This is a genomic window from Pseudomonas sp. ZY71, assembly GCF_036542145.1.
Taxonomy (GTDB): domain Bacteria; phylum Pseudomonadota; class Gammaproteobacteria; order Pseudomonadales; family Pseudomonadaceae; genus Aquipseudomonas; species Aquipseudomonas koreensis_A.
The window spans coordinates 458,002-573,344 of record NZ_CP144274.1 but is presented as its reverse complement, the minus strand read 5'-3'; the positions used below and the strand labels follow the sequence as shown (position 1 = coordinate 573,344).

Annotated in this window: 94 protein-coding genes, 2 pseudogenes and 1 riboswitch (2 of these 97 only partly in view); of the genes and pseudogenes, 46 read left to right on the top strand and 50 right to left on the bottom strand. The window is 59.9% G+C overall.

From position 1 onward, the window contains the following. From parC to VY732_RS02450, 8 genes are all read right to left on the bottom strand, one after another. Nucleotides 1–131, bottom strand: the 5' portion of a protein-coding gene (parC, locus tag VY732_RS02485; RefSeq protein ID WP_077570581.1) for a DNA topoisomerase IV subunit A. It extends 2,134 nt beyond the left edge of the window; the window shows 131 of its 2,265 coding nt (coding positions 1–131); it begins with the start codon at nucleotides 129–131; its stop codon lies beyond the left edge, outside the window. A 7-nt stretch (nucleotides 132–138) separates the two neighbouring features. Next, nucleotides 139–663 carry a retropepsin-like aspartic protease family protein gene (locus VY732_RS02480; RefSeq protein ID WP_137217705.1) on the bottom strand — a complete coding sequence of 175 codons (525 nt, stop codon included), beginning with the start codon at nucleotides 661–663 and terminating at the stop codon, nucleotides 139–141. Beyond that, nucleotides 660–1,649 (bottom strand): esterase-like activity of phytase family protein, encoded by a 990-nt coding sequence (locus tag VY732_RS02475; RefSeq protein ID WP_077570577.1) that lies wholly within the window; start codon nucleotides 1,647–1,649, stop codon nucleotides 660–662. Before VY732_RS02475 ends, VY732_RS02480 begins: the two co-directional genes overlap by 4 nt. Next, entirely contained in the window at nucleotides 1,649–3,556 is a 1,908-nt protein-coding gene (gene parE / locus VY732_RS02470; RefSeq protein WP_331693711.1) for a DNA topoisomerase IV subunit B, read from the bottom strand. The genes VY732_RS02475 and parE overlap by 1 nt, the downstream gene beginning before the upstream one ends. Before the next feature lie 41 nt (nucleotides 3,557–3,597). Continuing rightward, nucleotides 3,598–4,206 carry a YqiA/YcfP family alpha/beta fold hydrolase gene (locus tag VY732_RS02465; protein ID WP_331693709.1) on the bottom strand — a complete coding sequence of 203 codons (609 nt, stop codon included), beginning with the start codon at nucleotides 4,204–4,206 and terminating at the stop codon, nucleotides 3,598–3,600. A 303-nt stretch (nucleotides 4,207–4,509) separates the two neighbouring features. Continuing rightward, entirely contained in the window at nucleotides 4,510–5,325 is an 816-nt protein-coding gene (gene cpdA / locus VY732_RS02460; protein WP_331693708.1) for a 3',5'-cyclic-AMP phosphodiesterase, read from the bottom strand. Nucleotides 5,326–5,424: 99 nt separating this feature from the next. Beyond that, nucleotides 5,425–5,877 (bottom strand): DUF1249 domain-containing protein, encoded by a 453-nt coding sequence (locus VY732_RS02455; RefSeq protein ID WP_016985685.1) that lies wholly within the window; start codon nucleotides 5,875–5,877, stop codon nucleotides 5,425–5,427. Beyond that, nucleotides 5,868–6,485, bottom strand: coding sequence for an NUDIX domain-containing protein (locus VY732_RS02450; RefSeq protein WP_077570568.1), 618 nt, complete (start codon nucleotides 6,483–6,485; stop codon nucleotides 5,868–5,870). Before VY732_RS02450 ends, VY732_RS02455 begins: the two co-directional genes overlap by 10 nt. Before the next feature lie 228 nt (nucleotides 6,486–6,713). On the opposite strand from VY732_RS02450, the gene VY732_RS02445 reads away from it, so the two are divergent. Then, a complete protein-coding gene (locus VY732_RS02445) occupies nucleotides 6,714–7,460 on the top strand; it encodes an RsiV family protein (RefSeq protein WP_116031999.1) in 747 nt (248 codons plus the stop codon). On the opposite strand, the gene cytX is transcribed toward VY732_RS02445, so the two are convergent. Together cytX and thiC are read right to left on the bottom strand one after the other, a co-directional pair. Continuing rightward, nucleotides 7,429–8,721, bottom strand: a complete 1,293-nt coding sequence (gene cytX, locus VY732_RS02440; RefSeq protein WP_331693705.1) for a putative hydroxymethylpyrimidine transporter CytX — start codon at nucleotides 8,719–8,721, stop codon at nucleotides 7,429–7,431. The two genes, VY732_RS02445 and cytX, sit on opposite strands and share 32 nt — an antisense overlap. Nucleotides 8,722–8,860: 139 nt before the next feature. Beyond that, nucleotides 8,861–10,750 carry a phosphomethylpyrimidine synthase ThiC gene (thiC, locus tag VY732_RS02435; protein WP_077570562.1) on the bottom strand — a complete coding sequence of 630 codons (1,890 nt, stop codon included), beginning with the start codon at nucleotides 10,748–10,750 and terminating at the stop codon, nucleotides 8,861–8,863. Nucleotides 10,751–10,896: 146 nt separating this feature from the next. Further along, a riboswitch (TPP riboswitch) is annotated at nucleotides 10,897–11,002 on the bottom strand. A gap of 206 nt (nucleotides 11,003–11,208) precedes the next feature. Here thiC and VY732_RS02430 point away from each other — a divergent pair. Then, nucleotides 11,209–12,642 (top strand): TolC family outer membrane protein, encoded by a 1,434-nt coding sequence (locus VY732_RS02430; protein WP_038360286.1) that lies wholly within the window; start codon nucleotides 11,209–11,211, stop codon nucleotides 12,640–12,642. Between the two features lie 90 nt (nucleotides 12,643–12,732). Here VY732_RS02430 and waaA read toward each other — a convergent pair whose 3' ends face one another. Then, nucleotides 12,733–14,007, bottom strand: a complete 1,275-nt coding sequence (gene waaA, locus VY732_RS02425; RefSeq protein ID WP_331693704.1) for a lipid IV(A) 3-deoxy-D-manno-octulosonic acid transferase — start codon at nucleotides 14,005–14,007, stop codon at nucleotides 12,733–12,735. Nucleotides 14,008–14,018: 11 nt separating this feature from the next. Next, nucleotides 14,019–14,915, bottom strand: coding sequence for a LysR family transcriptional regulator (locus VY732_RS02420; protein WP_116032011.1), 897 nt, complete (start codon nucleotides 14,913–14,915; stop codon nucleotides 14,019–14,021). 109 nt (nucleotides 14,916–15,024) lie between these two features. Between VY732_RS02420 and VY732_RS02415 the strand changes: the two genes are divergently transcribed. From VY732_RS02415 to VY732_RS02400, 4 genes are all read left to right on the top strand, one after another. Next, complete coding sequence (locus tag VY732_RS02415) at nucleotides 15,025–15,357, top strand: DMT family transporter (protein ID WP_007915730.1); 333 nt, start codon at nucleotides 15,025–15,027, stop codon at nucleotides 15,355–15,357. A 198-nt stretch (nucleotides 15,358–15,555) separates the two neighbouring features. Then, complete coding sequence (locus tag VY732_RS02410; protein ID WP_077570556.1) at nucleotides 15,556–16,731, top strand: NAD(P)/FAD-dependent oxidoreductase; 1,176 nt, start codon at nucleotides 15,556–15,558, stop codon at nucleotides 16,729–16,731. Next, nucleotides 16,728–17,540 carry an aldo/keto reductase gene (locus VY732_RS02405; RefSeq protein ID WP_331693702.1) on the top strand — a complete coding sequence of 271 codons (813 nt, stop codon included), beginning with the start codon at nucleotides 16,728–16,730 and terminating at the stop codon, nucleotides 17,538–17,540. The genes VY732_RS02410 and VY732_RS02405 overlap by 4 nt, the downstream gene beginning before the upstream one ends. A 31-nt stretch (nucleotides 17,541–17,571) precedes the next feature. After that, nucleotides 17,572–18,534: a metal ABC transporter ATPase gene (locus VY732_RS02400; RefSeq protein WP_077570552.1), complete on the top strand. Its 963-nt coding sequence runs from the start codon at nucleotides 17,572–17,574 to the stop codon at nucleotides 18,532–18,534. Between the two features lie 4 nt (nucleotides 18,535–18,538). Here the strand turns inward: VY732_RS02400 and VY732_RS02395 are convergent, their stop codons facing one another. The 7 genes from VY732_RS02395 to msbA all read right to left on the bottom strand — a co-directional run bounded on the left by VY732_RS02395 (nucleotide 18,539) and on the right by msbA (nucleotide 26,818). Further along, entirely contained in the window at nucleotides 18,539–19,339 is an 801-nt protein-coding gene (locus VY732_RS02395; protein ID WP_137219298.1) for a hypothetical protein, read from the bottom strand. A gap of 58 nt (nucleotides 19,340–19,397) precedes the next feature. Then, a complete protein-coding gene (locus VY732_RS02390) occupies nucleotides 19,398–20,105 on the bottom strand; it encodes a hypothetical protein (protein ID WP_331693699.1) in 708 nt (235 codons plus the stop codon). After that, a complete protein-coding gene (locus VY732_RS02385; protein ID WP_077570545.1) occupies nucleotides 20,106–21,080 on the bottom strand; it encodes a glycosyltransferase family protein in 975 nt (324 codons plus the stop codon). Nucleotides 21,081–21,210: 130 nt separating this feature from the next. Then, entirely contained in the window at nucleotides 21,211–22,632 is a 1,422-nt protein-coding gene (hldE, locus tag VY732_RS02380) for a bifunctional D-glycero-beta-D-manno-heptose-7-phosphate kinase/D-glycero-beta-D-manno-heptose 1-phosphate adenylyltransferase HldE (protein ID WP_038360264.1), read from the bottom strand. Between the two features lie 64 nt (nucleotides 22,633–22,696). Further along, complete coding sequence (locus VY732_RS02375; RefSeq protein ID WP_212620535.1) at nucleotides 22,697–24,097, bottom strand: PIG-L deacetylase family protein; 1,401 nt, start codon at nucleotides 24,095–24,097, stop codon at nucleotides 22,697–22,699. A gap of 4 nt (nucleotides 24,098–24,101) precedes the next feature. Then, a complete protein-coding gene (locus VY732_RS02370) occupies nucleotides 24,102–24,998 on the bottom strand; it encodes a GNAT family N-acetyltransferase (RefSeq protein ID WP_116032040.1) in 897 nt (298 codons plus the stop codon). Next, nucleotides 24,992–26,818: a lipid A export permease/ATP-binding protein MsbA gene (gene msbA, locus VY732_RS02365; protein ID WP_077570537.1), complete on the bottom strand. Its 1,827-nt coding sequence runs from the start codon at nucleotides 26,816–26,818 to the stop codon at nucleotides 24,992–24,994. The genes VY732_RS02370 and msbA overlap by 7 nt, the downstream gene beginning before the upstream one ends. Before the next feature lie 125 nt (nucleotides 26,819–26,943). Here msbA and VY732_RS02360 point away from each other — a divergent pair, with 125 nt between their 5' ends. Then, nucleotides 26,944–27,597: a toluene tolerance protein gene (locus VY732_RS02360; protein WP_077570535.1), complete on the top strand. Its 654-nt coding sequence runs from the start codon at nucleotides 26,944–26,946 to the stop codon at nucleotides 27,595–27,597. A gap of 3 nt (nucleotides 27,598–27,600) precedes the next feature. Here VY732_RS02360 and VY732_RS02355 read toward each other — a convergent pair whose 3' ends face one another. From VY732_RS02355 to glnE, 12 genes are all read right to left on the bottom strand, one after another. Further along, nucleotides 27,601–28,977: a hypothetical protein gene (locus VY732_RS02355; RefSeq protein WP_331695836.1), complete on the bottom strand. Its 1,377-nt coding sequence runs from the start codon at nucleotides 28,975–28,977 to the stop codon at nucleotides 27,601–27,603. A gap of 138 nt (nucleotides 28,978–29,115) precedes the next feature. Continuing rightward, entirely contained in the window at nucleotides 29,116–30,024 is a 909-nt protein-coding gene (locus tag VY732_RS02350) for a glycosyltransferase family 2 protein (protein ID WP_212620536.1), read from the bottom strand. Beyond that, nucleotides 30,017–31,771, bottom strand: coding sequence for a carbamoyltransferase family protein (locus tag VY732_RS02345; RefSeq protein WP_077570529.1), 1,755 nt, complete (start codon nucleotides 31,769–31,771; stop codon nucleotides 30,017–30,019). Before VY732_RS02345 ends, VY732_RS02350 begins: the two co-directional genes overlap by 8 nt. A gap of 171 nt (nucleotides 31,772–31,942) precedes the next feature. Next, nucleotides 31,943–32,278: a YceK/YidQ family lipoprotein gene (locus tag VY732_RS02340; protein WP_077570527.1), complete on the bottom strand. Its 336-nt coding sequence runs from the start codon at nucleotides 32,276–32,278 to the stop codon at nucleotides 31,943–31,945. Between the two features lie 115 nt (nucleotides 32,279–32,393). Then, the gene (locus VY732_RS02335; RefSeq protein ID WP_123593021.1) at nucleotides 32,394–33,845 is read right to left on the bottom strand and encodes a lipopolysaccharide kinase InaA family protein; all 1,452 of its coding nucleotides are present in this window, start codon (nucleotides 33,843–33,845) and stop codon (nucleotides 32,394–32,396) included. Next, nucleotides 33,845–34,597, bottom strand: a complete 753-nt coding sequence (locus VY732_RS02330; RefSeq protein ID WP_077570522.1) for a lipopolysaccharide kinase InaA family protein — start codon at nucleotides 34,595–34,597, stop codon at nucleotides 33,845–33,847. Before VY732_RS02330 ends, VY732_RS02335 begins: the two co-directional genes overlap by 1 nt. Continuing rightward, entirely contained in the window at nucleotides 34,594–35,328 is a 735-nt protein-coding gene (locus VY732_RS02325; RefSeq protein WP_077570520.1) for a lipopolysaccharide kinase InaA family protein, read from the bottom strand. Before VY732_RS02325 ends, VY732_RS02330 begins: the two co-directional genes overlap by 4 nt. Continuing rightward, nucleotides 35,328–36,134 (bottom strand): lipopolysaccharide core heptose(I) kinase RfaP, encoded by an 807-nt coding sequence (rfaP, locus tag VY732_RS02320; protein ID WP_331693696.1) that lies wholly within the window; start codon nucleotides 36,132–36,134, stop codon nucleotides 35,328–35,330. Before rfaP ends, VY732_RS02325 begins: the two co-directional genes overlap by 1 nt. Next, nucleotides 36,134–37,255, bottom strand: coding sequence for a glycosyltransferase family 4 protein (locus tag VY732_RS02315; RefSeq protein ID WP_123593019.1), 1,122 nt, complete (start codon nucleotides 37,253–37,255; stop codon nucleotides 36,134–36,136). The genes rfaP and VY732_RS02315 overlap by 1 nt, the downstream gene beginning before the upstream one ends. Continuing rightward, complete coding sequence (waaC, locus tag VY732_RS02310) at nucleotides 37,255–38,316, bottom strand: lipopolysaccharide heptosyltransferase I (protein WP_016985658.1); 1,062 nt, start codon at nucleotides 38,314–38,316, stop codon at nucleotides 37,255–37,257. The genes VY732_RS02315 and waaC overlap by 1 nt, the downstream gene beginning before the upstream one ends. A gap of 1 nt (nucleotide 38,317) precedes the next feature. Next, nucleotides 38,318–39,352, bottom strand: coding sequence for a lipopolysaccharide heptosyltransferase II (gene waaF / locus VY732_RS02305; RefSeq protein ID WP_077570511.1), 1,035 nt, complete (start codon nucleotides 39,350–39,352; stop codon nucleotides 38,318–38,320). A gap of 443 nt (nucleotides 39,353–39,795) precedes the next feature. Next, nucleotides 39,796–42,735 (bottom strand): bifunctional [glutamate--ammonia ligase]-adenylyl-L-tyrosine phosphorylase/[glutamate--ammonia-ligase] adenylyltransferase, encoded by a 2,940-nt coding sequence (gene glnE / locus VY732_RS02300; RefSeq protein ID WP_331693695.1) that lies wholly within the window; start codon nucleotides 42,733–42,735, stop codon nucleotides 39,796–39,798. 384 nt (nucleotides 42,736–43,119) lie between these two features. On the opposite strand from glnE, the gene aceE reads away from it, so the two are divergent. The 5 genes from aceE (at nucleotide 43,120) to msrA (ending at nucleotide 53,250) form a co-directional block, all read left to right on the top strand. Next, a complete protein-coding gene (gene aceE, locus VY732_RS02295) occupies nucleotides 43,120–45,765 on the top strand; it encodes a pyruvate dehydrogenase (acetyl-transferring), homodimeric type (protein ID WP_007915682.1) in 2,646 nt (881 codons plus the stop codon). Nucleotides 45,766–45,776: 11 nt separating this feature from the next. Further along, nucleotides 45,777–47,753, top strand: a complete 1,977-nt coding sequence (aceF, locus tag VY732_RS02290) for a dihydrolipoyllysine-residue acetyltransferase (RefSeq protein WP_331693693.1) — start codon at nucleotides 45,777–45,779, stop codon at nucleotides 47,751–47,753. Between the two features lie 275 nt (nucleotides 47,754–48,028). Continuing rightward, nucleotides 48,029–49,426, top strand: a complete 1,398-nt coding sequence (locus VY732_RS02285) for an alkaline phosphatase D family protein (RefSeq protein WP_331693691.1) — start codon at nucleotides 48,029–48,031, stop codon at nucleotides 49,424–49,426. Nucleotides 49,427–49,678: 252 nt separating this feature from the next. Continuing rightward, entirely contained in the window at nucleotides 49,679–52,375 is a 2,697-nt protein-coding gene (locus VY732_RS02280; protein ID WP_077570503.1) for a putative bifunctional diguanylate cyclase/phosphodiesterase, read from the top strand. A gap of 209 nt (nucleotides 52,376–52,584) precedes the next feature. Beyond that, complete coding sequence (msrA, locus tag VY732_RS02275) at nucleotides 52,585–53,250, top strand: peptide-methionine (S)-S-oxide reductase MsrA (protein ID WP_016985652.1); 666 nt, start codon at nucleotides 52,585–52,587, stop codon at nucleotides 53,248–53,250. A gap of 163 nt (nucleotides 53,251–53,413) precedes the next feature. Here msrA and VY732_RS02270 read toward each other — a convergent pair whose 3' ends face one another. Continuing rightward, nucleotides 53,414–54,253, bottom strand: coding sequence for a 23S rRNA (adenine(2030)-N(6))-methyltransferase RlmJ (locus VY732_RS02270; RefSeq protein WP_064117137.1), 840 nt, complete (start codon nucleotides 54,251–54,253; stop codon nucleotides 53,414–53,416). Between the two features lie 423 nt (nucleotides 54,254–54,676). Here VY732_RS02270 and VY732_RS02265 point away from each other — a divergent pair, with 423 nt between their 5' ends. Beyond that, the gene (locus VY732_RS02265; RefSeq protein ID WP_128616444.1) at nucleotides 54,677–55,090 is read left to right on the top strand and encodes a hypothetical protein; all 414 of its coding nucleotides are present in this window, start codon (nucleotides 54,677–54,679) and stop codon (nucleotides 55,088–55,090) included. A gap of 108 nt (nucleotides 55,091–55,198) precedes the next feature. On the opposite strand, the gene VY732_RS02260 is transcribed toward VY732_RS02265, so the two are convergent. The 5 genes and pseudogenes from VY732_RS02260 to putP form a co-directional block, all read right to left on the bottom strand. Beyond that, nucleotides 55,199–55,519: a hypothetical protein gene (locus VY732_RS02260; RefSeq protein WP_038360201.1), complete on the bottom strand. Its 321-nt coding sequence runs from the start codon at nucleotides 55,517–55,519 to the stop codon at nucleotides 55,199–55,201. Between the two features lie 330 nt (nucleotides 55,520–55,849). Further along, entirely contained in the window at nucleotides 55,850–56,572 is a 723-nt protein-coding gene (locus tag VY732_RS02255) for a DUF4123 domain-containing protein (RefSeq protein ID WP_331693690.1), read from the bottom strand. A gap of 125 nt (nucleotides 56,573–56,697) precedes the next feature. Then, on the bottom strand, nucleotides 56,698–57,087 hold the full coding sequence (locus VY732_RS02250; protein WP_331693689.1) for a hypothetical protein: 390 nt from the start codon (nucleotides 57,085–57,087) through the stop codon (nucleotides 56,698–56,700). A gap of 1,037 nt (nucleotides 57,088–58,124) precedes the next feature. Then, nucleotides 58,125–60,131, bottom strand: a pseudogene (locus VY732_RS02245) (type VI secretion system Vgr family protein); the annotation flags it as partial. A gap of 352 nt (nucleotides 60,132–60,483) precedes the next feature. Beyond that, on the bottom strand, nucleotides 60,484–61,968 hold the full coding sequence (putP, locus tag VY732_RS02240) for a sodium/proline symporter PutP (protein ID WP_077570494.1): 1,485 nt from the start codon (nucleotides 61,966–61,968) through the stop codon (nucleotides 60,484–60,486). A gap of 456 nt (nucleotides 61,969–62,424) precedes the next feature. Here putP and putA point away from each other — a divergent pair, with 456 nt between their 5' ends. Continuing rightward, entirely contained in the window at nucleotides 62,425–66,378 is a 3,954-nt protein-coding gene (putA, locus tag VY732_RS02235) for a trifunctional transcriptional regulator/proline dehydrogenase/L-glutamate gamma-semialdehyde dehydrogenase (RefSeq protein WP_331693687.1), read from the top strand. 244 nt (nucleotides 66,379–66,622) lie between these two features. Next, complete coding sequence (locus VY732_RS02230) at nucleotides 66,623–68,425, top strand: acyl-CoA dehydrogenase (protein WP_331693685.1); 1,803 nt, start codon at nucleotides 66,623–66,625, stop codon at nucleotides 68,423–68,425. 216 nt (nucleotides 68,426–68,641) lie between these two features. Here the strand turns inward: VY732_RS02230 and VY732_RS02225 are convergent, their stop codons facing one another. Beyond that, nucleotides 68,642–70,594, bottom strand: coding sequence for a methyl-accepting chemotaxis protein (locus VY732_RS02225; RefSeq protein ID WP_331693684.1), 1,953 nt, complete (start codon nucleotides 70,592–70,594; stop codon nucleotides 68,642–68,644). Between the two features lie 251 nt (nucleotides 70,595–70,845). Between VY732_RS02225 and VY732_RS02220 the strand changes: the two genes are divergently transcribed. Continuing rightward, entirely contained in the window at nucleotides 70,846–71,217 is a 372-nt protein-coding gene (locus tag VY732_RS02220; protein ID WP_331693682.1) for a hypothetical protein, read from the top strand. Nucleotides 71,218–71,274: 57 nt separating this feature from the next. On the opposite strand, the gene VY732_RS02215 is transcribed toward VY732_RS02220, so the two are convergent. Both VY732_RS02215 and VY732_RS02210 read right to left on the bottom strand, forming a co-directional pair. Further along, nucleotides 71,275–71,577 (bottom strand): cell division protein ZapA, encoded by a 303-nt coding sequence (locus tag VY732_RS02215; RefSeq protein ID WP_064117128.1) that lies wholly within the window; start codon nucleotides 71,575–71,577, stop codon nucleotides 71,275–71,277. Continuing rightward, a complete protein-coding gene (locus VY732_RS02210) occupies nucleotides 71,574–71,804 on the bottom strand; it encodes a hypothetical protein (RefSeq protein ID WP_331693681.1) in 231 nt (76 codons plus the stop codon). The genes VY732_RS02215 and VY732_RS02210 overlap by 4 nt, the downstream gene beginning before the upstream one ends. 210 nt (nucleotides 71,805–72,014) lie before the next feature. On the opposite strand from VY732_RS02210, the pseudogene VY732_RS29900 reads away from it, so the two are divergent. From VY732_RS29900 to selO, 6 genes and pseudogenes are all read left to right on the top strand, one after another. Further along, nucleotides 72,015–72,806 (top strand): annotated as a pseudogene (locus VY732_RS29900) (MCP four helix bundle domain-containing protein); the annotation flags it as partial. 30 nt (nucleotides 72,807–72,836) lie between these two features. After that, nucleotides 72,837–73,709, top strand: a complete 873-nt coding sequence (locus VY732_RS29895) for a methyl-accepting chemotaxis protein (RefSeq protein WP_371042268.1) — start codon at nucleotides 72,837–72,839, stop codon at nucleotides 73,707–73,709. A 322-nt stretch (nucleotides 73,710–74,031) separates the two neighbouring features. Next, nucleotides 74,032–75,173 (top strand): IS3 family transposase gene (locus tag VY732_RS02200; protein WP_320413090.1). Its coding sequence is split into 2 segments (ribosomal slippage): nucleotides 74,032–74,293 and nucleotides 74,293–75,173, totalling 1,143 coding nucleotides; the frame shifts between segments, so codons are not numbered across the junction. A 341-nt stretch (nucleotides 75,174–75,514) separates the two neighbouring features. Next, nucleotides 75,515–77,257, top strand: a complete 1,743-nt coding sequence (locus VY732_RS02195) for a potassium/proton antiporter (protein WP_016983888.1) — start codon at nucleotides 75,515–75,517, stop codon at nucleotides 77,255–77,257. Nucleotides 77,258–77,291: 34 nt separating this feature from the next. Continuing rightward, nucleotides 77,292–80,645 (top strand): mechanosensitive channel MscK, encoded by a 3,354-nt coding sequence (gene mscK / locus VY732_RS02190; RefSeq protein WP_331693679.1) that lies wholly within the window; start codon nucleotides 77,292–77,294, stop codon nucleotides 80,643–80,645. A gap of 48 nt (nucleotides 80,646–80,693) precedes the next feature. Beyond that, on the top strand, nucleotides 80,694–82,157 hold the full coding sequence (gene selO, locus VY732_RS02185; RefSeq protein WP_331693678.1) for a protein adenylyltransferase SelO: 1,464 nt from the start codon (nucleotides 80,694–80,696) through the stop codon (nucleotides 82,155–82,157). Nucleotides 82,158–82,163: 6 nt separating this feature from the next. Here selO and VY732_RS02180 read toward each other — a convergent pair whose 3' ends face one another. Then, nucleotides 82,164–82,526: a type II toxin-antitoxin system PemK/MazF family toxin gene (locus VY732_RS02180; protein WP_077570482.1), complete on the bottom strand. Its 363-nt coding sequence runs from the start codon at nucleotides 82,524–82,526 to the stop codon at nucleotides 82,164–82,166. Further along, complete coding sequence (locus VY732_RS02175; RefSeq protein WP_008077592.1) at nucleotides 82,526–82,795, bottom strand: AbrB/MazE/SpoVT family DNA-binding domain-containing protein; 270 nt, start codon at nucleotides 82,793–82,795, stop codon at nucleotides 82,526–82,528. Before VY732_RS02175 ends, VY732_RS02180 begins: the two co-directional genes overlap by 1 nt. A 236-nt stretch (nucleotides 82,796–83,031) precedes the next feature. Between VY732_RS02175 and trxC the strand changes: the two genes are divergently transcribed. Next, nucleotides 83,032–83,466 carry a thioredoxin TrxC gene (trxC, locus tag VY732_RS02170; protein WP_331693676.1) on the top strand — a complete coding sequence of 145 codons (435 nt, stop codon included), beginning with the start codon at nucleotides 83,032–83,034 and terminating at the stop codon, nucleotides 83,464–83,466. Nucleotides 83,467–83,595: 129 nt separating this feature from the next. Here the strand turns inward: trxC and VY732_RS02165 are convergent, their stop codons facing one another. Then, entirely contained in the window at nucleotides 83,596–84,366 is a 771-nt protein-coding gene (locus tag VY732_RS02165; RefSeq protein WP_038360142.1) for a ParA family protein, read from the bottom strand. Nucleotides 84,367–84,722: 356 nt separating this feature from the next. Here VY732_RS02165 and VY732_RS02160 point away from each other — a divergent pair, with 356 nt between their 5' ends. From VY732_RS02160 to VY732_RS02060, 21 genes are all read left to right on the top strand, one after another. Then, a complete protein-coding gene (locus VY732_RS02160; RefSeq protein ID WP_331693674.1) occupies nucleotides 84,723–85,448 on the top strand; it encodes a beta-ketoacyl synthase chain length factor in 726 nt (241 codons plus the stop codon). Next, entirely contained in the window at nucleotides 85,424–86,236 is an 813-nt protein-coding gene (locus VY732_RS02155; RefSeq protein WP_123593002.1) for a lysophospholipid acyltransferase family protein, read from the top strand. The genes VY732_RS02160 and VY732_RS02155 overlap by 25 nt, the downstream gene beginning before the upstream one ends. Further along, entirely contained in the window at nucleotides 86,214–86,489 is a 276-nt protein-coding gene (locus tag VY732_RS02150) for a phosphopantetheine-binding protein (protein WP_077570472.1), read from the top strand. Before VY732_RS02155 ends, VY732_RS02150 begins: the two co-directional genes overlap by 23 nt. A 9-nt stretch (nucleotides 86,490–86,498) precedes the next feature. Then, a complete protein-coding gene (locus tag VY732_RS02145; protein ID WP_064388843.1) occupies nucleotides 86,499–86,753 on the top strand; it encodes an acyl carrier protein in 255 nt (84 codons plus the stop codon). Beyond that, nucleotides 86,750–87,295: a hypothetical protein gene (locus VY732_RS02140; RefSeq protein ID WP_077570470.1), complete on the top strand. Its 546-nt coding sequence runs from the start codon at nucleotides 86,750–86,752 to the stop codon at nucleotides 87,293–87,295. The genes VY732_RS02145 and VY732_RS02140 overlap by 4 nt, the downstream gene beginning before the upstream one ends. Beyond that, nucleotides 87,292–88,971 carry an AMP-binding protein gene (locus VY732_RS02135; protein ID WP_331693671.1) on the top strand — a complete coding sequence of 560 codons (1,680 nt, stop codon included), beginning with the start codon at nucleotides 87,292–87,294 and terminating at the stop codon, nucleotides 88,969–88,971. Before VY732_RS02140 ends, VY732_RS02135 begins: the two co-directional genes overlap by 4 nt. Before the next feature lie 77 nt (nucleotides 88,972–89,048). Further along, nucleotides 89,049–89,783, top strand: a complete 735-nt coding sequence (locus VY732_RS02130; protein WP_331693669.1) for a glycosyltransferase family 2 protein — start codon at nucleotides 89,049–89,051, stop codon at nucleotides 89,781–89,783. Then, nucleotides 89,780–90,727: an LpxL/LpxP family acyltransferase gene (locus VY732_RS02125; protein ID WP_331693667.1), complete on the top strand. Its 948-nt coding sequence runs from the start codon at nucleotides 89,780–89,782 to the stop codon at nucleotides 90,725–90,727. The genes VY732_RS02130 and VY732_RS02125 overlap by 4 nt, the downstream gene beginning before the upstream one ends. Further along, the gene (locus tag VY732_RS02120; RefSeq protein WP_077570462.1) at nucleotides 90,708–92,252 is read left to right on the top strand and encodes an HAL/PAL/TAL family ammonia-lyase; all 1,545 of its coding nucleotides are present in this window, start codon (nucleotides 90,708–90,710) and stop codon (nucleotides 92,250–92,252) included. Before VY732_RS02125 ends, VY732_RS02120 begins: the two co-directional genes overlap by 20 nt. Continuing rightward, nucleotides 92,245–92,670 carry an acyl-CoA thioesterase gene (locus tag VY732_RS02115; protein WP_077570460.1) on the top strand — a complete coding sequence of 142 codons (426 nt, stop codon included), beginning with the start codon at nucleotides 92,245–92,247 and terminating at the stop codon, nucleotides 92,668–92,670. The genes VY732_RS02120 and VY732_RS02115 overlap by 8 nt, the downstream gene beginning before the upstream one ends. Next, nucleotides 92,667–93,269 carry an outer membrane lipoprotein carrier protein LolA gene (locus VY732_RS02110; RefSeq protein ID WP_331693666.1) on the top strand — a complete coding sequence of 201 codons (603 nt, stop codon included), beginning with the start codon at nucleotides 92,667–92,669 and terminating at the stop codon, nucleotides 93,267–93,269. Before VY732_RS02115 ends, VY732_RS02110 begins: the two co-directional genes overlap by 4 nt. Further along, nucleotides 93,253–95,592, top strand: a complete 2,340-nt coding sequence (locus VY732_RS02105) for an MMPL family transporter (protein WP_331693665.1) — start codon at nucleotides 93,253–93,255, stop codon at nucleotides 95,590–95,592. Before VY732_RS02110 ends, VY732_RS02105 begins: the two co-directional genes overlap by 17 nt. After that, on the top strand, nucleotides 95,589–96,752 hold the full coding sequence (locus VY732_RS02100; RefSeq protein WP_331693664.1) for a sodium:proton antiporter: 1,164 nt from the start codon (nucleotides 95,589–95,591) through the stop codon (nucleotides 96,750–96,752). The genes VY732_RS02105 and VY732_RS02100 overlap by 4 nt, the downstream gene beginning before the upstream one ends. Continuing rightward, nucleotides 96,739–97,986 carry an NAD(P)/FAD-dependent oxidoreductase gene (locus tag VY732_RS02095; RefSeq protein ID WP_331693663.1) on the top strand — a complete coding sequence of 416 codons (1,248 nt, stop codon included), beginning with the start codon at nucleotides 96,739–96,741 and terminating at the stop codon, nucleotides 97,984–97,986. Before VY732_RS02100 ends, VY732_RS02095 begins: the two co-directional genes overlap by 14 nt. Then, a complete protein-coding gene (locus tag VY732_RS02090) occupies nucleotides 97,983–98,708 on the top strand; it encodes a class I SAM-dependent methyltransferase (RefSeq protein ID WP_116029231.1) in 726 nt (241 codons plus the stop codon). The genes VY732_RS02095 and VY732_RS02090 overlap by 4 nt, the downstream gene beginning before the upstream one ends. Nucleotides 98,709–98,845: 137 nt before the next feature. Further along, the gene (locus VY732_RS02085) at nucleotides 98,846–99,304 is read left to right on the top strand and encodes a hypothetical protein (RefSeq protein ID WP_442968558.1); all 459 of its coding nucleotides are present in this window, start codon (nucleotides 98,846–98,848) and stop codon (nucleotides 99,302–99,304) included. After that, nucleotides 99,301–100,497 carry a beta-ketoacyl-[acyl-carrier-protein] synthase family protein gene (locus tag VY732_RS02080; RefSeq protein ID WP_331693660.1) on the top strand — a complete coding sequence of 399 codons (1,197 nt, stop codon included), beginning with the start codon at nucleotides 99,301–99,303 and terminating at the stop codon, nucleotides 100,495–100,497. Before VY732_RS02085 ends, VY732_RS02080 begins: the two co-directional genes overlap by 4 nt. Beyond that, complete coding sequence (locus VY732_RS02075) at nucleotides 100,494–100,958, top strand: hotdog family protein (protein WP_331693659.1); 465 nt, start codon at nucleotides 100,494–100,496, stop codon at nucleotides 100,956–100,958. Before VY732_RS02080 ends, VY732_RS02075 begins: the two co-directional genes overlap by 4 nt. After that, nucleotides 100,951–101,679 (top strand): 3-oxoacyl-ACP reductase FabG, encoded by a 729-nt coding sequence (gene fabG / locus VY732_RS02070; protein ID WP_331693658.1) that lies wholly within the window; start codon nucleotides 100,951–100,953, stop codon nucleotides 101,677–101,679. The genes VY732_RS02075 and fabG overlap by 8 nt, the downstream gene beginning before the upstream one ends. Further along, on the top strand, nucleotides 101,679–102,905 hold the full coding sequence (locus tag VY732_RS02065; protein ID WP_016983866.1) for a beta-ketoacyl-ACP synthase: 1,227 nt from the start codon (nucleotides 101,679–101,681) through the stop codon (nucleotides 102,903–102,905). The genes fabG and VY732_RS02065 overlap by 1 nt, the downstream gene beginning before the upstream one ends. A gap of 25 nt (nucleotides 102,906–102,930) precedes the next feature. Then, nucleotides 102,931–103,734, top strand: a complete 804-nt coding sequence (locus tag VY732_RS02060; RefSeq protein WP_038360091.1) for a hypothetical protein — start codon at nucleotides 102,931–102,933, stop codon at nucleotides 103,732–103,734. A 57-nt stretch (nucleotides 103,735–103,791) separates the two neighbouring features. Here the strand turns inward: VY732_RS02060 and VY732_RS02055 are convergent, their stop codons facing one another. Both VY732_RS02055 and VY732_RS02050 read right to left on the bottom strand, forming a co-directional pair. Further along, nucleotides 103,792–104,079 carry an addiction module antidote protein gene (locus VY732_RS02055; protein WP_038360089.1) on the bottom strand — a complete coding sequence of 96 codons (288 nt, stop codon included), beginning with the start codon at nucleotides 104,077–104,079 and terminating at the stop codon, nucleotides 103,792–103,794. Beyond that, a complete protein-coding gene (locus VY732_RS02050) occupies nucleotides 104,076–104,381 on the bottom strand; it encodes a type II toxin-antitoxin system RelE/ParE family toxin (protein WP_038360087.1) in 306 nt (101 codons plus the stop codon). The genes VY732_RS02055 and VY732_RS02050 overlap by 4 nt, the downstream gene beginning before the upstream one ends. Nucleotides 104,382–104,497: 116 nt before the next feature. On the opposite strand from VY732_RS02050, the gene VY732_RS02045 reads away from it, so the two are divergent. After that, nucleotides 104,498–104,935 (top strand): excinuclease, encoded by a 438-nt coding sequence (locus VY732_RS02045; protein WP_116029238.1) that lies wholly within the window; start codon nucleotides 104,498–104,500, stop codon nucleotides 104,933–104,935. A gap of 104 nt (nucleotides 104,936–105,039) precedes the next feature. Here the strand turns inward: VY732_RS02045 and VY732_RS02040 are convergent, their stop codons facing one another. Further along, on the bottom strand, nucleotides 105,040–105,942 hold the full coding sequence (locus VY732_RS02040; RefSeq protein WP_099757784.1) for a LysR family transcriptional regulator: 903 nt from the start codon (nucleotides 105,940–105,942) through the stop codon (nucleotides 105,040–105,042). Between the two features lie 118 nt (nucleotides 105,943–106,060). Between VY732_RS02040 and VY732_RS02035 the strand changes: the two genes are divergently transcribed. After that, nucleotides 106,061–107,335, top strand: a complete 1,275-nt coding sequence (locus tag VY732_RS02035; RefSeq protein ID WP_331693656.1) for an MFS transporter — start codon at nucleotides 106,061–106,063, stop codon at nucleotides 107,333–107,335. A gap of 178 nt (nucleotides 107,336–107,513) precedes the next feature. On the opposite strand, the gene hemE is transcribed toward VY732_RS02035, so the two are convergent. The 4 genes from hemE to VY732_RS02015 all read right to left on the bottom strand — a co-directional run. Beyond that, nucleotides 107,514–108,581 (bottom strand): uroporphyrinogen decarboxylase, encoded by a 1,068-nt coding sequence (gene hemE / locus VY732_RS02030; protein WP_016983859.1) that lies wholly within the window; start codon nucleotides 108,579–108,581, stop codon nucleotides 107,514–107,516. Between the two features lie 240 nt (nucleotides 108,582–108,821). Continuing rightward, a complete protein-coding gene (locus VY732_RS02025) occupies nucleotides 108,822–110,240 on the bottom strand; it encodes an FAD-dependent oxidoreductase (protein ID WP_007909438.1) in 1,419 nt (472 codons plus the stop codon). Between the two features lie 33 nt (nucleotides 110,241–110,273). Further along, nucleotides 110,274–114,719: a glutamate synthase large subunit gene (gene gltB, locus VY732_RS02020; protein ID WP_331693652.1), complete on the bottom strand. Its 4,446-nt coding sequence runs from the start codon at nucleotides 114,717–114,719 to the stop codon at nucleotides 110,274–110,276. Between the two features lie 350 nt (nucleotides 114,720–115,069). Then, nucleotides 115,070–115,343: the final stretch of an AAA family ATPase gene (locus VY732_RS02015; RefSeq protein WP_331693650.1), read on the bottom strand. Its footprint extends 1,316 nt past the window's final position; only the last 274 of its 1,590 coding nucleotides appear in the window; its start codon lies beyond the right edge, outside the window; the stop codon is at nucleotides 115,070–115,072.

The following is a 115,343-nucleotide window of genomic DNA, read 5'->3' as shown; positions in this document are numbered from 1 at the left end:
CCGTCGCCGATATGCGGCAAGGCACGGTCCATGATCACGTACATGGAGTAGTTGAGGTAGGCACTTTCGGTGAAGTCGGCCAACGAGCGGCGTTCTACACCGTCCAGGCTGAGATCAAGGGGGTTGCTCATGCAGGCCTCATCGGTTCGTTGTCTGGCGCAGCAGCATGGTGCCACCGCGCTGAGTAAATTCAAGTTTGTTCAGGGCGCTCATGCCGAGCAGCACCTGATCGCCATGCAGCCCCGGCGCCACCAGTGCGCGAACATCCCGCAGCACGATGTCGCCCAGTTGCAGGCGGTCGATTTTGGTCCGATAGCCCTGGCTCAGGCCATTGGCCGTGCTCAGGGTCACTCCGAAACCTTCTTCCAGCTTCAAACGTTTGGCCAGATCAGCCGGGATCGCTACATCGGTTGCGCCGGTGTCGAGCATGAACTCCACCGGCTCACCGTTGATCTGACCACTGGCGACAAAATGCCCCTGGGCATTGCCGGCCAGTTTCACCTCGATAAAACCTTCGCCCTGCTCCGTCGTGACCACCACGTTCGGATTCTGCTGGCGTTGCTCCCACTGGCCGAAAAACCGCGTCGCCAGAAACAGTGCCGCGCACCACGCCAGAATCATCAGCACCCGACCGGCGCGCTTGCCCGGCGGTTGCTGGCTCATGGCTTGGCGCTCCAGCCACCGTCAGGTGCAGCGAAGCGCCAGACGATCGGCCGAACCTCACCGTCGGCGCGCGGGCCGAAATTATTGTCGACGCCGACCCATGCACCATCAGCGTCAACGATCAGCGCCTCTTCCAACCCGAAGTTCTGCGAGTAACGGCGGTTGGCCTGCAACAGTTCCGCGGCGTACGACCAGCAACGCTCGACCTTGGCGGTCTGCGCATCGCGCCGACAAATCTGGAAGGCGTTGCGCTCAAGGGTAAACAATTTGCCGTTAAACAACGAAAGGTCGGAAAAGTCTCGGTCGACCGCTCTGGCCTTCGGGAACTGCGGCGGCTGCATTTCCTTGCCACCCTCGCTGAGCAGCACGCAACGACCGTCGCAATCCCACACCGTCTGCTGGCGCTTGATCAGCAGCAAACCACGGCTTTGCCGCTCGGCGGCAAGCCACATCTGATCGCCCGCCGGGCTGATCGCCAGGCCTTCGAAGATCGCATTGAAATGCAGGAGCATGCCGCTGGCCCGCGCTTCGCGAACCATCATCGGCGAGATCTTCAGCCAGTTGACCGGGCCGCTGACGGGCACCTGCAAGACCGCCGCGTGGCCCTCGCTGACAATGTAGCGATTACCGGCGCTGTCGCAGCTGATGCCCTCGAAATCCAGATCGCCACCGCGCACGAACGACGCGGCCCAATTGCGCGAGCGCAACCCCCACGGCAAACCGGTGTCCGGCACCAGGGGTACGTCGATGTGCAAGGCTTCGGCCTGCCAGACCTGATCGGCGGTATTGAGCCGATAGATCTGATCGTCATCGCGGTCCGACACCGTCCACAACTCGCCGCCACACATGGCCAGCCCGGACAGGTTGCCGCCGCGCATGCCGTCGACCGGGTGCTCGGAGAGCACGCGCAATTCCTGCAACGGCTCGGCCGACACGCTCATCGCACTCAGCAGCAACGCACCCGCCAAGGCCCAGCCAAACCGCATCAGGCCAGCACCTCGGCGAGGTTGCCTTTGGATTCGAGCCAGGTCTTGCGGTCACCGGCGCGTTTCTTCGCCAGCAGCATGTCCATCATTTCCGAGGTTTGCGCGAAATCTTCGCCCAGCGTCAATTGCACCAGACGCCGGGTGTTCGGGTCCATGGTGGTTTCACGCAGCTGCGGCGGGTTCATTTCACCCAGACCTTTGAATCGAGTGACCTGTGGTTTGCCGCGTTTCTTCTCGGCGACCAGACGGTCGAGAATGCCGTCGCGCTCGGCCTCGTCGAGGGCGTAATAGATCTCTTTGCCCAAGTCGATGCGATACAGCGGCGGCATCGCCACGTAGACGTGACCGGCATCCACCAGCGGGCGGAAATGCTGGACGAAAAGCGCGCAGAGCAGCGTGGCAATGTGCAGACCGTCGGAGTCGGCGTCGGCAAGGATGCAGATCTTGCCGTAACGCAGTTGGCTCATGTCCGCCGCGCCCGGATCGACACCGATGGCCACGGCGATGTTGTGCACTTCCTGGCTGGCCAGCACTTCGCTGCCGTCGACTTCCCAGGTGTTGAGGATCTTGCCGCGCAACGGCAGGATCGCCTGGAATTCCTTGTCCCGTGCTTGCTTGGCGGAACCGCCAGCGGAATCACCTTCGACGAGGAACAGCTCGGAACGCATCGGATCCTGCCCGGCGCAGTCAGCCAGCTTACCCGGCAACGCAGGGCCCTGAGTGACGCGTTTGCGCTCGACCTTTTTGCTGGCCTTGAGGCGCCGACCGGCGTTGTTGATCGCTAGTTCAGCCAGCGCCAGACCGGTTTCCGGGTTGGCGTTGAGCCACAGGCTGAAGGCGTCCTTGACCACACCAGAGACAAACGCCGCCGCTTCACGCGATGACAGACGCTCTTTGGTCTGGCCGGAGAATTGCGGCTCCTGCATTTTCATCGACAGGACGAACGCGATGCGCTCCCAGACGTCTTCCGGCGCCAGCTTCACGCCGCGCGGCAGCAGGCTGCGGAATTCGCAAAACTCGCGCATCGCATCGAGCAGGCCCTGACGCAAACCGTTGACGTGGGTACCACCCTGCGCCGTCGGGATCAGGTTGACGTAGCTTTCCTGCACCGCGTCGCCACCTTCCGGCAGCCACAGCAGCGCCCAGTCGACCGCCTCTTTGTTACCGGCGAAAGCGCCGCAGAACGGCTCGTCCGGCAGGCGTTCGAATTCGCTGACCGCATCGACCAGATACGAGCGCAGGCCGTCTTCGTAATGCCACTCGACTTTCTCGCCGGTGCCTTTGTCTTCAAAGCTGACCAGCAGCCCCGGGCACAAAACGGCCTTGGCCTTGAGCACATGCTTGAGGCGGCTGATGGAGAATTTCGGTGAATCGAAGTATTTCGGATCCGGCGCGAAGTACACGCTGGTGCCGGTGTTGCGCTTGCCGACGGTGCCAACGATTTCCAGCTCGGTGGCTTTGTAGCCATCGGCGAACGTCATCTGGTATTCGCTGCCGTCACGCTTTACGCGCACACGGACTTCGGTCGACAAGGCGTTGACCACAGAAATACCCACGCCGTGCAGACCGCCGGAGAACTGGTAATTCTTGTTGGAAAACTTGCCGCCCGCGTGGAGCTTGGTGAGGATCAGCTCGACGCCCGACACACCCTCTTCCGGGTGGATGTCGACCGGCATGCCACGGCCGTCATCGCTGACTTCCAGCGAGTGGTCGGCGTGCAGGATGACCTGCACCGATTTGGCGTGGCCGGCCAGAGCTTCGTCGACGCTGTTGTCGATGACTTCCTGGGCGAGGTGGTTCGGCCGACTAGTGTCGGTGTACATGCCGGGGCGTTTGCGCACCGGGTCGAGGCCCGAGAGGACTTCGATGGCGTCGGCGTTATAAGAGCTAGCGCTGGGAGTGGCCATAAGGTCTCGTCGTCAGTCATTCATGAAATAGGGGCAAGACTTCACAGTGCGGTGAAATCGATTGCCTGATACACATCGGCGCCAATGCCGGCAAAACTCAGCAACGCCGGCAACTGCCCGGCAAACCCCTGGTAACTGTGATCGCCGCCAGCCTGAATGCGCAAGGCACAGGCCCGGTAATACTGCTGGGCGAGGCGATAATCCAGTGTTTCATCGCCGGTCTGCAACCAGACCTGATAGCGCTGGGCATCCTGAGGCGCCGGCACTTCCAGTTCAGCCAGAGCGGTGACGTGGTCGTGGGTCAATTCCCAGGTTTCATCGGTATACAGGTTTTTCTGCGTGCCCAGATAGCCGTCGAACATCCGGTGCGGGCTGACCGCCGGGTTGACCAGCAGGGCTTTCAGGCCATGGCGCTCGGCCAGGTGAGTCGCATAGTAGCCGCCGAGTGAGCTTCCCACCAGCAGCGGGCTGCCCAGTTCGGCAATCGCTTGTTCCAACTGACCGATGGCTTCGCGCGGGTGGTGATGCAGGGCCGGAACACGCAGTTTGTCGCTCAAACCCAGTTGCTCCATCACCGTTACCAGCTGACAGGCCTTTTTCGAGGCTGGGGCGCTGTTGAAACCGTGGATATAGAGGATCGAACCGGACATTTGAGCTCCCTGGGTGTCGGTTTGGGTTTGCGGAGTTTACAGGGAGAGAAGAGCGGATTGGGGGTGGGCCTGATAATTTGGTGTGACAGCACGAGCTGCCCTCACCCTAGCCCTCTCCCGGAGGGAGAGGGAACTGAATGGGGGATATTTCAGAAGTACGCCGACCTGAAAGTAATTTGCCGAATCCATAATCGACTCGGTATTTCAGGTCGGCGTATGACGCCAGACACCTCGGTCGGCCCCCTCTCCCACCGGGAGAGGGCTGGGCGGGCGGCGTTCCGATGAGGGGCTCTTGATCGAAAATCAGTAACCTTCGGAACCGTAATCAACGGTAAAAGCAAAACCAGTCACGCGCTCCACGCCAGTCTCCAACCGCCCATCCGGCAACAACCGCAACCAGCGATACCCCGGCGCCTGCTCCCCTACCTTGAAATCCTCACTCCCCGGCTCGAACTGAATGCACGTCGAAGGCGAAGCCATCAAGCGCACGCCATTGCGCTCGCGATCAATCTCCTGATGCACATGCCCCCACAACACCGCGCGGGCCTGTGGAAAACGATCCAGCACCTCGAAAAATGCTTCAGGATTGCGCAAGCCAATCGGCTCCATCCATGCGCAACCAATCGACACCGGATGATGGTGGAAGCACACCAGATGATGACGCTCCGGCGCTTCGCTCAGCGAGCGGGCCAGCAGTTGCAGTTGATCGTCCTGCAGGTACCCCGGCACCGAACCCGGCACCGCCGAATCAAGCATCGTCACCCGCCAGTTGCCGATATCCACAATCGGTTCCAGCAATGCGCTTTGAACGGCGGCGACCGCCATGATCTGTGGTTCGTCGTGATTACCGGGAATCCACCGCGCCGGGGCAGCGATCTGCGCGCTCAGCTGGCGAAATTGCTGATACGACTCCAGCGTGCCGTCCTGGGAGATATCGCCGGTGGCCAGAATCAGATCGATCTGCGGCTGCTGCCCCAGCACCAACTCAATGACCTTTTGCAGGCTGTCGCGGGTGTTCATGCCCAGCAGCGTGCCGTCCGCTTCAGCGAATAAATGGCTGTCGGACAACTGCACCAGCAACGCCGGATCGGCGGTGGTCAACGTGGATACGCTCGGCAAGGCGTTCTCCCAAGGCAAAAGCACGGAATCGATCGAGTGCCGCAATTATGCTGGGGGATGACAGAAAGAGGAAACCGCCGAACCGGACGCAGTTCACAACTAGCGTACGACTTCGTACTCGTGCCCCAACGCCAGGCAATGACTCAGCCATTCCCCCAGAAAAAGATTGAGCTGAGCCTTTTCATCCGGCTGATGCATCGCCGCATTCGGATAAGGATAGATGCCACGAAAGCGTCGGGCATGTTCGGCGCTGACCACTTCAGCCATGCGCGCGTCGTGATAGACCTGCACTTCCAGTTGCGGCACCGGCAACCACGGCAGGCTGTGTTCCTGGCGCACTTGCAACGTCGTAGTGTATGGGCAGGTTTGCAGCACTTCGAGGGCCAGCACGCCGAGCATCTGCTCGCCCTGAGTCACGGCGATGCGCCGCGCCTCGGGCTCGTTGCGCATGTCCGGCAGCAGTCGCATCAGGCGCGCGTAGTTGGCCTCGCAGGCGGCTTGCAGCCCCACGAGGTCGACTCGATAGCGATCGCGCAACTTGTTTACGACCATAACCCCCTCACTTCGGCGCGGTTCAGCGCCAGCCATTGCAAAGCGATGATGCTCGCCGCGTTGGCAATGCGTCCGTCACGGACGGCCTGCAAGGCATCTTCAAAGGCCCAGACCGTGACGCGGATATCTTCTGCCTCTTCTTCCAGGCCATGCAGGCCGCCAACGCCGTCAGTGCTGCAACGCCCCAAGTACAAATGCACGAACTCGTTGCTGCCACCCGGCGACGGGAAATATTTGGTCATCGGCCACAGTGCCTTGATGTCCAGCCCAGCTTCCTCCTGCGCTTCGCGGTGAGCAACTTCTTCCGGCTGCTCATCCTTATCGATCAGACCAGCGACCAGCTCGACCAGCCATGGATTGTCGGTCTTGCCCATGGCGCCGATGCGGAACTGCTCGATCAGCACCACTTCATCGCGCTGCGGATCGTACGGCAGCATGCACACGGCATCGTGACGGACAAAGATTTCACGGTTGATTTCGCGGCTCATGCCACCGGCGAACAATTCATGGCGCAGGTGAACACGGTCGAGCTTGTAAAAGCCCTCGTAGCATTTTTCGCGCCGCACGATATCGACAGCGGTCGGAATGGCGTTGGCAAAATCAGTCATGAGCATCCTCTTTACTGCAGATCCATTACGAGGTTGCTCTGTGTGACTGGCAACCTCGACTTCGCGCCATCCTAACGCGCCCGAACGGTTTGATGCAGCCCCTTTACCGTCAGCGGGATGGACGGTGGAGGCGAAACCCACTCTAATTAGCTTAGTGGCGAACTGACTGCTTCTGCGAGAGTCGAAGCGGATATCTTTTTGCCTTCCCCTGCTTTCGAAAGGACGCCCATGTCGCTTTTCAAAATTGCCTCCGTGGCCGCCATTGCCCTGACCCTGGGCGCGTGCGCCAGCCTGTTCCAACCCAATTACCGCACGCCGCTGGAAACCACCCGCGATGCGTCGGAACAACTGAAACCGGGCTGTTCCAACCCGGATTGCCCGCTGGTAAACATCGACACCCTGCGCTTCCCGGCCGAACCTGCGCTGGACGGCATCATCGAAAAACGTCTGCTGCAAATGACCCGCACCGAGAAAAACGCCCCGGTAGCGCCGACCCTGGCGGCCTACCGCGATCAGTTCCTGGCCAGCGCCGGCCCACGCAACAGCAGCTACCTGCAAGCGAAAGTACGTGAGCAGCATGACGGCTTGGTGATCATCGAGTTGTCGAGCTACCTCGACACCGGCGGCGCGCATGGCACCCCGGGTCGCGGCTTCATCAACTATTCGCGCCAGCAGCACAAAGTGCTGAACCTGTCCGACATGCTGATGCCGGGTCAGGAAGAGGCGTTCTGGAAAGCGGCGCAGGTCGCGCACAACAGCTGGTTGATCAGCACCAAGCTCGATCAGGAAGCGGACTTTGTGAAGAGCTGGCCGTTCGTGAAAACCCCGAACGTGGCGCTGACCTATGGCGGCGTGATCCTCAAGTACGACGTGACCACCATTGCGCCTTACGCGCTGGGCCACGTCGAACTGAAGATTCCTTATCCGCGTCTGAACGGCATTCTCAAGCCTGAGCTGTTTCCCGGCCGTAACTGAAGGCCCGGCCCAGCACTAGCTGCAACAGCCCTGCCAGCACCAGCGCCGGCAGGGTTGCGCCGACATCCGGATACAGATTTGCCAGCAAATGGTAGGTGCTCACGCCCCCCAGCCACGCCAACAACGCCGGCCAGCGCAATGCGGCCGACGCGACCTGAGCACTGCGTTTGCGCAGGATGAAGTGATCCACCAGCACCACGCCGAACAGCGGCGCAAACACCGAACCGATCAACAGCAGGAAGTTCTGGTACTGCGCCAACGGCGCCAGCAGTGCGATCAGCGTGCAGATGACGCCGATGGCCAAGGCCAGATGCTCGACTTTCAGGCGCAACAGAATCCCGCTGGAAACCGCCGCCGAATGAATATCGGCGAAAGCGTTTTCCGACTCATCGAGCAGAATCAGCAACAGCGGAATGCCCAGCCCGGCGCCGGCCAGTGCCAGCAGCAGCGCATTGACTTCACCGCTCGGCGCGAAGGCCAGGGTGTAGGCGACGCCGAGGCTCATCAGCCAGAAGTTGCCGATGAAGAAACCGACGGCAGTACCGCCGAAAACATTCTTCGCCCGCTTGCCGAAACGCGAGTAGTCGGCGATCAGCGGCAACCACGACAGCGGCATCGCAATCGCAATGTCGAAGCCCACGGCGAACGGCAGCGAACCGTCACCGGCACGCGACCAGAGATCGGCCAGATCGGCTTTGGCAAACAGGTTCCAGGTCAGCCACAGGCACGCCGCCAACAGCAGCCAGATGCCCCACTTGCGCAGGATCTGTCGCACGAAGGTCAACGGCCCGCTGACCGCAAGCAGAGTCGCCAGGGCGCCGAAAAACAGCGTCCACAACATCGGGCTCGACCACAGCGAACCTTCGCTGAACGCACGGGTGCCGAGCAGGCTCGCGGCGTCGCGCATGACGATGATTTCAAACGAGCCCCAACCGATCAGTTGCAGCAGATTGAGCAGCGCCGGCAGGCTCGCGCCTTTGCTGCCGAGGCTGAGTTTCAGCGCGGCCATCGACGACAGGCCGGTGTCACTGCCGATCACGCCAACGGCGGCCAGGAGCAGCACGCCCACCAGCGTGCCAAGGAAAATCGCCAGCAGCGAACCGGACAGGCCCAGACCTGGCGCGAGCAATGCACCGGTCTGCAGAACCATCAGGCCGATACCGAGGGAGAACCACAGAGAAAACAGATCGCGACCGCCAAATACACGCTTGTCGGCGGGCACGGCGAGGTCGGGAGAATAAGTGCTGGGTTGAATGCTCAAGGGTGTTATCTCAGAGGGACATTTGTTGTTGTGTTGATCGCATTCGCGAGCAGGCTCGCTCCCACATTTGAATGCATTCCAAAGTGGGAGCGAGCCTGCTCGCGAAGGGGCCCTTGCAGGCCCACCCTTTCAGGTCAGATCAAACCTTCTTGTACAGCTGACTGCCTTCCTTCTTGAACCGCTCGGCCTGTTCCGCCAGGCCTTGGGCGACGTCCACGTCGACCGCGTCGATCCGCTGGTTGGCCGCGTATTCGCGGACTTCCTGAGTGATCTTCATCGAGCAGAATTTCGGCCCGCACATCGAACAGAAGTGCGCGACCTTGGCCGAATCCTTCGGCAGGGTTTCATCGTGATACGAACGCGCGGTGTCCGGATCGAGGCCGAGGTTGAACTGGTCTTCCCAACGGAATTCGAAACGCGCCTTGCTCAAGGCGTTGTCGCGAATCTGTGCGCCCGGATGCCCTTTGGCCAAGTCCGCTGCGTGGGCAGCAATCTTGTACGTGATGATCCCGGTCTTCACGTCATCCTTGTTCGGCAGGCCCAAGTGTTCCTTCGGCGTCACGTAGCAAAGCATCGCGCAACCGAACCAGCCGATCATCGCCGCACCGATACCCGAGGTGATGTGATCGTAGCCCGGGGCGATGTCGGTGGTCAGCGGGCCGAGGGTGTAGAACGGCGCCTCGTCGCAGCACTCCAGCTGCTTGTCCATGTTCTCTTTGATCAACTGCATCGGCACGTGGCCCGGGCCTTCGATCATGGTTTGCACGTCGTGCTTCCAGGCTATCTTGGTCAGTTCGCCCAAGGTTTCCAGTTCGCCGAATTGCGCGGCATCGTTGGCGTCGGCAATCGACCCCGGACGCAAGCCATCGCCCAGCGAGAAGCTGACGTCATAAGCTTTCATGATTTCGCAGATCTCTTCGAAATGCGTGTAGGCGAAGTTTTCCTTGTGATGCGCCAGGCACCACTTGGCCATGATCGAACCACCACGGGAAACAATACCGGTCACGCGTTTGGCGGTCAGCGGCACGTAGCGCAGCAACACGCCGGCGTGAATGGTGAAGTAGTCGACGCCCTGCTCGGCCTGCTCGATCAGCGTGTCGCGGAACAGCTCCCAGGTCAGGTCTTCGGCCGCGCCGCCGACTTTTTCCAGCGCCTGATAGATCGGCACCGTGCCGATCGGCACCGGCGAGTTGCGGATGATCCACTCGCGGGTTTCGTGAATGTGCTTGCCGGTAGACAAGTCCATGATGTTGTCCGCGCCCCAGCGAATGCCCCAGGTCAGTTTCGCCACTTCTTCTTCGATGGACGAACCCAAGGCACTGTTGCCGATGTTGCCGTTGATCTTCACCAGGAAGTTACGGCCGATGATCATCGGTTCCAGTTCGGTGTGGTTGATGTTGGCCGGGATGATTGCGCGGCCACGGGCGATCTCTTCACGGACAAATTCGGGGGTGATGATTTTCGGCACACTGGCGCCGAAGCTGTGGCCCGGGTGTTGCTGATCCAGCAGACCGGCGGCGCGGGCCACCTCAAGTTTCATGTTTTCGCGGATGGCAACGAATTCCATCTCGGGCGTGATGATGCCCTGACGCGCGTAGTGCATCTGCGTGACATTGCCACCGGCCTTGGCGCGGCGCGGGTTGTTCACGTGGGCAAAGCGCAGTTTGGTCAGTTCCGGATCGGCGAGGCGCTCGCGACCGAAGTTGGAACTCAGGCCCGCCAGGCGCTCGGTGTCGCCACGGTCATCGATCCACGCCGAACGCACATCGGCCAGACCTTTGCGCACGTCGATCACCACGTTCGGATCGGTGTACGGGCCAGAGGTGTCGTAGACGGTCACCGGCGCGTTGATTTCGCCGCCGAAGTCGGTCGGGGTCACATCGAGGGTGATTTCGCGCATCGGCACGAGGATGTCCGGGCGCGAGCCCTGAACGTAGACTTTTTGCGAACGGGTGAACGGTTTGACCGATTGCTCGTCGACCTTGGCCGAGTCACTCAGGTTGATCGCGTTTTTTGATTTTGTCGTCATCACGGGCTCTCCAGACAGCATCCAGGCAGTGGATTGTCGGAGCAGAACCTGAAAGGCACGGACGCACCAGGACCGGTGCTGTGCATCGTCGTCGAGCGTTCGATTGTCGAACAATTTCCCGGACGAAGCACAAGAGGACTCGCCGGGTGACGAGAAATCTTGTTCCCTACGCAGGCGCTAACCTGATCAGGTTCAACGGGATCCGAAATTATTCGATCTCAGCCTCATAGCAAGGCACCCCGACAAGAACCCGGCCAGTCTAGACACAACCGGCAAAGAACGCCAACACCGCAGCAAACACCATGATGAATGGCATAAATACAGGGGCTTGGCCGATTGTTGTGAGGCAAATGCGCAACTACACTCGCTTTGCCCCGCCACGCCTTGACGCTGTGGGGCCTGCGCCTTAACGTTGGCGCCCGGATTACTTCCATAATATTAATGCTAGGGATCGCCTCATGCTGCGCAAACTCTCACTGGCTGTTGCCGTGTCTTGTGCGTCCAACGCAATGGCCTGGGCAGCAGAAGCGCCCTTGTCGACCAAAACCGATCTGGTCAGCGTCTATCAGGAGGCGGTCGACAACAACGCCGATCTGGCCGCAGCCCGCGCTCAGTACGGCGCACAGAAAGAAGTGGTGCCGCAGGCGCGTGCCGGGCTGCTACCGAATTTGTCCGGCGGTGCCGAAGTGGCCAATGTGCGGACGTCGATCGATCAGCCTTCGGCCACGGCCAATCGCAGTGCTCACTCGTATCAGGCGACCCTGGCTCAGCCGTTGTTCCGCGCCGATCGCTGGTTCCAGTACCAGGCCGCCAAAGACGTCAATGAGCAAGCCGCGCTGCAACTGTCGGCGACCGAGCAGAACCTGATCCTGCAATCGGCCGAGAGCTATTTCAACGTGCTGCGCAGCCAGGACAACCTCGCGTCGACCAAGGCCGAAGAAGCGGCGTTCAAGCGCCAGCTCGACCAATCCAACGAACGCTTCGACGTCGGCCTGTCGGACAAGACTGACGTGCTGCAATCGCAAGCCAGTTACGACACCGCACGGGCCAACCGCATCGTTGCGCAACGCCAGGTCGACGATGCATTCGAAGCGCTGATCACCCTGACCAACCGTCAGTACAACTCGATCCAAGGCATCGTCCACACGCTGCCGATCCTGCCACCGGCGCCGAACGATGCGAAATCCTGGGTCGACACGGCGGCGCGGCAGAACCTCAATCTGCTCGCCAGCAACTACGCGGTCAGCTCTGCCGAGCAAACGCTCAAGCAACGCAAGGCCGGCCACTTGCCGACCCTCGATGCCGTGGCCAAATACGAAAAGGGTGACAACGACGCCCTCGGCTTTTCCAACCCGAACGCTTTTGGCGTGCCGTACCGTGACAACGTCGAGCAGAGCACGGTCGGTCTGCAACTGAATATCCCGATCTACAGCGGCGGACTGACCAGCTCGCAAGTGCGTCAGTCGTATGAGCAACTGAATCAGAGCGAACAACAGCGCGAATCGCTGCGTCGACAGATCGTCGAAAACACCCGCAACCTGCACCGCGCAGTGAACACCGATGTCGAGCAAGTGCAGGCGCGCCGCCAGTCGATCATCTCCAACCAGAGCGCGGTGGAAGCCACGGAAATCGGTTATCAGGTCGGCACGCGCAACATCGTTGACGTGCTCGACGCGCAGCGGCAGCTGTACACCTCGGTGCGCAACTACAACAACACGCGTTATGACTACATCCTCGACAACCTGCGTCTGAAGCAGGCGGCGGGAACGCTGAATCCGGGTGATCTGGAAGATCTGCGGCGCTATCTGAAGGCTGACTACAACCCGGACAAGGATTTCCTCCCGCCGGATCTGGCCAAGGCTGCCGAGGCGCAGCTAAAAGCCCGGCCCTAAGCCTTAAAAGCAAAAGATCGCAGCCTTCGGCAGCTCCTACAGGAAACGTATTCCAATGTGGGAGCTGCCGAAGGCTGCGATCTTTTTGCTTTACTTGATCAGTCGGCCCAGACCATCCAGCAAACGCTGCAACGCGCCCTGGTTGCGGCGCATCACCGCCAGCCCGGCGTCGGCCATACGCTGCGCATCGCGCGGCAATTCGAACAAGCGCTGTACTTCCACCGCCAGCCCTTCGGCATCATCCACTTCCGCCAACGCCCCGGCTTCACGCAATTGCGCAGCAATGTCGAGAAAGTTGAACAGGTGCGGGCCGCTGATCACTGGTTTCGCCAAGGCTGCCGGCTCCAGCAGATTGTGCCCACCGTTGGCGACCAGGCTGCCGCCGACAAACGCGCTGTCCGCCAGTGCGTAGAGAAACAGCAATTCGCCCATGGTGTCGCCGAGCAGCACCGACGTCTGCGCATCGACATTGGCCCCGGTCGAACGCCGCACCGTGGCAAAACCTTCGCGCTGGCACAGTTCGAACACCGAGTTGAAACGTTCCGGGTGACGCGGCACCAAAATCAGCAGCGCATCCGGGTGATTAGCCAGCAAACGACGGTGGGCATCGAGCACCACTTCATCTTCGCCTTCGTGGGTACTGGCGGCGATCCACACTGGACGCTCCAGCGCCTGCCATTGGCCACGCAGTTCAGCGGCGCGTTGCAGCAGTTGCGGGTCGATGGTCAGGTCGAACTTGATCGAACCGGTGACTTCGACTCTCTCCGCACGCGCGCCGAGATTACGGAAGCGCTGGGCTTCAGCTTCGGTCTGTACGGCGAACAAACTCATTTCGGCGAGCATCGGCGCGGTCAGCTTGCTGAAGCGGCCATAGCCGCGCGCCGAACGCTCGGACAAACGTCCATTGGCCAGCGCCACCGGAATACCGCGTTTGGCGCACTGATGAATGTGATTGGGCCACAGCTCGGTTTCCATGATCACCGCAAGCTTGGGCTGAGCGCGATCAAGAAACCGCGCCGCCGCACACGGTAAGTCATACGGCAGATAGCAATGCTGAATGCGCGGTTCATTGGCGAACAGCGCCTGAATCCGCTCCGAACCGGTCGGCGTCATGCAGGTCACGGTGATCGGAAGCGTCGGATAACGTTGCAGCAAGGCGCGGATCATCGGCGCCGCTGCAATGCTTTCGCCCACCGACACCGCGTGCACCCAGATGCCGCCGGGTTGCAGCGTCGGCATGCCGTAGGAGAAACGTTCGCCAATCCGCCGGGCATACGCCGGTGCCTTGCGCGCACGCAGCCATAGCCGAATCGCCACCAATGGCAGCCCCAGGTAAAACAGCGCGGTGTACAGAGTTCTATTCATGGCGGCGGAGTTTATCGACTTTTTTCGCCGATCGCCCGCAAGTGCACGGCAAAACGTTCGGCCAGCCAACGCGCGGCCGGGCCGAGCGGTTCGTCACGGCGCCAGACCAGTTCGACCACCAGCGCCGGCGGCGTCCATTCGCTGTCGAGTTCGACCATCAAGCCCTGATAGGCCGAGTACTGCACCACATGCCGGGGCAACCAGGCCCAGCCGAGATCACGCACCAGCCATTCGGACATGACGTAGAAACTGTCGGCACGCCACACTTGCGGGCTGGCGGGTTCGTTGCCGGGATAGACACTGGTTTGCGTCGACATCAGCAACTGTCGGTGTTGCGCCAGTTGCTGGCAGGTCACGTAAGACTGCTTCGCCAGCGGATGATTGATGCCGCAGACGGTGACCATTTCCACGCTGCCGAGCACGCGGCGCTCCAGCGCTTCGGGGATTTCATCGTGATAGAACAGCAGACCGAGATCGGCCCGGCGCTCGACCAGTTTGTGTGCGACTTCGCCTTGGGCGGCGCTGGTCAGTTGCACTTCAAGGCTGGGGAATTGCTCGGCCAGTTCACCGAAACTTTCCACCAATGCCTGATAGGGCATCGCCTCGTCCTGGGCCACGCGCAGTTGCGCTTCCTGGCCACGCATCATCGCCATCGCCCGGCCATTCAGACGCTCGCATTGACGCAGGACTTCCCGAGCCTCTTCCAACAACGCTTCGCCCGCCTCGGTGAGCGTTGGCTGGCGGCCGCTGCTACGCTCGAACAGGCTGACGCCCAAATCCTCTTCGAGCATGGCAATCGCGCTACTGATCGCCGACTGCGCTTTGCGCTGCTGGCGGGCCACTGCCGAAAACGAACGCTGCTCGGCAACGCCGATAAACACCCGCAGTTGATCGAGATTCCATTGCATGCTGACTCACCAACCCATCTTGTTAACAGATAGGTAATGACTTTACCCCATCTGGCGAATCTCTAGAATGCGGCTCAGCCAACAACGTTTCACCTTGAGGATTTGAACCATGAACGCCTACGCTTACCTGGCCATTGCCATCTGCGCCGAAGTGATCGCCACCGTGTCGATGAAAGCCGTCAAAGGCATCAGCACGCCGCTGCCGTTGGTGCTGGTTATCGTCGGTTACGCGATTGCGTTCTGGATGCTGACGCTGGTGGTGCGCACCGTTCCGGTCGGCGTGGCCTATGCGGTGTGGGCCGGGATGGGCATCGTGATGGTCAGCGTCGCGGCGCTGTTTATCTACGGGCAAAAACTGGATATCCCGGCGATGCTCGGGATGGCGTTGATCGTGCTGGGCGTCGTCGTGATCCAGTTGTTCTCGAAAACTGCCGGCCACTAAAGACAAAACACATCCCCCTGTAGGAGTGAGCCTGCTCGCGATAGCGATCTGTCATTCAACATTTATGTCGTCTGATAGACCGCTATCGCGAGCAGGCTCACTCCTAGAGGTTTGCATTCCCTCTGTTGATCATCGACAAATCCGCCCCTTTCCCGAGTCTGTATACTGCGCCCTCGTCTTGAACACTGAGGTCGCTGCATGCCATCCGTTATTTCCACCGACGTTCTGATTGTCGGCGCTGGTGTCGCCGGCCTCTGGCTGAATGCGCGTCTGCGCCGTCAGGGTTTTTCGACCGTGCTGGTGGAAAGCGCCAGCCTCGGCGGCGGGCAGAGTGTGAAGTCCCAGGGCATCATCCACGGCGGCGCCAAATACGCGTTGCACGGTGCATTGACCGGTGCCTCGGAAGCCATCGCCGACATGCCGCGCCGCTGGCGTGAAGCGTTGGCCGGCAATGGCGAACTGGATCTGTCCGGTGTGCGCCTGTTGTCCGAGGCTCACTATCTATGGTCGCCCGGCACCCTCGCCGGCAACCTCACCAGTTTCTTCGCCAGCAAAGCCGTGCGCGGCCGGGTCGATCAGGTCAAGGGCGAGCAACTGCCGCCGGCCCTGCAAGACAAACGCTTCAAGGGCAAGGTTTACCGCCTCGCCGAACTGGTGGTCGACGTGCCGAGCCTGATTCAGCGTCTGGCCGATCTGGCCGGCGATGGTCTGCTCGCCGGGCAAACCATCGAGCCGCTGCTGGAAGCGGGCGTGCTGGTCGGCTTGAAAGTCGACGGGCGCGAGATCCGCGCCCAGCGCATCGTCCTTAGCGCCGGCGCCGGCACCGCGCAACTGCTCGAACACCTCGGTCTCAGCCAGCCGGCCATGCAACGCCGACCATTGCACATGATCATCGCCAAAGGCCCAGGCCTCAAACCGCTGTACGCGCACTGCCTGGGTGGCGGCACCAAACCGCGCATCACCGTGACCACCCACCCGGCCGCTGACGGTCAGTGGGTCTGGTACATGGGCGGCGACATCGCCGAAAGCGAAGGTGTGAATCGCGAACCGGCCGAGCAGATCGCCACCGCGCAGAAAGAGATCGCACAGTTGTTGCCGTGGATCGACCTCAGCACCACACAATGGGCGACCCTGCGTGTCGACCGTGCCGAGCCACTGCAAACCGGTCTCACGCGCCCGGACAACGCGTTCCTCGCCGAACAGGGCCGTTTGCTGGTCGGCTGGCCGACCAAACTGGCGTTGGCGCCAGACTTTGCTGACCGAGTCATCGCCTCCCTTGAGCGCGACGGCATTCAGCCGCAAGCCGCCGAACCTTTGCCGGCGCTGCCAAAACCCCCAATGGGCGTTCCCGCCTGGGAGCAGTTGCTGCCATGACTATCGCCACCCTGCACAACCTTCATCGCCCCTTGGGCAGCACCGGCCTGATGGTTTCGCCACTGGGTCTGGGCACGGTCAAACTCGGCCGCGATCAAGGCGTGAAATACCCCAACGGTTTTCAGATTCCCGGCGACGACGAAGCACGCATGCTGCTGCGTCAGGCGCGGGAATTGGGCATCAACCTGATCGACACCGCCCCGGCTTATGGCCGCAGCGAAGAACGCCTCGGCCCGCTGCTACGCGGCCAGCGGCAAGACTGGGTAATTGTCAGCAAGGTCGGCGAAGAATTCGCCGATGGTCTGTCGCAGCACGATTTCAGTGCAGCACACACACGGATGTCGGTGGAACGCAGCCTGCAACGTCTTGAAACCGATTTTATCGACCTGGTGCTGGTGCATTCCGACGGCAGCGACATGGCCATCCTCGAGCACGAAGAGGTGTACGCCACACTCGCGGCGCTCAAGGCCGAAGGCAAGATTCGCGGCTTCGGCTTCTCCGGCAAAACCGTCGAAGGTGGCTTGAAAGCACTGGAGCAAGGCGACTGCGCGATGGTCACCTACAATCTGAACGAACAAAACGAGAAAGCTGTCATTGACTATGCTGCTGCCCACGGCAAAGCCATTCTGGTGAAAAAAGCCTTGGCCAGCGGTCATGTTTGCCTGAGCCCCGGCGTCGATCCGGTGCGCGCCAGTTTCGAGTTGCTGTTCGCGCAGCCTGGCGTGGCCAGTGCTATTGTCGGCACGATCAATCCGCTGCACCTCGCCCACAACGTTGCGACCGTTGCCCAGGTCCTACGTGGTCACTGACGCCGCCTCGCGGCCTTAAGCAGGAGCCGATATGCCGCGCACGCTCATCAGAAAGAACCCAAGCAACTTCAAGACCCTGCCGCTGTTCGTCGAAGCCACCCCCGAAGGCCTGACCTATCAGAGCGTCGGCATGCCGCTGAACTTCGCGCAGACCTTGCAGCGGCGCAAACCGGTGAGCGTGGCCGATACCGAGCGCTTCTCGCTGGAACTGGCCAACCTCGGCGTTTCGGTACGCCTGACCCTGCATTGGCAGAATCGCGACTATTGGGTGCTGGTGCGCCAGCGCCGACAGGATCGTGGCGACGTCGTGCTCAAATTGATTTCCGGCTACGTGCCGGCCCACGAATTGAATATTCCGCTGCACACCGCCATTCAGGAAATTGCCGAAGAGTGTTTGCTCGAGACGCCAGAAGGCTGGCTCGGCGGACGCTTCAACGACACCTGGCTGCCGGCGCCCTACTCGGCGGCGTTGCACTACCGCGAGGCTTTGCCGTTTCGCCTGACGCCATTGTCCGGCTCGGCGCGCCCCATACGCAGCGCCAATCTGCAATTGCTCGAACGGCCTCGGGCCTACGTGCACCTGCCGACCGCTTCATTGCAATTGATCTACGATCTGCGCCTGGATGTGCCCAAGGAAGCAAAATCCTTGAGCCTGTTCCACGTTGACGAGCGTCTTGAAGGTGATCAACTGGTGGCCCGACTCGACCGCAAGCGCCCCGACCTGTACTTGATGCCACTCAAGGACGGCGCGCCACTGGCCGAGTTGTACACGCTCAAGCGCGACAAACTCATACCGGCCAGCACCCGAGGTCTGTATCTGGCCGAGAGCTTTGCCACCCAAACCGGCTGGGTCGTGCGCGAGGAGCGGATACGCTGGAAGGACTGGTTGGTGCAACAGGGCCTGCAACCGGCGAAAGCCCCGCGTCAGGGTCTCAAGCAGCTGAGTATCAAGGCGCTGCGATTAGTCGGGCTGGGTAAAAAAACCGCCAAATAGCGGTTTAGCGCCGGCGATCCCACCAGGTGCGCAACCCGGCGAAGAAATGGAAGTAGCGGTTTTCGCGCTTGCCCATGCCGCGCTTGGGCGAAAACGATTCTTCGGCAAAGGCACCGGTAATGCGCACCCGTGATGCCTGGGTCGGCAGCGTGCAGATTTTGGCATCGACCTGCTGCAGGGCATATTTGAGCAAGCGCTCGGAATGCAGCTTTCGGCCTGTCGCCTTGCAGAAATCGAAAATGCGCTCGATCCGCTTGCCGTACGCGACGTATGTATCGCGCCCGCAAATCGCAAACCGGTCGTTCAAGCCGCCCCACCACTGCCAGTCCGGAATATAAGCGTTGTGCTTGCGCACCTCAGGATGAGCGAAGACATAGCGTGGCAATGCGTTGTGAAAGAAATTGTCGGGGCGCACAAACACCACGAAATCCGGATTGAAGGATTCGATCATGGTGGTCACGGTGTGCAGCGAATTGAGCTGATAGATCAGATTGCGCAGCGACGCATAGTCATCAGCCCAGGTATCGCCCTGCGCTTTGACCTGCTCGAAATCCCAGCGCTCCAGCACCCCCTCGGTCGAGGTCAGCGTGCCGGTCATGGATTCGAAGGGCTGGTAATTATCCGCCGTCAGCTCGCCTTTCTCGCCGGAACGCGAGTTCTGCACCTCATCGATCTTGTACAGGTGGTAGAAGCACTTTACGTCGCTGCCCGCAGGCAACTGCGCCAGCACGTTCTGTTCGATGGAGGGGAAACAGATCGGCGAATTCCTCGGGATCCCGAAAAAAGCCACGGCAATTTTCAACACTCAACAGCACCTTTTGAAAGTAGATCGGGCCTGCTGGCAACCGGATTCACGACGTGACTTACTTTTGCCGAAACAGCTTTTGCCACCAGCGCCGGGGCTGCAATGGCACCACGATGATGTCCGACTTCTGCAGCCAGTCACGCTCGTAATCCCACGCATGGCCACCCCACAGCTTTCCTGCTTCGTTGGAAAACCCGAGGGTCATGAGCTGATAGCTATAACCGGCGTGACCGCGCAACCAGTCGAACAGCACCAGCGTGTTGAAGCCGGTGGAAGGGCCGACATAGCGCTTGCCGCCCGGCCGATCGACCGGGTAGTTCCACAGCGGCGGCAGTGGAATGCGATCCCAGTACATGGCCACACGTGGCAGTGGACACATCGGTGCGGCGCAGCCCACCAGCATGCTGAAACAGCGCTCGCTCGCTTGTTCGAACATCCGCTGTACCGGCGGTGCGTAAGGCAGACCAAAAAAATACGCGTCGGGCGCGTTGTAGCCATGCACGAAGACATTGACACTGTGCTCGTTGAGCAGCGCTGCCTTGATGCAGGTATTGAAGCTGACGACGACGTCATCGACGCCAATGTTCAGCGCCTGAAAATCTGCCGCCGTGATCGCCGGATTGTTGGCAATCAAAACGACCCGGGGCGCGCGGCTCAGACAGTCGAGAAATTCTGTGGGCAAAGCCCCCGGAACGGACTGGTCACCACCGGGCAGCGCATCCAGCGCCATGTGTTCGCCGGGTTGCGACGATTGATGATCCTTCATTCAGGCTGGCACCTTCATCCCGTAACGCAGTTTCACCCAGAACTTTGTGAACGCCGAAGGCGGCTGCCATGGGCGCATCTCACGCTGGATTTCCGTGGCCAGTGCCTGACCGACACGGGCGAAGGAATAGCGGCTTTGCGCGAACTCCTGGCCGTTGCGGGCAATGCGCTCTGCCAGTTCCGGATCGCTTTGCAGCAGCTTGATCTTTTCCACCGCTTCTTCTTCGCTGCGGTAGAACACGGTGTTGTGCATGTCTTCAAAACCGAGCAAGCGGTCTTCTTCGCCCTGACTCCAGGCCAGCAGCACACAGCCGCAGGCCATGGCTTCATAGTTCTTGATCATGAACTCGTTCATGCCGATGTCGGCACTGACGAAAATCCTGATGCGATTGAGCGTCTGCAGGTACTCCTCACCCGACTTGGTGCGGGTCACCAGCATCCCGGTGCGCTTGGAGAGCGACTCGAGCATGGCTTTGCGTTCGGCATACTCGGTGCTTTTCAGGCTGCCAAGAAAGCCGATCGGAATGTCCCGCTCAACGCCGGTGTTGTGCAGCATCTGCTCGTCATAGCCTTTGGAGACGAACACCGTGTCGATGCCTTCGGCGAGCATCTTGCGCGCGACCACGGCACCGGACACCAGCGCCCGACAACTTGGCAGACGACGATAGAGCCGTGAATACACGCCCCGATATTTACTCGCCGGCATGTAGTTCTGGTAGGCATCGTGCTCGAGAAACACCAGCCCGGGAATGCACTTGAGCACCTGCAGTTGCGTGGCCAGACGCTTGACCCGGGAGAAAATCACCACGCGATCAAAGGTCTGGTAATCGACCGAGGCCAGAAACGACCCCAGATTCAACTGCTGCTGTTTGCTCAAACGATAGATGAAACATTCATCACAGTTCTGCTGCACGATGTCGTAGAGCCGGTCGAGAATGACCCGCTGCTCGTCCATCACCAGGAGCATGACTTTCATAAGTTAATTGACCACGCGACGTAGGCAGGCAAGCGCATCGGATTCAAAGCTGCCTACATCAACGGAAACGGTAAAATCCCCAAGGCAAAATCCGTTCACACGCAGTACACAACGGTAAAAATTCATCTGATCAACGACTGCGGATCTTCTCGACAATCGCAGTTGTCGAGCTGTTTTCCACAAGTCCCAAGACCTTCACGGTACCGCCGTAAGCGCTGACGATATCAGCCCCGACCACCTGATCGATGCCGTAATCGCCGCCCTTGACCAGCACGTCCGGTTTGACCTCGCGCAGCAGGTTTTCCGGGGTGCCTTCAGGGAAACTGATCACCCAGTCCACCGCGCCGAGGCCGGCGAGAACCGCCATGCGTCGATCAACGCTGTTGATCGGACGGCCCGGGCCTTTGAGGCGGCTGACCGAAGCATCATCGTTGACCGCGACAATCAGGCGATCGCCCTGTGCTCGTGCCTGTTCCAGATAGGTGACATGCCCGGCATGCAGGATGTCGAAGCAGCCGTTGGTGAAAACGATCCTTTCGTTGTGCGCGCGGGCATCGGCCACGGCGAGCAGCAACTGCTCAAGACCCAGCACACCACGCTCGGAACCTTCTTCACGCTGGATGGCGCGACGCAGTTCCGGCGCACTGATGGCGGCCGTACCGAGTTTGCCAACCACGATGCCGGCGGCCAGGTTGGCCAGCGCGACAGCGTGGGGCAAGTCTTCACCGGCGGCAATCGCTGCAGCCAGGGTGGAGATCACCGTGTCACCGGCACCGGTGACGTCGAACACTTCACGGGCACGCGCCGGCAGATGCAGCGCCGGCTGATCCGGACGCAACAGCGTCATGCCATGCTCGCCGCGCGTTACCAGCAGCGCGCCGAGTTCGAGGTCGTGCATCAGGGCGGCGCCCTTGCTCACCAGCTCATGCTCGTCGACACAACCGCCGACGATGGCTTCGAATTCGCTGAGGTTCGGGGTAATCAGGCTGGCGCCACGATAGATCGAGAAATCCTTGCCTTTCGGGTCGGCCAGCACCGGAATGTTCTTCGCGCGGGCGGCCTGGATCAGCGCCTGATGGTTTTTCAGCGCGCCTTTGCCGTAGTCGGAAAGTACCAGCACCTTGATGCCTTCGAGCAGGTCGTCGACCTGCGAACCAAGGGCCAGCGCGTCGGTGGCGAACGGTTCTTCAAAGTCGATACGCAGCAGTTGCTGGTGCCGGCTCATGACCCGCAGCTTGACGATGGTTGGCTGGTGCGCAATGCGCTGGAACAGAGCGCGTACGCCCGCGCCTTTGAGACTGTTGCTCAGGCTGTCGGCGGCTTCGTCGTCGCCGGTCACACCGACCAGCGACGCCGGCGCACCCAGCGCGGCAATGTTCAAGGCAACGTTCGCGGCGCCACCCGGACGGTCTTCGATCTGCTCGACCTTAACGACCGGCACCGGCGCCTCAGGGGAAATCCGTGAGGTTCCGCCATGCCAGTAACGGTCGAGCATGACATCGCCGACTACCAAGACCGGGGCTTGATCGAAACGCGGCATGGACAACTTCATGGAGCAACCCACATACAAAATGAACAGGGGCGCGATATTAACACAGGGTAAAGCGCCGTCCGCCTCAATCTGAAAGGTCGCGTACCCAGAACAATTCGTGACGCCGGACCGCTTTGCGGAAAAACTCGTTACTGCCTGTGTCAGGCCAGCGGCGACCCGCCAGACCTTGCTGGATCCAGCGGCGCAATTGCCGCTTGAACGCCTGCCCCCCCTGCAGATCGTGCTCCATGGCCAGGGCCATGGCTTTGTCCAGTTGCACATCCGCTGACAACAGCGGGCTCCACAGCCGGTCAGCCGGCAACGGTTCGATGGCTGGCGGCAGCGCAATCCCCGCACCGGCAGGCCCCATCGGCCAGCGATCGTTGTCGTGCAGGTGATTGGCGTACATCAGCAGGGTGGCCGGTTTCCAGCTACTCAGCGCGATAGCCTGAAGCAGCGCTTGGGTAGACGCTACATGATCACTGTGGGGATCGAGTTCAGGATGGGGCGTCACCACCACTTCTGGACGATAGTGCTCAAGCAGGGCCTTCAGGTCGCCCAGCAGATTTTGCCAGGTCGGCTGCCCATCGATGTCGGCGGGCAGGGTCAACGGATTGTGCCGGCGCACGCTGCGTACATCGTTTTCCTGCGACTCACGGGAGCCGAACGCCTTCGCAGGCGCTTCGGCCATCGAGGGCAGTTGCAGGCAGTAATAACCCAATTGCACACAGCGATCGGCAGGCACGCCCCCCCACAGCGGGATCACCAGACTGTCCCAACTGCGCAAACGACCCTTCAAACGTGCGGCGGCTGCTTGATCAAGGCCCAGACGCTGAAAGTCTTCAGCTTCGATCTCACCCTGGGTCAGGGTGACAATACTGACGTCTTCGCATCGGCTGTACAGGCCGAATGCGGCAAGTTCCGCATCATCGGCATGGGGCGCAATGACCATCACCCGCTGGCGGGAATACTCAGGATTGGCCATGACCCATAACACGCCCGTCGCAGCGGGTACGCAATATCGGCCACGCAGCGCCAGAGTACCTTGCGCCAGCGCATCGGCCTGACCGGACAGATTAAGGAAACGCCGCCCTTTGACGCCACGCTCGAAGTCCTGGCGATCATCACCCACCTCAACGCAGGGATCGAGCCAGCGCCCCAGCCATGTGGATTTCACTTTCAGCTCGAGCACCAGCGTCTCGCCCTGCGCCAGCGGCTCGCTCAGGCGCACCACGCCGCCCTCAAGGCTCACGGCCTGCCGCGCGGTTTGCGCCGGAAAGTCATAGTGATAGTCGTCAGCAGGCCGGTAGAACAAATGGTCGGCAAACCAGGCCTCGTGTGCGACCCAGGCCAGCGCCAGCAACAACGGCACCAGCCACCACGCAACCAGCCATCCGATCAGCAACAACCCCACCAGAAAGGCAATCAGGAACAGACGCTTGTTGCGCCGATGGGCCTTGAGAAGCTGTTGCTTGCGAGCGCTCATGAAATCAGACCTTGTAGACCGGCACCGTGTGGCACCAGCGATCCTTGTATTCACGGTCGGCGCGACCGAATGAATAACGCAAAGGCTTGCCCAGCGCTTGCGCGTGCGCCCAGGCCTCTTGGGTGTTGACGAAACTCAGCACACTGCCGGGACTGAACTCGCGACTCTGCGGGTCAACGCCACCGTTGATGTATTCCAGCGAAACCCATTGCGGGGCCTCGACGCGGTACAGCACCTGAATGGCCACGGGCGCCGAATCGAGCATCGCCACGGAACCGGTCATGAATTCGCGCAGCAAGGTAAAGACTTCAACCAGCCCGGCCTTGCCCGGCACCTCGAAGCCCCAGCGACGCTGGAACAAATCGCCATAAGCGGCAGCCTGTTCCTGCGGGGTAAAGTCGGACATCGGCACCAGCGATCCGCCCGCCTCTTCCAGCAGGCGCTGTTCGCGACGCTGGTTGTAGCGAAACTTCTTCGAATATTCTTCCGGCAACCGGGCCAGGGCCAAGCCCTCGGGCTGCGGCTTCAACGTGCTGATCTGCTCGGCATTGAGCTGCGATACATAAGCCATGCGCTGGCGCACCGGCACGCTGATATCTGGCGCGATCGGCAGAATGATTTCTGCATTGCCCATGTCCAGCAAGCCACGCTTGCCCTCGCGCTTGAGCACTTCCTTGGACAAGGCGACATGCCGGCCCCAGCAGGGGATGGCGGCCAGCACCTCACCGCCAACGATCCAGCCCAGGTAACGCAATTCGATGCCTAGAAATGTCGACAAGCGCTCGACGACTTCGGGATGCGTGGCAAAGCTGCCGCCGAAATGCTGCCAGGCCTGGGCGTAGCTGTCGCGATCGATTTCAGTCCAGCCACGCTCGCGAAAGCTGCGAAACATTTTCAGCATACGTTGGTCACGTGCGCCGGTTGTGGCTCGTCACCCTCTTCGAACTCTTTGGCGTGCAGACGGGCGTAATAGCCGTTTTGCTCGAGCAATTGCGCGTGAGAGCCGCGTTCAACGATGCGCCCTTCATCCATGACCAGAATCAGGTCGGCTTTCTCGATGGTGCTCAAACGGTGGGCGATCACCAGGGTCGTGCGGTTTTTCACCACATGATCCAGTGCCGCCTGAATATGCCGCTCCGACTCGGTGTCGAGCGCGGAAGTGGCCTCGTCAAGAATCAGCAGCGGTGCATCCTTGAGCAGCGCCCGGGCAATGGCAATGCGCTGACGCTGGCCACCGGAGAGCAGCACGCCGTTTTCGCCAACCATGGTTTCGTAACCCTGCGGCATCTTGATGATGAACTCATCAGCATAGGCTTCGGTGGCCGCGCGCTTGACCTCATCGAACGGTGCGCCAGCCAGATCGCCGTAAGCGATGTTGTTGGTCACCGTATCGTTGAACAGCGTGACCTGCTGGGTCACCAGAGCAATCTGCCGACGCAGGCTGCGCAGGGTGAAATCCTGCACCTGCACGCCATCAAGCAGGATCTGGCCCTGGGCATGATCATGCTGGTAAAAGCGCGGAATCAGGCTGGCCAGGGTCGACTTGCCACTGCCCGAACGTCCCACCAAAGCGACCATTTGCCCCGGCTCGACGACGAAGCTGATGTCGTTGAGTACCGGTTTTTCGGTATCGGGATAGTGGAAGCTGAGGTTACGCACTTCCAGACGGCCTTCGAGACGATCCTGCTCGACTGTACCCTGATCCACTTCCGCCGGCTCATCCAGTTGCTCGAAAATACTTTCGGCACCGGCGACGCCCTTCTGGATAGTCGAACTGACTTCCGACAATTGACGAATCGGTTTAGGCAACAGACCGGCCATGGTGATGTAGGCCACCAGATCGCCCGGCGATGCGTCGCCGCGAAGGTACAGTACGAGGAACATCACCACGGCCATGGCGCTGTACGTCACCAGTTGCAACATCGGCGTATAAACGGCGCCGGTCTTGGTCATCGTCAACTGCTTGTCGGTGTTGCTCTGGCTGGCATCACGAAAGCGATCCTTTTCGTACTGCTCGCCGCCGAAGCTGCGCACAACGCGGTAGCCATGAATGGTCTCGGACGCGACGTGCGTGACGTTACCCATCGAGACCTGGATCTTCTTGCTCTGCTTGCGGAATTTCTTGCTGGTGCTGTTCACCATCAAACCGATCAACGGCAGGATGGCGACCATCACCAGAGTAAGCTTCCAGTTCATCCACAACAGCGTGCAGAACAGGAAAATCACGGTCATGCCTTCACGGATGACGACTTTGATCGCATCCGTTGCCGCACCGGTGACCATCGTCACGTTGAAGGTGATCCGGGAAATCAGGTGACCGGAATTGTTCTTGTCGAAGAAGCGATTGGGCAACTCCAGCAATTTGTTGAACAGCACCACCCGCAGGTCATGCACCAGGCCCAGAGAAACCCGCGCCAGGAAGAAGTTGCCCAGGTACGAGCCCACCCCCTGCCACAGCGCGATGAACACAATCATCAGCGGCACGGACTCGAGCAGCTGCAGCTTGCCCAGATACGGGTTGCCCGGAAACAGACTGGCTTCAGGATTGGCCAGACCGTCGACAAAGTATTTGAGGATGTAGGCGAGCATCGGTTGAGTCGATGCGAAGATCAGAAACCCGACGATGCTGAGAAGGAAAAGGCCGGCGTAAGGCCGCACGTAAGCCAAAAGGCGGAAATAGATCGCCAGCGTGGACTGGGCTTTCGGTTCAGGACTGCTCATGGTGATCCGCGCAATTCAGTGAGGCGGCGATGATATCACACGCGTTTTTGCCCCGATAAACATGACTTCAAGCCAGCCTTCGACCAAGTCGGTTAAGATACCCCGCTAATGATGGGGAGCCGGACATGCAAGCGATTGATCACAGCACTTACGAGGCACTGCGCAAAGGTGCACACGTATTGGAGGCCGACGGTTCCGGCGACAAGGTGCTCAGATTGGCCGATGGACGCATGCTCAAACTGTTCCGCCGCAAGCGGCTGCTCAGTTCGGCGCTGTTCTACCCCTATGCACAACGCTTTGCCGACAACACCCGGGCACTCGAACAACGCGGCATTCTCTGCCCGAAAGTGATCGCGGTGTATCGCATCCCGAGCATCGAACGTGACTGCGTGTATTACAGCCCGCTGCAAGGCAATACGGTGCGTCAGTTACAAAGCACTGGCGAAGAGGCTGACTCACTGCGATTCCAGCTGGGCGGGTACTTCGCACTGCTGCACGAAAAAGGTGTGTACTTTCGATCGCTGCACTTCGGCAATGTCGTGCTCACCCCGGACAGCCATTTGGGCCTGATCGATATCGCCGACCTGCGCTGCCAGAAGCGCGCGCTCAGCGACAGCAAACGCCTGCGCAACTTCGCGCACTTGCTGCGCTACAAGGAAGACCGCCAATGGCTGCTCGGCGATGACGCCGGCGACGCGTTTATCGAAGGTTACCGGCAGGCCTTGCCGAGCAATCGACAAGCGCCGCTGATCTCACGCCTGCGTCCGCTGCTCGGTTAATCCTCAGGGGCCGATGACCACTACGGTGGCACCTTTGCGATTGGCGAAATGTTCAATGATGCGCAACTTGTGCGCCGCCAACCAATCACTCAGCCACGGCTCGTCGCCTTTGGCCTCGATGAGGAAATACTGATAGTCGTCAGCGTGGGCAGCCGACATCGCTTCCTCTGCGGTCAGTACCGGCATCACGTAGCCGCGACCGGCGTAATAGCTGATCCGCCCATCCTCGAAATAGGTGTTCGCTCCTGGCTCGACATGGGTGGATAACCAGCGGCCTGCCTCGATGTAATGCGTTTTGCCGGCCCCGGTGGAAATGACGTTCGACAGCATCACCAACAGCCCCAGAATCACCAGCCACCGGCCCCAACGCGGAAACTCGCGAACGAACGCCGCCAGCCCCATCGCCAGCACGGGCACAAATAACAGATTCAGAAAGCTCAGATAGCGCGCGTTCATGAACTGCTGCTTGATGAAAAACAGCACCAGCACCACCAGATACAGCAACGCCGCCCAGGCAAAAGGACGATAGTCGCGCCAGTAGATACCCAGAACCCCCCAGTTGCGCCGCAGGAAGAAGGGAACGACGAATGGTCCCATCAACTTCACGAAACTGATGGCCATGGTCCCCAGGATGCCAAAGAAAATGATCCGCCCGGCTTCATCCTGGGAGTACTTGTTGACAAGCGTGCTGGCAAACTGATCACAGAGCATCTGAAAGGAGGCAAACACACTGTGCGGCGCAATCATGTCCAGATACAGCATCACGCGCGCCGACATGAGCACGCCTGAGACCGAAACGGCCAGCAGCCCCAAAATCGGCAGCAGGGAAAACTGGAAGAATTGTATCCGTCGGGTCGACGACCACAGATTGGGCAACTGCCAGAGGACTAACGCCGGCACCAACAGCAAGGCTTCCAGCCGGAACAAGGCTGCCGCGACGATGGCCAGGTGAATGAATGCCGCCCGCAGCCAGCCACCCCGAGCCTGCCAGCGCAGCGCGAGCCAGAGCGTCAGTGTGCAGAAGAACCAGAAACCGCATTCACGGATGATGTCATTTCGAAAGGCATTCACCGCCGGCATGGCCAATACCACCAGACACGCCCAACGGGTGATCTGCGCAGATCGCTGGCGAACGCAGTCCACCATCAGCGCGCTGGTGCCGGCCAGAAAGAGCGCGCACCAAAGATAGGCGCTCAGTTCGAGCGGCAAATGCAGGACGGTATGCGTACCGGCAAGCAGAAAGGAAAACCAGGGCCAGTCGAAAGCAGCCCAGGCCACATTCGGCCCGTGCTCGGTGACCTGTTGCGCAATATCAATGTACAGCGCGGCATCACGCCCCACTGTCGCGGTGCCCAATACCGCTATCAGCGATAGCAGCACACTGCCCAAAAACGCCAGCCAGACCGGGTATTCGTCGATGATTCTGGAGACTCGAGTTGCCACGCTACCGCCCGTACCTTTCACCCAGCCACCTCACCGACATCCGTTACAAGGTCCGCGCACGTCGCCGCGACCCGCTTACCGAAACAACAACCGCAAAGCCTTGCGGGTATATGACCAGCGTGAAAACGTACGCCAGTCAGCACGCAAGGCCTGAAAATAGAACGACTTGGCCAGCTTGTACTCACCATGGGAATAACAGTCGCGAAACAACGATAGACAGCGCTGCGCCAGGAACGCCTGACGCAGATCCCCCATTTCCTCGGGCATGCGTCGTGCGGAGAAAACTTCGCTGACGACCTGCTCCGTGCCGGCGGCAAGACTTTGGCGTAAATCATGGCGCATGCTATCGGCATGCTTGTAGATCAACGCCAAAGGCTTGTCCAGAACGCTGCAAGGGTAACGCGCCAGCACTTGAGCAAACACCGGCAGGTCTTCGACATTACGCAAATGTTCCGGGTAATTACCCAAAACGAACACATCGCGATGCATTGCGCAGGCACCGTTTGAAATCGACACCGTCTTGTTCAGCAGGTAACCCTGCAGGCGCTGGCGAGGGGTCACAGGCAAAGGCCTGGCCGCCTGCAAGCTGCGTCGCCCGTCAGCGAAAACCGACCAGTGCGCGCCGATCACCATCAGGCTTTGCGGATGACTCGCAATGTGCTGTGAAAGCTCAGCCAATGCACCGGGGGCCATTTCGTCGTCAGAGTCGAGGAACACCAGATACTGCCCGGTTGTTTCTTCAAGGCCACGATTGCGTACCGAAGACAAACCGCCGTTGCTTTTTCGCAGCGCGCGAAAACGCCCGCCATGCTTGAGCAGGAGCTGTTCCACTACCTCTGGCGTATCGTCCGTCGACCCGTCGTCGATGACCAGCAGATCCGCCGTCGCCTCATCCAGTTGCGCCAATACCGACTCCACTGCTCGTGGCAGGGTTCGCGCATAGTTGTAAACCGGAATGACGACGCTGATCAGTGTTTCAGTCAAGTTCGTATCCTTTTACACCCTCTTTTACGACCAGAATATCTTCCATGATCAGGTATTCCAGGTCCGAACCGAAAAACATGTTCAACGCGTCGGTCGGCGAGCAGATCATCGGTTCGCCACGACGGTTAAGCGAGGTGTTCAGCGATACACCATTACCGGTCAGATTTTCCAGCGCCTTCATCATGTCGTAGTAGCGCGGGTTGTATTCGCGCTTGAGCACCTGGGCGCGAGAGGTGCCATCTTCATGGACAACTTCCGGCACGCGGGTCTTCCACTCTTCCGCCACTTCGAAGGTGAAGGTCATGAACGGCGCCGGGTGATCGATCTTGATCATCTGTGGCGCAACGGTGTCGAGCATCGACGGGCAGAAAGGCCTCCAGCGCTCGCGGAACTTGATCTGGTGATTGATCCGGTCAGCCACACCGGCCACGCTCGGGCAACCGATGATCGAACGACCACCCAATGCACGCGGACCGAATTCCATGCGCCCCTGGAACCAGGCAACCGGGTTGCCGTCGACCATGATTTTGGCGATCTGCTCAGGCATGTTGTCGAGCTTGCGCCAGGTCGGCTTGCTCTCGTGACGGGCGCAGGCGGCGATGACGTCTTCGTTGCTGTACGACGGGCCGAGGTAGACGTGTTCCATCTTCTCGACCGGTACGCCACGAGCGTGAGACACGTAGGCAGCGGCGCCGACCGCAGTGCCGGCATCGCCGGACGCCGGCTGCACGAACAGCTCTTTGATGTCGTCGCGGGCGATGATTTTCTGGTTCAGTTTGACGTTCAACGCACAGCCACCGGCGAATGCCAGCTTGCCGGTTTCCTTGAGCACATCGCCCAGGTAGTGGTCGATCATCTGCAACGCCAGTTTCTCGAACAGCGCTTGCATGCTCGCGGCGTAGTGAATGTACGGTTCGTCAGCGATGTCGCCTTCGCGCTTCGGCCCCAGCCACTCGATCAGCTTGGGCGAGAAGTAGAAGCCTTTGCCCTTCTCTTTGTAGCGACGCAGGCCGATGACGTTGGCGTAGTCGGTGTTGATCACCAGTTCGCCGTTCTCGAACGAGGCCAGACGCGAGAAATCGTACTTGCTGGCATCGCCGTACGGCGCCATGCCCATGACCTTGAACTCACCGTCGAGCATCTCGAAACCGAGGAACTCGGTGATCGCGCCGTACAGGCCGCCGAGCGAGTCAGGATCGAAGAATTCCTTGATCTTGTGGATCTTGCCGTTTTCGCCGTAGCCGAAAAAGGTCGTGGCGTACTCACCTTTGCCGTCGATACCGAGGATCGCGGTTTTTTCTTTGAAACCGGAGCAGTGGTAAGCGCTGGAGGCGTGAGCCAAGTGGTGTTCGACCGGCTCGATCTTGATTTTTTTCGGATCGAAACCCAGTTGCTCAAGGCACCAGACGATCTTGTTGCGATAGCGCTTGTAGCGACGGTTGCCCATCAGGATCGCATCGAGGGCGCGATCCGGCGCGTACCAGTAACGCTTGGCGTAGTGCCAGCGCGCCTTGCCGAACAGGCTGATCGGGGCAAATGGAATCGCAACCACGTCAACATCGGACGGTTTGATGCCGGCCTGTTCAAGACAGAACTTCGCCGATTCGTAGGGCATGCGGTTCTTTGCATGCTTATCACGTACGAAACGCTCTTCTTCAGCCGCCGCCACCAGCTTGCCGTCGATGTACAAGGCTGCTGAAGGGTCATGGCTAAGGGCGCCGGACAGGCCAAGAATCGTCAATGCCACAGGGGTCTAGCCTCTTTAGTCTGCGTGCAGGCGCGATGCGCCTTGAATATTGATGTGCCCTCGCACAGGGCGAGTGACAGCTAAAGGGCGGGATTATAGCGTAAACGAGTGGGGAATTACCCTGCGCGATTACCCCAGGGTGAATGGTTTGAAGAAACCTGGCCCTACGACTCAATAACCGCCCTTGCGCCAGTAAATACCAAGATTACCGTCGGTGACCTGACGATAAACCGTATAGGGCAACGCCACTGTATCGAATACACCGGACAATGGCAGATCCAGCAGCACGAACGGTACAAGAAATCCGCTGGGATCGGGAGGCGCGTTCAACACGCAGAAGTCGAAGGCCAGACCGCTGTAAATACGCGGAATGGATTGGCAGTAGGTTTTTTGTTTGCGCATGTCCCGAGCGACGTCGGCATCGTCTTGCAAGACGGTCATGGCGCTGCCGCAGCCAGCCAGAACCCATGAAAATATACCCAGCGTTGCAGCCTGTTTGATGGTCAAGATTCGCCCTCCAAGGTCGTTGGGCAAATTAGCATCGGGACTGGACAGGGCACAGTTCACGGTTTCTGTAGAAGCCGTAGGACAAGTCGCTAAATCTTGTCCTCCGAAGTTTTATTCAGGCCGCGCTGGAAATGTCTTTCGGCAAACGCTGATCAATAACCTGATACAACGCGCTGCTTTCCGGCCAGTTACGCATGAATCGCGCACGGTCACGGGCATAGGCCGGGGCAAAACCGCCCACAGACCCATGCTGGCACATCGAATCCAGATCGATCAGCGCCCAGCGATCCTGCTGCCAGAACAGATTGTGGCCCTTGAAGTCGCCATGGCTGATGCGCTCGTCAATCAAGCGCGCGAACAGTCGGTCCAGCGCCTGCAGCTCCATTTCTGGTGCGTCACCATTCTCAACGTACGGCGCAAAACGCTCGATGATGTCCGGCCCGGGGAGGTACTCGGTCACCAGATACGCCCGACTGCGCAGCCAGAAAAAGCGTTTCTCCAGTACCGCCAGCGGTTTCGGTGTGGCGATACCGAGAAACGCCAGGCGATTGCCTTCGCGCCATGAATGCCAGGCGCGACTCGGGCGCCAGAAACGCTTGAGCCAATGGGCAAAGCCCTTGATGTTGTAGCGCTTGATCACCAGCGTACGCGCACCGGCCTGAACCTTGCCGACGCTCGCCGCACCACCGGTCTTGTACAGATGCCCCTGATCAAGCAACGCATCGGCCTGCGCAAGCACCGGCAGCATGGCCGGTTCTTCTTCGCGACGAATCGCGCGCAGTCCGAACGCTCCACGCTGCACGCTGAACAGCGTGCATTCGCGACCGACCTTGATCAGAAAGTCTTTCAAACGCCAGCGGCGCACTTTGTCGATCTGCTTCTGCAAGGCTTCCAGCGGCAGCGCGTGCTCGCTGTTGCTCAACAGGTAATACACCAGCAATTCTTCAGTGTACGGCTCAAGCGCCTTGGGTAACTGGGCGAAAAACACTCCGAGGTTTTCCAGGACTTTTTGCCGCGATAGCGGCTGACCGGCGGTCTCGGCACAAATACCGGCACCATCAATCAAGTACAACTGGCCGCCGTGACGCAGCAGATTGTCCAGATGCAGGTCTTCCTGCCAAAGCCCTTTGCCGTGCAACTGGGCAATGGCGCCCAGCGCCTCGGCCAACACCGCCGATTGCTCGTCGGCCAGTACCGGCAGCGACTCGACTTTCGCCCAGGCATCACCAAGGCTTTCGGCACCTTCAAGGAAATCGAACAGCAGCCAGCCACCTTCGCCATTCTTCAAACCATCGGCCAGCAGCAGCGGTGTCGTCATACCTTGCGCCGCCAGCAAGCGCACGCCTTCCAGCTCGCGCTGAAAATGCCGCGCGGCCTTGCCGCCCACCAGCAATTTGGCCAGCACCGGACGCCCGCGCCAGATACCGGCGCCGACGTAACGCTGCCCCGGCAGGACTCGCAGCAGACTGAGCAATTGCAGATCCGCACTGCCAGCGGCATCGGCCAGAGTCACCGTCAGCGGCAGTTGCGGGGTTCGCCCGACACCGGCCAGCTCGGACAATTGCATCAGCGCGTCTCCTTGTGACTGCGGCGCGCGGTCAGCCGAGCGAGCCAGCTGTCGAGCAGCGAGCTATCGCTTGGCTGGTCGAGATAAGCCGCGAGCAACTCACGCAGCTGCGCCTCGTTCCATTCCGGCGCGCGGCGTTGCAGCGGCTCCAGATCCTTGATCCGGTCACGCATGCCGAACAATAAAGGACGGGTTTTTTCCAGGTCGATCAATTGCGCCTGATATCCGTCACCGGTGGCCCGCAGAAAAATATGCTTGGGGTAGAAACAGCCGTGCACCTGACGCACACCGTGCAGATGCCGAGCCAGCAGGCCACAAGCCTTGAGGATGGCTGAATGCTGTGCAGCACTGAGTTGCGCCCAACGCTGCAACAGCGATTCCAGATCGTTCCAGCCATCGAGCGCCCGGGTCAGCAGGATCGCGCGGACTTCGCCGTCGACTTTGCGCTCACCGAAGAACGCCGCTTGCAGCGCCGGTATGCCGAGCTTGCGATAGCGGCTGATGTTACGAAACTCACGGGCAAAACTGGGCTCGCCGAAAGGCGCGTGCAAAGTGCGCGTCAGGTAATTGCTCTGGCGCTTGAGGTAATACCCCTGCCCCTCCAGGTCCAGACGGAAGACGCTACTCCAGCCACCACGGGCGGTATTGGGTTCATCCACAGCTTCAAGCTGTTTAGCCCACAATGCGTCGAAAGTGCCGAGACCATGGCGCTCAAGCAGTGCGCGGTCTTCAGCGGCGAGAAAATCAGTCATTCGCGTCCCTCGAAAAATCTCACCACGTGCCGGATCCGTTTCTTGTCAGCGCTATCAAGCCGATCGCACTGGCGGTATTGCTTATAAAAGCGCAGGCGTTGGGTATTGGACAGGTGGTATTTGGCGAGTTTATCGAGACAGGCCAGATCCTTGGTGATCCGATACTTGAGCCAGAAGCCGCGCCAGAACTCGCCGTTGGGGCAATCGATCAGAAATATCCGCGCCTGGTCATCGATCAACAGGTTGCGCCATTTCAGATCGTTATGGGTAAATCGCTGATCATGCATCGTCCGGGTATAACCGGCCAGTTGCCGACTGACAGCGTCGACCCAGGCGCGATCCTTGAGCTTCGGATCCTTGCGCTCGGCGAGCGCCGAAAGGTCTTCGGTGTTGGGCAATTCACGCGTGATCATCGCGCCACGATCATACGCCGCACCGCGTCGTTCCAGGCCCCAGGCCACCACTTCGGCAGTGGGAATGCCCCACTTGGCGAAGCGCTTGAGGTTCTGCCACTCCATCTTCACTCGCGGCTTGCCGAGGTAGCGGCGCAAGCCTTTACCGGCGCCGACATATCGCTTGACGTAATAGTTGACGCCGTTGCGCTGCACGCGAATCACTTCCGACAGCGGGTCACGGGTCAGGCGTTCGCCCTGCAACGCAAATACCGCTTCGAGGCTGCCGAAGTCTTCGGCGAGCTCGCTGTATTGCGGCTCGAGAGTCCAACCCGCCATCAGAGCGCATCCCCGTAACGCTGCTTACGTTCATAGAGCTTGTTGGCTTTGCCTTCGAGCCAGTTCAGCAGCGGCGCTTCTTCAGCCAGAATCTGGCGCAGCGGTTGCTGGAAATAGCCCTTGAGAAAACGCAGCTTGTCACGGCGGGTCAGGCCGATGTCCAGCGCGGAAAAGTACAGAGCGGCCAGATCCTTGTTGCGCCAGCGCTGAGTAATCTTCACACGGGTCTGGGCACGGTGCAGGTCGATCACCGACAGTTTGAAATCTTCCGGTGTCACCGGTTTATCGGTGTGCAGCAGGAAGTGGCAGATGTAGCAGTCGCGATGGTTGACACCGGCGCGGTGCATCATGCCGGTCATGCGCGCGACTTCGGCGATCAGCGCGCGCTTGAGTTTTGGCTTGGGCGGCTGCTTGACCCAGTCGATGCTGAAGTCTTCCAGGCTGATGGTCGGCGCCAATTCTTCGGTAACGATGAACGAGTGCTGATCTGCCGGGTTGCTGCCTTTCTCGCCGTACGCGACGGCAGTCATGGTCGGCACGCCGACTTCCTGCAGACGCTGGATGGCTTTCCACTCTTGACCCGCGCCGAGTACCGGCAGCTTGGCGGTCAGCAGGTTCTTGAAGATTTCGCCCCAGCCGATGCCACGGTGGATCTTCACAAAAAATCCGTTGCCGTCGACTTCCGTGCGCAGTGTCCGGCGTGCTTCCAGCTCGCGGTATACCTCGCCCTGCAAGCCTTCGACTTCGGCGAACGGGTCGCGCCCGGCCCAAAGGCTTTTGAACGGTTCAGCCAGCATCAACTTCATTAAGCGTGCTCCGCCAGAATCACATCGGCCGCGTGCTGCGGCATGCTGTAGAGGTCGGCCGTCTCGGCGAAGGCCAGACCATTGCGGCTCCAGGCCGCACGTGCAGCGTCATCATTCAACATGTCAGTCAGGTATTGCGTCAGCTGCGCCTGATCGAACGGCTCGTCCAGCACTCGCCCGGCATCCGCCTCGGCGATGTAATGGGCGTAACCGCAGACCGCGCTGACCAGCACCGGCAAACCGGCGACCAGCGCTTCGAGCAACACCGTGCCGGTATTTTCGTTGTAGGCCGGGTGGATCAACAGATCGGCGCCGAGCAGGAAGCGCGGGATATCGCTGCGCCCTTTCAGGAACGTGACGTTATCGCCCAGCCCCAAAGTGGCGCTCTGCATCTGGAACAATTTGGGGTCATCCTGGCCGATTACAAACAGCCGGGTACGCTTTCTCAGTTCAGCGGGCAATGCGGCCAGCGCTTTCAGGCTGCGATCGACGCCTTTGGTTTTGAAGCCCGAACCGATCTGCACCAGCAGCAGTTCGTCGTCCTTGAGGTTGAATTCAGCGCGAAAACCGGCGCGAATCTCATCGGCATCCGCCGGGCGGCGACGATCCTGGGCGATGCCTGGCGGCAGCAGATGGAAACGCTCAAGTGGCGTGTCGTAATGCTTGATGAACAGCGGTTGCTGCACTTCGGAAATCATCAACACTTCGGTCTTCGCGTCTTTGGCGAACACCGCGCGCTCGTACTCGGCGAAGTGACGATAACGGCCCCAGCGGCGGTACAGCGAGTTACGCAGGTTTTGCGCCTTGTCTTCGAAGCAGCCGTCGGCGGCGTAATAGACGTCCAGCCCTGGCATCTTGTTGAAACCGATCAGGCGATCGACTGGGCGTTTGGCCAGATCCGCTTCCATCCACGCACTGAGTTTTTCATTGCGACGGTGGTTGAAGAATGCCTTGACCGGCGCCACCAGCACTTCGAAACCGGGCGGCACGTCGCCTTCCCAGATCAGCGTGTAGACGCGAATCTGATGCCCGCGCTTCTGGCATTCGAGGGCGATGCGCATGAAATCGCGCTGCAAACCGCCGAACGGGAAATATTTGTACAGGACGAATGCCAATTGCATCAGCGCAGCTCCTCAGCCATTAACAACGTGCTCAGTCGGCTGGCGACACGCTCGGGGTTCAGACGCGTGAAGCACAATGGCTGTTCACGCTTCAGGTCAAACTGACGGGCATCCTGCGCGGTCGGTTGATAGGTACATTTCTTTTGCAGGCACGGCGCGCACGGGAAATCGCTGGCCAGGTGAATCTGCAATTTGCCGTAGGCGCCGGTCAGGCCCGGATTGGTCGGGCCGAACAGCGAAATGGTCGGCACATCCAGCGCCGCGGCCAAGTGGCCGAGACCGGTGTCCACCGCCACGCAAGCCTGCGCTCCGGCGAGAACTTTGCCGACGCCGGCCAGATTCAGTTTCGGCAGCACTTCGGCGTGTTTGAAGCCGGCAGCGATGCGTTCGGCGCGGGCCTTCTCCTGCGGGTTGCCCCACGGCAGTTTCACACCGACGCCGAGATAACCGACGCGCTCGGTCAGTTCGCGCCAGTAACTTTCCGGCCAGTGTTTGGTGTCCCACGTGGTGCCATGCAGGAACACCACAAAGGCGTTTTTGCGCGGCAGCTCGACCAGACGCTCGACGTTCAGACCGTAATCGCCCAAGCCTTTGGGCAGGTCATAACCAAGGGCGATGGCGAATAACTGCCGCACGCGCTCGACGGCGTGCTGACCACGGGCGACAGCCAGTTTGCGATCATAGAAACGCGAAGCCATCGGCTCACGGGCCGAACCTTTGTCGAGACCGGCCACCGGCGCTTTGACGTAACGGGTCAGCCAGGCGCTTTTCAGCAGGCCTTGGGCGTCTATCACCAAATCGTATTTGTTCGCGCGCACGCTTTGCTTGAAGCGTTTCCATTCGCCGCTGGTGATGGTTTTCCAGATGTTTTTGCGCCAGCGGCGGATCGCCACCGGAATCACTTTTCCAACGGCCGGGTGCCAGGTCGGGATCTCGGCGAAGCCTTCTTCCACAACCCAGTCGAACTTGATCCCGGGGATGGCCCGGGCGGCGTCGGTCAGCGCCGGCAACGCATGAATCACGTCGCCCAGCGATGAAGTCTTGATCAGCAGTACCCGCAACTTAATGAACCTCGACCACAGAGCCCTGCAACTTCTGCAAGGCATCGTTGACCGCGTCCGGCATCAGCTGGCGCAGGCAGTTGTAATGGCCGAAGCGGCAGGTACGGTCGAAGCACGGGCTGCAATCGAGGCCCAGACGGACGACTTCAACGTGCTCGGCCAGCGGCGGAGTGAAACCCGGCGAAGTCGAGCCGTAGACCGCAACCAATGGGCGATTCAGCGCGGCGGCAACGTGCATCAGACCGGAATCGTTGGAGACCACCGCGTCAGCGCAGGACATCAGGTCGATGGCCTCGGCCAGCGAGGTGCCGCCACTGAGGTTGACCGATTCTTCACGCAGGCCCGGGATCAAACGTGCGCGTATATCTTCGCCGACGGCGTGATCGTTTTTCGAGCCGAACAGCCAGACTTGCCAGCCTTCGCGGATGCGCGCTTCGGCGACTTTGGCGTAGTGCTCGGACGGCCAGCGCTTGGATTCGCCGAACTCGGCGCCGGGGCACAGGGCCAACACCGGACGATCGAGGGTCAGAGCAAATTTGGCCAGCGCCGCTTCGCGGGTCACCGGGTCGATTTGCAGGCTCGGACGTGGATACGGTTTCGGCAGCTCGGCGTTCGCTTCGTAGGCCAAAGCCATGAAACGCTCGATCATCAGCGGATAACGTTCTTTGTCGAGAGTGCGCACATCATTGAGCAAGCCGTAGCGGAATTCGCCGCGCCAGCCGGTGCGCTTCGGGATGCCGGCAAAAAACGGCACCAGCGCCGACTTCAGCGAGTTGGGCAGCAGGATCGCCTGATCGTACTGACCGCGCAGGGATTTGCCGATGCGCCGACGCGTCGCCAATTCCAGCGCGCCGTGGCCGAGCGGGAAGCTCAAGGCCTTGCGCACTTCGGGCATGCGCTCAAGGATCGGCCGGCTCCACTCGGGGGCCAGCACGTCGATTTCGCATTGCGGGTGGCGTTGTTTGAGACACTGAAACAGTGTCTGCGCCATCACCATGTCACCGACCCAACTGGGCCCAACGATCAGAATATTCATGTGGTTTCCATAAACGAACCGGGGAGGCATTTACGCCTCCCCGCCTCGATAATCACTGAGGGAGCGGCATTGCTGGCGATGGGTCATTACCTTCAACATGACTGTCGACTGTCACTCCGCTATCGCGAGCAGGCTCGCTCCCACATTGTTTTGCATCTGTTCACATATCTGCGACTCACCACAGATCCATTGTAGGAGTGAGCCTGCTCGCGATGGGGTCGTTACATTCAACATTGTTGTCGTCTGATACTCCGCTATCGCGAGCAGGCTCGCTCCTACAGGTTTTGCATTCACTCCAACATCTGCGACTCACCACAGATCACTGTGGGAGCGAGCCTGCTCGCGAAGGGGCCGTTACATTCGACATTGTTGTCGTCTGACACTCCGCTATCGCGAGCAGGCGAAGGCCTACAGGGTTTTGCATTCATTCACACATCTGCGACTCAGCTTAGCCCCATCTCTTTCCAGATCCGCAAAACCTGCCGCCGTTCTTCGACAAACTGATCGCCCGGTATCACCCCGGCATCCTTCTGCAAGGCCTGCCGGTGGGCGGCGGAGCGGTAGGCTTTATAGGCCTCGCGCAACAGGCTGGCATCTTCGGCAGGCATCAGCCCTTCGTGCTCCAGCTCTTCCAGAATGCGGATGTTATCGGTCCAGCGCAGCAGTGGCGGGTGGCTTTGCGACCACGCCAGAGCCGCGTATTGCACCATAAATTCAATATCGACGATACCACCGGCGTCCTGCTTGAGGTCGAATGGCGCCGTGGCGTCGAAGGCATTTGCTGCCGTCCCGGCTGCGGTGCTCTTGGTGCCGAGGTTGTCGCGCATCTTTGCGCGCATCTCGCTGACTTCCTGTTGCAGCTTCGCCAGATCACGCGGCTTGCCCAGCACCTGGGCACGAACCGTCTCGAACGCCTGACCGACATCCTGACTGCCGACCAGCACCCGCGCACGCACCAAAGCCTGATGCTCCCACGTCCAGGCTTCATTTTCCTGATAGCGGGCAAACGCGCCGAGCGAACTCACCAACAGCCCTGAAGCACCGGATGGGCGCAGACGCATGTCCACTTCATAGAGCTGACCGGAGTTGGTCTGCGCCGTCAGCAGGTGAATGATCCGCTGCCCGAGTCGCGTGAAGAACTGCGCGCCATCGATCGACTTCGGCCCATCGGTTTCCGCCTGCGGATCGCCGTCGTGGATAAACACCAGGTCCAGGTCCGAACCATGCCCCAGTTCCAGACCGCCGACCTTGCCATAACCGACAATGATGAAGCCGGGATCGCACAATGTGCCGTCGGTGCGCAGCGGCGTACCGTACTTGGCCACGGTCTGGCGCCAGGCCAGAGCCAGCACTTGCTCAAGAATCGCCTCGGCCAGCCAGGTCAGGTAATCGCTGACTTTCATCAGCGGCAGACTGCCGGCGATTTCCGAAGCAGCGACGCGCAAGCGGTGCGCCAGTTTGAAATGGCGCAGGGCTTCCATTTGTTGTTCGAGGTCATCTTCGGGAATCCGCGTCAGCCGCTCGCGCAATTCAGCGGCCAGCTCTGGCGCCAAGGGCGGTTTGAACAAACGCCCTTCGTTAAGCAATTCATCCATCAGCAGCGGGAAGCGAGTGATCTGCTCTGCGATCCACGGGCTCGCCGCGCATAACGTCAGCAAGCGTCGCAGCGCACCGGGGTTCTCCGTCAACAAGACCAGATAAGCCGAACGCCGGGCCACTGCTTCAACCAGCGGCAGCACACGTTCAAGCACCAGATCCGGGTTGGCGTGCTCAACTGCCTGCGCCAACAGACGCGGAATAAACGCATCGAGCCGCTCACGTCCCAACCGCTGCATCGCGCGCAATTGCGGGCTGCTGCGCAATCCGGCCAGCGCTTTCAGGGCTTTGCTCGCGTCAGCAAAACCACCCTCCTCCAACTGCCGGCACGCCGCTTCTTCGTCCTGCGCCTCTTCCCACAGCGGCAGCCATTCGCCGCCGACCACCACTTCACTTTCGGCGCCTTCATCTTCATCGGGATCGGCGATCACCTGAGCGAAGTGCCAAGCGACACGACCGCGCCAGAACATCAGTTTTTCATGGAAAGAATCCCAATCGGCAAAACCGAGCATGAAGGCAATGCGCGCTTGATCCTGCGCGCCATCCGGCAGCATCTGCGTTTGGCGGTCGGCAATCGCCTGAATCGCGTGCTCGGTGTAACGGAGAAATTCGTAACCCTCGCGCAATTCACTGATCACTGCAGGCGGCAGATAACCCTGCCCTTCCAGCGTGCTCAACACCTTTAATAAAGGACGCTGTTGCAGGCTCAAGTCGCGGCCACCGTGGATCAACTGAAAGGCCTGAGCGATAAACTCGACCTCACGGATGCCACCCGAGCCAAGTTTGATGTTGTCGGCCATGCCCTTGCGCCGCACTTCCTGCTGGATCAACTGCTTCATGGTGCGCAGCGCTTCGATCGCCGAGAAGTCGAGGTAACGCCGATAAACGAACGGTCGCAGCATGTCGAGCAACTGCGCACCCGCGACCTGATCGCCGGCCACCACCCGCGCCTTGATCATCGCGTAGCGTTCCCAGTCGCGGCCCTGATCCTGGTAATACTGCTCCAGCGCATTGAAGCTCAGCACCAGCGCGCCGGACGAGCCGTATGGGCGCAGGCGCATGTCGACACGGAAGACGAAACCGTCGACCGTCATTGGATCGAGCGCCTTGATCAAGCGCTGGCCGAGACGAATGAAAAACTCCTGATTATCCAGCGAGCGCTTCACGCCCACCGTTTCACCGCCCTCGGGGTAAGCGAAGATCAAATCGATGTCGGAAGACAGGTTCAACTCGACGGCGCCGAGCTTGCCCATGCCGAGGATGACCATCTGCTGCGGCTCACCGCTGCGGCGGCCGGTCGGCGTACCGAACTGTTCGCAATGGCGGCTGTACAACCATTGATAAGCCTGATCGATGGTCGCGTCGGCCATGTCCGAAAGATCGCGGCAGGTCTGCACCAGATCGGCCTGACGTGTGAGGTCACGCCAGATGATTCGCACTTGATGGCGAGCACGCTGACGACGCAAGGCGCGACCGAGTTCGTCTTCACTCTGGGCGGCGTTCACCGCGGCGGCAATCTGCGCGCACAATTCACCCGGCGCAAAGGCCCGGTCGAGTTCGCCGGACTGCACCAGCGACAGCAACATCAAAGGGTCACGAACGCTCTGTTCAATGACGAATTCGCTGGCAGCGGTGACGCGGGCGAACTGCGCCCAGCGCTCTGGCGTCCAGTTGGCGAAGCCGTGATCGTCTTCCAGCGCCGCGACGGCCGTACGGAACGACTGCTCGGATCGAGTGACCAACGGCAGGAGAATGGCGGGCAGTTCGGCAAGCACGGGCAGGGTCATGGTCTATCCTTGATCGGCGTGTAAATGGCCGCTTGTAGTGATTGGTGAAAAGCCGCTACCCGGAGGACTGTCGAACAAAAGTTAGAAATAGCTGAAATTTCTTTCTCTTTGGCAGCGAACATCAAAGTTTCACCTTTTTCGGATGGCAAAAGATCAACCTTAACGATTATTCTCACAACGCAGCCGGAGGCCACAAGCCATTCTTCTGTAGTTTTACTACTCGTCTATACATTCGAAAGGCTGAAATGCCGGAAGATTTGTAGTAAAACTACACGCCGCCGGAACAACCTATCGGCAATCCAAGAATTTTAAATCGTCTGCCCACAAGGCCAGTCGCAAACTCAGGCAACCGATTCTGGAAGCCTTTCCGCCCTGGAGCAAGCCATGCAAGACCTCGATCCCGTCGAAACCCAGGAATGGCTGGACGCCCTGGAATCGGTTCTCGACAAAGAAGGCGAAGACCGTGCTCACTATCTGATGACCCGTATGGGCGAACTCGCGACCCGCAGCGGCTCGCAGCTCCCTTACGCCATCACCACGCCTTACCGCAACACCATCCCGGTAACCCACGAAGCACGCATGCCTGGCGACCTGTTCATGGAACGCCGCATTCGCTCGCTGGTACGCTGGAACGCGATGGCCATGGTAATGCGTACGAACCTGAAAGATTCTGACCTGGGTGGTCACATCTCCAGCTTCGCTTCCAGTGCGACCCTGTATGACATCGGCTTCAACTACTTCTTCCAGGCCCCGACCGACGAACACGGCGGCGACCTGATCTACTTCCAGGGCCACACCTCGCCAGGCGTTTACGCCCGTGCGTTCATGGAAGGCCGCATCACCGAAGACCAGATGAACAACTTCCGCCAGGAAGTCGACGGTCAGGGCCTGTCGTCCTACCCGCACCCTTGGCTGATGCCTGACTTCTGGCAGTTCCCGACCGTATCCATGGGTCTGGGTCCGATCCAGGCGATCTACCAGGCACGCTTCATGAAGTACCTGGAACACCGTGGTTTCATCCAGCCGGGTAAACAGAAAGTCTGGTGCTTCCTGGGCGACGGCGAGTGCGACGAGCCGGAATCCCTGGGCGCCATCTCCCTGGCCGGCCGCGAGAAGCTCGACAACCTGATCTTCGTCATCAACTGCAACCTGCAGCGCCTCGACGGCCCGGTTCGCGGCAACGGCAAGATCATCCAGGAACTCGAAGGCGTGTTCCGCGGTGCTCAGTGGAACGTGACCAAAGTCATCTGGGGCCGTTTCTGGGACCCACTGCTGGCCAAAGACGTCGACGGCATCCTGCAACGTCGTATGGACGAAGTCATCGACGGCGAGTACCAGAACTACAAAGCCAAAGACGGCGCGTTCGTTCGCGAGCACTTCTTCAACACGCCAGAACTCAAGGCGATGGTTGCTGATCTGTCCGACGACGAGATCTGGAAACTCAACCGTGGCGGCCACGACCCGTACAAGGTCTATGCGGCTTACCACGAAGCGGTCAACCACAAAGAACAACCAACCGTCATTCTGGCCAAGACCATCAAGGGTTATGGCACCGGTGCCGGCGAAGCGAAAAACACTGCGCACAACACCAAGAAAGTCGATGTCGACAGCCTGAAGTTGTTCCGCGATCGTTTCGACATCCCGGTCAAGGACGAAGAGCTGGAGAACCTGCCGTTCTTCAAGCCAGAGCCAAACAGCGCCGAAGCCCGCTACCTCAGCGAGCGTCGCACTGCACTGGGCGGTTTCGTCCCTCAGCGCCGCGCACAAAGCTTCAGCGTACCGACTCCGGATCTGGACACCCTCAAGGCGATCCTTGACGGCTCTGGCGACCGTGAAATTTCCACCACCATGGCGTTCGTGCGAATCCTCGCGCAACTGGTCAAGGACAAGGAAATCGGCCCGCGCATCGTTCCGATCATCCCGGACGAAGCCCGTACCTTCGGTATGGAAGGCATGTTCCGTCAGCTCGGCATCTACTCGTCCGTCGGCCAGCTCTACGAGCCAGTCGATAAAGACCAGGTGATGTTCTACAAGGAAGACCAGAAAGGTCAGATCCTTGAAGAAGGCATCAACGAAGCAGGCGCCATGAGCTCGTTCATCGCTGCCGGTACTTCGTACTCCAGCCACAACCAGCCGATGCTGCCGTTCTACATCTTCTACTCGATGTTCGGCTTCCAGCGTATCGGTGACCTGGCCTGGGCCGCTGGCGACAGCCGTACCCGTGGCTTCCTGATCGGCGGCACCGCCGGCCGGACTACCCTGAACGGTGAAGGCCTGCAACACGAAGACGGTCACAGCCACCTGCTGGCTGCAACCATCCCGAACTGCCGCACCTACGATCCAACCTACGGCTACGAGCTGGCGGTGATCATTCAGGACGGCATGAAGAAGATGACCGAAGAGCAACAGGACATCTTCTACTACATCACCGTGATGAACGAGTCGTACCAGCAGCCAGCCATGCCGGCCGGTGCCGAAGAAGGCATCAAGAAAGGCATGTACCTGCTCGAAGAAGACACTCGCGATGCGGCGCATCACGTCCAGCTGATGGGCTCCGGCACCATCCTGCGTGAAGTCCGTGAAGCGGCGAAGATTCTGCGTGAAGAGTTCAACGTTGGCGCTGACGTCTGGAGCGTTACCAGCTTCAACGAACTGCGTCGCGACGGCCTCGCTGTAGAGCGCAGCAACCGTCTGAAGCCGGGCCAGAAGCCTAAGCTGAGCTACGTCGAAGAGTGCCTGAACGGCCGTAAAGGTCCGGTCATCGCCTCTACCGACTACATGAAACTGTTCGCCGAGCAGATCCGTCAGTGGGTACCGTCGAAGGAATTCAAAGTCCTCGGCACCGACGGTTTCGGCCGCAGCGACAGCCGCAAGAAACTGCGTCATTTCTTCGAAGTCGACCGTCATTTCGTGGTGTTGGCAGCCTTGGAAGCACTGGCTGACCGTGGTGATATCGAACCTAAGGTGGTGGCTGAGGCCATCGTCAAGTTCGGCATCGACCCGGAAAAACGCAACCCACTGGACTGCTGAGGAGACATTTTGTGAGCGAACTCATTCGCGTACCTGACATCGGCAGCGGTGAAGGTGAAGTAATTGAACTGTTTGTGAAGGTCGGCGACCGTATCGAAGCCGACCAGAGCATCCTGACCCTGGAATCGGACAAGGCCAGCATGGAAGTGCCGGCCCCGAAAGCCGGCGTCATCAAGAGCCTGAAAGTGAAGCTGGGCGACCGTCTGAAAGAAGGCGACGAACTGCTTGAGCTGGAAGTCGAGGGCGCCGCTGAAGCGGCCTCTGCTCCGGCTGCTGCGCCGGCTGCAAAAGCTGAAGCCAAACCGGCTGCCGCTCCTGCTGCTGCCGCGCCAGCCGCTGCCCCTGCTGCCCCTGCTGCCGCTTCGGTTCAGCAAGTGCACGTGCCGGACATCGGTTCGTCGGGCAAGGCGCAGATCATCGAGATCCAGGTCAAGGTCGGCGACACCGTCGAAGCTGATCAATCTTTGATCACTCTGGAGTCCGACAAGGCGAGCATGGAAATCCCGTCGCCTGCCGCTGGCGTGGTCAAGGCCATCAACGTCAAGCTCAACGACGAAGTCGGCACTGGCGATCTGATTCTGGATCTGGAAGTGGCGGGTGCTGCGGCCCCTGCTGCGGCCGCTCCAGCTCAAGCTGCTGCACCGGCTGCTGCCGCTGCGCCTGCTCCGGCAGCCGCTCCAGCAGCCCCGGTGGCTGACAGCGTTCAGGACATCCACGTTCCGGACATCGGTTCGGCCGGCAAAGCCAAGATCATCGAAGTGTTGGTCAAGGCTGGCGACAGCGTTGAAGCCGACCAGTCGCTGATCACCCTGGAATCCGACAAGGCGAGCATGGAAATTCCATCGCCTGCCGCTGGCGTGGTGGAAAGCGTTTCCATCAAGCTGGATGACGAAGTCGGTACCGGCGACCTGATTCTGAAGCTGAAAGTCAAAGGCGCGGCACCTGCTGCTGCCCCGGCGCCAGCTGCCGCTGCTGCACCAAGTGCTCCTGCCGCTGCTGCTCCGGCTGCCGCTGCACCTGCACCTGCACCTGCTGCCGCTCCAGCCGCCGCACCGACCAAGCCAGGCGCGAAAGTTCACGCCGGCCCAGCCGTGCGTCAACTGGCCCGCGAGTTCGGCGTCGAGCTGAACGCTGTCGGTGCCAGTGGCCCGCACGGCCGTATCTTGAAAGAAGACGTGCAGGTTTACGTCAAAGCGATGATGCAGAAGGCCAAGGAAGCACCGGCCGCTGCAGCTGGCGCAACCGGTGGCGCGGGCATCCCGCCGATCCCGGTCGTAGATTTCAGCCGTTTCGGCGAAATCGAAGAAGTGCCGATGACTCGCCTGATGCAGATCGGCGCGTCGAGCCTGCACCGCAGCTGGCTGAACATCCCGCACGTGACTCAGTTCGATTCGGCTGATATCACCGAGCTGGAAGCCTTCCGCGTTGCACAGAAAGCCGTTGCAGAGAAGGCCGGCGTCAAGCTGACCATCCTGCCGCTGCTGCTCAAGTCGTGCGCGCACATGCTCAAGGAGCTGCCGGACTTCAACAGTTCGCTGGCACCAAGCGGCAAAGCGATCATCCGCAAGAAATACGTGAACATCGGCTTCGCCGTCGACACCCCGGATGGCCTGCTGGTACCGGTCATCAAGAACGTCGACCAGAAGAGCCTGCTGCAACTGGCAGCCGAAGCCGCTGCGCTGGCCGCCAAAGCCCGCGACAAGAAGCTCACCGCTGACGACATGCAAGGCGCGTGCTTCACCATTTCCAGCCTCGGCCACATTGGCGGTACCGGCTTCACGCCGATCGTCAACGCTCCGGAAGTGGCGATCCTCGGTGTTTCCAAGGCAACCATCCAGCCAGTCTGGGACGGCAAAGCCTTCCAGCCGAAACTGATGCTGCCACTGTCGCTGTCCTACGATCACCGTGTGATCAACGGCGCCGCTGCCGCACGCTTCACCCAGCGTCTGGGCAGCCTGCTGGCGGACATCCGCACGATCCTGCTGTAACTCGATCGGCCCTCCGGCAACGGAGGGCCGATTGCTGCACCCTTTCGAGCGCCACACGCTCGTACCTCAACCCCGTCAGTTTGGCGGGGCTTTTTTTTGCCTGAAAAATCCTTCCGGTCTTTTTCCCACATGTTGCGCTGATATCGGCCACAAGCCTGGTCGACTTGGCGCCGATCTTTTTTATTCGTCACGCAACTAACCTAAGGGCAGCCAATTTAACTAAGCAAACTTCGCGAAAACTCATACTCATTAAAATTCATTCGAATGGATTCGACATGTTAAAACCCACTATCGGCCCGATTGTCGGCCACGTTACAACTAATCATGCGCGCATATTCATGCGTGGCGAGCGGCACAACAATGCGCCGGTATTTGCCGGGGTGCGTTTTCGCAGTTCCGGTACACAACAATGGTCGAACGGCAACTTCGCACGCCTGAGCGAATTACGCGATATGTCGCAAGTATTCGCCCTGAACAACTTGAGCAGCGACACCGAATATGAATATCAGGCCGGCTGGTTCAGTCCGATGAATCCGGTGCACACGCCGGACAGCGTCGCTGAACTGCCGCTGCAATGGCCGCGAGAGATTTACCGCTTGCGCACCCGTTCCAGCAAGGTCCTGCAGCCCAGAGCCTATATCGTCGGCTCCTGCCGCTACCTGCGCATGACCGCCGGTGTCGCCGTCCTGCCGCAATTGGGCGATCGTATCTTCGCGTCCATCAATCAGGTGATCGAAGGCATACAACCGCCGATCAGCGCGGTATTGATGACCGGCGATCAAATTTACGTCGACGATTTGAATCTACTTGCACCGGATCGCGACTATAAAGATATCCTAAGCAAGTATCGCGCGGCTTTTTCCCTGCCGAATATAAAACGACTGATGTCCGGCACTTCGACTTACATGATTCTCGACGATCACGAAATCGAAGATAACTGGCCCGCCAATGCCAGCAAGTCCGACGGCGATTTATATCGCAACGCCATGGCCGCTTATGAGTTGTATCAGGCCAGTCACAGCCCGGCACACCCACTGACAACTAACGGCGAAGTAGATCACTCGACACTTGAGCATTACTGGTATCAATTCAGCGACGGCGATATCGAATGGTTTGTCACTGACAGTCGCACCCGCCGCCACTTGTCAGCCGATGATCGACGGATCCTCGACGAGGCACAGGAACAGGCCCTGCTCAAATGGCTGAGTCACAGCATGGCGCGGGTCAAGTTCGTGGTCACCAGCGTGATGTTCTACCCGGATCGCAAACTTAACGGCGATGACGCCTGGAAAGCCTTTCCCGAGCAGCGCCTGCGCCTGCTGGAAACCATCCGCACCCGGCGCATCAAGAATGTCGTGTTCATCTCGGGGGACGTGCATGGCTCGCTGACGGCTCGCCTGAGTCACAGTGAAGACCCGGATTTCGAAGTCCACACCGTGGTCTCCTCACCGCTGTGCAACAGCAAACTGCTGCCCTATGCCAAAGCGTCCACGTTCATTCTTGATCAGCCGCTGGTGCGTACGGCGGCCGGCGATTATCGACATGAGCTGAGCAGCACGGTGGTCAGTGAAGACAATTTCGCCCACCTGGTGGTCGAGGCCGGGCAGATTCAGGTCAATTACCACGACCGCGATGGCAAACAGCTGCAGTCGATCGCCATAAAACTGCGCTAAGCCTTGAAGATCGCAGCCTTCGGCAGTTCCTGCAGAGGGCGCATTGCCCTGTAGATATTGGCGAAGGCTGCGATCTTTGGCTCTTTTCAACCACGGGCTGGAGAAATGTTCAGTGCAGCCGACATATTCTTATAGCACTTGGCCTTCATCTCTCTTGTCAGTCGGTGCCGCAATGATGCAACCTTGCCGCAGGCAACAGTAAAGAGGGCGCGAGCCCGGCGCGTTCAGCATATTTCCAAGCGAGTTCCCTTCATGAAGAGCCAACCCGATGCCGCCAGCCGTATGGCGGCCGAGGTAGTGACGCAGTTGCCTGTGCCCTCGCGGCTCGGCATGCTGCGTTTCGAGCGCTTGAATGAAGCCAGTTGGGCCATGCTGTTTCTCGATCCCAACTGCGAACGCCAGTTCGGTCAGCCGGCCGTCGAGCTTTGCGCGCTGGTCGGCTCACCCTACGCCAGCCTGATGGAACCCGAAGCGCGTTATCAACTGCACGACGCGATCCAGCAACAGCTGACCGCCAGCCCGCATTATCTGGTGCGTTACACCCTGCACACGGCTGCCGGTGCGCTGAACATTCTGGAACTGGGCGAAGCCTACAAACAACACAACCGTCATCTGCTGCGCGGCTATCTGCTGGCGGTCGATCACGTCTTCGACGAAGCACCGCCACTGCCCTCCGTCGACCTCGAAACGCAGAATTCGCGCCTGCAAATCGCCCTGGAACTAAACCAACGGGCGCAGCAGGAACAACTGCAGCACCTGGAACGCGTACGCGCCCAGCAGGATTTGATTCTGCTGCTCGCACGTCAGCGCTACAGCACGCACAACTCGCTGCAGGAAGCCGCCGAGCTGATCACCCGCTGCGCCTGCGATATCTATGAGATCGACTGCGCCAGCCTGTGGAACCTCGAAGGCCAGCATCTGGTGCCGATTTCCGCGTACCACCGCGCGACCCAGGAATACATCCTCCCGGACGTGATCGACATCAGCAGTTTCCCCGACTACATGGAAGCGCTGCACAGCAGCCGCGCCATCGACGCACACAACGCGATGCGCGATCCACGCACCCGGGAGATGGCCGAAGCGCTGCGCCCGCGCGACGTCAACGCCATGCTCGACGCCAGCATTCGTGTCGATGGCCAGGTGGTCGGCGTGTTGTGCCTGGAGCAGACCGGCGTCACCCGCGCCTGGCAGTCGGACGAAATCGCCTTTGCCGGCGAGCTGGCCGACCAGTTCGCGCAAGTCATCAACAACCACAATCGTCGCACCGCCACCAGCGCCCTGCACCTGTTTCAGCGTGCAGTCGAGCAAAGCGCCAACGCGTTTTTGCTGGTCAATTGCGACGGCGTGGTCGAGTACGTCAACCCGAGCTTCACCGCGATCACCCAGTACACCACCGAAGAAGTTCACGGCCAGCGCCTGTCCGAGCTGCCGGCGCTGGAAAACCTCAGTGAACTGCTGTTCGACGCGCCTTCGGCGCTGGCCAAAAGCAACAGCTGGCAGGGCGAATTCAAGAGCCGGCGCAAGAACCTCGAACCGTACTGGGGCCAGTTGTCGATCTCCAAGGTGTACGGTGACAACCGCGAGCTGACGCATTACATCGGCATCTACGAAGACATCACCCAGACCAAACTGGCGCAGCAGCGCATCGAGCGTCTGGCCTACACCGACAACCTGACCAACCTCGGCAATCGCCCGGCGTTTATCCGCAATCTCGACGAACGCTTCGCCCGCGACAGCGATACGCCGATCAGCCTGTTGCTGGTGGACATCGACAACTTCAAACGGATCAACGACAGCCTCGGTCACCAGACTGGCGACAAATTGCTGATCAGTCTCGCTCGGCGTTTGCGCAACAGCCTGAGTCCGAGCGGCAGCCTCGCGCGGTTCGCCAGTAACGAGTTTGCGGTGTTGCTCGACGATACCGATCTGGCGACCGGCCAGCAGATCGCCAACCAGTTGCTGGCGACCCTCGACAAGCCGATGTTCGTCGACAACCAGTTGATCAGCGTTACCGGTTCGGTCGGCCTGGCGTGCGCGCCGTTGCACGGCCGCGACCCGCAAACGCTGATGCGTAACGCCGGTCTGGCGCTGCACAAGGCCAAGGCCAACGGCAAACATCAGGTGCAAGTCTTCACCGAGGCGCTGAACGCCGAGGCCAGTTACAAACTGTTCGTCGAGAACAACCTGCGCCGCGCCCTGACCCAGAACGAACTGGACGTGTTCTACCAGCCCAAGCTGTGCCTGCGCAGCGGTCGTCTGCTGGGCATGGAAGCATTGTTGCGCTGGAACCACCCGGAACGCGGCATGATCCGCCCGGACCAGTTCATCAGCGTCGCCGAAGAAACCGGTCTGATCATTCCGATCGGCAAGTGGATCGCGCGCCAGGCCTGCCGCATGAGCAAAGCGCTGACCGCTGCCGGGATGGGCAATCTGCAAGTGGCGATCAACCTGTCGCCGAAACAGTTCTCCGATCCGGATCTGGTCGCCTCCATCGCCAACATCCTCAAGGAAGAAGCGCTGCCGGCCTATCTGCTCGAACTGGAACTGACCGAAGGCCTGCTGCTGGAAGCCACCGAAGACACGCACTTGCAACTCGACCAGCTCAAGCGTCTCGGCCTGACGCTGGCCATGGATGACTTTGGCACCGGTTATTCGTCGCTGAGTTATCTGAAGAAATTTCCGATCGACATCATCAAGATCGATCGCAGCTTCATCCACGAAATTCCCGATAACCAGGACGACATGGAAATCACCTCAGCGGTGATCGCCATGGCGCACAACCTGAAACTCAAGGTCGTGGCCGAAGGCATCGAGACCGCCGAACAACTGGCGTTCCTGCGTCGCCACCGCTGCGACGTCGGCCAGGGTTACCTGTTCGACCGGCCGATCCCCGGCGGCGAACTGATCCAGGCGCTGAAGCGCTACCCGCGCGGCCCGCTCTGCCTATAAACACCGCAAATCCCTTGTAGGCCTTCGCCTGCTCGCGATAGCGGTGTGTCAGCAACAAACCCTCTGACTGACCCACCGCTATCGCGAGCAGGCTCACTCCTACAATGTTGTGCGAGTACCCGCACATTTTGAGTAGTGATTAACCGGGCATCATTCGGCACACTGGCGGTCTGACTTTTTACATCCCATCCTGACTGAGAGGAACGATCATGGTTCTGCGCTCGGAAATTCTGGTGAACAAAAACGTGCTCCCGACTAAAGAACAAGCTCTGCCCGGCCGCGAAACCGCGATGACCCTGCCTGAAAAGCACTTCGTTTTCGAAGAAACCCCGCTGCTTGGCCCGTTTTTCCAGGACGTCGATTTTGCGATCTTCGGTCTGGGCTGCTTCTGGGGCGCCGAGCGCCGTTTCTGGCAGCGTGAAGGCGTGGTCAGCACGGTCGTCGGTTATGCCGGCGGTTTCACGCCGAACCCGACTTACGAAGAAGTCTGCTCGGGCCTGACCGGCCACGCGGAAGTGGTGCTGGTGGTGTATGACAAGGCAAAAGTCAGCTACGAAGAGTTGCTGGCGATGTTCTGGGAACTGCACAACCCGACGCAAGGCATGCGTCAGGGCAATGACATCGGCACGCAGTACCGCTCGGTGATCTACGCGACCTCGCCTGAGCATCTGGATGCGGCGCTGAAAAGCAAGGCGACCTATCAGGCTGAGCTGTCGAAGGCGGGTCTGGGCGAAATCAGCACAGAGATCGAACAGGCACCGACCGTGTACTTCGCCGAGACGTATCACCAGCAGTATCTGGCGAAGAATCCAGAGGGTTACTGCGGGATTGGCGGCACCGGCGTGTGCATGCCAGCGAGTCTGGCAGGCAATTAACCCGCCGACTGATCGTTCCCACGCTCTGCGTGGGAATGCAGCCCGGGACGCTCCGCGTCCCAACAGCGGACGCAGAGCGTCCATTGAGGCATTCCCACGCAGAGCGTGGGAACGATCGCTGTAGGAGCTGCCGCAGGCTGCGATCTTTTGATCTTGCCGTTGATCAGCTCTCGGCAATCAGCCAATCCATCTGCCAGCCGCCCTGGGTCTGCCCCAGCTTCTTCGACAACCACGGCAGCAGCTCACGCAATTCTTCCTCCAGCCCCCACGGCGGATTGGCAATCGCCATGCCCGAGCCGTTCAGGCTGTTCGGCGTATCCAGCGGATGCACCAGCAATTCCACACGCAGCAACTTCGGCGCACCGGTGCCGGCCAGATCCTGATAGAACCGACGCAACGCGCGCTGGTCCTTTACCGGATACCAGATCGCCGCCACGGTTTGGCGCATGCGGCCAATCGCTTCTTTCAACGATGCCGCGCAACGCTGCATTTCATCGAGCTGTTCGAACGGCGGATCAATCAACATCACCGCGCGCTTTTCCTGCACCGGCAACATCGCCCGCGCGACGTGCCAGCCTTCGCCGAGATGAACCTTGACCCGACGATCGCCGGCCATGTTGTCCTTGAGCAGCACGCCGTCTTCCGGGTGCTTCTCGTTGAGCATCACCCGATCCTGCGGGCGGGTCAGGCGCCGCGCCAGCTCCGGCGAACCCGGGTAGTAGCGCAACTGGCCGTCCGGGTTCATCTCGTGCAGCACCTTCATGTAGTCGGCGGTCAGCGCCGGCAGATCCGGCTGCTCCCACAAGCGCGCGATGCCTTCCAGGTACTCGCCGGTGCGATTCGCCTGATCGCCCTGCAAGTCATACAGACCGATGCCGGCGTGTGTGTCGAGATAGGCAAACGGCTGCTCCTTGCGCGACATCAGGGCGATGAGGCGGGTCAAGGTCAGGTGTTTGAACACATCGGCGTGATTGCCGGCATGGAAGGCGTGACGATAATTCATGGCTGCTCCTGCGAAGGGCGCAAAGTTTACCTTTTACCGGGCGGCAAGTCAGGGGTTGGCGGCTGAGCGGACAAATGCCTGCCCTCACCCTAGCCCTCTCCCGGAGGGAGAGGGGACTGACGGTGGTGATCTTGCGAGTTACATCGACCTGAAAGATCAGCGTGATCTCAGGCTTGGCCAAGCGAAGATCAGCGCGGAAGTCGCAAGTTGGCGCACATCACCCAGACGACTCGGTCAGTCCCCCGAAAGAACACCAACATCCAGGCTTGGCCAAGCGAAGTTCACCGCTGAAGTTGCAGGTCGGCGCACATCACCCAGACACCTCGGTCAGTTCCCTCTCCCTCTGGGAGAGGGCTAGGGTGAGGGGCTTTGCTTTTATGGCGTTAAACTGTCTAACCATGAACGACAGGAAGTCAAAAACTCATGCGATATCTGATCATCTGCTTATTCAGCCTGCTTAGCCCATACCTCGCCCTTGCCGACGAAACCCACATTGAACAGGCACGCCAGACACTAAAGAACTACGGCCTGAGCCACTGCATCCTAAAGCCATTCAACGAACACTCCTTGCTGGAAAAAGACATTGCACTGTCCGCCAATGCCTATTCCTTCATGGGCAAAGGCATGCATTCCATCCTGCAAAATGAAGACACGCTGCAGGTGCTGCACGATCCCTACAAAGAAACCCGAAACTACGTGTTGGCGGCTTACGAGCAGACACCTTCAAACAGCAAATACTCGAATGAAAAAGTAGTGTTTTTTGGGTGCATGAAGGTCTACAACTCCGATGCGTTCAACAGCTTTATCAACTCTCAGGATGCGTACATCCCTGACTGACTAACTGATTTCCTTTAACGTCAAAAGATCGCAGCCTTCGGCAGCTCCTACAGGGCGAACGCCAGTCCCGTGTAGGAGCTGCCGCAGGCTGCGATCTTTTGATCTTTTTCAGGCGGGCATGCTGCGCAGGCGCCTGCCGATGACATCAAGCACATCACAGCCGTCGCGCAAGGGGATCACGCAGAGCTGGGCGAAGTCGCTGAGGATGACGGAGTCGCATTCGACCGAGCCGCGCATGCACATGTTTTCAAGCACCTGGATCACGGCGCGCAGGCGGTGGTTGGCGGCGTCCATAAGGATGTCGAGGGGCACGTGGGTGTCGATGAACAGGGTCGGCATGTCGCTGCAATTGCCGGTAAGTGCCATGAAGCGGTTGTCGGGATGGGGGATGATTTTTTCGTAGGGTGGATCGGGTGTTAGCGTTTTCATTTTTGAACCTCTGGTAGTGAAATGAGCTTCCACCATCACCCTCCTACGGGTTTGGGTGGCAGCCATGCGCGGGGTAGGAGTACCGAGACCAGAGAACTCGGCCACGCCGAAGCGTGCCCGCACATAACCGCCGCAAATGATCTTACGGACGCACATAGACTGCCGCAAACCAGGCAACGACGTTTATGCACTCTTCTAGTCTCAAGGCTCCTACACCCTGTCGCCGCATCTGCGGTGACCTTTTAAGACTATCCCTGCAACCCACCGCCCACCAGTTCATGAAAACCGCCGCAACTCGAAGGAAACGTCCGAAGCCTTCGCCCGGAAATGTCACTCCGACTCTGCAAGCAAATACGCCAACAACGCCGATTGCGACGATTCTTCCGACGTTGAACTCTGAAAAAACTGCCCAACCTTGCAGCGCAGAACCACCTCGGGAAATGCCTCGAACAATGCGGGATGCTCCTCGCTCAGCCACTGCACAGCGTTGCCGACCCAGACTTCATCCCCCGCCGAAGCCAACACCGAGTCAGGCACCGTCCACCAAGGAAACACACGCCCCGAAACCTGCGCCCGCCCCCCGATTTCCAAAGCCTGACCATTGATCAGTCCGCGTGAAATCATCGGCAAAAGCTGCGCCGCATCCACTGCATCGGACTGCAAGATCGGCAACAAAAACCGCCCATCCCAAAAACGGAAAAACACCGCTTTGCCGTCTGGCATCAACACTTGGGTCAGACTGCGAAAATGCTCAACCACCACCTCAAGACTCGCCGTAGAAACCGCCAGCCAGCCCCAATCAAGAGACTCAGTAGTCGCCACCCAATCGAGAAACTCACTGTCCACAGCGACAATTCCCACGAAGGGCATCACGGCATCCCACTCGGCGTAAATAGTGTCCGCCCAAATCGGACTTGGCGCTTGTGCGGTAGTTGACCCGCTCCAGACCTTGAATGGCTCGCCATCGCTGGCGCTGCTGAGAACTGCAAACAGTTGTTCATCGGCCATTAACGGCTGACTCTGTAACCATTGGTGGGGAATTGCTGTATTCATTCAAGGACCTATGCAGTTCTCGACAATATCGAGAATGCTGTTATCTACAAAAACAGATAGCTGAATTACAAACTAATTTCGAGATGCAGCCAGCATTTACAAAAACGCCGATCAAGTAAACGCGACTAGCTCAACCAACCATTAACTTTCCCCAACACCACACCGACTATCGCAATAGCGCTTAACACCAACATCATTCCGTTTGAAAACAAAATTATCCGCCGCAAGCCCGCTGGCAATGTCTCGTAATCCTTGGCGTCCAGTTCTCCACTTCGTATGGATTTACGCGAAAAGATCAAGAGAGTGCCCACGTTGCTAATAAATAGAAATCGGCCAATCGGCTCCCACCCCAAAGCTCGCTTCCTAGCAGTAACAGCAGGAGAACGCCCCAAATACTTGAATATATCCCGGGCAAAAAAATAAGCGACAAACAGCAAAGTCAATGACGCCAACAAAATAAGCGCAATCAATACCAACCCACTTAACAGGAATAGTATTTCAATATCAGATCTCATTTTTGGATCTCATACACAACGTCTGCCCCTTGTTCGCCCCACTCCCCGAAAGTATTACCTAAAACAGCAGTACCTAGCCCAGTCAACACAAGACCGCAGGCGATTCCACCTGCCCCCAAAGTGCTGAGTCCGATAGCGGCGCACACCGGACCCGCGATTGCCGCCCCTGCGGCTCCCCCCATGACAATTCCACTAAATTTCCCACTTTCGGTGAACCGCACTCTCCTGCAAGCCTCTTCAGTACCCTCTCGACAAGTCTCCTTGACCTTGATTCCCGATGCTGTGGCCTGTAGCCCAACTCCGATCCAGCCCCCCACCTTTATTACCTTGCTCGCCTTACTTACCCCCTCAATATGCGTCGCATACCCCGGAACTCCGGCTGAAGTACCCACTTTGCTCCAGTGATGGACAAGGCTGCGACTGGAAATGCCCAGCGCTTTCCTAAGGTTCGGGTGGTCGGGCAAACCGACCATTTTTCGCATCAAGGGACTGAGGCTGTTATCCAGTTGCGCCATCAACTGTTTTCGCTTTTCAAAGAAATCAGCACCTTTAAGCTTGCCGTGCTTATCGAAGGTTTCCTTATGCAGTGACTCCAACTCACTCAACGTGCCGGCGAGATTTTTTAAATGATTACTGAACATCGCTGCCCCAATACCCACGCTCGTCGAACCCTGCGATAAAAACGATTCAATCTCCCCATGATGCCGCGCCATGAACTCCGCCTCCGCATCACTCATCGGCGCCAACACGGCATCAACCTTCTGCGCCGCCTCCATCAATAACGCCTCTTCGCGGGTGCATTGCGTATTACGCGGATCGCTCAGGACGATCAGTTGCCCAGGTTTGGCAAACTCAGTGAGTTGCGGATTCAGGCTGCGAAATTTATCCAGCACGGCCGGATCCGGCTGCGGGAACAGTATCGATTCAAGCGCAGACCGAGACATTCCCTGCTCAACAATGTGAAAGCCCGGCTCAGCGCCCGAAGGCGCCGGCCGGGCTGAGGACTTTGGGGATGGGGTCAATGCATTTGGCGTCGGGCAGACACCATCCTTGCAACGCTCACACTCTTCGCAGAATGGCGCGTCACCCTTGAAGCTCATGATTTGTGCAGCCGTCAGCATTGCAGCCGGCGCGGCGGCGATTTTCTCCGGCAATCCCGGTACAACCGGCGCGGCACTCATCGCCGCCATCGGCGCGCCGCCCACGACAATCGGCACGCTGCTGAAAATGCCGCCGGGACCGATGTTGATCCACTGCCCGCCGGCCTGAATCGTCGCACTCGCGCCACCGTCGATGACCACTTGCTGACCGGCGCTGACGTGGAATTGCCCACTGGCGCTGATCGCCTGATTGCTCACGCGAATATGCCGGTCGCCGATCACGCTCAGATGATCGTCCTGTTTCACTTCAGTCTGGCGCTGACCGTGAGTAATGCGCTGCTCATCAGCCTTCAACTCATGCCGCGCAGTACCGGTGACAACAATGCTGCGCTGGTTATCGACCTGCACCTGTTGATCATTCAACACATGCTGCGTCCAGTTGCGCTGGGCGCGCAGATAGATTTCCTCGGCGCCTTTGCGATCCTCGATACGCAGTTCGTTGTAGCCACCGCCACCGGGGGTGCTCTGGCTGCGGAAAACACTGCGGGTCTTGTCCGCCGGCAGATCCAGCGGAACCGGCGTCGCGGCGTTTGGCAGGCAGCCCACGACCAAGGGTTTGTCGGCATCGGCATCAATGAAGCCGACCAGCACTTCCATGCCGACGCGCGGAATCAGCACGCTGCCGTAACGATCATGGGCCCAACCGGTGGCGACGCGCAGCCAGCAACTGGAATGCTCGTTCAATTCACCGTCGCGATCCCAGGCCAGTTGCACCTTGACCCGACCGTACTCGTCGCAGTGGATTTCGGTGTCTTTCGGCCCGGTCACAACCGCCGGTTGGTAACCGGGCATGCGTGGTTTTTCCGGCCCCAGCGCCGGGCGGAAAAACACGTCCCACGGCATGGCGAGAAAGCTATTACGGTACCCCTGAAATCCCTCGCCATCGCTGGTTACCGACTCCTCCAGCACTTGCGGCTGTCGCCCACGGTGCTCGATGGCGGTCAGCAGCCAAAGGTCATTCCAGCTCTGACGTGGGTGCTCGCTGAGGTGCAGGAAGTGTCCGCAAACCAGTGCGGATTCATCGCTGATGCCCTCGGCCTGACGGTAGTCGGCGACATGCCTTTCAAGCGCCCGTTGGGCCAGGTGTTTGCCGGTTTCACGATTATCGAATTGCCCGGGAAAGTGGTAGTCCTCGAGCACGGGGCGTTGCTCGCCGTCGATGCGACTCTCCAGTTGCAGGCGCGGCTTTTCGAAGTTGTAGTCACGCCGGGTGACCACGCTGGTACGGGTTTCCACACGCACATTGAAGCGCTTGATCGCCGGCGCCCCGGCAGACATGCCGCTACCGGGCAGATAAAGCGTTGGCTCGGCCAATCGCGGGAACACGGTTTGATCGTCGCCGAACACCAACAGATGTCCGTCGGGGCTGTGCTGAAAGTGGTAATGAATGCCGACCTCAGCACACAATCGCTGAACGAATGCCAGATCACTTTCGGCGTACTGCACGCAATACTCGCGAACCGGGTATTCGCTGCCTAACCGAAACTCGAAAGCATCCCGAAGGATCGCGTGATCCTTAAGCACCTGCGCAACAATTTGCGGCACGCTCTGATGCTGGAAAATCCGCTGATTGATGCGGTGTCCCAGATACGTCAGACGTGGCACGAGGCTTAAGTGATAGCGCGTCAGACGTTTCCCCGAATCGCCCTGCCCGACCTGATAAATCTGACCATGAACACCAGAACCCTGATCATCAAAACTCAGAAACGCCTGACAGTGCAGCAGGCTTTCGAGGTCCAGGTCCGGTCGCTCACTGACCAGTTCCAGCTCGAAACGAAAGGGTTGGCTGATGGCTTCCTTGCCCGTGAACTCAAGGACTTTGAGGTCATGTTGGGCGCCTTCGAGGGTCAACGTGAAACGCGGTTGATTGGCAGGCGCGAACATCCGATGTCTCTCTGCAGTGTGAGGGCGGGCGATTCTGCATGAGGGGCAAGGGGTGATGAATGGGTGACGGGAAAATCAGATTTGCCCTACCCTCATTGACGAAAAAACCTGCAAAAAGCGGCGCCTTCAACTACAGACAAATCCCCCAAACCCAGCACCGAACCTTGTAGGAGTGAGCCTGCTCGCGATAGCGGTCTGACATTCAGCATTGATGTCGACTGACACACCGCTATCGCGAGCAGGCTCACTCCTACAGGGGAGCGCGGTGAATCAGATAAATCACAGGCACAAAAAAACGGCCCGTCTCCTGTAGGAAACGGGCCGTTTTCGGGTGAGCTTCAGCTCAGAACAATCACTTGTTCAAGTGGAAATCTTTTTCCGCTGCTTCGAAGCGCTGCACCATGCCTCTGGTCGGCTCGCCCATCTTGCTGACGATGTAGATGGCCAGGCTGGCGAAGATGAAGCCCGGGATGATTTCGTACAGACCCATCACCTCGAAATGCTTCCACACCACCACGGTGATCGCGCCGACCAGGATACCGGCCAGTGCGCCGTCGCGGGTCATTTCTTTCCAGATAACCGAGATCAGCACAACCGGACCGAACGCAGCACCGAAACCGGCCCAAGCGTAGGACACCAGACCCAGTACGCGGTTTTCCGGGTTGGCCGCCAGGGCGATCGCGATCAGTGCAACCAACAGCACCATGGCGCGGCCGACCCAGACCAGCTCCAGTTGCGAAGCGGATTTACGCAGGAAGGTTTTGTAGAAGTCTTCGGTCAGGGCGCTCGAGCACACCAGCAACTGGCAGCTCAAAGTACTCATCACAGCGGCCAGAATGGCCGACAGCAGCACGCCGGCAATCCATGGGTTGAAGAGGATCTTGGCCAGTTCGATGAACACACGCTCGTGGTTCTCGGTCACGGGACCGGCCACTTCCGGGTGTGCCGAGAAGTACGCGATACCGAAGAAGCCCACGGCCACGGTGCCACCCAGGCACAGGATCATCCAGGTCATGGAAATGCGACGCGCCTTGGCGATCGATTTCACCGAATCCGCCGCCATGAATCGGGCGAGGATGTGCGGTTGACCGAAGTAGCCCAGACCCCAGCCCATCAGCGAGATGATGCCGATGAAAGTGGTGCCTTTGAGCATGTCGAAATTGCTTGGATCTTGCGCTTCGATGGCGAGGAACGTGGTGTCGACGCCGCCGGTAGCCAGCAGGACGATGATCGGCGTGAGGATCAGCGCGAAAATCATCAGCGTGGCTTGTACGGTGTCAGTCCAGCTCACCGCGAGGAAACCGCCAACGAAGGTGTAGGCAATCGTCGCCGCAGCACCGGCCCACAGCGCCGTCTCGTAAGACATGCCGAAGGTGCTTTCGAACAGACGGGCGCCAGCCACGATGCCGGAGGCGCAGTAAATGGTGAAGAACACCAGAATCACGATCGCCGAGATGATCCGCAGCAGGCCGCTTTTGTCTTCGAAACGGCTGGAGAAGTAGTCCGGCAGGGTCAGGGCATCGCCGTTGTGCTCGGTCTGCACACGCAGACGGCCGGCGACGAACAGCCAGTTCAGATAAGCACCGACGATCAGGCCGATGGCGATCCAGCTTTCGGACAGACCGGACATGTAGATGGCGCCCGGCAGGCCCATCAACAACCAGCCGCTCATGTCGGAAGCACCGGCAGACAGCGCGGTGACGACGCTGCCCAGGCTACGGCCGCCAAGAATATAGTCAGACAGGTTATTGGTGGAGCGATAGGCCATGAAGCCGATCAGCACCATTGCTGCGATGTAGATCACGAACGTGATCAGTGTTGGATTGCTTACGCTCATTAAGTTACGCCCTGGCTTTGTTTTTATGTAGCAGCGGTGATGAACCGCGCGCAAACGACGACGTTTGGCAGACGATTTCAGATCCCGCGCATTTAGGACTGATGTTTCCCCAGGAAAGCCACCAGCCGATGCACCGGGTTATCCCGGTTGCACCTAGGGCGCGAATGCTATGCAACAAACCAAAAAGGTGCAACCAGTTTCGCGCGAATTAGTTGCACCTAGTCGGATATTCCGAGAAACAGGCAGTTTTTGCTCCCTTTTAGTGCAGTCCAAGCGCGTTGCTAGAAGCAAAAGCACCAAGCAAGTGCGGCACTTGCGTACCAGAAAATAATTCCTGACGAAGCGTTTATTTTTCCGACAAAAAAAGGGTTGCACCCGGTTGCACCTCTCTCAGCGCACGGCTAATCTTGCCGCCAGCTGATGCCACGCAACTGTGGCAACCATGAGGATAAAAATATGGCTACCACCACCCTTGGGGTCAAACTCGATGACCCGACCCGCGAGCGCCTGAAGGCGGCCGCGACCTCGATTGATCGCACACCGCACTGGTTGATCAAGCAGGCAATTTTCAATTACCTGGAAAAACTCGAGGGTGGTGCAACCCTGACCGAGCTGAACGGTTTGACCGCCAAGGACGCCGATGAGGCGGGCGAAGTCCACACCGATCACGCCCACCAATGCTTCCTCGAATTCGCTGAAAGCATCCTGCCGCAGTCAGTTCTGCGCGCCTCGATCACCGCTGCCTACCGTCGCCCTGAGCCGGAAGTGGTGCCAATGCTGATCGAACAGGCTCGCCTGCCGGTAGCCATGGCTGAAGCCACCAACAAACTCGCCGCCTCCATCGCGGAAAAACTGCGTAACCAGAAAAGTGCCGGCGGTCGCGCAGGCATTGTTCAGGGCCTGCTGCAGGAATTTTCCCTGTCGTCCCAGGAAGGTGTGGCACTGATGTGCCTGGCCGAAGCACTGCTGCGTATCCCGGACAAGGGCACTCGCGATGCCCTGATCCGCGACAAGATCAGCACCGGCAACTGGCATCCGCACTTGGGCAACAGCCCGTCGCTGTTCGTCAACGCCGCCACTTGGGGCTTGCTGCTGACCGGCAAACTGGTCTCGACGCACAACGAAGCTGGCCTGACCTCTTCGCTGAGCCGCATCATCGGCAAGAGCGGCGAGCCGATGATCCGCAAGGGCGTCGACATGGCCATGCGCCTGATGGGCGAGCAGTTCGTCACCGGCGAAACCATCGCCGAAGCGCTGGCCAACGCGAGCAAGTTCGAAGCCAAGGGCTTCCGTTATTCCTACGACATGCTCGGTGAAGCGGCACTGACCGAACACGATGCGCAGAAGTACCTGGCGTCGTACGAACAAGCCATTCACTCGATCGGCAAAGCGTCCCACGGCCGTGGGATTTATGAAGGCCCGGGCATTTCCATCAAGCTCTCGGCACTGCACCCGCGTTACAGCCGTGCGCAGTACGAGCGTGTGATGGACGAGCTGTACCCGCGTCTGCTGTCGCTGACCCTGCTGGCCAAGCAATACGACATCGGCCTGAACATCGACGCCGAAGAAGCCGACCGTCTCGAACTGTCGCTGGATCTGCTTGAGCGCCTGTGCTTCGAGCCACAACTGACTGGCTGGAACGGCATCGGTTTCGTCATCCAGGCGTACCAGAAGCGTTGCCCGTACGTGATCGACTACGTGATCGACCTGGCTCGCCGCAGCCGTCATCGCCTGATGATCCGTCTGGTGAAAGGCGCGTACTGGGACAGCGAGATCAAGCGCGCCCAGGTCGAAGGTCTGGAAGGCTATCCGGTCTACACCCGCAAGGTGTACACCGACGTTTCCTACATCGCTTGCGCACGCAAACTGCTGTCGGTGCCGGAAGTCATCTACCCGCAGTTCGCCACGCACAACGCCCACACCCTGTCGGCGATTTACCACATTGCCGGTCAGAACTATTACCCCGGCCAGTACGAATTCCAGTGCCTGCACGGCATGGGCGAACCGCTTTACGAACAAGTTGTAGGCAAAGTTGCCGACGGCAAGCTGAACCGTCCGTGCCGCGTGTACGCACCGGTCGGCACCCACGAAACCCTGCTGGCGTACCTCGTACGTCGCTTGCTGGAAAACGGTGCGAACACCTCGTTCGTCAACCGCATCGCCGACCAGTCGATTTCGATTCAGGAGCTGGTGGCCGATCCGGTGGCGCAGATCGAGCAGATGGCGACTGTGGAAGGTGGCTTCGGCCTGCCGCACCCGCGCATTCCGCTGCCGCGTGACCTGTACGGTGCTGAGCGCGCCAACTCCAGCGGCATCGACATGGCCAACGAACATCGCCTGGCTTCGCTGTCCTGCGCCCTGCTCGCCACCGCGCACAACGACTGGAAAGCCGCGCCGATGCTCGGTTGCGCTTCCAGCAATGAAACGCCGGCAGCGGTGCTGAACCCGGCAGATCACCGTGATGTGGTCGGCCACGTTCAAGAAGCCACCGTCGAAGACGTCGACAACGCCATTCAATGCGCGCTGAACGCCGCACCGATCTGGCAGGCCACTCCGCCGGCCGAACGCGCGGCGATTCTGGAGCGTGCCGCTGACTTGATGGAAGGCGAGATTCAGCCGCTGATGGGCCTGCTGGCTCGCGAAGCCGGCAAGACTTTCGCCAACGCCATTGCCGAAGTCCGTGAAGCGGTCGACTTCCTGCGTTATTACGCAGTGCAGACGCGCAACGATTTCAGCAACGACGCCCACCGCCCACTGGGTCCGGTGGTGTGCATCAGCCCGTGGAACTTCCCGCTGGCGATCTTCAGCGGTCAAGTCGCTGCCGCTCTGGCTGCCGGTAACCCGGTATTGGCCAAACCTGCCGAGCAAACTCCACTGGTGGCGGCTCAAGCCGTGCGCTTACTGCTCGAAGCCGGGATTCCGGAAGGCGTGCTGCAACTGCTGCCGGGTCGCGGTGAAACCGTCGGCGCCGGTCTGGTCGGTGATGAGCGCGTCAAAGGCGTGATGTTCACCGGCTCCACCGAAGTCGCGCGTCTGCTGCAACGCAACATCGCTGGCCGTCTCGACAGCCAGGGCCGTCCGATTCCGCTGATCGCCGAAACCGGTGGCCAGAACGCGATGATCGTCGATTCCTCGGCACTGACCGAACAAGTCGTCATCGACGTAGTGTCCTCGGCCTTCGACAGCGCGGGTCAGCGTTGCTCGGCGCTGCGGGTACTGTGCTTGCAGGAAGATTCCGCTGATCGCGTCATCGAAATGCTCAAAGGTGCCATGGCCGAAAGCCGTCTCGGCAACCCGGAGCGCCTGTCCGTGGACATCGGCCCGGTGATCGATGCCGAAGCCAAGGCGGGCATCGACAAGCACATCCAGGGCATGCGCGACAAAGGTCGCAACGTCTACCAAGTGGCCATCGCTGACACCGAAGAAGTCAAACGCGGCACCTTCGTCATGCCGACGCTGATCGAGCTGGAAAGCTTCGACGAGCTGCAACGCGAGATCTTCGGGCCGGTGCTGCACGTGGTGCGCTACAAGCGCAAAGAGATCGATCAACTGATCGGCCAGATCAACGCTTCCGGTTATGGCCTGACCCTCGGCGTGCACACGCGCATCGACGAGACCATCGCCAAGGTGATCGACAACGTCAACGCCGGTAACGTCTACGTTAACCGCAACATCGTTGGTGCCGTGGTCGGCGTGCAGCCATTCGGCGGCGAAGGCCTCTCGGGTACTGGCCCGAAAGCCGGCGGCCCGCTGTATCTGTACCGCTTGCTGGCGACACGTCCTACCGACGCCATCGAACAATCCTTCGCTCGCGGTGATGCCGTTATCGCCCCGGACGTTCGTTTGCGCGACGCCATGAGCAAACCGCTGAACGCGCTGAAAGCCTGGGCTGACAGCAACAAATACGCTGACCTGAGCACGCTGTGCGTGCAGTACGCTGCGCAATCGCAGAGCGGCATCACTCGCGTGCTGGCCGGCCCGACCGGCGAGAAGAACAGCTACGCCATCCTGCCGCGCGAGCACGTGCTCTGCCTGGCCGAGGTTGAAGGTGATCTGCTGACGCAACTGGCTGCGGTGCTGGCGGTAGGCGGTTCGGCGGTATGGCCAGAGTCCGACATCAGCAAGGCACTGTTCGCACGCCTGCCGAAGGAGATTCAGGCGCGGATCAAGCTGGTTGCTGACTGGAATAAAGACGAAGTGGTGTTTGATGCGGTTCTGCATCACGGCCATTCCGACCAGTTGCGCGGTGTCTGCCAGCAGATTGCCAAGCGTGCCGGCGCGATTGTTGGGGTTCAGGGCTTGTCCCAGGGCGAGACCAATATTGCGCTGGAGCGTCTGGTGATTGAGCGGGCGTTGAGTGTTAACACCGCTGCGGCGGGTGGTAATGCGAGCTTGATGACCATCGGCTAAACCGCTGTAACTCCAGGCGACCGCAACGGCCGCCTGGAATGCACTTCCCTGTAGGAGTGAGCCTGCTCGCGATAGCGGTCTGTCAGTCAAAATAAATGTGTCTGACAGACCGCTATCGCGAGCAGGCTCACTCCTACATTTGATTAGTGTCGCCCTCACCTCTGCATCACTCTCATCAATCATCCTGTTCAGCCTTTATCAGCACGCCTAGACTCGGCCCAACCCCAATTTCAGGTAGGCCGCCATGTCCGAGACGCTGCTCAGTTCCCGCAATCTGGCTTTCGAGCTGTATGAAGTCCTCGATGCCGAGGGCCTGACCCGGCGTGAGCGCTTTGCCGAGCACAACCGCGAGACCTTCGACGCCGCCATCGGCACCGCGCGCAACATCGCCGAGAAGTACTTTGCGCCGCACAACCGCAAGGGCGACGAGAACGAGCCGCGCTACGAGGACGGTCAGGCAATTCTGATTCCTGAAGTGAAACCGGCGGTGGATGCCTTCCTCGAGGCTGGATTCCTCAACGCCGCGAGAAGTTTCGACGCCGGCGGCATGCAACTTCCTACGCTGCTATCGCAAGCCTGCTTCGCGCATTTCCAGTCAGCCAACGCCGCTTCGACGTCCTACCCGTTCCTGACCATGGGCGCGGCGAATCTGATCGAGAGTTTTGGCACGGACGAGCAGAAACAACGCTTCCTGCAACCGATGATCGATGGCCGCTTCTTCGGCACCATGGCACTGACCGAACCCCATGCCGGTTCATCGCTGTCGGATATTCGTACGCGCGCCGAGCCTGCGTCCGACGGCACCTATCGTCTGAAGGGCAACAAGATCTTCATTTCCGGCGGCGATCACCCGCTGTCGGAAAACATCGTGCACATGGTCCTGGCCAAGCTGCCCGACGCACCTGCGGGTGTTAAAGGCATTTCGCTGTTTATCGTGCCGAAATTTCTCGTCAACGATGACGGGAGCTTGGGCCAACGCAACGACGTGCTGCTGGCGGGGCTGTTCCACAAGATGGGCTGGCGCGGCACCACTTCCACGGCGTTGAACTTCGGCGATAACGGTGAGTGTGTCGGCTATCTGGTCGGCAAGCCGCATCACGGTTTGAGTTACATGTTCCAGATGATGAACGAGGCGCGGATCGGCGTCGGCATGGGCGCGGTGATGCTCGGTTATGCCGGTTATCTGTATTCGCTGGAGTACGCCCGCGAGCGGCCGCAGGGCCGAGTGCCGGACAGCAAGGACCCGACCACCGCTCCGGTGGCGATCATTCAACACGCCGATGTACGACGCATGCTCTTGACGCAAAAATCCTACGTCGAAGGTGCATTTGATCTCGGTCTGTACGCGGCGCGTTTGTTCGATGACACCACCACACTTGAGAGCGAAGCCGAACGTAAACAGGCTCATGAATTGCTGGATCTGCTGACGCCAATCGTCAAATCCTGGCCGTCGGAGTTCTGCCTCAAGGCCAACGAACTGGCGATCCAGATTCTTGGCGGCCACGGCTACACCCGTGAATACCCGGTGGAGCAGTATTACCGCGACAACCGCTTGAACCCGATCCACGAAGGCACCCATGGCATTCAATCGCTGGACTTACTCGGGCGTAAATTGGCGCAGAACGGCGGCGCGGGGCTCAAGCAACTGATTCGCCTGATTGCCAACACCGCTGAACGCGCGACAGCGTACGACTCGCTGACTGCATTGCGTGAGCCTTTAGAGAAACTGGTAGCTCGCCTGCAAACGGTGACCATCGGCCTGCTGACCGATCTGGCACAGGGCAAGGTCAACAGCAGCCTGGCGAATTCGGCGCTGTACCTGAAGGTGTTCGGGCACACGGTGATTGGCTGGCGCTGGCTGGAACAGGCGATTCGTGCCGAGGAAGGGTTGGCGAAGGGGAATGTGGCGGATGCTGACTTCTATAAAGGCAAGTTGCAGGCGGCGCGGTATTTTCTGACGTGGGAAGTGCCGGGTTGCCACCATGAACTGACGTTGCTGGAGGCGCGGGATGATACGTGCCTGGCGATGCAGGATGCGTGGTTCTGAAAGCCGACCCTCACCCCAGCCCTCCCGAAACGTCGGACCGCCCGTAGGGAGAGGGGGCCGACCGAGATGTCTGGCGCTATACATCGACCTGAAAAATCCAGTCGATTATGGATTCATCGCAGCATTTTCAGGTCGGCGTACTTCTAAAGCATCCCACACTCAGTCCCCTCTCCCTCTGGGAGAGGGTTAGGGTGAGGGGCTTTTCTGGCTCAACACTCAACTCAACTTGAACCCACCCATCTGCCGCGCCAGATCATCCGCCAGCTTCTGCAACATCTGACAATCCTCACGACAGGCCCGAACCTCCCCCGCCGTCGCCCGCGCCAAATCAGAAATCCCCTGCACGTTACGGTTGATCTCTTCAGTCACCGCCGACTGCTCTTCCGTCGCCGTCGCCACCTGATGATTCATATCGCTGATGCGCTCGACCTGACCGGTAATCGCGGTCAACGACGCCCCGGTGCGCTGGCTCGACTCAACCCCGGTGCCGGTCGCGGCCTGGCCGGTACGCATCGACGACACGGCGTTTTCCGCACCTTGCTTGAGGCTGCCGATCATCTGCTGAATTTCGTCGGTGGACGCCTGCGTGCGTCGCGCCAACGTCCGCACTTCATCGGCGACAACGGCGAAACCTCGCCCCATATCCCCGGCTCGCGCCGCTTCAATGGCGGCATTGAGCGCCAACAGATTGGTCTGCTCGGACACGCCGCGAATCACCGCCAGCACCGAATCAATCGACGCGACTTGATGCGCCAACTCGCCGACCGCGCCCGCCGCCACACGAATCTCATCGGACATGCTTTCAATATGCTTGATCGAGCCACCGACCACTTCCCGCGCCTGCATCGCTTCATCCCGCGCGGTCTGCGAGGCGAGCGCCGCATTACCAGCGTTCTGCGCAATCTCCTGCACGGTGAGACCCATTTCATGAACGGCGGTGGCAACCATGTCGGTCATTTCCTGCTGACGGCCAGAACGTTCAGCAGTGTTCTCCACCACTTTCGCCACCTGCCCCACGGCCGTACGCAGACGCTCGCTGGTGGTCAGCACTTCACCGATCATGCCGCGCTGGCTGTCGAGGAAGCGGTTGAAGCCCCGGGCGAGGTCGCCCAGCTCATCGGCACGGCTGGAATCTAACCGGTGGGTCAAATCTCCACCGCCGCTACCGATTGCTACCAGCGCAGCTGTTACTTGGCGAATCGGCCGCACCAGACCTTGCGCCAGCCACACCACCAAAGCGAGGCACACCAGCGCCACGGCCAGACCGATACCGCCGCTCATCCACATGGCTTTGCGCGCCTCGGCGTAGATCTGCGATTGCGGCACTTCGGCCACGAGGGTCCAGCCTAGACCACGCAACGGCAGGCTGAAGGCGAGGAAGTCTTCGCCATCCCGTTGGAAGCTGCTGCTGACGGCGGCAGCCTTTGAGGTAGAGAGTTGGCCCATGACGGACTGCGCCGCATTGGCGCCAATCTGCTCGCTCAAGGTGCGTTTGCCGCTGAACTGCGCTTCCGGATGCACCTGAATCAAACCGTCGGAACGCACCAGATAGACCTTGCCGCGCTCACCAAAGCTGAAATTGTGGATCAGCTCCGACAGCTCTTTCATGCTCAAGCCGAGCCCGGCCACACCGACCACCTTACCGGCCTGCTCGACCTTCAAATCGATGAACAGCGCCAACTCTCCGGTCGCCCCGTCGTTGTCGATATTCAGAGTGCGCGGCTGATCGCTGTCGAGGAAGGAATAGAACCACGCGTCAGCCGGTTTTGAACGGCTGAGGGTGCGATCCAGGCCTTTTTCGGTGATGTAGTGATTGGATTCGGTGCCGATGATCAAAGCAGTAAAAGCTTTATGTTCGGCGCGGATGCCTTCCAGATACTGCGCGAAGCCCGCCGTTTTGCTGCCGTCTTCGCCAGTAGCGAGCCAGTCGCGGACCATCGTATTGCTGGCAATATCCTTGGCCGCCGTCAGCGGTTGCACGAGGATGCGTTCGATATCGTTGCGCGTCGCTTCAATGCTCGACGGCAGTGCTTGTTCGACCAGATAGCTCTGGGCGAGGCGGTTGACCACCAGGGTATAAATGCCAACCACGATCAGGATACTGACCAGCAGGGCGGTGCCCATGCTGAGAATCAGCTGCCATTGAATACTGCGTCGCCACAACTGCATGGAGCACCCCCAAAGAATAAGAGGCAGAAACACTGCAACTGTTATGCCGACTGTATACAAAAATCACAAGAATAAGAGACAAAGCTTGAAGCAGTGATCTTCGAACAGCAAGAAGTGGGCCGCTTTCATAGCGAGAACACTGTCAACTCTGACAGGTTACATGTCGCATCGCGTGGCATAGATTGCAGGTTCCCTGTCTGTGCCCAAGCATTCGCGTCACAGACTCATGCTGTACTAGCAGGAGAAAGATAATGGCTGATACAAGTCCAGCTGAAACCTTCGTACAGACAATGTCTGACAACGATACGTTTGTGAAATCAGCGCAGGTCGGCGATTTTGTCGCAGGCTCAAGCGTGCAAGCGATGATCATCCGAAAACACTTTACCGAAGTCATGGTTTTCCCCGTAATCCATTACAAAGCTACGATCACCACGTTCTCAGGCGCAACGTACAGTACAGTTCAGCCGATCGCGGGATCAGAATATATAAACCTGCTTTCACACGGAGATGAGGTGACGATCGATAAGACGACCTATAGGGTGTCCCACGGAGAGTTTACGCAGCAAACCAATGGAGAATGGTCGAGGAAGGTTTACTGGCAACCAGTGACTAAAACTCAATAAACAAAGAGCCGTTCGATTATTAGCGCCTCGAAGTACCGAGGCGCTGCAAAACGCGCATCAACCCTGATTGATGGTCTTGGCGATAGTGTCGACCGTGGCGCTGACTTGCTCTTGGTAACGGTCGAGTTCTTCTTTGTGCTGCTTCTTCATTTCAATCTGCTGCGAGCACAGATTCATCGCCGCGAGCACCAGCAAGCGGTCACCGATCAATGTCGGGTATTTGCGCTTGGTGTCATCCAGCGCTGCCTTGAGCATCATGGCCGCGTCCAGCAGGGTCTGTTCTTCCCCGGCCGGTGCCTTGATCGAATAGTCCTCCCCGAGAATGGAGACGACTTTTACCCCTGCTGTGTGGTGGTTCATGCGCTGACCGGACCTGCGTTGACGCGATCAACCAGGGCTTGAATGCGGGCGGCGGTGGCGCCGTGCTTTTCTTCCTGCTCCATCAGGTTCAGTTGCAGGCTTTCGTTTTCATCCTTGGCCTGGGCCAGTTCCGTGGACAGGGCCTGGTTGGTTTGCGCAAGGCTCTGGTTCTGTTGCACCAGGTCGCTGACGAGCTGTTCCAATTGGCTGAGGGATGCTTCCAACATTTTGATCTTCCAAGCGTTTTTCAAAGGGCGCGTACGATAAAGAAAAGTCACCACGGATGCCAGGGTTAAACCGGCGCAAAGCCTTGATTTTCCTGGTGGCGGATCGTTCCTGCGAGTTTTAAAGACTGTGATCTGCCGATCTGGTTCCTGCACTTCGTCGCCCCGGCCCTTCTGCGACAAATACGCACAGTGCCTCAAGACTTTAGTCGTATGACCGATAAGTCATCCATATCGCAGTCTCAGCCCGCATGGAAGCGGCCCTCTCTTGGTATCCGCCCCATGTCCCTTCGCAATATGAATATCGCCCCACGGGCGTTTACCGGCTTCGCCCTGATCGGCGGCCTGATGCTGATTCTCGGTGTGTTCGCCCTGAACCAGATGAGCAAAATCCGCGGCGCCGCCGAAGACATTTCGTCCAGCAGCGTGCCGAGCATCAAGAACCTCGACGAGTTCACCCAGCTGACCCTGCGCCTGCGCGTGCTGTCGTACCGCTTGCTGGTCAACCGTGAACCGGACGTGCAGCAGAAAACCGTTGAGTTGCTGGACATGCGCAACCAGCAGATTCGCGCGGCTCAAACGGCCTACGAGCCACTGATCGGCAGCCCTGAGGAACGTGCAGCGTACGACCAGTACGTGCAGTTGCTCGGCCAATACCGCCAGATCGAAGACCGCATGAAGAGCCTGTCGCGCAACAATCAAGTCGATGAGTTGCGCACCCTGCTCAACACCGAGTTGCTGAACAACTCCGAAGCAGTGAACAGCGTGCTCAACCGTCTGATGCAGATCAACGGCGAGCAGATCAGCGAGACCAATCAGCAAGCGGCCGATCAGTACTCTTCGGCGTTTGATCTGGTAGTGACTCTCCTGGTAATCGCCACTGGCCTGACCTTCCTGTTCGCCTGGCTGCTGACCACCAGCATCACCAAACCGATTTCGAAAGCACTGGAAGCGGCGGAAACCATCGCCGAAGGTAATCTGACCCAGCCGATCCATGTTGATGGCACGGACGAAGCCGGTCGCCTGCTGGCGGCAATGGCGAAGATGCAATCGAAGCTGCGTGACACCTTGCAGCGCATTTCCGGTTCGGCCACTCAGCTGGCTTCGGCCGCTGAAGAACTGAACAGCGTCACCGACGAAAGCGCACGTGGCCTGACTCAGCAGAACAACGAAATCGAACAGGCAGCCACGGCGGTCAACGAGATGACCAGCGCCGTGGAAGAAGTCGCGCGCAACGCCGTGAGCACTTCGGAAGCCTCGAAAAACGCCACCACTTCCGCCGGTGACGGTCGTGATCTGGTCCAGGAAACCGTCAGCGCCATCGAACGCATGAGCGCCGATGTACAGAGCACTGCCAGCCTGATCGGCGATCTGGCCAATGAATCCCGTGATATCGGTAAAGTGCTCGACGTGATTCGTGGTCTGGCCGACCAAACCAATCTGCTGGCACTGAACGCGGCGATTGAAGCGGCGCGTGCCGGTGAAGCGGGTCGCGGGTTTGCCGTGGTGGCAGACGAAGTACGTGCCTTGGCGCACCGCACTCAACAGTCGACCAGCGAAATCGAGCGGATGATCGGCAGCATTCAGAGCGGTACCGAACACGCCGTGGATTCGATGCGCAACAGCACCGAGCGCGCCGAGTCGACCCTGAACATCGCCCGGGGTGCCGGGATGTCGCTGGACACCATCAACACCGCCATCGTCGAGATCAACGAGCGCAACCTGGTGATCGCCAGCGCGGCTGAAGAGCAGGCGCAGGTGGCGCGGGAAGTGGATCGCAATCTGGTGAATATTCGTGATTTGTCGGTGCAATCGGCGACCGGCGCGAATCAGACCAGTGCGGCGAGTAATGAGCTGTCGCGGTTGGCGCTGGACCTGAACAACATGGTTGGGCGGTTCAGCCTGTAAATTTTTAGATCAAGATCAAAAGCCCCTCACCCCAGCCCTCTCCCAGAGGGAGAGGGGGAAAGGGAGCAGATCTTCGTGTTTTTCAAAACCTGAGTTCGACCCGGAATTTCAGGTCGGTGCAACTTGAACAAACACCGCGATCAGTCCCCTCTCCCAGAGGGAGAGGGGAAAGGGGGCAGATCTTCATGTTTTTCAAAACCTGAGTTCGACTCGGAATTTCAGGTCGGTGCAACTTGAACAAACTCCTCGATCAGTTGATCTGGCTTAATGATTCTGGACACCCCTAAAGGGCGTTAATCTACGCCCAACGACGAGGTGTGATTTGACCAGACGATATTTTTCGACAGATTTCAAACGGGATGCGGCTTGCCTGGTTTTGGATAAAGACTATTCGGTGAGTGAAGCCTGCGAAGCAATGGGCGTGGGCCCTACAGCTCTGCGTCGCTGGGTTGAGCAACTGCGTGCGGAGCGCAGTGGCAAGACGCCTGAGAAGTCCAAGGCCATGACCGTTGACCAACAACGCATCCAGGAACTGGAAGCAACAATTCGACGGATTGAGCGCGAGAAGGAAATTTTAAAAAAGGCTACAGCTCTCTTGATGTCGGATTCCCTCGATCGGTAAGGCTGGTCGAGGAGTTAAGCGAGCAATATCCAAGATCCGAGTTGTGTGGCGTGTTTGGCATCAACCGCAGCAGTTATTACGAGCGTCTGAAACAGCGGGCGAAAGTGCATGTCGGGCGCGATCGCCTAAAGATCAAGGCTGCCGAATTACATGAGCAAAGTCGCGGCTCAATGGGCGCGCGCAGCCTGTCAAAAGCGCTTTGTAACGAAAAAGAGTCGGTAGGTCGTTACATGGCTCGTAGCCTGATGCGCGAGCTCGGTTTGAAGAGCCAGCAACGGCGCAGGCATCGGTACAAACCCAGCGGTGCGGAGGCGCAATACGCCCCCAATCATTTGGAGCGTAAATTCAAAGTCGAGGCCCCCAATCGAGTGTGGTGTGGCGACGTGACTTACATTTGGGCCGGTACTTACTGGGTTTATCTGGCTGCTGTACTTGATCTGCATGCCCGCCGCATCGTCGGCTGGGCGATGTCCAGAAGTCCGGATTCAGCTCTGACCTGTCGAGCGTTAAAGATGGCTTTCGAGTCGCGAGGACGCCCTGAAAACCTAATGTTCCATTCGGATCAGGGCTGTCATTACAGCAGTAAAGTGTTTCGTGAAACGCTGGCGGACATGCGCATAAAACAAAGCATGAGTCGACGAGGAAACTGCTGGGACAACGCCCCGATGGAGCGTTTCTTTGGCAGTTTGAAATCTGAATGGATACCCAAGGCTGGCTACCGAAACGAAGATGAGGCCAGTACCGATGTATTGCGCTACCTGACCCATTATTACAATCGGATCAGGCTGCACAGTCACAATGGCTACCGAACTCCGGTGGACATGGAGGCCCTGGCGGCATGAAAAAGGGTAAAACCCTATAACCGTGTCCAGTATCGTTTGACCAGATCAAGTCCCCTCTCCCTCCGGGAGAGGGGGGAAAGGGGGCAGATCTTCGTGTTTTTCAAAACCTGTGCTCGACTCGAAATTTCAGGTCGGCGTACCTCGCACAAACACCTCGATCAGTCCCCTCTCCCTCCGGGAGAGGGCTAGGGTGAGGGCTGCAATATTCAGCCGAACTAAAATCCCGAACACGCCAGCGTAAAAACCTTTTTGACAGCATCACATTTCAACAGGTTAGAATCGCTGGCACGCAGACTGCATGGTCAGTTTGTGCCCGTCTTTACGCTTCTGGAGTACTGCCTTTGAATGCGACGACCATCAACAGCCTGTTCTTGATCGGCGCGTTGCTGGTAGGCGCAAGCATTCTCGTCAGCTCACTCTCTTCCCGTCTCGGCATTCCGATTCTGGTCATTATTCTCGCGGTCGGCATGGCCGCCGGGGTCGATGGCGGCGGGATTATTTTCGATAACTACCCGACGGCCTATCTGGTCGGCAACCTCGCACTCGCAGTGATTCTCCTCGACGGCGGCTTGCGTACGCGGGTGTCGAGTTTCCGCGTGGCGTTATGGCCGGCGTTATCGCTGGCCACGGTCGGGGTGTTGATTACCACCGGGCTGACCGGCATGGCCGCTGCCTGGCTGTTCGATCTCAATCTGATTCAGGGCCTATTGATCGGCGCCATCGTCGGCTCAACGGACGCAGCGGCGGTGTTCTCGCTGCTCGGCGGCAAAGGCCTGAACGAGCGGGTTACCGCCAGCCTGGAAATCGAATCCGGCAGCAACGACCCGATGGCGGTGTTTCTCACCGTGACCCTGATCGACATGCTCGCCAGCGGCCAGACCGGTTTGCACTGGAGCCTGTTGACCCACCTGATCCGCGAGTTCGGCATCGGCGGCGTGATCGGCCTCGGTGGCGGTTGGTTGATGCTGCAACTGGTCAACCGCATCAATCTGGCCGCCGGGCTGTATCCGATTCTGGTGATCGCTGGCGGTCTGGTGGTGTTCGCCCTGACCAACGCCCTGCACGGCAGCGGCTTCCTCGCCGTTTACCTGTGCGGTCTGGTGATCGGCAACCGCCCAGTGCGCAGCCGCCACGGCATTCTGCACATGCTCGACGGCATGGCATGGCTGGCGCAGATCGGCATGTTCCTTGTGCTCGGCCTGCTGGTCACGCCGCACGATTTGCTGCCGATCGCCCTGCCCGCTCTCGGTCTGGCACTGTGGATGATTCTGTTTGCGCGGCCATTGTCGGTGATGGTTGGCCTGCTGCCGTTCAAAGCGTTCCATGGCCGCGAGAAAGCGTTTATTTCCTGGGTCGGCCTGCGCGGCGCGGTGCCGATCATTCTCGCGGTGTTCCCGCTGATGGCCGGGCTGCCGAATGCGCAGCTGTACTTCAACCTCGCGTTCTTTATCGTGCTGGTGTCATTGCTGGTGCAGGGCACGAGCCTGCCGTGGGTGGCCAAGCTGTTGAAGGTGACCGTACCGCCGGAGCCGGCGCCGATTTCCCGGGCGGCGCTGGAAGTCCACGTCACCAGCGAGTGGGAGTTGTTCGTTTACAAGCTCGGCGCGGAGAAATGGTGCATCGGTTCGCCCCTGCGTGAGCTGAAAATGCCCGAAGGCACACGTATCGCGGCACTGTTTCGTGGCCAGCAACTGCTCCATCCGTCGGGTAGTACGGTGCTGGAAGTCGATGATTTGCTGTGTGTTATCGGCCATGAACACAACCTCGGCGCCCTCGGAAAACTCTTCAGCCAAGCGCCGCAACGCGGCCTCGATCTGCGCTTCTTCGGTGATTTCGTGCTTGAAGGAGACGCCCAGCTTAAAGCGGTTGCGGCGCTCTACGGGTTGCCAGCCGAGGGCATCGATCCAGACATGACCCTGGGCGCCTTCATTGCACAGAAAGTCGGCGGTGCGCCGATCGTCGGTGACCAGGTGGAGTGGAACAACACCCACTGGACGGTTGCGGTCATGGACGGGAACAAGATCGGCAAAGTGGGCGTCAGATTCCCCGAAGGAAGTCGCCCGGGCCCCGGGCTCTTCCTCTAAACTGCGTCCACTCTCACTTGCTTGACCGGTCTCTATGCCTACCCTGCGCTCCTTTTTCGTCGCGGCCCTGCTGGGCCTGAGTCTCACTGTCGGCCCGATCTACGCCGCCGAACCACCGTCCAGCGACGCCGTGCAGGCCAGCCTCGACAAGCTCGCCGACAGCAAACTGCCGGATGCCGATAAAAAGAGCCTGCAGACCGTCCTGCAGAACACGCTCAATCAGCTGAACAATCAGCGTGATTACGAGCAGAAACTGATCGATCTCAAGCAGCAACTGGCCACTGCGCCCAAGCAGACCATTGAAAGCACCCGCGAATTGACCCGCCTCAAGGCTACGGCCGCGGTGCCGGTGGCGCAGCGCTTCCCCAAGGAGTCGATCCAGCAGTTGGAGCAGATCCTCACCGATCGCTCGACCCAGCAAAGTGATCTGCAAAAAGCCCTCGCCGACGCCAACAGCCTGATCATCACCGCGCAGACTCGCCCCGAGCGCGCGCAAGCAGAGATATCCGCCAGCCAGACGCGCATCCAGCAGATCAACAACACCCTCAAGTCCGGTAAGGACGCGGGGAAAACCGTCACCGCCGAGCAGCGCGACCAGTTGAACGCCGAATTGGCGGCGCTGAATGCGCTGATTCCGCTGCGCCGTCAGGAACTGGCCGGCAACAGCCAGTTGCAGGATCTGGGCAACGCTCAGCATGACCTGCTCTCGGAGAAGTCCGATCGCCTCGACCGCGAGATTCAGGAACTGCAAACCCTGATCAACCAGAAGCGTCTGGCGCAATCGCAGGAAACCGTTACCCAGCAGTCGATCGAAGCGCAGAAGGCCGGGAGCAGCAGTCTGCTGGCCATCGAAAGCACGGCCAACCTCAAGCTCTCCGACTATCTGCTCAAAAGCACTGACCGCCTCAACGAAGTCACCCAGCAGAATCTGCAGACCAAACAGCAACTCGACAGCCTGACCCAAAGCGATTCAGCGCTGGACGAGCAGATCAGCGTGCTCAAGGGCAGCCTGCTGCTGTCGAAGATTCTCTACAAACAGAAACAAGCCCTGCCGCGCCTCAAGGTCGACCGCGACCTGGCGGATCAGATCGCCGACATTCGCTTGTGGCAATTCGACGTCAGCCAGCAGCGTGAGCAGCTGAGTAATCCGGCCGCCTATGTCGACAACCTGCTATCCACGCAGCCGCCGGAACAGGTCACGCCGCAATTGCGCAAAAACCTGCTGGATCTGGCCAACACCCGCGCCGATCTGCTGGAACGGTTGAACCGCGAACTGAGCGCCATGCTCAACGAGTCGATCACCCTGCAACTCAACCAGAAACAACTGCTGAGCACCGCGCAGGGGCTGCGTGCGACGCTCGATGAGCAGATGTTCTGGATTCCAAGCAACAAGCCGCTGGATCTGGAATGGATGCGCGCGGTGCCGGAGCGCCTGAAACGCCAGGTCGACACCCTGCCATGGGCGTCCAGCCTCAGCGAGCTGACCGACGGTCTGACCCAGCGCCCGTTGCTGTTCCTGCCGCTGGCACTGCTGATCGGCGCGCTGCTGTGGCGGCGCAAGAATCTGTACGCGCGACTGAACAAGGTTCACCAGGACATCGGTCACTTCAAACGTGACAGCCAGTGGCACACGCCGCAGGCGATTCTGATCAATATTCTGTTGGCGATGCCGGTCGCGTTGGGCCTGGCGTTGTGTGGTCTGGCGTTGCAGATCGACGCGCGCGGGCAGAACGCCAATATGGGCGCGGCGCTGCTGCAAATGGGTCAGGCGTGGCTGGTGTTCTATACCGCTTACCGGATTCTCGCGCCGGGTGGTGTGGCAGAACTGCACTTCCGCTGGGAAAAGCCGCAGGTTGAATTCCTCCAGGGCTGGATCCGTCGACTGGGTCTGGTGGTCATGGCGCTGGTGACCATTGTCGCCGTGGCCGAACTGCAACCAGCCGCACTCGCCGACGATGTGCTCGGCATGCCGGTGGTGCTGACCTGCTACGCCTTGATGGCGTGGCTGCTCAGCCGCCTGCTGATCAGCAGCCCGGCCCACGAGAATACTTCGCTGTTCCGTAAAGCGGTCGGCGTGATGTTCACCCTGCTGCCGATCGCGTTGTTCGTGGCGGTGTGCTTCGGCTACTACTACACCGCGCTGAAACTCAGCGACCGACTGATCAACACCCTGTACCTGCTGATGTTCTGGCTGGTGATCGAAGCCACCTTCGTCCGCGGTCTGAGCGTTGCCGCGCGACGCCTGGCCTATCAACGCGCCCTGGCCAAACGTCAGGCAGCGAAAGAAGCCGGCGATGGCGAAGCGGTGATCGAAGAGCCGACGCTGGACATTGAAAAGGTCAACGAGCAGTCCCTGCGCCTGATCCGTCTGGCCCTGCTCGGCGGTTTCATTGCCGCGCTGTACTGGGTCTGGTCGGACCTGATTTCGGTGTTCTCGTACCTCGACAACATCACCCTCTACGAATACACCAGCGGCACCGGCGCCAACATGAGCATGGTGCCGATCAGCATCGGCGACATGCTTGGTGCGCTGATCATCATCGGCATCACCTTCGCCCTCGCGCGCAACTTGCCGGGCCTGCTCGAAGTGTTTGTGCTGTCCAAGCTCAATCTGGCCCAGGGCAGTGCCTACGCGACCACGACCCTGCTGTCGTACGTGATTGCCGGCGTCGGTTTTGTCTCGACCCTGTCGACCCTCGGTGTGAGTTGGGACAAGTTGCAATGGCTGGTGGCGGCGCTGTCGGTCGGCCTCGGTTTCGGTATGCAGGAGATCTTCGCCAACTTCATCTCCGGCATCATGATCCTCTTCGAACGACCGGTGCGGATCGGTGACACCATCACCATCGGCAACCTGTCGGGCACGGTGAGCAAGATCCGCATCCGCGCCACGACCATCACCGACTTCGACCGCAAGGACATCATTGTCCCGAACAAGACGTTCATCACCGGACAACTGATCAACTGGTCGCTGACCGACACCATCACTCGCGTCACGCTGAAGCTCGGCGTCGATTACGGCTCGGACCTGGATCTGGTCAAGGAACTGCTGCTCAAGGCTGCCCGCGAGAACCCGCGCGTGCTCAAGGAACCCGAGCCGCACGTGTACTTCCTCAACTTCGGCGAAAGCACCCTCGACCACGAGTTGCGCATGCACGTGCGCGACCTCGGCGACCGTAACCCGGTGCTCGATGAGGTCAACCGCTTCATCAACCGCGAGTTCAAGAAGCAGCACATCAACATCTCGTTCCGCCAGATGGAGGTTTACCTGAAGAACCTTCACGGTCAGGAATACAAGATGGTGCCGATCGAGCCGGAAACCAAAACCATCGTGCCAGTCGCCGACGATCAGAAACCGCTGCAAGAGCCGCCGCCGGCCAAACTCGACTAACCGGCCTATTCCCAGCAGAATGCTCGGACATTCTGCTGGAGCCGGCCCTTGAAAGCCCTCGACGAACTGACCTTCGACAATCGCTTCGCCCGCCTGGGCGACGCGTTCTCCGCCCATGTGCTGCCTGAGCCGATCGACAATCCGCGTCTGGTCGTCGCGAGTCCGGCGGCTTTGGCTTTGCTGGATCTTGACCCGGCGACCGCTGAAACCGAGGAATTTGCCGAACTGTTTGGCGGCCACAAGCTGTGGGCCGATGCCGAGCCGCGAGCTATGGTCTATTCCGGGCATCAGTTCGGCGGTTACACGCCGCAATTGGGTGACGGTCGTGGCCTGCTGTTGGGCGAGGTGTACAACGCGGCCGGCGAGCATTGGGACCTGCATCTGAAAGGCGCAGGGCAGACGCCGTTTTCGCGCATGGGCGATGGCCGTGCGGTGTTGCGTTCGTCGATCCGCGAGTTCCTTGCTTCCGAAGCGTTGTACGCGCTGAACATTCCTTCCTCGCGCGCGGCGTGCGTGATTGGCTCAGACACCCCGGTCTGGCGTGAAAAGCAGGAACGCGCAGCGATGGTCCTGCGTCTGGCGCCGAGCCACATCCGCTTCGGCCATTTCGAATACTTCTATTACACCAAGCGTCCCGAGCAGCAAAAACAGCTCGGCGATCACGTATTGGCAATGCATTTCCCTGAGTGCCTGGAGCAACCGGAACCGTATCTGGCGATGTTCCGCGAGATCGTCGAGCGCAACGCCGAACTGATCGCCAAGTGGCAGGCCTATGGCTTCTGTCACGGCGTAATGAACACCGACAACATGTCGATCCTCGGCATCACCTTCGACTTCGGCCCGTTTGCCTTCCTCGATGACTTCGACGCGAACTTCATCTGCAACCATTCGGATGATCAGGGGCGTTACTCGTTCAGCAATCAGGTGCCGGTCGGCCAGTGGAACCTCAGTGCACTGGCTCAGGCGTTGACGCCGTTCATCAGCGTCGAAGCCCTGCGCGAAACCCTCGGCTTGTATCTGCCACTGTTTCAGGCGCACTACCTCGACCTGATGCGCCGGCGCTTCGGTTTCACCACGGCCGAAGACGATGACCAGAAGCTGCTGGAAGACCTGTTGCAACTGATGCAGAGCAGCGGCGTCGATTACACGCTGTTCTTCCGCCGACTCGGTGAAGAATCAGCCGAACAGGCCGTCGCCCGTTTGCGCGACGATTTCGTCGACATCAAGGGCTTTGATGCCTGGGGCGAACGCTACGTCGCCCGGGTTGCCCGCGATGGCGACGCTGACCAGGAACAGCGCCGCACCCGCATGCATGCGGTCAATCCGCTGTACATCCTGCGCAATTATCTGGCGCAAAAAGCCATCGATGCGGCTGAGCAAGGGGATTACTCGGAGGTACGCCGGCTGCACGCGGTGTTGAGCAAACCGTTTGAGCAGCAACCGGGGATGGAGGCTTATGCAGAGCGGCCGCCGGAGTGGGGCAAGCATTTGGAGATCAGTTGTTCTTCCTGAGGCGTTTCAGCTTAGCGGATCGATTGCACTGATTACACGGTCGACAATGTCAGACATTGTCACGTCATCCAGTCGCTCGATGAATTTGGCCGTGCCATCTCGTACCCGTTGTTCGATGTCAAAACTCCGAACCTGATTACACACCGCTACACCATTGGTTTCGTGGCCAGTAATGGCCACCGCCAAACCCAAATTCCGGCTGAAATTCCCACCGCTAGTAACAGGCACCGTCATGCTCACGCCCAATGCGTTGATCTCTCTGGGCGTAATCACCACAAAGCGATGTCTGTTCATCATCTCCCGCCCGGCCACTGGGTTCGGATCAATCCAGTAAACGTCACCCCGCTGAGGGGGCTGTCGGCGCACCATCAACCCAGCTCCCGGCCGACAGAATCACCTTCAAGAGTCTCGCTAGTCTGGGCGTTAAGTTTCTGCAGTTCTTCTGCACCTTCGAGTAGCTCTGACAAGCTATAACGCTTACGCGTAGCGGCTACGGCTGGACGAGCAATCAGTTCGCCATCGACCACATTCAGCTCTAGCTGTGCGCCAACCTCCAGATGCAACAACTTTAAAAGCGTGGGCGGAATTGTAATGACGGCAGCGCCGCCTTGGCGGCGTATCTTGGAAGTTACGGACATTATGTCGCTCCGATTTGATGCATAGGAATCATCAATTCCTGGATTAGTGCAACAAAAGTAGCACGCAGATAAAGACAAAGCGATCTCCTCACGACAAGCGTAAAACTCCGAATTGGTCTTCAGACTAGCCATCGATCCCGGAACGGTTTTGACAAAAATGTGAGCAGTTGCGACATTGATAAGTTGGCAGATCGACTCCAAATCAGTTCTATAGACTGCCTATCAGAGAACCAATCATGACCACCCCACTCCTCATCCCCTGCCCCTCCTGCAACGGCCTCAACCGCATCCCCGCCGAGCGCCTCGCTGATCAACCCAAGTGCGGACGCTGCAAATCCGCCGTGCTGTTGAGCAAACCGTTCGAACTCAAGCAAGGTGATTACGCCAGCCAGATCAAGGGCGATCTGCCGTTGCTGGTGGATGTCTGGGCGCAGTGGTGTGGGCCGTGCAAGTCGTTTGCGCCGGTGTTCGAGCAGGCGGCGGCGCATCTGGCCGGCAAGTGCCGCTTGGCCAAGCTTGATAGCGAAGCGAATCAGCAGTTGTCGGCGCAGTTGGGGATTCGCTCGATTCCGAGTTTGATTCTGTTCAAGAACGGCAAAGAAGTGGCACGGCAGAGTGGTGCGTTGCCGTTGCCGCAGTTGATGGCGTGGTTGCGCAGTCAGGGTATCTGACCCAATACAAATCCAATTGTGGGAGTGAGCCTGCTCGCGATAGCTTCCTTTCAGTCACTCAAGTGGAGGCTGACAGGGCGCTATCGCGAGCAGGCTCACTCCTACAGGGGGTCTGCGTAGCTCGGGAGATCAGTGATCTTCGAGCAGATTGTGCAGTTCGACGAACTGCTGGGTCAGCTTGTGTCGCGGGTCGAGGTGAATCAGTGGCATGCTGGCCTGGTGCGATTCGCGCATGCGCACCGAACTGGTCAGGTACACCGGCAGTACCGGCAAACCTTCAGCAATCAACTCATCGAGAATCTGTTGCGGCAGGCTCGCCCGGGCCTGGAACTGGTTGACCACGATGCCTTCGACTTCCAGACCTTCGTTGTGGTCGTCCTTCAGCTCTTCGATTTCCGCGATTAGGCCATACAGGGCCTGACGGGAGAAGCTGTCGCAATCAAAAGGAATCAGCACACGATCAGCGGCAATCAGCGCCGATACCGCATAGAAATTCAACGCTGGCGGCGTATCGAGGTAGATCCGGTCGTAATCCTCGGACAGCTCATCGAGCAACTTTCGCAGCTTGTTGATCTTGTGCTTGGCCTCGAGCTTGGGCTGCAAGTCGGCCAGCTCGGCGGTGGCGGTAATGATGTGCAGGTTGTCGAACGGGGTTTCGTAGATATCGGCCTGATTCTTCTTCGAGAACGGCCCCGAGGACAGCGTCTGCTTGAAGAAGTCGGCAATGCCCATCGGGATGTCGTTGCCGGTGAGCCCGGTCAGATACTGAGTGGAGTTGGCCTGGGCATCAAGGTCCACCAACAACGTGCGATAACCCTCGCTGGCGCTGACCGCCGCCAGATTGCAGGCAATGCTCGACTTGCCTACGCCACCTTTCTGATTGAACACCACGCGCCGCATGACCAAACCTCCGTGTATCAAAGAATGACCGAGTGTAGATGTGCGCGACCTTGCTTCGCTACCTTCATGGACACGGACTACAAAGTCAGGTGCAAATATCCACGGACAGATAGCGCAATAACCGCCATTGATCGGCGAGAAGCCCGACAGACAAGCCCCTGACAATCTGGATAATGGCCAAGTGACAGTTTTCTTGCGAACCACTCGGTACATTTCATTGCACAAAATGTAACCAGCATTTGCTACACACTCGTCGCACCGGGATAATGCGCGCCACCCGGCGCCAAGCGCCACGTCAAGTCTGCTGCGGCTCTGGCCACTAAACGCGTCAACGAAAGCCCGCAGGGGCGGGATGAATGTCCGTGATCAACTTCAACATCGCCCAATGGCGCGCGTGGGCCCCTGGCCTCGACAGCGTGGACGCCTGGCAGGCCTGGAGCCGACAACCGGTCGTGCTCCAGAGCAGTGATGCCGCGCCCGATGTGTCGTTTTTGCCGGCCATGCAACGCCGCCGCCTCAGCCGACTGGCACGCATGGCGTTCAGCGTCGGCTGGCCACTCGCCGACGGACGGGAGAATCTGCCGCTGGTGTTTGTTTCGCGTCACGGCGAAACCCCGCGCACTTACGAGATCCTCAGCGATCTGGCGACCGAGCAGCCGCTGTCACCGACGCAGTTCAGTCTGTCGGTGCACAACGCGATCATTGGCCTGTGGTCGATCATGCGTGGCGAAACCAGTGAAATGAGCGCGCTTGCCGCTGCCGGCGACGGCCTCGAACACGGCATCCTCGAAGCCGCCGCCCTGCTCGATGAAGGCGCCCCGGCGGTGCTGCTGATCATTACCGAAGAACAACCACCCGAAGCGTACTCAGCGTGGATTGACGATGTGCCGTTTCCCTACGCGCTCGGTCTCTTGCTGACCCCCGGTACCGACTGGCGGCTGACCCTGAACAGCACCACAGAAACACGGTCAAAAGCGCACTGGCCCCACGCGCTGAATCTGTTGCAAACCCTGCTCGGCCAGCAAACCCATTGCCAACATGCCTGGAAAAATCGTGTATGGACCTGGCAACGCAACCCGTGACCGAGAAAAACCGCGACGCCTATTACTGGCGCTTGCTGGCCACTGCCGCAAGTTTCGCCCTGTTCGGGCTGGGCGGGCTGTGCCTGCGTGTGTTGGTGTTTCCGCTGCTGGGCTGCCTGCCGGGTGACGCCCTTGCGCACCGTCGACGCGCGCGACAGACCGTCAGCCGGTTGTTCTGGTTTTTCGTGCGTTTCATGGCCCGCGCGGGCGTGCTGACCTACGACATTCAAGGCGCCGAACGTCTCGGTCGTTCCGGGCAGATGATCATCGCCAACCACCCGTCACTGATCGACGTGGTGTTCCTGATCGGACTGGTACGCCAGGCCAATTGCGTGGTGAAGAAAAGCCTGTGGGAAAACCCCTTCACCCGAGGCCCGCTGCGCAGCACCGAATACATCAGCAACGACGGCAGCATGGACATGCTCGATGCCGCCGCCCAGTCCCTGCAAAACGGCCAGACCCTGATCATTTTCCCGGAAGGTACGCGCACCCAGCCGGGCCAGGCGCCAGCCTTTCATCGGGGTGCTGCGTCGATTGCCCTGCGCGGTGCGAAAATTCTCACGCCGGTGATCATCAAGGTCAGCCCGACCACGCTGACCAAAGCCGAACCGTGGTATCGGATCCCCAGTCGCCGCGTGCACTTCAGTTTTCGCGTCGGGGCCGATATAGACCCACAAGCCTTCGCCGCGCAGGGGCCAGCCCCGCAAGCCTCGCGCAAGCTCAACGATTATTTGCACTCATACTTTATTAAGGAGCTCGCCGAAGATGAGCGATCTGAACACCCCTAGCCTGGTGCGTGACATCAAACTGCTGATCATCGATGCCCTTGGCCTTGAAGACATCAGCGCCGACGACATTGGCGACGAGCAGGCGCTGTTCGGCGAAGGCCTGGGCCTGGATTCCGTCGACGCGCTGGAACTGGGTCTGGCGATCCAGAAAAAATACGGCATCAAGATCGACGCCGACGCCAAAGACACCCGTAACCATTTCACCAACGTGGCCAGCCTTGCGGCATTCGTCACGGCAAAACAGGCAGCTTGAGACCGGACCATGCAAACTCGTGACGATATTTTCAACACCCTGCGCGATGCCTTGGTCGAGCTGTTCGAACTGGATCCGGCCCGTGTGAGCCTGGACTCCAACCTGTATCAGGATCTGGAAATCGACAGCATCGATGCGGTCGATCTGATCGATCACATCAAGCGCCAGACCGGCAAGAAAATCGCCGCCGAAGAGTTCAAATCGGTGCGCACGGTCGGTGACGTGGTCGAGGCGGTCTACCGTCTGGTTCAACCGGCCGCATGAGCCGACTGATCGGCCTCGGCCTGCTGCTGGCCGGTCTGCTGTACCCCTTTGCGGTGTATTTCGGCATGGAGCATTTTGCCCCGTGGCAGTTCGGACTGCTGCTGGGCAGTTTGTGGCTGGCGCGGGCACTGACCGGCGAGCGCAAGCCCGGCAGCCTGTGGATGGCCTGTGTGGCGATCGCCTTTTGCCTGCTGCTGGCGCTGTTCGACAGTCCGCTGTTGCTGCGTTGGTACCCGGTGCTGATCAGCGGCTTCATGCTGGTGCTGTTCAGCCTGAGCCTGAAATACGGCCCGCCGATGGTCGAACGTATGGCGCGGTTGCGTGAGCCAGAACTACCGGAAAACGCTATTCGTTACACACGAAAGGTCACCGTGGCCTGGAGCGTGTTTTTCTTCTGCAACGGTTTGTGCGCCGCCCTGCTGACCCTGTGGGCGCCGCTGAATTGGTGGATGTTGTACACCGGCCTGATCTCCTATGGATTGATCGGCCTGATGTTTGCCATTGAATGGCTGATACGACAACGGGTAAGAGGCCGTACATGAACTGGATAAAACTTGAGCAGCTATTGCTCAAGCCTGTGCCGGCGCGGGCCATCAGCCACGCACCGGCCCTCGATCACGCGCAGCTGTGCGAACAGGCGCTGAGCGTTGCTGCCGGTCTGCAAGCGCAAGGCGTGAAGCGCCTGGCTGTGCATCTGGAAGATGCCGCTGAACTGGCCATCGCTTTGCTGGGCGCATGGCGTGCCGGCGTCAGCGTTCTGCTGCCTTCGGATCTGCAGCCACAAACCCGCCAGCGCTGGTCGGCTGAAGTCGATCTGTGGCTGACGGATCAAGCCGATGACGCGCAACTGAGCGAGGTTCAGCAGCAGCCGCTCGCCGGCGCCGAACTGGACCTCGACCAGTGCCGTCTGAGCCTGTGCACGTCCGGTTCCAGCGGCGAGCCCAAGCGCATCGACAAGACCCTGCGCCAACTGGCCAACGAAGTCCAAGCGCTGGAGCAACTGTGGGGCGCGGACCTCGGCGAGGCCTGCATCATCGGCAGCGTCGCCACCCAACATATCTACGGCTTGCTGTTTCGCGTGCTGTGGCCGCTGTGCGCCGCACGCCCGTTTGTGCGCAAGCAACTGGCGTTCCCCGAAGACTTGCAGCGTGCCAGCCGCGAACATCCGGCCTTCGCCTGGATCGCCAGCCCGGCGTTGCTCAAACGCATGGGCGACAACCTCGACTGGCCGGCCCTCAGCGCCGTGCGCCGGGTGTTTTCCTCCGGTGGCGCGTTGCCGCTTGAAGCTGCGCAGAGCCTGCAACAACGCTTGCAGCAATGGCCGACGGAAATCCTCGGTAGCTCGGAAACTGGCGGTATCGCCTGGCGTCAAGGCGAACAACTGTGGCAACCGTTCGCCGATGTCGTACTGAGCCAGGACAGCGAAGGCGCCCTGCTGATCGCTTCACCTTATTTACCTGCCGGGCACGTCGAACACACCGCTGACGCCGCGCGTATCGCTGCCGATGGCCGCTTCGAACTGCTAGGACGGCTGGACCGGATCGTCAAACTCGAAGAAAAACGCATCTCGCTGCCCATGCTCGAACAAGCCTTGGTTGCCCACGAATGGGTCGCCGAAGCACGTTTGGGCGTGGTTCAGGAAAACCGCGCTTCCCTCGGTGCACTACTGGTGCTCAGCGAGGCCGGCCTGTTTGCCTTGCGTGAGCACGGCCGTCGCAGCCTGACTGAAACCCTGCGCCAGCATTTGCGCCAACACTGCGAAGCCCTGGCCCTGCCCCGACGCTGGCGACTGGTGCGGCAATTGCCGTTGAACAGCCAAGGCAAGCTGCCGCAGGCCGATATCGAAGCGTTGCTGATTGCCCCGCGAGCGAAAGCGCCGGAAGTGCTGTCGCAGGTCGAGACCGAGGGCGAATGGAGTCTGCAACTGAGCGTGCCGCCGGATCTGGCTTATTTCAGTGGTCACTTTCCCAAAGCACCAGTATTGCCGGGTGTGGTGCAGGTGGAATGGGCGCTGAACCTTGGGCGGCAGTTGCTGAATCTGACCGGCCCGTTTGCCGGAATGGAAGTGCTGAAGTTCCAGCAACTGGTGCGGCCGGGAGATGAAATTCAGCTGCACCTGCGCTTTGATCCTGAGCGCCGCAAATTGTATTTCGCTTATCGCAATGACACGGCGACCTGTTCCAGTGGGCGGATTCTTCTGGGTGTAGAGCATGATTGACCTTGGTGAGTGCTGCGCACTCAATCGTGAGCAGGCTCACTCCTACAGGGATCGCGGTTTTCCAATGGAGAACTGTTATGCATAACCCTTGCGCGGTGATCCCGGTTTATAACCACGAAACCGCGATCACCACGGTGGTCGACGCTTTGCTCGCGCAAGGCCTGCCGTGCATTCTGGTGGACGACGCCAGCACGACATCTTGCGCCAGAGTGCTCGACGCACTGGCCGAGCGTGACAACGTGCATCTCGTCCGTCTCACCGCCAATCAGGGCAAGGGCGGCGCGGTAATGACCGGTTTGCGCGAAGCTTCGCTGTTGGGTTTCAGCCACGCATTGCAGGTCGATGCCGACGGTCAGCACGACTTGCACGACGTGGCGCGTTTCGTCGAGGAATCCCGTGCGCATCCCGAGGCGATGATCTGCGGTTATCCGCTGTTCGACGAGAGTGTGCCGAAAGGCCGTTTGTACGCGCGCTACCTGACCCACGTGATGGTCTGGATCAACACGCTGTCGCTGCAGATCCGCGATTCGATGTGCGGGTTTCGCGTCTATCCGCTGGCCCCGACGCTGGCGGTGATCGACTCGGCGAAAGTCGGCAAACGCATGGATTTCGACTCGGACATTCTCGTGCGCCTGTCGTGGCGCAATCAGCCGATGCGCTGGCTGCAAACCAGCGTGCACTACCCGCTGGACGGTGTGTCGCACTTCCGTCTGTTCCACGACAACGCACTGATTTCCAGCATGCACACACGGCTGTTTCTCGGCATGTTGCTGCGCTTTCCGCTAATCCTCTGGCGGCGGTGGCGCGCATGACCAGCGAGACTGACAAGAAGCACTGGGCTGACCGCGAGGAACGCGGCAGTTTCCTGCTGATGAAATTCACCGCGCTCGCCGCCAAGGTCCTTGGCCGACGCCTGCTCAGCCCATTGCTGTACGGCATCGTTCTGTACTTTTTCCTGTTCGGCCGCACCGCACGGCGCAGTGCCTGGCAATACCAGCAACGCCTGGCCGCATGGAGTCAGCGCGACGCGTTGCGCCCGACGCATTGGCGCGTGTTCGGTCAGTTCATGGCCTTCGCCGACTCGATGCTCGACAAGCTTGACGTGTGGAACGGCAAGCTGCGTATCGAACAAATCGAAATCATCGACCCGGCGCTGCTGCGCAATCAGTTACGCGGCAGTCGCGGGCAACTGCTGGTCGGCGCTCACCTGGGCAATCTCGAAGTCTGTCGCGCACTGGCGGAGATCGGCGAAAAGGTCACGATGAATGTGCTGGTGCACACCAAGCACGCCGAGCAATTCAACCGTTTGCTGGGCGAGGCCGGGGCGACCAATCTGCGCCTGATTCAGGTCAGCGAACTCGACCCGGTGATCATGCTGCAACTGCATGAACGGCTGGAGCGCGGCGAGTGGCTGGCGATTGCCGGCGACCGCGTGCCGCTGCACGGCGGGCGTAGCGTGACCGTCGATTTCCTCGGCCATCCGGCGCCATTCCCGCAAGGCCCTTGGTTGCTCGCCGGTCTGCTGAAATGCCCGGTCAACCTGTTGATGTGCCTGAAACAGCCGGACGGTCACTATCGCCTGACTCTCGAACCCTTTGCCGATGCCGTGGTGTGGAAGCGCAGCGAGCGCGAGCAGGTCATTCATCAGTGGGCCACCCGCTATGCGCAACGCCTGAGTCACTATTGCCTCGAAGCGCCGCAACAATGGTTCAACTTTTACCCTTTCTGGAAAACCGATGACGACGCCAACCCATGAGCCGGTAACCTTCGGCGAACGCCCTTTGCGCATCGAAGACGTGCTGGCCCTGGCCAACCGTCAGGCGCCCGTGCAGTTGCAGAGCGACGCCGACTATCGCGAGCGCATCGCCAAGGGCGCGCGGTTCCTTGATTCGCTGCTGGACAAGGAAGGGGTGATCTACGGCGTCACCACCGGTTACGGCGACTCCTGCGTGGTCGCGGTGCCGTTGCATCACGTTGAAGCATTGCCGCGTCACCTCTACACCTTCCACGGTTGCGGGTTGGGCAAGCTGCTTGATGCGCAAGCCACTCGCGCGGTGCTCGCGGCACGTTTGCAGTCGTTGTGCCACGGCGTCTCCGGGGTACGCGTGGAACTGCTGGAGCGTCTGCACGCGTTTCTCGAATACGACATCCTGCCGCTGATTCCCGAAGAAGGCTCGGTCGGTGCCAGCGGCGATCTGACGCCGCTGTCCTACGTCGCCGCGACCTTGTCCGGCGAGCGTGAAGTGATGTTTCGAGGTGAGCGCCGTCAGGCTGCCGATGTGCATCGCGAACTGGGCTGGACACCTTTGGTGCTGCGCCCGAAAGAAGCACTGGCACTGATGAACGGCACCGCGGTGATGACCGGCCTCGCCTGCCTGGCCTTCGCCCGCGCTGACTATCTGCTGCAACTGGCCACGCGCATCACCGCGCTCAACGTGGTCGCGCTGCAAGGCAACCCGGAGCACTTCGACGAGCGCCTGTTCGCCGCCAAACCGCATCCTGGGCAAATGCAGGTCGCCGCGTGGCTGCGCAAGGATCTGGCCATCGACGCGCCGACCGCGCCACTGCATCGCCTGCAGGATCGCTATTCGCTGCGCTGCGCACCACACGTGCTCGGCGTGTTGGCCGACAGCCTGAACTGGCTGCGTTCGTTCATCGAGACCGAACTGAACAGCGCCAACGACAACCCGATCATCGACGCCGAAGCCGAGCGCGTGTTGCACGGCGGGCACTTCTACGGCGGCCATATCGCGTTCGCCATGGACAGCCTGAAAAACCTCGTGGCCAACGTTGCTGACCTGCTCGATCGGCAGCTCGCCTTGCTGGTGGACGAACGTTACAACCACGGTCTGCCGAGCAACCTCTCCGGTGCTCCGGCGGATCGCGCGATGATCAACCATGGTTTCAAAGCCGTGCAGATCGGCACCAGCGCGTGGACCGCCGAAGCGCTGAAAAACACCATGCCGGCCAGCGTCTTCTCACGTTCCACCGAGTGCCACAACCAGGACAAGGTGAGCATGGGCACCATCGCCGCCCGCGATGCAATTCGTGTGCTGGAGCTGACCGAACAGGTCGCCGCCGCCACCCTGCTGGCCGCCAATCAAGGCGTATGGTTGCGCGCTCAGGCTGAAGACGCGCGACCGCTGCCACCGTCACTGGCGGCAATGCACGAAGAACTCGCCAAGGACTTCCCGCCGGTGATCGAAGACCGAGCCCTGGAAGGCGAATTGCGCCTGTGCCTGCAACGCATCGCCGCGCAACACTGGAGGCTGCATGCGTAGCGCCGGAGTGCTCCACGCCGACACCGAAATCCTCGTGCCGTTTTTTGACGTCGACACCATGCACGTGGTTTGGCACGGCCATTACGTCAAATACCTCGAAGTGGCGCGTTGCGCGTTGCTGGACAAGATCGGCCACAACTACACGCAGATGCTCGAATCCGGGTTCGCCTGGCCGATCATCGACCTGCAACTGCGCTATGTGCGCGGCGCAGTGTTCGGTCAACGGCTGAATGTGCGCGCCAGTCTGGTCGAGTGGGAAAACCGGCTGAAGATCAATTACCTGATCACCGACCTGCACAGCGGCGAGCGCCTGACCCGCGCCAGCTCGGTGCAGGTCGCCGTTGAAGTGAGCAGTCGCGAGATGCAGCTGGCTTCGCCGAAGGTCTTCACCAATGCCGTGGAAAGGATGCTGCGATGAATGTATTTGTTAAAAGGCTGAGCGTGTTGGCGCTGCTGACGCTGTCGGCGCTGGCCAACGCCTTCGACCTGCAACAACTCAGCGCACAACTGGCGAAACCGGAGGTGATCCACGGCCAGTTCACACAGGAAAAACACCTGCGTGCATTACCGCAGCCGCTGATCAGCAAGGGCAGTTTTGTTCTCGCCAAAAATCACGGTCTGCTCTGGTTGCTGAAAACCCCGCTGCAGCAGGACTACCGCATCAGCACCAAAGGCATCGCCCGCCGCGACGATAACGGCTGGCAATTGCTGCCGAACAAGAGTGCCGGTGCCGAGCAAAACCGTTTGTTCCTCGCCGTGTTGCAAGGTGACAGCAGTGGCCTGCAACGCGACTTCGAACTGGCGTTGAGCGGCGATGCACAGCAGTGGAAACTGACGCTGACCCCGCGCTCGCTGCTGCTCAAGCAAGTGTTCAACCAGATCAACATCGACGGCGGCGCGCTGGTGCAGACCATCGAACTGCTGGAAACCCAAGGCGACAGCACTGTGCTGCGCATGCAGGACAGCAACGCCAGTCAACCGTTGAGCGACGCGGAGCAACATGACTTTGCCGAGTGAACGCAGGCTGCCCTGGCTGTTTCTGATCCTCCTGCTGGCCGTCGTCGCGCTGGCCGGCTGGCAGTGGCGCGACGGTGCGCCGCTGTCGGCGAATTTGATGGAGCTGGTACCCGGCACTAACCCTGACGCTCTCGAACTGCGCGCCGAACAACGCATGCAGGAGCCGCTCAATCGCGAAATGCTGGTGCTGGTCGGCCATGCCGATCGCCAGCAAGCGGTGACTATGGCGCAGACGCTGGGCGAGCAATGGCAGGCCAGCGGGTTGTTCGAGAAAGTGCAGTGGAACCTGCAAGCGGATCTACCGGCCCTGCGCACGCAACTGCTGCAAGGGCGGCTGGCGATGCTCTCGGCGGATGACCGGCAACTGCTGATCGAGCACCCCGACGCGTTCATTCAGCAACGCGTACAAGCCCTGTTCGACCCGTTCAGCGGTTTCAGTCTGGTGCCGAGTCAGGACGACTGGCTGGGCCTGACCGGGCGCATTCAGAACAGCCAGCCGCAGCACGGTTCGGTGCAACTGGATATCGGCAGCGGCGCGTTGATTGCCGATGCCGACGGCAAGAGCTGGGTGCTGCTGCGCGCACGCACCACCGGCAATGCCTTCGACATGAACCTGCCACTGCAAGTCGCCGCACTGCTGCAACAAAGCCGTGATCAAGCCGCGAAATCCGACGTGCAACTGCTCGCCGCCAGCGGCTTGCTGTACGCGGCCAACGGTCAGCAGCAAGCGACTCGTGAAATGACCTGGGTTGGCGGCGGCGCCACTGTCGGCATTCTGTTGTTGCTGTTGCTCGCTTTCCGCCGCTGGCGCGTGTTGCTGGCGTTCGTGCCGGTACTGGTCGGCATGTTGTTTGGCGCGGTGGCCTGTATGGCGCTGTTCGGCCATATGCATGTGATGACGCTGGTGCTCGGCTCCAGCCTGATCGGCGTGGCGGTGGATTACCCGCTGCACTATTTGTCGAAGAGCTGGAGCCTGAAGCCGTGGCGCAGTTGGCCAGCCTTGCGCCTGACCTTGTCCGGATTGACCCTGAGTCTGATCACCAGCGCCATCGGTTATCTGGCGCTGGCGTGGACGCCGTTCCCGGCACTGACGCAAATCGCCGTGTTCTCTGCCGCCGGCCTGCTCGGCGCGTATTTGTCGGCGGTATGCCTGTTGCCGGCGCTGTTGAAAAACGTCGAACTGCGCCCCGCGCAATGGCCGCTGCGGTTGGCCGAGCGAATGCTCAACCTGCGCGAAAAACTCCTCGAACGCGTACGCACGCCAGTGTTGCTGGCGCTACTGATCGCCTTCTGTGTGGGCGGCCTGGTGCAGCTGCAAAGCAAGAATGACATCCGCCAATGGATCGGCGCACCGCAACATCTGACCGACGAAGCGCAGGCCATCGCGCGCATCACCGGCTATCAGCCGACCAGCCAGTTTTTCCTCGTGCGCGCCGACAATCAGCAGCAACTGCTCGAGCGTCAGGCCGCGCTGAGCGAGCGTCTGCAGCAACTGGTCAACCTCGACAAGCTGCAAGGCTATCTGGCCCTCGATCAACTGGTCAGCCCGCCGAACCAGCAAGAACAGGTGCGCGAGGCTCTGAACAAACTGCCGCAATACTGGCAGCCACTGCTCGACCTCGGTGTACCGCTCGCCGCGCTGCAAAGCGAACTGCAACAGTTGCAGACCGTGCCCGCCGAAGACATCGACGCGGCATTGGCCGGCCCGCTCGGCGAGCCTTATCGCATGCTCTGGCTCGGTCCGAGCGAAGACGGCGTGGCGGCGATGACCAGCCTGCAAGGCTTGAACAACCCGGCGCTGTTGCGCGTGCAAGCGCTGGACTTGCCGGGGGTAATGCTGGTCGATCGCCTCGGGGAATTGAATGAAGTGTTTGCGGCGACGCAGATCAGCGCTGCTGAACTGAAACTCGCTTCCTGCGCATTGATCGTGCTGGTGCTGATGTTGCCGTTCGGTCTCGGCGGGGCGCTGCGTATCGTTGCCCTGCCGTTGCTCGCCGCGTTGTGCAGCCTCGCCAGTCTGGGCTGGCTCGGTCAGCCGCTGACTCTGTTCAGCCTGTTCGGCCTGCTGCTGGTGACGGCAATCAGCGTCGATTACGCGATTCTCATGCGTGAACAAGTCGGTGGCGCGGCGGTGAGCCTGCTCGGCACCTTGCTGGCCGCTGTGACGACGTGGCTGTCGTTTGGTTTGCTGGCGGTGTCCAGCACACCGGCGGTGAGCAATTTCGGCCTGTCGGTGAGCCTCGGTCTGGCCTTCAGCTTCATGCTCGCACCGTGGGCGGGGCGTCACGAACACACCGCGACAGTCGCGGAGCCAGCAGCATGATGGTCGTCGCCTTCTGGTTCATGGCGCTGGCGTTGTTTGCCGTGGCCACCCGCGTTGGACGCCACTTCGGTCTGATTCCGATTGTCAGTCAGTTGCTGCTGGCGAGCTTCGGCTTGCCGCTGCTGATGTACTTCTGGATCGAACCGGGCTGGCAGCTCAGTGGCGCCCAACTGATCGCGCCAGACTGGCTGAAAAACCTCTACAGCCTGAGTTTCGCCTTGCTGCTCGGGCATATCCTCAGCGATGTCATCGACCTGCGCCTGGACCGCCAGAGCGTGAAAATCGCCGTGCCGAGTTTTGCCGTGCCGTTCACTTGCGGCTTGGCGGCGGCTTACTGGCTACTGCCGGCGCAACCGTGGCTCAACGCGCTGGCCGTCGGTCTGGTATTCGCAATCACCGCGATCCCGGTGCTGTACCTGTATTTGCGCCACATCGATTACCCGCCCGCCGCCACCCGGCGTCTGGTGCAAACCGCGATCCTCATCGATCTGACCTGCTGGACGCTGTTCGGCCTGGCGCAGGGCAGCCTGCACTTGAGCAGTTTGCTGTTGCCGCTGGGCCTCGCCTGTGTGCCAGTGTTGCTGCATCTGTTGCGTGTGCGCCGACCGCTGACCTACAGCCTCGGTTTCTTCGCGCTGCTGGTGATGGCCGAGCATTACAAACTCAACGCGCTGATCTTCGGCATCGGTTATCTGCTGTGCATGGCCGCGCTGAAAGTGCCGCTGGTGCTGCCGCTGCCGGCGCGCTGGATGAGCCGCTTGCAAACGTGGATCGCCATTCCTCTGATCCTCACGTTCGGCATCGTCCAGATTGATGTGCACAGCGCACTCGCCAGCCTCGGCGCGGCGCAATGGGCGGCGCTGCTGCTGTTGCCGATTGCCAGTAAACTGCTCGGCAACTGGCTCGGTCTCGGCTGGGCTGGCGCCTCGTTCGAGGGCGCCAGCCGCTGGCGCGAAAGCGTGTTGCTGAACATTCGTGGCCTCAGCGAAATCGTCTTTCTCAATCTGCTCTTGCAACAACAACTCATCACCCCGGCGCTGTACTTCGCGCTGATGTTGATGGGCCTGATCGCGACGCTGCTACCGGCCCTGATCGGCCTGCATCGCGCACCTTTGAATCTGCAACATCCTTTGCCCCGGAGTTCACGTGCCAATCGTTGAAATGGAATCCCGTCAGGTCGTGATCATCGGTGCCGGTCCGTCCGGCGCCATCGCCGCCGCGCTGCTCAAGCGCAAGGGCCACGATGTGCTGGTGATCGAGCGTCAGCATTTTCCGCGCTTTTCCATCGGTGAAAGCCTGCTCAGCCATTGCCTGGATTTCGTCGAAGAAGCCGGCATGCTCGACGCCGTCAACGCCGCCGGCTTCCAGCGCAAGACCGGCGCCGCATTCGCCTGGGGCGAGCGTTACAGCGCCTTCGATTTCGGTGACACCTTTACCGGCGGCAAGCCGACCACGTTCCAGGTGCAACGCGCCGACTTCGACAAACTGCTGGCCGATCAAGCGACATTGCAAGGTGCTGAAATCCGCTACGGCGATGCCATCGTCAGCGTCGATTTCGAGCGGACGAAACCGCAGTTGGATGTGCGCAGCGAGGATGGCAGCGAGTATCGCGTCGAAGCGGATTTCGTCCTCGATGCCAGCGGCTACGGTCGTGTGCTGTCACGCTTGCTGGATCTGGAAGCGCCATCGAATTTCCCGGTGCGTCAGGCGGTGTTCACCCACGTCGAAGATCACATCAACAACCCGGCATTCGACCGCGAAAAAATTCTCGTCACTACCCATCCGGAACATCGCGACATCTGGTTCTGGACGATCCCGTTCAGCAACGGTCGCTGCTCGGTGGGAGTGGTCGCCGCCGAGGAACATTTCAACGGCCGTGACAGCGATCTGGATGCCTGCCTGCGCAGCTTTATCGCCGAGACCCCAAGCCTTGCCGGCGTGCTGAACAATGCTGTGTGGGACACCCCGGCACGCACCCTCGGCGGCTACGCGGCCAATGTGAAAACCCTGCACGGCCCGGGCTTCGCGCTGCTGGGCAACGCGGCGGAATTTCTCGACCCGGTGTTTTCCTCCGGCGTGACCATCGCCATGCGCTCGGCAAGCATGGCCGCGGCAGTGCTGCACCGTCAGTTGCAGGGTGAAACGGTCGACTGGCAAAGCGAATTCGCCGAGCCATTGAAGCGCGGGGTCGACACCTTCCGTTGCTACGTCGAGGGCTGGTACGCCGGCACCTTTCAGGACGTGATTTTCTATGAAGACAGCCAGGCGGAAATCCGTCGGATGATCTGCTCGATCCTCGCCGGTTACGCCTGGGATGAACGCAACCCGTTCGTCAGCGAAGCGCGTCGCCGCTTGAAGATGATTTCCGAACTCTGTGCAAAGGACGCCCCATGAATTACTTGAGCGACAGCTACGTCGAGGAGACCCGTTTCGGTTTCTGGTTCCTGCGCAGCCACACCTGGCAGCACCATGTGTTGCGGGTGGCGATCAATGATCTGCGCGGACTGTTCAGTGAAGTGCCGCCGGAACATCCGGTGTTGCTGGACGCCGGTTGCGGTCAGGGCAAGTCGTTCGGTCATCTGCGCCAGACCTTCGCGCCACAGCGTTTGATCGGCGTTGATGCTGATCCGCACAGCCTTGAATTGAGCGGCGCAGAAGCGACGCGTCTGGAACTGGACGTGGAACTGATCGGCAGCGATTGCGCGACGCTCAATGTGCCGGACGCCAGTGTTGACCTGCTGTTCTGCCACCAGACTTTTCATCATCTGGTCGAGCAGGAAAAGGCCCTGGCCGAGTTTTATCGGGTGCTGAAACCGGGCGGCTATCTGCTGTTCGCCGAGTCCACCGAGGCATACATTGATACGTGGGTGATTCGCTGGCTGTTCCGTCATCCGATGCACGTGCAGAAGAGTGCGGCGCAGTATCTGCAGATGATTCGCGGGCAGGGGTTTGAGTTTGGCGAACGCAATGTTTCCTACCCGTATCTGTGGTGGAGCCGGTCGAAGGATTTTGGTTTGCTGGAGCGGTTTGGCTTACTCAAACCCAAGCCGTTCGGGCAGCGCGAAGAGACGTTGGTGAACGTTGTCGCGCGCAAGCCTCTGGCAGAGGTTTCCTGATGTACACAAATCCTTGTAGGAGTGAGCCTGCTCGCGATAGCGGTGGGTCAGCCAACCTGTATTTTGAATGTGCGACCGCTATCGCGAGCAGGCTCACTCCTACAGTGTCCGCGGTGTGGCGTTTTTTTGTGTTTGGCATGGTGCTTCTGTTGAGTGCCTGCGCCAGCCAGGCCCCGCTGCCTGCGGGCAATCCGACTTTGCCTCTCCCGTTGCAACTGCACATCGAACGCCAGCAAGCCGAACAACGCCAGGACTGGCTGCTGGTGATCCAGCGCGAAGGCCCGGGCATCCGCTGGTCGATGATGGATCCGCTGGGCATTCCCCAGGCACGTCAGCAACTGCTCGACGGCCACTGGCAGGCTGATGGGCTGCTGCCGCCGAACCCGGAAGCCCGCGAGTTGTTTGCTGCGCTGCTGTTCGCCCTGACCCCATCCGGCGAGCTGCTGCGCAATTACCCCACCGCGCAGCAACAGGGCCAGCAACGCTCTCTGCCGGCGCATTGGGACATCCGTTATGCACAACCGTTGAGCTTCGAATTGAACTTGCCTCAAGGCCCGCACTATCGTGTTTCTCCGCTGGGTGAACCGACGCCATGACCGCTTACCTGAATGCCCTCGGGGTGATTTGCGCGCTGGGTCGCGACAAGTCGGAAATCGCCCGCAACCTGTTCGCCGGCGACTGCTCGGGCATGCGCCGCGAGTCTGGCTGGGTGGCGGAACGTGAGTTGCCGGTGGCCGCCGTCCACGGCGAACTGGCGCCGATCCCGGCAGAACTCGCCGATCAGCGCAGTCGAAATAATCAGCTGTTGCTGGAGGCGGCGTTGCAGATTCGCGATGACATTGATCAAGCGATCCAGACCTACGGCCGCGACCGCATCGGTGTCGTGCTCGGCACCAGCACCTCGGGCATCGACGAGGCCAGCCGTGGTCTGGCGCATTACATTCGCGAGCAGCAGTTCCCGGTGGAATACGATTACCGTCAGCAGGAACTCGGCGCGCCCGCAAATTTCCTCGCTGACTGGCTGCAACTGAGCGGCCCGGCCTACGTGATTTCCACCGCTTGCACTTCCAGCGCCCGCGCCTTGATGAGCGCTCAGCGCCTGCTCGATCTGGGCTTGTGCGACGCCGTGCTGTGCGGTGGCGTCGACAGTTTGTGCAAGCTGACGCTTAACGGTTTTTCGTCGCTGGAAGCAGTGTCGGACGAGCGCTGCAATCCGTTCTCGGCCAACCGCAGCGGTATCAACATCGGCGAAGCGGCGGTGCTGTTCGTCATGAGCAAACAGCAAGGCGAAGGCCCGGCCATTGCCCTGCTCGGCGCCGGCGCCAGTTCCGACGCGCATCACATTTCCGCCCCTGAGCCGACCGGGCGCGGCGCGCTGCAAGCAATGCACAAGGCCTTGAACCGCGCGCACCTGCATGCCACGCAAATCAGCTATCTGAACCTGCACGGCACCGCCACTCAACACAACGACGCCATGGAAAGTCTGGCGGTCGCCGAACTGTTTCCCGAGGGCGTCGCCTGTTCATCGACCAAACCGATGACCGGCCACACCCTCGGTGCGGCCGGCGCACTGGAAGCCGCGTTCTGCTGGTTGAGCCTGAGCGCCGACAACCCCGACCACGCCTTGCCGCCACACGTCTGGGACGCTCAGCCCGATCCCGCGCTGCCGCCGCTGAAGTGGGTGACCGCGAGCGAACGCCTGACGTCCATTGCACCCCGCTACCTGATGAGCAACTCGTTTGCCTTCGGCGGCAACAACGTCAGCCTGATTATCGGAGACGCCCCATGACGGCCTGGCCGCTCGCCGAACTGCTGCCCCACGCGGGCGACATGATTCTGATCGACAGCATCCTCAGCTTTGACGAGGAGCAGATTTTCACCCGCCTCACGGTCAAGCCCGAAGGCTTGTTCAGCCTGCCCGACGGCAGCCTGCCGGCATGGGTCGGCGTTGAACTGATGGCACAGAGCGTCGCCGCGTTTGCCGGTTGCCACGCGCGACTCAAAGGCAATCCGGTGGAGCTGGGGTTCCTGCTCGGCACACGCAAGTTCGAGTGCAACGTCGAAGCGTTTGCCGCCGGTAGCGATCTGACCATTCATGGTCTGCGCTCGCTGGAAGACGACAATGGCATGGGCGTATTCGAATGTCATATCCACGGCGCCGGCATCCATGCCAGCGCGCGGCTGAACGTGTTCCGTCCACCCCAGGTCACTCAATATCTGCAACAGACACAGGAGTCGAACCATGACTGAATCCGTACTGGTCACCGGCTCCAGCCGTGGCATCGGCCGCGCCATTGCCTTGCGTCTGGCGCAGGCCGGGCACGATATCGTCCTGCATTGCCGCAGCGGCGTGACCGAAGCGCAAAGCGTTCAGGCTGAAATCGAAGCCTTGGGGCGCAAAGCGCGGATCCTGCAATTCGACGTTGCCGATCGCGAAACCTGCAAAACCATCCTGGAAGCCGACGTCGAAAGCCACGGCGCCTATTACGGCGTGGTGCTCAATGCCGGCCTGACCCGCGACGGTGCCTTTCCGGCGCTGAGCGACGACGATTGGGACGTAGTTTTACGCACCAACCTCGACGGTTTCTACAACGTTCTGCACCCGGTGATGATGCCGATGATCCGCCGTCGCGCCGCGGGTCGCATTGTCTGCATCACCTCGGTGTCGGGGCTGATCGGCAACCGTGGCCAAGTCAACTACAGCGCTTCCAAGGCCGGGGTGATCGGCGCGGCAAAGGCGTTGGCGATCGAGCTGGGCAAGCGCAAAATCACCGTTAACTGCGTCGCGCCGGGCCTGATCGACACGGCGATGCTCGACGAAAACGTGCCGGTGGAAGAATTGATGAAAATGATCCCCGCACAACGCATGGGCACCCCGGAAGAGGTCGCCAGTGCGGTGAATTTCCTGATGTCGGCGGAAGCCTCGTACATCACCCGCCAGGTCCTGGCGGTCAACGGAGGCTTGTGCTGATGAAGCGCGTCGTCGTCACCGGCATGGCCGGCATCACCTCGCTGGGCAGCGACTGGGAGACCATCGCCGGCAATTTCGCAGCCAACCGCAGCGGCATCCGCCGGATGGACGAGTGGGATCGTTTCAGCGAACTCAACACGCGCCTGGCCGGGCCGATCGATGACTTTGCAGTGCCTGCGCACTGGACGCGCAAGCAACTGCGCAGCATGGGCCGGGTGTCGCGGCTGGCGGTTCGGGCGGCAGAAAACGCCCTGGCTGACGCCGGTTTGCTCGGTGACGAATCGATCAAGGATGGGCGGATGGGCGTCGCTTGCGGCTCGTCCACCGGCAGCACCGACGAGATCAAAGCGTTCGGCAACATGCTGCTCAACTCGGTCGCCGAAGGCCTCAATGCCAACTCCTACGTGCGGATGATGCCGCACACCACCGCCGCCAACATCAGCATCTTCTTTGGCCTGACCGGTCGTTTGATCCCGACGTCCAGCGCCTGCACCAGCGGCAGTCAGGGTATCGGTTACGCCTACGAGGCGATCAAGTTCGGGCGTCTGCCGTTGATGCTCGCCGGCGGCGCCGAAGAGCTGTGCCCGACCGAGGCCATGGTCTTCGATGCGCTCTACGCCACCAGCCTGAAAAACGATGCGCCACAGACCAGTCCACGCCCGTACGACAAGGGCCGCGATGGTCTGGTGATCGGTGAAGGTGGCGGCATGCTCGTGCTCGAAGAGCTGGAACACGCCCTCGCCCGTGGTGCGCACATCCACGCCGAGATCGTCGGCTTCGGCAGCAACGCCGACGGCCAGCACACCACGCGCCCGGAACAAGTGACCATGCGTCGTGCAATGGAACTGGCGCTGGAAGACGCCGGCCTGACGCCGGACGCCATCGGTTACGTCAATGGCCACGGCACCGCTACAGAACAGGGCGACATTGCCGAAACACTGGCAACCAGCAGTTTGTTCGGTGAACGCATGCCGATCAGTTCGCAGAAGAGCTTCCTCGGCCACACCCTTGGCGCCTGCGGCGCGCTGGAGTCGTGGTTCAGCATCGAGATGATGAATCGCGACCTGTACGTGCACACGTTCAACCTCGACGAGGTCGATCCGCACTGCGGCAAACTCGATTACCTGCGTGGTGAATTCCGCCAGATGCATCACGACTACGTGATGAACAACAATTTCGCTTTTGGTGGCGTCAACACCTCGTTGATTTTCCGCCGCTGGCACTGACCGCAACACCTTTGGAGTGAAGGGAATGACTCAGTTTCACCGCATCGCCGCTCTGTTGGCACTGGCTTTTGTGCTCGGCGGTTGCACCAGCAAACCGGTTTACAACGCCAAGGAAGAGTTCTCGCCCAACCTCGGTTTCACCCAGCAACAGATGAGCCGCGCCATCGTCACTGCGCTGAACGATCGCCAATGGGTCGTGCAATCGGTACGTCCGGGCATGATCAAAGCGGCGATCACCGTGCGCGGTCGCCATCACGCCGAAGTCGATATTCCGTTCACCCCGACCTCGTTCGAAATCGACTACCGCAGCAGCTACGGCCTCGACGCCAAGGACGGCAAGATCCACGGCAACTACAACCGCTGGGTCAACCGCCTGCGCGACAACGTGCTCAAAGAGCTGTCGATCAACCCGGACATCGAAGCCGTCAACAACCTCGGCATCATCAAACAGGGTGCCGACGAGCCGACTTACCTGAGCTTCCGTGAAGGCGTCAAACGCGCCACCGATGCCGGCCTGCTCGACGGCAGCGTGAAGTTCTACCTGGCCGGCGAAACCCTGCCCAAACAGGTACGCAAACTCGACACCGTGAGCAGCAGCCGCAAGACCAACGGCTCGAACAAATCCGACGAGGACGCCTGCTTCTGGGCCCTGCAATCGGCGCTGGCCACCCTGCAGAACGCTGCGAAAAAAGCTGACGCCAATGCGGTGATCAACATCGCCAGCGTCGACCAGCGTGATCTGTACAAAGACACCGAAAAATTCCAGTGCCGTGCCGGGCTGGTGGTGTCGAGTGTGGCGTTGCGCGGGGACTTGGCGCACGTGGATTGATGGGATTGTAGAAACGACAAAGGGCGCCATTCGGCGCCCTTTGTCATTCAGCCCGGATCAAGTACTGGCGTGTAACTTCAATCCTAACGCCTTCACCACTTTCAGGATTGTTCCGAACTCGGGGTTTCCTTCACCTGATAGTGCGCGGTAGAGGCTCTCTCGGGACAACCCTGCGTCACGTGCGACCTGAGTCATGCCTCGCGCTCTCGCTATGGTGCCAAGTGCCTTGGCGATAAAAGCCGGGTCATCTCCAGCCTCCTCCATGCAGGCGTCCAGATAGTTAGCCATGTCCTCTTCTGTCTTGAGGTACTCGGCTGAGTCCCAACGAGTGAATTTTTCGGTCATGGGTTTTGCTCCTGCCAGGACTCCGCGATGAGCCTGGCTTGCTTGATGTCTCGGGGTTGGCTGCTCTTGTCTCCGCCGCAAAGGAGGATGACCACTTGCCGACCTTGTTGCATGAAATAGACTCGATATCCGGGGCCATAGTCAATTCTGACTTCGCTGAGCCCTTCACCGATAGCTTTGACATCGCCAAAATTTCCGTCAGCCATACGATCAATTCGCACCTGAATACGCATCCTGGCGCGACTATCAGCCAACTTTAAAAGCCAGCTGGAAAATGTGGAACTTCGAAGAATCTCAGTCATCGCCGAAGTGTAGCCTTTGAGCTACACACACTCCACACTCTTTTCTCTGTAGCAGATGTACGGTGTCTACACTCTTTGAATCAGCGAATGTTCATCGCTACGTCAAGGAGATGACCATGCAAGTGAAAGCCCTGATCGCCGCTGCGCTTTTCGCGCTACTGCCCAGCGCCAGCCACGCCACCAACCTGATGTATATGCCCTTCGAAACCGTGCTGTCGGACGCCATTCGCGCCGGACGGCTGGATGGCAGTGTGAAGTTCTATCTGCTCGGTAATGGGCCGCAGGGGACTCAGCAGTTGTTGCGCAGCGGGGTCGTCAGTGATTTGAAGACCAACGGCTTCAACAAGAGTGACCACAACTCCTGCGAGTGGGTGTTGCAGTCGAATCTGATCAAGTTGCAGGCCGATGCCAAAAGGGTCGGGGCGAATGCGGTGGTCAATATCGTCAGTTACTACGACCAGCATGTGCGCAAGGATTTGAATACGTATGAATGCCGGGCAGGGATTTTTGTCACGCGGGTGGCGTTGAAGGGGGATTTGGTGCGGTTGCCCTGAAATCTGTGATGTTTGGGCCGACGCCTTCGCGAGCAGGCTCGCTCCCACCTTGGAATGCGTTCCCCTGTGGGAGTGAGCCTGCTCGCGATTTGATTGCGCAGCAATCACGCCTTTGAAGGTTCGACTTTGCGCGTGAGCAAATCTACGAAAGCCTTGGCCATCGGCGATTTCTGATCCTTGCGCTGCACCAGCCACACCGCCGACACCGCTTCCGGATCGAGCAACGGTCGGTAGACCACGCCGTCGATACGCATCCGCTGATAGGACGCCGGCAACACCGAAACCCCCAACCCCGCTGCGACCAGACCGATGATGGTCATCGCCTCCCCCGCCTCTTGGGCGAAGTGCGGGCTGAACCCGGCATCGCGCGCCAGACTCAGCAATTGCGCATACAGCCCGCTGCCGTAGCTGCGCGGAAAGAACACAAACGGCTCCAGCGCCAGCGCCGAGAGGAACAGCCCTTCTTCACTGCCTTGCGCCAATGGATGCTTGGAACCGAGCACGGCGACCAGCGGCTCACGCATCAACTCCACCACACTCAGCGAATCCGGCAAACCCAGCGGGCGCATGATGCCAACCTCGATCGACTCATCCACCAGGCCCTCGGCAACTTGCGTGCTACTCATCTCGCGAAGGTTGAGGTGCACCGCCGGAAAGCGCTGACGAAAGGCAAAGATTGCCTGGGGAATAGTTGAGTTGAACGGTGCCGACGAGGTGAAACCAATCTTCAACTCGCCCAGTTCACCGAGCTGCGCACGCCGGGCGACGTCCGCCGCTTTGTCGACCTGCGCCAGCACCAGCCGCGCCTCTTCGAGAAACAACCGCCCGGCCTCACTCAGCTCGACCCGACGATTGGTCCGTTCAAACAGCCGCGCGCCAACCTCTTGCTCCAGCGCCTGAATCTGCTGGCTCAGCGGTGGCTGAGAAATCCCCAGCACCTGTGCGGCGCGGCCAAAATGCAGCTCTTCGGCGACGGCGATGAAGTAGCGCAGATGACGCAATTCCATGGAAACCCCATTAGGTCGTTAAAGCTATCAAACAGGTCGAACAATATATTGGATAGAAACATTAGCCAGCTATATGATTTTTTCATTGCCTGCCTGGCCGTGCCCTCCGAGGTCTGAAGTGAAAACTGCTGTCGCGCCCCTTGCCCATGAAGTCCCGCCTGCTGCGGCGGACGATGTCGTCGCCGAGCTGCAAGAGATCTACATCGAAAAAGGCACGCCGATGTTCATGCGCACGGTGCTGGCGCTGTTCAGCGGCGGCTTCGCGACGTTTGCCCTGCTCTACTGCGTGCAGCCGATGATGCCGCTGCTGTCCCACGAGTACGGGATCAATGCGGCGCAGAGCAGCCTGATCCTCTCGGTGGCCACCGGCATGCTCGCCATCGGCCTGTTGATCACCGGGCCGATCTCTGATCGGGTCGGGCGCAAACCGGTGATGGTGACTGCTCTTTTCGCAGCGGCGCTGTGCACCATGGCCAGCGCGATGATGCCGAGTTGGGAAGGCGTGCTGATCATGCGTGCGCTGATCGGACTGTCGCTGAGCGGGCTGGCGGCGGTGGCAATGACCTATCTGAGTGAAGAGATCCATCCGCAACACATCGGTCTGGCGATGGGTTTATACATCGGCGGCAACGCGATTGGCGGGATGAGCGGGCGCTTGATCACCGGTGTGTTGATCGACTTCGTCAGCTGGCACACGGCGATGCTGGTGATCGGCAGTCTGGCGATGATCGCGGCGGCGGTGTTCTGGAAAATTCTCCCGGAGTCGCGCAATTTCCGCTCGCGCTCGCTGCACCCGCGCAGTTTGCTCGACGGTTTCGCCATGCACTTTCGTGATGCCGGTCTGCCGCTGCTGTTTCTTGAGGCGTTCGTGCTGATGGGCGCGTTTGTCACGCTGTTCAACTACATCGGTTATCGCTTGCTGGCTGCGCCGTACAACCTCGATCAGGTGTTCGTGGGCTTGCTGTCGGTGGTGTATCTGTCGGGGATCTACAGCTCGGCGAAGATTGGTTCGCTGGCGGACAAACTGGGGCGACGCAAAGTGCTGTGGGCGACGATTGCGCTGATGTTCGCCGGACTGGCGTTGACCATGTTTACGCCGCTGTTGCTGGTGATTGTCGGCATGTTGATTTTCACCTTTGGCTTTTTTGGCGCGCACTCGGTGGCGAGCAGCTGGATTGGTCGGCGGGCGACCAAGGCCAAGGGGCAGGCGTCATCGTTGTACCTGTTCAGTTATTACGCCGGGTCGAGCATTGCCGGCACGGCGGGCGGGGTGTTCTGGCATCTTGGCGGCTGGAACGGGATTGGGTTGTTTATTGGTGCGCTGTTGCTGATCGCGCTGCTGGTGGCGTTGAAGCTGGCAAAACTGCCGCCGTTGCAAGGTGTTAAGGCCTGACGCGTAACCCATGTAGGAGTGAGCCTGCTCGCGATAGCGGTGAGTCAGCCAGTACATTCAGCGACTGACTCACCGCTATCGCGAGCAGGCTCACTCCTACAATAGGTCCGCGGCCGACATTGAATCGTGCAAACAAAAACGCCCGGCATTTAGCCGGGCGTTTTTTATGATGTGGCGATCACTCGTGATACTGCGCCGACAGCTCATGCACCGCACGCAGGAACGCACCCGCATGCTCCGGATCAACCTCTGGCGTGATGCCATGACCCAGATTGAACACGTGCCCGCTGCCCTTGCCGTAGCTGGCCAGAATGCGTCCGACTTCAGTGCGGATCGCTTCCGGTTTGGCGTAGAGCACGGTCGGGTCCATGTTGCCTTGCAGCGCAACCTTGTCGCCAACGCGGGCGCGGGCGTTACCGATGTCGCAAGTCCAGTCCAGGCCCAGTGCATCCGCGCCGGCGTCGGCGATGCTTTCCAGCCACAGGCCGCCGTTTTTGGTGAAGAGGATCACCGGTACTTTGCGCCCGTCGTGTTCGCGGATCAGGCCGCTGACGATTTTCTTCATGTAAGCCAGCGAGAACTCCTGATACGCCGCCGCCGACAGGTTGCCGCCCCAGGTATCGAAGATCTGCACCGCTTGCGCGCCGGCCATGATCTGACCGTTGAGGTACGAGGTCACCGACTGCGCCAGTTTATCCAGCAGCAGGTGCATGGCTTGCGGGTTGTCGTAGAGCATCGCTTTGGTCTTGCGGAAGTCTTTCGACGAGCCGCCTTCAACCATGTAGGTCGCCAGGGTCCACGGACTGCCGGAGAAACCGATCAGCGGCACACGACCGTTCAGTTCGCGACGGATGGTGCTGACTGCGTCCATCACGTAGCCGAGGTCTTTGTGCGGATCCGGGATTGGCAAGGCTTCGATGTCAGCGAGGGTGCTGACGACTTTCTTGAAGCGCGGACCTTCACCGGTCTCGAAGTACAGGCCCTGGCCCATGGCATCGGGGATGGTGAGGATGTCGGAAAACAGGATCGCCGCGTCCAGTTGTGGATAGCGGTCGAGCGGTTGCATGGTGACTTCGCAGGCGAATTCCGGATTCATGCACAGGCTCATGAAATCACCGGCCTGGGCGCGGCTGGCGCGGTATTCCGGCAGGTAGCGGCCGGCCTGGCGCATCATCCACACCGGGGTGACGTCAACGGGTTGCTTGAGCAGGGCGCGGAGGAAACGGTCGTTCTTCAGGGCAGTCATGTCGGCATCCGGAAAAAAAGTGCGGGCATTTTCTCAGAGCGCGGCGCAAAAGGCACGGATGCAGGTCAGCCTTTTGTCTATCGGGTCAATTTATTGCGCTGGAATGCAGATTTTGCAGCCCCCAAAAACAACTGTAGGAGTGAGCCTGCTCGCGATAGCGGAATGTCAGTCAATGGATCTGGTGACTGATCTACCGCCATCGCGAGCAGGCTCACTCCTACAGGGTATTGCGTCGCTTGTTTAGACGCCCAGGTAATCGAGGATCCCTTCGGCGGCATTGCGGCCTTCGAAGATCGCCGTCACCACCAGGTCGGAACCGCGCACCATGTCGCCACCGGCAAAGATTTTCGGGTTGCTGGTCTGGTGCTTGTACTGACCTTGCTCAGGCGCAACGACGCGGCCCTGGCTGTCGGTCTGGATCTCGAACTGTTCGAACCACGGCGCCGGGCTCGGGCGGAAACCGAACGCGATGACCACGGCGTCGGCCGGGATGATCTCTTCGGAACCCGGGATCGGCTCAGGGCTGCGACGGCCACGGGCGTCCGGTTCGCCGAGACGGGTCTCGACCACTTTCACGCCCTCAACCTTGTCTTCGCCGACGATAGCGATCGGCTGGCGGTTGTAGAGGAATTTCACGCCTTCTTCCTTGGCGTTCTTCACCTCTTTGCGCGAGCCGGGCATGTTCGCTTCGTCACGACGATAAGCGCAGGTCACCGACTTGGCGCCCTGACGGATCGACGTGCGGTTGCAGTCCATCGCCGTGTCGCCGCCGCCGAGTACCACAACCTTCTTGCCTTTCATGTCGACGAAATCTTCCGGCGACTTTTCAAAGCCCAGGTTGCGATTGACGTTGGCGATCAGGAAGTCCAGTGCGTCATAAACGCCCGGCAGGTCCTCACCGGCAAAACCGCCCTTCATGTAGGTGTAGGTGCCCATGCCCATGAACACTGCATCGTATTCGGCGAGCAGTTGTTCCATGGTCACGTCTTTGCCGACTTCGGTGTTGAGACGGAACTCGATGCCCATGCCGGTGAAGACTTCGCGGCGATTGCTCAGCACGGTCTTTTCCAGCTTGAACTCGGGGATGCCAAAGGTCAGCAAACCACCGATTTCCGGATTCTTGTCGAACACCACCGGAGTCACGCCGCCGCGTACCAGCACGTCGGCACAACCGAGACCCGCCGGGCCCGCGCCGATGATCGCAACACGTTTGCCGGTCGGTTTGACCTTGGACATGTCCGGGCGCCAGCCCATAGCGAACGCGGTGTCGGTGATGTACTTCTCGACCGAACCGATGGTCACCGCGCCGAAACCGTCGTTAAGGGTGCAGGCACCCTCGCACAGACGATCCTGGGGACAAACCCTGCCGCAGACTTCCGGCAGGGTGTTGGTCTGGTGCGACAGCTCGGCGGCCTGAAGGATGTTGCCCTCGGCCACCAGCTTCAACCAGTTGGGAATGAAGTTGTGCACCGGGCACTTCCATTCGCAATACGGGTTGCCGCAACCCAGACAGCGGTGGGCCTGATCGGCCGACTGCTGGGGTTTGAACGGTTCGTAGATTTCGACGAACTCTTTCTTGCGTTGACGCAACAGTTTCTTCTTCGGATCCTTGCGCCCGACATCGATGAACTGGAAGTCGTTATTCAGACGTTCAGCCATTGTTAAAACCTCATCAAACTCTTCAGGCGCATATCACTGCGGGTTGGCACGAGTGCTGGAAAGCAACGACTTCAGGTTGGCAGCCTTCGGCTTGACCAGCCAGAAACGGCGCAAGTAGTCATCGAGGTTTTCGGCGAGTTCACGACCCCACTCGCTGTCGGTTTCGGCGACGTACTCGTTCAGCACGTTTTGCAGGTGGCTGCGATAAGCCTCCATCGCTTCGCCGCTGATCCGCTGGATTTCCACCAATTCGTGGTTGACCCGGTCAACGAAGGTGTTGTCCTGATCGAGCACGTAGGCGAAACCACCGGTCATGCCAGAGCCGAAGTTGTAACCGGTCTTGCCCAGAACGGCGACAAAACCACCGGTCATGTACTCGCAGCAGTGATCGCCAGTGCCTTCCACGACCGTGTGGGCACCGGAGTTGCGCACGGCGAAACGCTCGCCTGCGGTGCCGGCGGCGAACAGCTTGCCGCCCGTGGCGCCGTACAGGCAGGTGTTGCCGATGATGGCGCTGTCCTGAGTTTTGTAAACGCTGCCCTTCGGCGGCACGATGGTCAGCTTGCCACCGGTCATGCCTTTGCCGACGTAGTCGTTGGCGTCGCCTTCGAGGTACATGTTCAGACCGCCGGCGTTCCACACGCCGAAGCTCTGCCCGGCAGTGCCTTTGAAGCGGAAGGTGATCGGCGCTTTCGCCATGCCCTGGTTGCCGTGCTTGCGGGCGATTTCGCCGGAGATCCGCGCGCCGATCGAACGGTCGCAGTTGCAGATGTCCAGGTCGAACTCGGCACCGCTCATGTCGTTGATCGCCGACGAGGCCATCTCGACCATTTTCTCGGCCAGCAGGCCTTGGTCGAACGGCGGGTTGCGCTCAACGCCGCAGAACTGTGGCTTGTCCGCCGGAATGTGATCGCTGCCCAACAGCGGCGTCAGATCGAGGTGGTTCTGCTTGGCGGTCTGGCCTTCGAGGATTTCCAGCAGATCGGTGCGACCGATCAGCTCCTCGAGGGAGCGCACGCCGAGCTTGGCCAGCCACTCACGGGTTTCTTCGGCGACGTAGGTGAAGAAGTTCACCACCATGTCGACGGTACCGATGTAGTGATCCTTGCGCAGCTTCTCGTTCTGCGTCGCAACGCCGGTGGCGCAGTTGTTCAGGTGGCAGATACGCAGGTATTTGCAACCCAGCGCGATCATTGGCGCAGTACCGAAGCCGAAGCTTTCGGCGCCGAGGATTGCTGCCTTGATCACGTCGAGGCCGGTTTTCAGGCCGCCGTCGGTCTGCACCCGGACTTTGCCGCGCAGGTCGTTGCCGCGCAGGGTCTGGTGAGTTTCGGCGAGGCCGAGTTCCCACGGTGCGCCAGCGTATTTGATCGAGGTCAGCGGCGAAGCACCGGTACCACCGTCGTAACCGGAAATGGTGATCAAGTCCGCATAGGCCTTGGCCACACCGGCGGCGATGGTGCCGACCCCCGCTTCGGCGACGAGCTTCACCGAAACCAGCGCCTTCGGGTTGACCTGTTTCAGGTCGAAAATCAGCTGCGACAAGTCTTCGATCGAATAGATGTCGTGGTGCGGCGGCGGCGAAATCAGGGTCACGCCCGGCACTGCGTAACGCAGCTTGGCGATCAGCCCGTTGACCTTGCCACCCGGCAGTTGCCCGCCTTCGCCCGGCTTGGCGCCTTGCGCGACCTTGATCTGCAGCACTTCGGCGTTGACCAGGTATTCAGGGGTTACACCGAAACGACCCGTCGCGACCTGCTTGATCTTCGAGCTCTTGATGGTGCCGTAACGCGCCGGGTCTTCACCGCCTTCGCCGGAGTTGGAACGCGCACCGAGGCGGTTCATGGCTTCGGCCAGGGCTTCGTGAGCTTCCGGCGACAGTGCGCCCAGCGAGATACCGGCGGAATCGAAGCGTTTGAGCACCGACTCCAACGGTTCGATTTCACTGATGTCCAGCGGCGTGTCGAGGGTCTTGACCTTGAACAGGTCGCGGATCATCGACACCGGACGGTTATCCACCAGCGAGGTGTATTCCTTGAACTTGGCGTAGTCGCCCTGCTGTACAGCGGCTTGCAGGGTGTTGACCACGTCCGGGTTATAGGCGTGATATTCGCCACCGTGGACGAACTTCAGCAGACCGCCCTGCTGGATCGGCTTACGCGGACTCCAGGCTTCGGTGGCCAGTGCTTTCTGCTCGGCTTCGATGTCGACGAAACGCGCACCCTTGATGCGACTCGGCACGCCACGGAAGCTCAGGTCGCAGACTTCTTCGGACAGGCCGATCGCTTCGAACAATTGTGCTCCGCGGTAGGAAGCGATGGTCGAAATGCCCATCTTCGACAGTATCTTCAGCAGACCTTTGGTGATGCCTTTGCGGTAGTTCTTGAACACCTCATAGAGGTCGCCCAGCACTTCACCGGTACGGATCAGGTCGCCCAGCACTTCGTAGGCCAGGAACGGATAGACCGCCGAGGCGCCGAAACCGATCAGCACCGCGAAGTGATGCGGGTCACGGGCGGTCGCGGTTTCAACGAGGATGTTGGAATCGCAACGCAGGCCTTTTTCGGTCAGGCGATGGTGTACGGCACCGGTCGCCAGCGAGGCGTGGATCGGCAGCTTGCCCGGGGCGATATGACGGTCGCTCAAGACGATCTGAGTGCGACCGGCGCGCACAGCTTCTTCAGCCTGATCGGCAACGTTGCGGATTGCCGCTTCGAGGCCGACGCTTTCGTCGTAGTTGAGGTCGATGATCTGCCGCTCGAAACCCGGGCGGTCGAGGTTCATCAACGAGCGCCACTTGGCCGGGGAGATCACCGGCGAGCTGAGGATCACGCGCGAGGCGTGTTCCGGCGACTCCTGGAAAATGTTGCGCTCGGCACCGAGGCAGATTTCCAGCGACATCACGATCGCTTCACGCAGCGGGTCGATCGGCGGGTTGGTAACCTGCGCGAACTGCTGACGGAAATAGTCGTACGGCGTACGCACACGCTGCGAGAGCACGGCCATCGGCGTGTCATCGCCCATCGAGCCAACGGCTTCGTAGCCTTGCTCGCCGAGCGGACGCAGAACCTGATCGCGCTCTTCGAACGTGACCTGATACATCTTCATGTATTGCTTAAGCTGATCAACGTCGTAAAACGCCGAACCGTGGTCGTTGTCTTCCATGGTCGCCTGGATGCGCAGGGCATTCTTGCGCAGCCATTGCTTGTACGGATGACGGGATTTCAGACGGTTGTCGATCGCATCGGTGTCGAGGATCTGCCCGGTTTCGGTGTCCACGGCGAAGATCTGACCTGGGCCGACACGGCCTTTGGCAATCACGTCTTCCGGTTTGTAGTCCCACACGCCGATTTCCGAGGCGAGGGTGATGAAACCGTTGGTGGTGGTGACCCAGCGCGCCGGGCGCAGACCGTTACGGTCGAGCAGGCACACCGCGTAACGACCGTCGGTCATGACCACGCCGGCCGGGCCGTCCCACGGCTCCATGTGCATCGAGTTGTACTCGTAGAACGCACGCAGATCCGGGTCCATGGTTTCGACGTTCTGCCACGCCGGCGGAATGATCATCCGCACGCCACGGAACAGGTCGATGCCACCGGTGACCATCAGTTCGAGCATGTTGTCCATGCTCGAGGAGTCGGAGCCAACACGGTTGACCAGCGGGCCGAGTTCTTCCAGATCCATCAGATCATTGCTGAACTTGGTCCGACGGGCCTGCGCCCAGTTACGGTTACCGGTGATGGTGTTGATCTCGCCGTTGTGGGCGAGGAAGCGGAATGGCTGAGCCAGCGGCCATTTCGGCAGGGTGTTGGTGGAGAAGCGCTGGTGGAACACGCAGATTGCGGTTTGCAGGCGCTCGTCGCTCAGGTCTGGATAAAACGCGGCCAGGTCGGCCGGCATCATCAGGCCTTTATAGATGATGGTCTTGTGCGAAAAGCTGCAGATGTAGTGGTCGGAGTCGACGGCGTTGGCCACCGACGAACGACGACGCGCACTGAACAGCTTCACGGCCATGTCCTGATCGCTCAGGCCTTCGCCGCCGATGTACACCTGCTCGATTTGCGGCAGGCGCTCAAGGGCCAGGCGGCCGAGGACGCTGGTGTCGATGGGCACTTTGCGCCAGCCGATCAGTTGCAGGCCTTCAGCGAGGATCTCGCGGTTCATGTTCTCGCGCGCGGCTTCGGCCTTGGCCGGATCCTGGTTGAAGAAGACCATGCCCACTGCATATTGCTTGGGCAGCTCAACGCTGAAGGTTTCCTGGGCAATGGCCCGCAGGAACGCGTCAGGCTTTTGAATCAGCAGACCGCAACCGTCACCGGTCTTGCCGTCGGCATTAATCCCACCGCGGTGGGTCATGCAGGTCAGGGCCTCGATGGCCGTTTGCAAAAGGGTATGACTGGGCTCGCCCTGCATATGGGCTATCAGGCCGAAACCGCAGTTATCCTTGAATTCATCTGGTTGGTACAGACCTGCTTTCATAGACACTTTCTCACCAGGCTGCCTCTTTTCGAGGCAAATTTCTTTTCAATTCAACCACTTGCATTCCGCGCCGAACGTACGCCGGCTTGGCGGGGGCAAAAGGGTGGTCATTGTACACAGCGACACAGAGGCTCACAAATTTGACGACGAAATGTCGCAAATTCATGTCGCATTTGTGAAAGGTTTAAAGCGATCTGCTGTGCTAGTCAAAACTTTTTTAATTTTGACCGCAACGACTCAAAGACTACTGTGACGCAGACACCACAAGGCACGCGGCCTGTGAAGGCGGCGCGCACTCGTAGAAATTTTGAGGTGCTTGGAGAGGCGGCCTGGGTAAGGCCGCCGAATCTTCAGCGAGTTGTTGCCAGTTCCTGTTGGACGCTGGCGACAGTGCGAGGCCAAGGTTTACCAGCCTGAACCTTCGCTGGCAAGGCCTTGATGGCAGAAACGGCTGCATCACGATTGGCGAAGTTGCCGTAGGTGATCACGTAAAGCGGTTTGCCGTTGAGGACTTTCTTGAAATAACGGTACTCGCCGCCCTGCTCTTTGACGAAGTTTTGCGCAGCGGCTTCGGAGCTGGTGCCGAGGATCTGCACTACATAGTTGCCGGTCGGCTGGCCGGCG

Excerpts from the sequence above, each read along its gene's own strand:
- VY732_RS02255 (WP_331693690.1), bottom strand. The coding sequence starts at position 56,572 with ATGAATACAGCAATTCCCCACCAATGGTTACAGAGTCAGCCGTTAATG.
- VY732_RS02370 (WP_116032040.1), bottom strand. The coding sequence starts at position 24,998 with ATGCTGAAAATGTTTCGCAGCTTTCGCGAGCGTGGCTGGACTGAAATC.
- VY732_RS02400 (WP_077570552.1), top strand. The coding sequence starts at position 17,572 with ATGCCGCGCACGCTCATCAGAAAGAACCCAAGCAACTTCAAGACCCTG.
- VY732_RS02220 (WP_331693682.1), top strand. The coding sequence starts at position 70,846 with ATGGCTGATACAAGTCCAGCTGAAACCTTCGTACAGACAATGTCTGAC.
- VY732_RS02265 (WP_128616444.1), top strand. The coding sequence starts at position 54,677 with ATGCGATATCTGATCATCTGCTTATTCAGCCTGCTTAGCCCATACCTC.
- putP (WP_077570494.1), bottom strand. The coding sequence starts at position 61,968 with ATGAGCGTAAGCAATCCAACACTGATCACGTTCGTGATCTACATCGCA.
- VY732_RS02390 (WP_331693699.1), bottom strand. The coding sequence starts at position 20,105 with ATGAAGGATCATCAATCGTCGCAACCCGGCGAACACATGGCGCTGGAT.
- parE (WP_331693711.1), bottom strand. The coding sequence starts at position 3,556 with ATGGCCACTCCCAGCGCTAGCTCTTATAACGCCGACGCCATCGAAGTC.
- glnE (WP_331693695.1), bottom strand. The coding sequence starts at position 42,735 with ATGACCCTGCCCGTGCTTGCCGAACTGCCCGCCATTCTCCTGCCGTTG.
- VY732_RS02100 (WP_331693664.1), top strand. The coding sequence starts at position 95,589 with ATGATGGTCGTCGCCTTCTGGTTCATGGCGCTGGCGTTGTTTGCCGTG.
- mscK (WP_331693679.1), top strand. The coding sequence starts at position 77,292 with ATGCCTACCCTGCGCTCCTTTTTCGTCGCGGCCCTGCTGGGCCTGAGT.
- VY732_RS02140 (WP_077570470.1), top strand. The coding sequence starts at position 86,750 with ATGAGCCGACTGATCGGCCTCGGCCTGCTGCTGGCCGGTCTGCTGTAC.
- putA (WP_331693687.1), top strand. The coding sequence starts at position 62,425 with ATGGCTACCACCACCCTTGGGGTCAAACTCGATGACCCGACCCGCGAG.
- VY732_RS29895 (WP_371042268.1), top strand. The coding sequence starts at position 72,837 with ATGGCGAAGATGCAATCGAAGCTGCGTGACACCTTGCAGCGCATTTCC.
- hemE (WP_016983859.1), bottom strand. The coding sequence starts at position 108,581 with ATGACTGCCCTGAAGAACGACCGTTTCCTCCGCGCCCTGCTCAAGCAA.
- VY732_RS02260 (WP_038360201.1), bottom strand. The coding sequence starts at position 55,519 with ATGAAAACGCTAACACCCGATCCACCCTACGAAAAAATCATCCCCCAT.
- VY732_RS02420 (WP_116032011.1), bottom strand. The coding sequence starts at position 14,915 with ATGCAATGGAATCTCGATCAACTGCGGGTGTTTATCGGCGTTGCCGAG.
- VY732_RS02130 (WP_331693669.1), top strand. The coding sequence starts at position 89,049 with ATGCATAACCCTTGCGCGGTGATCCCGGTTTATAACCACGAAACCGCG.
- VY732_RS02155 (WP_123593002.1), top strand. The coding sequence starts at position 85,424 with ATGGACCTGGCAACGCAACCCGTGACCGAGAAAAACCGCGACGCCTAT.
- VY732_RS02120 (WP_077570462.1), top strand. The coding sequence starts at position 90,708 with ATGACGACGCCAACCCATGAGCCGGTAACCTTCGGCGAACGCCCTTTG.
- VY732_RS02270 (WP_064117137.1), bottom strand. The coding sequence starts at position 54,253 with ATGAATTATCGTCACGCCTTCCATGCCGGCAATCACGCCGATGTGTTC.
- VY732_RS02065 (WP_016983866.1), top strand. The coding sequence starts at position 101,679 with ATGAAGCGCGTCGTCGTCACCGGCATGGCCGGCATCACCTCGCTGGGC.
- VY732_RS02040 (WP_099757784.1), bottom strand. The coding sequence starts at position 105,942 with ATGGAATTGCGTCATCTGCGCTACTTCATCGCCGTCGCCGAAGAGCTG.
- rfaP (WP_331693696.1), bottom strand. The coding sequence starts at position 36,134 with ATGAAGTTGATGCTGGCTGAACCGTTCAAAAGCCTTTGGGCCGGGCGC.
- VY732_RS02105 (WP_331693665.1), top strand. The coding sequence starts at position 93,253 with ATGACTTTGCCGAGTGAACGCAGGCTGCCCTGGCTGTTTCTGATCCTC.
- VY732_RS02225 (WP_331693684.1), bottom strand. The coding sequence starts at position 70,594 with ATGCAGTTGTGGCGACGCAGTATTCAATGGCAGCTGATTCTCAGCATG.
- gltB (WP_331693652.1), bottom strand. The coding sequence starts at position 114,719 with ATGAAAGCAGGTCTGTACCAACCAGATGAATTCAAGGATAACTGCGGT.
- VY732_RS02280 (WP_077570503.1), top strand. The coding sequence starts at position 49,679 with ATGAAGAGCCAACCCGATGCCGCCAGCCGTATGGCGGCCGAGGTAGTG.
- VY732_RS02085 (WP_442968558.1), top strand. The coding sequence starts at position 98,846 with ATGGTGCTTCTGTTGAGTGCCTGCGCCAGCCAGGCCCCGCTGCCTGCG.
- VY732_RS02180 (WP_077570482.1), bottom strand. The coding sequence starts at position 82,526 with ATGGTGCGCCGACAGCCCCCTCAGCGGGGTGACGTTTACTGGATTGAT.
- VY732_RS02135 (WP_331693671.1), top strand. The coding sequence starts at position 87,292 with ATGAACTGGATAAAACTTGAGCAGCTATTGCTCAAGCCTGTGCCGGCG.
- msbA (WP_077570537.1), bottom strand. The coding sequence starts at position 26,818 with ATGAGCAGTCCTGAACCGAAAGCCCAGTCCACGCTGGCGATCTATTTC.
- VY732_RS02060 (WP_038360091.1), top strand. The coding sequence starts at position 102,931 with ATGACTCAGTTTCACCGCATCGCCGCTCTGTTGGCACTGGCTTTTGTG.
- VY732_RS02430 (WP_038360286.1), top strand. The coding sequence starts at position 11,209 with ATGCTGCGCAAACTCTCACTGGCTGTTGCCGTGTCTTGTGCGTCCAAC.
- VY732_RS02465 (WP_331693709.1), bottom strand. The coding sequence starts at position 4,206 with ATGTCCGGTTCGATCCTCTATATCCACGGTTTCAACAGCGCCCCAGCC.
- VY732_RS02050 (WP_038360087.1), bottom strand. The coding sequence starts at position 104,381 with ATGACTGAGATTCTTCGAAGTTCCACATTTTCCAGCTGGCTTTTAAAG.
- VY732_RS02045 (WP_116029238.1), top strand. The coding sequence starts at position 104,498 with ATGCAAGTGAAAGCCCTGATCGCCGCTGCGCTTTTCGCGCTACTGCCC.
- VY732_RS02125 (WP_331693667.1), top strand. The coding sequence starts at position 89,780 with ATGACCAGCGAGACTGACAAGAAGCACTGGGCTGACCGCGAGGAACGC.
- VY732_RS02090 (WP_116029231.1), top strand. The coding sequence starts at position 97,983 with ATGAATTACTTGAGCGACAGCTACGTCGAGGAGACCCGTTTCGGTTTC.
- VY732_RS02165 (WP_038360142.1), bottom strand. The coding sequence starts at position 84,366 with ATGCGGCGCGTGGTGTTCAATCAGAAAGGTGGCGTAGGCAAGTCGAGC.
- VY732_RS02150 (WP_077570472.1), top strand. The coding sequence starts at position 86,214 with ATGAGCGATCTGAACACCCCTAGCCTGGTGCGTGACATCAAACTGCTG.
- VY732_RS02450 (WP_077570568.1), bottom strand. The coding sequence starts at position 6,485 with ATGACTGATTTTGCCAACGCCATTCCGACCGCTGTCGATATCGTGCGG.
- VY732_RS02025 (WP_007909438.1), bottom strand. The coding sequence starts at position 110,240 with ATGGCTGAACGTCTGAATAACGACTTCCAGTTCATCGATGTCGGGCGC.
- VY732_RS02115 (WP_077570460.1), top strand. The coding sequence starts at position 92,245 with ATGCGTAGCGCCGGAGTGCTCCACGCCGACACCGAAATCCTCGTGCCG.
- VY732_RS02375 (WP_212620535.1), bottom strand. The coding sequence starts at position 24,097 with ATGAGCGCTCGCAAGCAACAGCTTCTCAAGGCCCATCGGCGCAACAAG.
- VY732_RS02215 (WP_064117128.1), bottom strand. The coding sequence starts at position 71,577 with ATGAACCACCACACAGCAGGGGTAAAAGTCGTCTCCATTCTCGGGGAG.
- msrA (WP_016985652.1), top strand. The coding sequence starts at position 52,585 with ATGGTTCTGCGCTCGGAAATTCTGGTGAACAAAAACGTGCTCCCGACT.
- VY732_RS02415 (WP_007915730.1), top strand. The coding sequence starts at position 15,025 with ATGAACGCCTACGCTTACCTGGCCATTGCCATCTGCGCCGAAGTGATC.
- VY732_RS02455 (WP_016985685.1), bottom strand. The coding sequence starts at position 5,877 with ATGGTCGTAAACAAGTTGCGCGATCGCTATCGAGTCGACCTCGTGGGG.
- VY732_RS02385 (WP_077570545.1), bottom strand. The coding sequence starts at position 21,080 with ATGAAAGTCATGCTCCTGGTGATGGACGAGCAGCGGGTCATTCTCGAC.
- VY732_RS02080 (WP_331693660.1), top strand. The coding sequence starts at position 99,301 with ATGACCGCTTACCTGAATGCCCTCGGGGTGATTTGCGCGCTGGGTCGC.
- VY732_RS02475 (WP_077570577.1), bottom strand. The coding sequence starts at position 1,649 with ATGCGGTTTGGCTGGGCCTTGGCGGGTGCGTTGCTGCTGAGTGCGATG.
- aceE (WP_007915682.1), top strand. The coding sequence starts at position 43,120 with ATGCAAGACCTCGATCCCGTCGAAACCCAGGAATGGCTGGACGCCCTG.
- VY732_RS02285 (WP_331693691.1), top strand. The coding sequence starts at position 48,029 with ATGTTAAAACCCACTATCGGCCCGATTGTCGGCCACGTTACAACTAAT.
- thiC (WP_077570562.1), bottom strand. The coding sequence starts at position 10,750 with ATGACGACAAAATCAAAAAACGCGATCAACCTGAGTGACTCGGCCAAG.
- waaA (WP_331693704.1), bottom strand. The coding sequence starts at position 14,007 with ATGAATAGAACTCTGTACACCGCGCTGTTTTACCTGGGGCTGCCATTG.
- trxC (WP_331693676.1), top strand. The coding sequence starts at position 83,032 with ATGACCACCCCACTCCTCATCCCCTGCCCCTCCTGCAACGGCCTCAAC.
- VY732_RS02210 (WP_331693681.1), bottom strand. The coding sequence starts at position 71,804 with ATGTTGGAAGCATCCCTCAGCCAATTGGAACAGCTCGTCAGCGACCTG.
- VY732_RS02055 (WP_038360089.1), bottom strand. The coding sequence starts at position 104,079 with ATGACCGAAAAATTCACTCGTTGGGACTCAGCCGAGTACCTCAAGACA.
- VY732_RS02315 (WP_123593019.1), bottom strand. The coding sequence starts at position 37,255 with ATGCAATTGGCATTCGTCCTGTACAAATATTTCCCGTTCGGCGGTTTG.
- fabG (WP_331693658.1), top strand. The coding sequence starts at position 100,951 with ATGACTGAATCCGTACTGGTCACCGGCTCCAGCCGTGGCATCGGCCGC.
- VY732_RS02110 (WP_331693666.1), top strand. The coding sequence starts at position 92,667 with ATGAATGTATTTGTTAAAAGGCTGAGCGTGTTGGCGCTGCTGACGCTG.
- VY732_RS02405 (WP_331693702.1), top strand. The coding sequence starts at position 16,728 with ATGACTATCGCCACCCTGCACAACCTTCATCGCCCCTTGGGCAGCACC.
- VY732_RS02480 (WP_137217705.1), bottom strand. The coding sequence starts at position 663 with ATGAGCCAGCAACCGCCGGGCAAGCGCGCCGGTCGGGTGCTGATGATT.
- waaF (WP_077570511.1), bottom strand. The coding sequence starts at position 39,352 with ATGAATATTCTGATCGTTGGGCCCAGTTGGGTCGGTGACATGGTGATG.
- VY732_RS02145 (WP_064388843.1), top strand. The coding sequence starts at position 86,499 with ATGCAAACTCGTGACGATATTTTCAACACCCTGCGCGATGCCTTGGTC.
- VY732_RS02445 (WP_116031999.1), top strand. The coding sequence starts at position 6,714 with ATGTCGCTTTTCAAAATTGCCTCCGTGGCCGCCATTGCCCTGACCCTG.
- VY732_RS02360 (WP_077570535.1), top strand. The coding sequence starts at position 26,944 with ATGCAAGCGATTGATCACAGCACTTACGAGGCACTGCGCAAAGGTGCA.
- VY732_RS02335 (WP_123593021.1), bottom strand. The coding sequence starts at position 33,845 with ATGCAATTGTCCGAGCTGGCCGGTGTCGGGCGAACCCCGCAACTGCCG.
- VY732_RS02330 (WP_077570522.1), bottom strand. The coding sequence starts at position 34,597 with ATGACTGATTTTCTCGCCGCTGAAGACCGCGCACTGCTTGAGCGCCAT.
- VY732_RS02160 (WP_331693674.1), top strand. The coding sequence starts at position 84,723 with ATGTCCGTGATCAACTTCAACATCGCCCAATGGCGCGCGTGGGCCCCT.
- VY732_RS02230 (WP_331693685.1), top strand. The coding sequence starts at position 66,623 with ATGTCCGAGACGCTGCTCAGTTCCCGCAATCTGGCTTTCGAGCTGTAT.
- VY732_RS02175 (WP_008077592.1), bottom strand. The coding sequence starts at position 82,795 with ATGTCCGTAACTTCCAAGATACGCCGCCAAGGCGGCGCTGCCGTCATT.
- hldE (WP_038360264.1), bottom strand. The coding sequence starts at position 22,632 with ATGAAGTTGTCCATGCCGCGTTTCGATCAAGCCCCGGTCTTGGTAGTC.
- VY732_RS02410 (WP_077570556.1), top strand. The coding sequence starts at position 15,556 with ATGCCATCCGTTATTTCCACCGACGTTCTGATTGTCGGCGCTGGTGTC.
- VY732_RS02250 (WP_331693689.1), bottom strand. The coding sequence starts at position 57,087 with ATGAGATCTGATATTGAAATACTATTCCTGTTAAGTGGGTTGGTATTG.
- VY732_RS02325 (WP_077570520.1), bottom strand. The coding sequence starts at position 35,328 with ATGGCGGGTTGGACTCTCGAGCCGCAATACAGCGAGCTCGCCGAAGAC.
- VY732_RS02075 (WP_331693659.1), top strand. The coding sequence starts at position 100,494 with ATGACGGCCTGGCCGCTCGCCGAACTGCTGCCCCACGCGGGCGACATG.